Source organism: Bacteroides timonensis (assembly GCF_000513195.1).
In the GTDB taxonomy this organism is placed as follows: Bacteria; Bacteroidota; Bacteroidia; order Bacteroidales; family Bacteroidaceae; genus Bacteroides; species Bacteroides timonensis.
Genome location: NZ_CBVI010000016.1, coordinates 115,344 through 204,468 on the forward strand (window position 1 = coordinate 115,344; position 89,125 = coordinate 204,468).

At 43.3% G+C, this 89,125-nt stretch carries 65 protein-coding genes, 1 tRNA gene and 2 pseudogenes (1 of these 68 running past the window's edge); 37 read left to right on the top strand and 31 right to left on the bottom strand.

Annotated features, from left to right (window positions below; genetic code table 11):
* The 5 genes from BN161_RS05500 to BN161_RS05520 all read left to right on the top strand — a co-directional run.
* Window positions 1-330 carry the 3' end of a virulence RhuM family protein gene (locus BN161_RS05500; protein ID WP_044263653.1) on the top strand. It extends 693 nt beyond the left edge of the window, so only the last 330 of its 1,023 coding nucleotides appear in the window; the start codon falls outside the window, past its left edge; it ends in the stop codon at window positions 328-330.
* Between the two features lie 996 nt (window positions 331-1,326).
* Window positions 1,327-1,899: a Crp/Fnr family transcriptional regulator gene (locus BN161_RS05505; RefSeq protein ID WP_044263654.1), complete on the top strand. Its 573-nt coding sequence runs from the start codon at window positions 1,327-1,329 to the stop codon at window positions 1,897-1,899.
* 64 nt (window positions 1,900-1,963) lie between these two features.
* Window positions 1,964-3,043: an acyltransferase family protein gene (locus BN161_RS05510; RefSeq protein ID WP_044263656.1), complete on the top strand. Its 1,080-nt coding sequence runs from the start codon at window positions 1,964-1,966 to the stop codon at window positions 3,041-3,043.
* Window positions 3,009-4,193 (top strand): DUF418 domain-containing protein, encoded by a 1,185-nt coding sequence (locus tag BN161_RS05515; RefSeq protein WP_044263658.1) that lies wholly within the window; start codon window positions 3,009-3,011, stop codon window positions 4,191-4,193. The genes BN161_RS05510 and BN161_RS05515 overlap by 35 nt, the downstream gene beginning before the upstream one ends.
* 3 nt (window positions 4,194-4,196) lie before the next feature.
* A complete protein-coding gene (locus BN161_RS05520; protein WP_044263660.1) occupies window positions 4,197-4,673 on the top strand; it encodes a nucleotidyltransferase family protein in 477 nt (158 codons plus the stop codon).
* 94 nt (window positions 4,674-4,767) lie between these two features.
* Here BN161_RS05520 and BN161_RS05525 read toward each other — a convergent pair whose 3' ends face one another.
* The 12 genes from BN161_RS05525 to BN161_RS05580 form a co-directional block, all read right to left on the bottom strand.
* Window positions 4,768-7,422 carry a hypothetical protein gene (locus BN161_RS05525; protein ID WP_044263662.1) on the bottom strand — a complete coding sequence of 885 codons (2,655 nt, stop codon included), beginning with the start codon at window positions 7,420-7,422 and terminating at the stop codon, window positions 4,768-4,770.
* A 16-nt stretch (window positions 7,423-7,438) separates the two neighbouring features.
* A complete protein-coding gene (locus BN161_RS05530) occupies window positions 7,439-9,478 on the bottom strand; it encodes a hypothetical protein (protein WP_044263664.1) in 2,040 nt (679 codons plus the stop codon).
* Window positions 9,479-9,528: 50 nt separating this feature from the next.
* Window positions 9,529-11,211 (bottom strand): RagB/SusD family nutrient uptake outer membrane protein, encoded by a 1,683-nt coding sequence (locus BN161_RS05535; protein WP_044263666.1) that lies wholly within the window; start codon window positions 11,209-11,211, stop codon window positions 9,529-9,531.
* Window positions 11,212-11,232: 21 nt separating this feature from the next.
* Window positions 11,233-14,397: a SusC/RagA family TonB-linked outer membrane protein gene (locus BN161_RS05540; RefSeq protein ID WP_044263667.1), complete on the bottom strand. Its 3,165-nt coding sequence runs from the start codon at window positions 14,395-14,397 to the stop codon at window positions 11,233-11,235.
* A gap of 216 nt (window positions 14,398-14,613) precedes the next feature.
* On the bottom strand, window positions 14,614-17,121 hold the full coding sequence (locus BN161_RS05545) for an alpha/beta fold hydrolase (RefSeq protein ID WP_044263670.1): 2,508 nt from the start codon (window positions 17,119-17,121) through the stop codon (window positions 14,614-14,616).
* An 84-nt stretch (window positions 17,122-17,205) separates the two neighbouring features.
* Window positions 17,206-18,537 (bottom strand): sensor histidine kinase, encoded by a 1,332-nt coding sequence (locus BN161_RS05550; RefSeq protein WP_044263673.1) that lies wholly within the window; start codon window positions 18,535-18,537, stop codon window positions 17,206-17,208.
* Between the two features lie 13 nt (window positions 18,538-18,550).
* Window positions 18,551-19,228: a response regulator transcription factor gene (locus BN161_RS05555; protein ID WP_044263675.1), complete on the bottom strand. Its 678-nt coding sequence runs from the start codon at window positions 19,226-19,228 to the stop codon at window positions 18,551-18,553.
* 36 nt (window positions 19,229-19,264) lie between these two features.
* Window positions 19,265-22,390, bottom strand: coding sequence for an efflux RND transporter permease subunit (locus BN161_RS05560; RefSeq protein ID WP_044263677.1), 3,126 nt, complete (start codon window positions 22,388-22,390; stop codon window positions 19,265-19,267).
* Between the two features lie 17 nt (window positions 22,391-22,407).
* On the bottom strand, window positions 22,408-23,505 hold the full coding sequence (locus BN161_RS05565) for an efflux RND transporter periplasmic adaptor subunit (RefSeq protein WP_081743633.1): 1,098 nt from the start codon (window positions 23,503-23,505) through the stop codon (window positions 22,408-22,410).
* 3 nt (window positions 23,506-23,508) lie between these two features.
* A complete protein-coding gene (locus BN161_RS05570) occupies window positions 23,509-24,771 on the bottom strand; it encodes a TolC family protein (protein ID WP_044263679.1) in 1,263 nt (420 codons plus the stop codon).
* A 104-nt stretch (window positions 24,772-24,875) separates the two neighbouring features.
* Window positions 24,876-27,110: a sensor histidine kinase gene (locus BN161_RS05575; protein ID WP_244436421.1), complete on the bottom strand. Its 2,235-nt coding sequence runs from the start codon at window positions 27,108-27,110 to the stop codon at window positions 24,876-24,878.
* Window positions 27,111-28,016: 906 nt separating this feature from the next.
* Window positions 28,017-28,100, bottom strand: a tRNA-Leu gene (locus tag BN161_RS05580).
* A gap of 157 nt (window positions 28,101-28,257) precedes the next feature.
* Between BN161_RS05580 and BN161_RS05585 the strand changes: the two genes are divergently transcribed.
* Window positions 28,258-29,343, top strand: coding sequence for a mannose-1-phosphate guanylyltransferase (locus BN161_RS05585; RefSeq protein WP_007211966.1), 1,086 nt, complete (start codon window positions 28,258-28,260; stop codon window positions 29,341-29,343).
* 107 nt (window positions 29,344-29,450) lie between these two features.
* Here the strand turns inward: BN161_RS05585 and BN161_RS05590 are convergent, their stop codons facing one another.
* From BN161_RS05590 to BN161_RS05600, 3 genes are all read right to left on the bottom strand, one after another.
* Window positions 29,451-29,843, bottom strand: coding sequence for an HIT family protein (locus BN161_RS05590; RefSeq protein WP_029426613.1), 393 nt, complete (start codon window positions 29,841-29,843; stop codon window positions 29,451-29,453).
* 53 nt (window positions 29,844-29,896) lie between these two features.
* The gene (greA, locus tag BN161_RS05595; RefSeq protein ID WP_007211964.1) at window positions 29,897-30,361 is read right to left on the bottom strand and encodes a transcription elongation factor GreA; all 465 of its coding nucleotides are present in this window, start codon (window positions 30,359-30,361) and stop codon (window positions 29,897-29,899) included.
* Window positions 30,362-30,545: 184 nt separating this feature from the next.
* Complete coding sequence (locus BN161_RS05600; protein WP_044263687.1) at window positions 30,546-31,697, bottom strand: TlpA disulfide reductase family protein; 1,152 nt, start codon at window positions 31,695-31,697, stop codon at window positions 30,546-30,548.
* A gap of 204 nt (window positions 31,698-31,901) precedes the next feature.
* Here BN161_RS05600 and pnp point away from each other — a divergent pair, with 204 nt between their 5' ends.
* The 6 genes from pnp (at window position 31,902) to BN161_RS05630 (ending at window position 41,639) form a co-directional block, all read left to right on the top strand.
* The gene (gene pnp, locus BN161_RS05605) at window positions 31,902-34,046 is read left to right on the top strand and encodes a polyribonucleotide nucleotidyltransferase (protein ID WP_044263689.1); all 2,145 of its coding nucleotides are present in this window, start codon (window positions 31,902-31,904) and stop codon (window positions 34,044-34,046) included.
* 168 nt (window positions 34,047-34,214) lie between these two features.
* On the top strand, window positions 34,215-34,775 hold the full coding sequence (locus BN161_RS05610; protein ID WP_044263692.1) for an RNA polymerase sigma-70 factor: 561 nt from the start codon (window positions 34,215-34,217) through the stop codon (window positions 34,773-34,775).
* An 89-nt stretch (window positions 34,776-34,864) separates the two neighbouring features.
* Window positions 34,865-35,053, top strand: a complete 189-nt coding sequence (locus tag BN161_RS05615) for a hypothetical protein (protein WP_007219491.1) — start codon at window positions 34,865-34,867, stop codon at window positions 35,051-35,053.
* Between the two features lie 423 nt (window positions 35,054-35,476).
* Window positions 35,477-36,412: a FecR family protein gene (locus BN161_RS05620; protein WP_044263693.1), complete on the top strand. Its 936-nt coding sequence runs from the start codon at window positions 35,477-35,479 to the stop codon at window positions 36,410-36,412.
* Window positions 36,413-36,599: 187 nt separating this feature from the next.
* Window positions 36,600-40,007: a TonB-dependent receptor gene (locus tag BN161_RS05625; protein ID WP_044263695.1), complete on the top strand. Its 3,408-nt coding sequence runs from the start codon at window positions 36,600-36,602 to the stop codon at window positions 40,005-40,007.
* 24 nt (window positions 40,008-40,031) lie between these two features.
* Complete coding sequence (locus BN161_RS05630) at window positions 40,032-41,639, top strand: SusD/RagB family nutrient-binding outer membrane lipoprotein (RefSeq protein WP_044263698.1); 1,608 nt, start codon at window positions 40,032-40,034, stop codon at window positions 41,637-41,639.
* A 311-nt stretch (window positions 41,640-41,950) separates the two neighbouring features.
* On the opposite strand, the gene buk is transcribed toward BN161_RS05630, so the two are convergent.
* A complete protein-coding gene (gene buk / locus BN161_RS05635) occupies window positions 41,951-43,033 on the bottom strand; it encodes a butyrate kinase (protein WP_044263701.1) in 1,083 nt (360 codons plus the stop codon).
* Window positions 43,034-43,094: 61 nt separating this feature from the next.
* Window positions 43,095-44,009, bottom strand: coding sequence for a phosphate acyltransferase (locus tag BN161_RS05640; protein WP_044263702.1), 915 nt, complete (start codon window positions 44,007-44,009; stop codon window positions 43,095-43,097).
* 244 nt (window positions 44,010-44,253) lie between these two features.
* Here BN161_RS05640 and BN161_RS05645 point away from each other — a divergent pair, with 244 nt between their 5' ends.
* Genes BN161_RS05645 through BN161_RS05660 form a run of 4 tightly spaced genes read left to right on the top strand, consistent with a single transcriptional unit; the run spans window position 44,254 to window position 46,993 of the window.
* Entirely contained in the window at window positions 44,254-45,216 is a 963-nt protein-coding gene (locus BN161_RS05645) for a S66 peptidase family protein (RefSeq protein WP_044263703.1), read from the top strand.
* Window positions 45,213-46,208: a M28 family peptidase gene (locus BN161_RS05650; protein ID WP_044263705.1), complete on the top strand. Its 996-nt coding sequence runs from the start codon at window positions 45,213-45,215 to the stop codon at window positions 46,206-46,208. Before BN161_RS05645 ends, BN161_RS05650 begins: the two co-directional genes overlap by 4 nt.
* A gap of 30 nt (window positions 46,209-46,238) precedes the next feature.
* A complete protein-coding gene (locus BN161_RS05655) occupies window positions 46,239-46,661 on the top strand; it encodes a SufE family protein (RefSeq protein WP_044263706.1) in 423 nt (140 codons plus the stop codon).
* A 26-nt stretch (window positions 46,662-46,687) separates the two neighbouring features.
* Window positions 46,688-46,993 (top strand): hypothetical protein, encoded by a 306-nt coding sequence (locus tag BN161_RS05660; RefSeq protein ID WP_125910756.1) that lies wholly within the window; start codon window positions 46,688-46,690, stop codon window positions 46,991-46,993.
* A 5-nt stretch (window positions 46,994-46,998) separates the two neighbouring features.
* Here BN161_RS05660 and BN161_RS05665 read toward each other — a convergent pair whose 3' ends face one another.
* Window positions 46,999-47,259, bottom strand: coding sequence for a hypothetical protein (locus BN161_RS05665; RefSeq protein WP_044263710.1), 261 nt, complete (start codon window positions 47,257-47,259; stop codon window positions 46,999-47,001).
* Window positions 47,260-48,103: 844 nt separating this feature from the next.
* Here BN161_RS05665 and BN161_RS05670 point away from each other — a divergent pair.
* Window positions 48,104-48,923, top strand: a pseudogene (locus BN161_RS05670) (IS1380 family transposase); the annotation flags it as partial.
* Window positions 48,924-49,100: 177 nt separating this feature from the next.
* Window positions 49,101-49,265, top strand: a pseudogene (locus BN161_RS28465) (SufE family protein); the annotation flags it as partial.
* A 64-nt stretch (window positions 49,266-49,329) separates the two neighbouring features.
* Here BN161_RS28465 and BN161_RS05675 read toward each other — a convergent pair.
* The 9 genes from BN161_RS05675 to BN161_RS05715 all read right to left on the bottom strand — a co-directional run bounded on the left by BN161_RS05675 (window position 49,330) and on the right by BN161_RS05715 (window position 58,351).
* A complete protein-coding gene (locus BN161_RS05675) occupies window positions 49,330-49,539 on the bottom strand; it encodes a helix-turn-helix domain-containing protein (protein ID WP_044263713.1) in 210 nt (69 codons plus the stop codon).
* A gap of 23 nt (window positions 49,540-49,562) precedes the next feature.
* On the bottom strand, window positions 49,563-50,180 hold the full coding sequence (locus tag BN161_RS05680) for a DUF2975 domain-containing protein (protein WP_044263716.1): 618 nt from the start codon (window positions 50,178-50,180) through the stop codon (window positions 49,563-49,565).
* 14 nt (window positions 50,181-50,194) lie between these two features.
* On the bottom strand, window positions 50,195-50,836 hold the full coding sequence (locus tag BN161_RS05685) for a DUF2975 domain-containing protein (RefSeq protein ID WP_044263719.1): 642 nt from the start codon (window positions 50,834-50,836) through the stop codon (window positions 50,195-50,197).
* Window positions 50,833-51,633, bottom strand: a complete 801-nt coding sequence (locus BN161_RS05690) for a CPBP family intramembrane glutamic endopeptidase (RefSeq protein ID WP_044263721.1) — start codon at window positions 51,631-51,633, stop codon at window positions 50,833-50,835. Before BN161_RS05690 ends, BN161_RS05685 begins: the two co-directional genes overlap by 4 nt.
* A gap of 169 nt (window positions 51,634-51,802) precedes the next feature.
* Entirely contained in the window at window positions 51,803-52,288 is a 486-nt protein-coding gene (locus tag BN161_RS05695) for a DUF3836 domain-containing protein (protein ID WP_044263722.1), read from the bottom strand.
* A gap of 464 nt (window positions 52,289-52,752) precedes the next feature.
* Complete coding sequence (ribF, locus tag BN161_RS05700; RefSeq protein WP_044263725.1) at window positions 52,753-53,706, bottom strand: riboflavin biosynthesis protein RibF; 954 nt, start codon at window positions 53,704-53,706, stop codon at window positions 52,753-52,755.
* Complete coding sequence (locus tag BN161_RS05705; RefSeq protein WP_044263729.1) at window positions 53,678-54,295, bottom strand: HAD family hydrolase; 618 nt, start codon at window positions 54,293-54,295, stop codon at window positions 53,678-53,680. The genes ribF and BN161_RS05705 overlap by 29 nt, the downstream gene beginning before the upstream one ends.
* Before the next feature lies 1 nt (window position 54,296).
* Entirely contained in the window at window positions 54,297-56,981 is a 2,685-nt protein-coding gene (locus BN161_RS05710; protein ID WP_044263732.1) for a calcium-translocating P-type ATPase, PMCA-type, read from the bottom strand.
* A gap of 74 nt (window positions 56,982-57,055) precedes the next feature.
* Window positions 57,056-58,351: a PAS domain-containing sensor histidine kinase gene (locus BN161_RS05715; RefSeq protein WP_044263734.1), complete on the bottom strand. Its 1,296-nt coding sequence runs from the start codon at window positions 58,349-58,351 to the stop codon at window positions 57,056-57,058.
* A 112-nt stretch (window positions 58,352-58,463) separates the two neighbouring features.
* On the opposite strand from BN161_RS05715, the gene rd reads away from it, so the two are divergent.
* Entirely contained in the window at window positions 58,464-58,625 is a 162-nt protein-coding gene (rd, locus tag BN161_RS05720) for a rubredoxin (protein WP_007211919.1), read from the top strand.
* Here the strand turns inward: rd and BN161_RS05725 are convergent.
* Complete coding sequence (locus BN161_RS05725; RefSeq protein ID WP_044263736.1) at window positions 58,622-60,319, bottom strand: Na/Pi cotransporter family protein; 1,698 nt, start codon at window positions 60,317-60,319, stop codon at window positions 58,622-58,624. The genes rd and BN161_RS05725 overlap by 4 nt on opposite strands.
* An 81-nt stretch (window positions 60,320-60,400) precedes the next feature.
* On the opposite strand from BN161_RS05725, the gene BN161_RS05730 reads away from it, so the two are divergent.
* The 12 genes from BN161_RS05730 (at window position 60,401) to BN161_RS05785 (ending at window position 77,247) form a co-directional block, all read left to right on the top strand.
* Window positions 60,401-62,074: a nucleoside kinase gene (locus BN161_RS05730; protein WP_007211917.1), complete on the top strand. Its 1,674-nt coding sequence runs from the start codon at window positions 60,401-60,403 to the stop codon at window positions 62,072-62,074.
* Window positions 62,075-62,340: 266 nt separating this feature from the next.
* A complete protein-coding gene (locus BN161_RS05735) occupies window positions 62,341-63,846 on the top strand; it encodes an ATP-binding protein (RefSeq protein ID WP_044263740.1) in 1,506 nt (501 codons plus the stop codon).
* 142 nt (window positions 63,847-63,988) lie between these two features.
* Complete coding sequence (locus tag BN161_RS05740) at window positions 63,989-65,689, top strand: tetratricopeptide repeat protein (protein WP_044263795.1); 1,701 nt, start codon at window positions 63,989-63,991, stop codon at window positions 65,687-65,689.
* Between the two features lie 122 nt (window positions 65,690-65,811).
* Window positions 65,812-66,201, top strand: coding sequence for a DUF3244 domain-containing protein (locus BN161_RS05745; protein WP_044263743.1), 390 nt, complete (start codon window positions 65,812-65,814; stop codon window positions 66,199-66,201).
* A 39-nt stretch (window positions 66,202-66,240) separates the two neighbouring features.
* Window positions 66,241-67,791 (top strand): vitamin K epoxide reductase family protein, encoded by a 1,551-nt coding sequence (locus BN161_RS05750; RefSeq protein WP_044263745.1) that lies wholly within the window; start codon window positions 66,241-66,243, stop codon window positions 67,789-67,791.
* 749 nt (window positions 67,792-68,540) lie between these two features.
* Entirely contained in the window at window positions 68,541-70,172 is a 1,632-nt protein-coding gene (locus tag BN161_RS05755) for a hypothetical protein (RefSeq protein ID WP_052356188.1), read from the top strand.
* Window positions 70,173-70,302: 130 nt separating this feature from the next.
* The gene (locus BN161_RS05760) at window positions 70,303-70,695 is read left to right on the top strand and encodes a DUF3244 domain-containing protein (RefSeq protein ID WP_044263748.1); all 393 of its coding nucleotides are present in this window, start codon (window positions 70,303-70,305) and stop codon (window positions 70,693-70,695) included.
* A 19-nt stretch (window positions 70,696-70,714) separates the two neighbouring features.
* Entirely contained in the window at window positions 70,715-72,244 is a 1,530-nt protein-coding gene (locus BN161_RS05765; protein WP_044263751.1) for a vitamin K epoxide reductase family protein, read from the top strand.
* 90 nt (window positions 72,245-72,334) lie between these two features.
* The gene (locus BN161_RS05770; protein WP_044263754.1) at window positions 72,335-72,535 is read left to right on the top strand and encodes a hypothetical protein; all 201 of its coding nucleotides are present in this window, start codon (window positions 72,335-72,337) and stop codon (window positions 72,533-72,535) included.
* A gap of 58 nt (window positions 72,536-72,593) precedes the next feature.
* A complete protein-coding gene (locus BN161_RS05775; protein WP_044263758.1) occupies window positions 72,594-73,772 on the top strand; it encodes a TlpA family protein disulfide reductase in 1,179 nt (392 codons plus the stop codon).
* Window positions 73,769-75,955, top strand: a complete 2,187-nt coding sequence (locus BN161_RS05780; protein WP_044263759.1) for a peptidase domain-containing ABC transporter — start codon at window positions 73,769-73,771, stop codon at window positions 75,953-75,955. The genes BN161_RS05775 and BN161_RS05780 overlap by 4 nt, the downstream gene beginning before the upstream one ends.
* The gene (locus BN161_RS05785) at window positions 75,952-77,247 is read left to right on the top strand and encodes an HlyD family secretion protein (protein ID WP_044263761.1); all 1,296 of its coding nucleotides are present in this window, start codon (window positions 75,952-75,954) and stop codon (window positions 77,245-77,247) included. Before BN161_RS05780 ends, BN161_RS05785 begins: the two co-directional genes overlap by 4 nt.
* 525 nt (window positions 77,248-77,772) lie before the next feature.
* Here the strand turns inward: BN161_RS05785 and BN161_RS05790 are convergent.
* A complete protein-coding gene (locus tag BN161_RS05790; RefSeq protein ID WP_022209699.1) occupies window positions 77,773-78,942 on the bottom strand; it encodes a DUF418 domain-containing protein in 1,170 nt (389 codons plus the stop codon).
* 181 nt (window positions 78,943-79,123) lie between these two features.
* Between BN161_RS05790 and BN161_RS05795 the strand changes: the two genes are divergently transcribed.
* Window positions 79,124-80,002 carry a PepSY-like domain-containing protein gene (locus tag BN161_RS05795; protein WP_044263764.1) on the top strand — a complete coding sequence of 293 codons (879 nt, stop codon included), beginning with the start codon at window positions 79,124-79,126 and terminating at the stop codon, window positions 80,000-80,002.
* Window positions 80,003-80,076: 74 nt separating this feature from the next.
* On the opposite strand, the gene BN161_RS05800 is transcribed toward BN161_RS05795, so the two are convergent.
* Window positions 80,077-82,155, bottom strand: a complete 2,079-nt coding sequence (locus BN161_RS05800; RefSeq protein ID WP_244436422.1) for a TlpA family protein disulfide reductase — start codon at window positions 82,153-82,155, stop codon at window positions 80,077-80,079.
* Between the two features lie 22 nt (window positions 82,156-82,177).
* On the bottom strand, window positions 82,178-83,551 hold the full coding sequence (locus BN161_RS05805; RefSeq protein WP_044263768.1) for an aminopeptidase P family protein: 1,374 nt from the start codon (window positions 83,549-83,551) through the stop codon (window positions 82,178-82,180).
* A 312-nt stretch (window positions 83,552-83,863) separates the two neighbouring features.
* Here BN161_RS05805 and rpoN point away from each other — a divergent pair, with 312 nt between their 5' ends.
* From rpoN to BN161_RS05830, 5 genes are all read left to right on the top strand, one after another.
* The gene (gene rpoN, locus BN161_RS05810; protein ID WP_044263770.1) at window positions 83,864-85,354 is read left to right on the top strand and encodes an RNA polymerase factor sigma-54; all 1,491 of its coding nucleotides are present in this window, start codon (window positions 83,864-83,866) and stop codon (window positions 85,352-85,354) included.
* Between the two features lie 79 nt (window positions 85,355-85,433).
* A complete protein-coding gene (locus BN161_RS05815; RefSeq protein WP_044263772.1) occupies window positions 85,434-86,099 on the top strand; it encodes a membrane protein in 666 nt (221 codons plus the stop codon).
* A 71-nt stretch (window positions 86,100-86,170) separates the two neighbouring features.
* The gene (gene gcvH / locus BN161_RS05820) at window positions 86,171-86,551 is read left to right on the top strand and encodes a glycine cleavage system protein GcvH (protein WP_044263799.1); all 381 of its coding nucleotides are present in this window, start codon (window positions 86,171-86,173) and stop codon (window positions 86,549-86,551) included.
* 81 nt (window positions 86,552-86,632) lie between these two features.
* A complete protein-coding gene (gene purE, locus BN161_RS05825; protein ID WP_044263773.1) occupies window positions 86,633-87,142 on the top strand; it encodes a 5-(carboxyamino)imidazole ribonucleotide mutase in 510 nt (169 codons plus the stop codon).
* A 32-nt stretch (window positions 87,143-87,174) separates the two neighbouring features.
* Window positions 87,175-89,049, top strand: coding sequence for a 4-hydroxy-3-methylbut-2-en-1-yl diphosphate synthase (locus BN161_RS05830; protein WP_074435096.1), 1,875 nt, complete (start codon window positions 87,175-87,177; stop codon window positions 89,047-89,049).
* Window positions 89,050-89,125: the final 76 nt, after the last annotated feature.

Consider the following 89,125-nt stretch of genomic DNA (forward strand, 5'->3'; position numbering starts at 1 on the left):
ATTGGGAAGAACTACTTGAATGAAGAGGAAATTGGGCTTTTGAAATTGATCGTAGAACAATTCCTTGCTTATGCGGAGACTCAGGCAATCCAGCACAAACCGATGTATATGCGGGATTGGATTGAGAAACTAAAGCAGGTACTTACGATGAATGACAAAAATATATTGGAACACGCCGGATCCATCTCTCATAAATTGGCACTGCAAAAAGCCGCTGATGAGTATGATAAATACAAGGAGGTACAAAAACAGCTGGAGCGATTGGAAAGCATCAAAGAGTTGGAGAAGGATATTCAAAAACTGAATACAAATAAGAGAAAAAAGAAATAGTCTAAATCTTAAATTATAACAGAGACTGAAAAGGATTCTTGGTCTCTGTTATAATACTTCCGAATATTTGGGTTATTAACCAAATCTCCTCTATATTTGCATAGAGTTGTTTGAATGTAAGCAAAGCATAGATTATTAGTGCAACCTGACTTTCGCCATATGAAAGATTACTTTACCATCATACATTATCTATTTTTTTCCTGCCCAAAAGATAACACTACCCCCAGAAGCAATATGAAGAATACTCAATTATCCTACCATAGGGTGAAATTACTTTTTTTGTTTCCAATCTTTCAGCTTCCGTCCAACGCCCTACTCATGGTAGTTTCGGCTGAAAGCTCTTCCTGAAACTCTCTTTTTCAGGGTTCAGTGGGGGAACTTTCAGCCAGAAGTACCATGAACAGGGCGTTTGCGAACAAACTGAAAAGCTGAAACTAAAGAAACAACCATTTAGGGTTTAGGGAAGTTGAATGGTGAACGCTCACCACTCAAACAATAAAATCCCGGGATTCTCCCCCTTCACTGTCTAAAATAACATTACTTATTCCGGATGATAACATTGCTTGTTATCATCCGGAACATTACTTGTTACGAGGCATAACTATATATGTTATCAAGTGTATATGAAGACTATAAAATCGAGGAAAGACTAAAAAGATAGCGGATAACATATCCGAGAAGGATATATATATCGTGCATGCAGGACATATATACCGTACACGCAGGACATTAAGCTCCTACACGCAGGAAGTTAATATCCAACATGCAGGATATATATATCGTTCGTGCAGGAAGTAGGTAAAACCGAAAGCAAGCAATCGTTTTCAACTATTACGAATTTCACATAGCATTGTTTACTAACGGCATACAAGTTTTTATTTGCTTGATTTGCTCTTCCTGCATATTAATGATACATTTGCATTATTTATAAAACAACAAACAATAGCAATTCTCTTTGCTGACAAAAAGAAAGCATACTCCTAAAATACAAACGATATGCAAAACATCATAAACGGCATCCGACGCTACTACCCGGTTTCCGATGCTTCCTTAGCCCTGCTTTTCTCGAAAATGAAAAAGGCGGAACTACCCAAGAAGCATCTCCTGATACGGGGAGGTGTCATTGACCGCCACGTGTATTTCATAGAGAAAGGCTTTGCACGCTCCTACTGCCTGCTGGACGGCAAAGAACTCACCATCTGGTTCTCACGCGAAGGCGATATCACCTTCGCCATGAAAGACTTGTATCACAACGAACCGGGCTATGAGTATGTGGAACTTCTGGAAGACAGTACGCTATACGCCATCAGCATAGAAGACCTGAACCAACTTTATGAAACCAATATCGAGATTGCCAACTGGGGAAGAGTGATCCACCAGGAATGTCTGCTATATATGGACCAGCATCACATCAGCCGGCTTTTTCTGCCAGCCAAGGAACGCTATCTACAATTGATAAAAGAGTTGCCCGATGTTATCCAACGAGCTAAGTTAATCTACATAGCTTCCTATTTGGGCATTACCCCACAGCATTTAAGCCGTTTACGTGCAGAAAAGTTATTTTTTTAATCTATGTGAATTTTTATAATCGGGCAAACGCCTAACTTTGCCACCTTACTAAACAAATTTATCCATGATTAACACGCTTACATCCTTACGGTTGATATTTGCACTGATGGTATTTGGAGCGCACTGTTATGTAATAGCTCCCTTCTTTGACGTGCATTTCTTTAAAGAAGGCTTCGTAGGAGTTTGCTTTTTCTTTGTACTAAGTGGTTTCATCATCGCCTACAACTATCAAGAGAAACTGACGGAACACACCACCACCAAACGGAAATTCTGGATAGCCCGCATCGCCCGCGTCTATCCCCTGCACTGGCTCACGCTATTGCTGGCAGCCCTGCTGGGAGGCTACGTGGTGTACACCGGCACCGCCGACTGGTGCAGACATTTCCTGGCATCCCTCACACTGACGCAGGCTTACATCCCCCGGCCGGATTATTTCTTCTCCTTCAACAGCCCATCATGGAGTTTGTGCTGCGAACAACTGTTTTACTTCTGCTTCCCGTTCCTGATACCTTTGGCAAGAAACAGCAAAAGGCTATTCCTCTTTTTCCTCTTTTGCGCCCTGCTGGTTGTCATCGGCATGCACTTCACTCCGGAAGAAGACATCAAAGGATATTGGTATGTAAACCCCATCACCCGGTTTCCCGACTTCATTGTGGGGATGCTTCTGTTTCAAGTCTATCGCTATCTGAAAGACCGGGAAATCAGTTACCGGCAAGGCACTATCATCGAAGTGCTGTCCATAGCCATCTTTGCAGGGTTCTACCTTTATGCGACCGAAATACCTAAAGTATATCGTTACTCCTGCTACTATTGGCTTCCGGTGTCACTGATTCTGTTGAGCTTTGCGTTGCAGAAAGGAAGTCTTTCCCGACTATTAAATAACCGCTACCTGATAATAGGAGGTGAAATCAGTTACAGTTTCTATTTAATCCACCTCTTCGTATTGCTGACGTATGTGGAATGGCAGAAGCAGAGCGGTTGGCAAATCAGCTGGATGGTATCGGTACCGGTTCTCCTGGGCATCATACTGCTGCTTAGCCTGCTGTCCTACTATCGTTTTGAAAAGCCGATGAACAAACTGATAAAAAGAATACTAAACAATCAATCGAATGGAACAACCTTTATCGAAAACGCCTCGCATTGAGGTAGTAGATGCCTTGAGAGGCTTTGCCGTAATGGCTATCATCCTGGTGCACAATCTGGAGCACTTCATCTTCCCCGTCTATCCCACTGATTCTCCCGCTTGGCTGAATGTTCTGGACCAAGGCGTGCTGAATACTGTCTTCTCCCTGTTTGCCGGAAAGGCCTATGCCATTTTCGCCTTGCTTTTCGGATTTACCTTCTACATTCAATGCAACAATCAGAAGAAACAAGGAAAGGACTTCGGTTACCGCTTTCTGTGGCGCCTCGTACTGCTTGCAGGTTTCGCCACGCTGAATGCCGCTTTCTTTCCTGCCGGTGACGTGCTGTTGCTGTTTGTAGTGGTAGGGGTGGTTCTGTTTCTATTCCGTAACTTGAGCAATCGGATGATATTGGTGTTAGCCATTCTCTTTCTGCTGCAACCGATAGAATGGTATCATTATATAATGAGCCTGATCAATCCGGCACACCAGCTACCCGATTTAGGAGTGGGAGCCATGTATGCGGAAGTGGCAGAGTACACCAAAACAGGAACTTTAGGCCAATTTTTCTGGGGAAATGTTACATTAGGGCAGAAAGCCAGCTTCTTGTGGGCAGTAGGAGCCGGTCGTTTTTTGCAGACAGCGGGGCTTTTCCTGTTAGGGTTCTACATAGGCAGAAAGCAACTGTTTGTCACCAATGAGAAGAATATCCGTTTTTGGATAACGGCGCTTATCATCGGAGCCGTAGCTTTCGCTCCGCTATATCAGTTGAAAGAATTAATCATGAAGAGCGACGCTTTGGTTCAGCAAACGGTGGGAACGGCATTTGATATGTGGCAAAAGCTGGCGTTTACCTTTGTGCTGATAGCTTCGTTCATCCTGTTATATCAGAAGAAAGGTTTCAGCAAAGGCGTTTCCAGTCTCCGGTATTATGGAAAGATGAGTTTGACCAACTATATCACGCAGTCCATTCTGGGAGCCATTGTCTACTTCCCGTTCGGACTTTATCTGGCACCTTACTGCGGCTATACGCTGAGTCTGCTGATTGGTTTTGTCTTATTCCTGCTGCAAGTGAAATTCAGCAAATGGTGGCTGAGCAAGCACAAACAAGGACCGCTGGAGCACATCTGGCATAAATGGACTTGGATAGGCTCGTCACGCGCCAATAAATAAGCTATGGAAATAAAAGAAAGAATTACCCAAACGCTCGCTTTTATAGCTGACGAACTAAAAGAAGTTGCACCTTATTCCTGTATAATCGGAGCCTCAGCCATGATATTACATGGTTACGAGATTGGCGATACTGCGGACATTGATATACTCACAACTTCAAAAGGCTCTGATAAATTGCAACTCTCCCTTAAGGAATATATGGAAACTGCACCGCTTACAAAAGAAAATGAGTTGTTTCGTTCTAACTTTGCACGCTTTCAGCTTCCACTGATGGATGTAGAGGTTATGGGAGAATTGCAGGTATGTAAAGATAAGGAATGGCGACCGGTCTTTATTGAAGAGTACATAACCCTTCACATAGAAAATGTCACTATAAGAATACCTACATTGAAAGAGCAAATAAGGGTATTATCCCTTTTCGGCAGAGAAAAAGATTATCGGAGAATTAATCAACTCAGAAACTTGGAAGGGAGATACTAAAAATTAAAATGAGGAAGGCGCTTCGTCTTCCTCATCTTCATTTTTAATACATACGCGTCCTTAATTTCGCGAATACATCATATTCTATTCCCGACTACCACTGCGGAACAGCAAAAAGGTTGTGGAACGTAAACTTCACTTCCATAGAACTGCTGAAACCGAGTTCCTTGATGACGTCTCCGTCGGGTGTACCGAAAGCACAGCCGCCCGTCTTCGTCGCTCCATAACAATTCCAAAGCTCCAGGCGATACTTGGGACTTTCATTGGCATCAAGCACTTTCGTCGCATCGAATGTTACTTCTGTACCATCGAGGTAGAAATTATCCAACGTGGCATGCGTACCGGGGAAGAAGCCGTAAAGGTCCGCCACTTCAATGAAGGTCATGATGGAGCCTGCGGCATAATCGGTAGCTTCGTACTTGATATCGAATTGGGGAGCATCAAGGATGTATTGGAAGTTTTCATACTTCACCTCGAACGTAGCCCCTTGATTGAAACCCCAATCGCTTGTCCATGAAGGATTGACGGTAACCAGATTAGGTGTATACACGCCTGCGCCGTTACTGCTGATAGAAACAATAGTAAAGGTCACCTCGAACGTCGACTCGAATGCCAAAGCCGTCTCTTCGATGGTTTCGCCACCACCTTCTTGGAACGGCGTATCTTTCAGGCCATTCCAGCCGTCGTTGTGGCCGCATCCCCAGATGTTTGCCAGCTCTACACGGTAGTTGCCGCCACCTTCGATATTGCCGTAGAAGAACTTGCCGGCATCGAACTTCACTTCCTTGCCGTCGGCCTTGATGGCGTCTATGCGCACCAGAGCATTGGGATAAGCAGCAGCGTATCCTTCAATATCAAGCACATAAACCTGGCCAAAAGTACGGGGGGCTTCGGCATTGAACGTTATCGTATAGGTGCCCACTCCGGCATCACCGGCAGGAATTGTGGTCACAGCCGAGTTCCATCCGTCGGGAGCGCCGCCGCCGCCACAGCAAGTCAGTTTGGCAGTGAACCCATACTTATTCAGTTGCGGGATGTAGTTGACGCTGAGCTGTGCCGCACCCTGTGTGGGGTCGGTGCGCACCACGGCAAGCTGCATGGCCGATTCCGTCAAAGAGAGTATCTTGATGTTCGTCTTCTTGTCGTTCACAAAATCGGGAACAAAATTAGCCGGAGCTAAAATGTCCACATCGAGCGTGAGGGTTTTGTCCTCCTCGTTGATGGTGAACGTGCCTTCACTTTCAACGAATGTGCCTTCGGCAGTGACTTGCGAAACGACCACCTTATTCGTTCCGTCTTCTTCCTTCGAGAAGGTCATGGTTCCGCGGCAATTGTCGGCACTTCCGCCTACAGCCCAGCTGTTTCCGGCAAAGTCGGCAGCCCAGCACCAGGAATCACCAAGCACCGGTTCACCGTTGGAAACAGTCCGCCAGCTATCATCCATGCCATAAAAATAAGTAGGACCGGGGAAGATAAGATAGGAGCCATCACTCTTCAAGTCGATTTCCCAAGTCTGATAGAGCAAATCTTTAACGAACGGGACATTCTTGGCAGCAGAAACCGGACGGATGGCAAGAGCTTGATAAACAGGAGTGGTAGTACGCGTGTCGGCTGCACTGTTGAAGTGATAACTCATAGCAAACTGACCGTCAGAAGCATTGATGGAGCCGGAAAGATAATAACCTTCCATCCCGGCACCGGTAACAGTGCCTTGCGTACGTGAACCTGCGGCAGGCATAAAAATAGAATTTCCATTGGGGCCGGTGAACTTATATCCGGCCACACCTTCCACCTCAACCCATTCTTTGGTGCAGAGTGCAAAGAGTTCTTCAAACTCGGCAATGGTAGGCATTGTAACTTTTCCACCAAACGCTTTGTTGGCTATGTCATTAACAGTTTTGTAGATATCGGCAGAAGCATAGTGTGCAGGGTCGATACTGGTATTAAAGCCCGTCATATCACCGAAACCAAACAGACCGCCAATTTCCGTTTCCGAGGTAGCACCTACATTGTATTTCGCCCATTTGGTAGAAAGGCCAAGGTCTACAAGGTCATTGTCGAGGTCGAACACGTGAGCCGTAGTAGTGAATGACTTCTCTTCACCATACACTACGCCTGCACCGAGGTCAAGGTAAGCTACATAATAATAGGTGGTGTTGGGTAGCAAGCCTTCCACATTCACCGTATAGCTTCCTTTGGCATCGGTGGCGATGCGCACGCCGGCACGTACATTCTCGGTACCTGCTATACCCGACACCATGATACCGCTTTCGGCATCTGTGGGAAAGTCGGCAAGTGAACCGGCCAAAGTTGCCTTGTTGGCACCTACTTGGGTTGCATCGCCTGTTGTGGCACGGGCATTGGTCAGCACAAGGCTTTTCACTACGCCCTTATAGGTAACTTTGCCTTGCAGGGTGACGTATGCCTGGTAGTAAATGGTCTGGTTCACGCTGCCGGTGACGGTGGCTGCAAATTCGTCACCACCTGTAGCAACTATCCTTTCGGTAAGGTCATCGACAGCAGCACCGTAGTTGAAACCAGTGACGTATGCGCTGGCGGATTGGTTTTCGAGTCCCGATACGGTACCGTGCAGTGTGGCAGATGTGGCAGTCACATCTGCCGAACCCGTCACTACGGACGAGTCGGTGAGAAGAGGGGTAGCGTTAATCGCATAGTCATCATCACTGCATCCCGTCACCAAAACACCTATGACGAGAGCCATTATTCCAAATAATATTTTGCTTTTCATATTTCTATACTATTATTTATTGAATGGTGCAAGATACAATCTCAAATCCAACGGCGCTCCAATCGGGATTTCCGTCTTCTGCCATGACATCAGCGGTGCCGTAATCGGTGTACTGTATGGAGAGGTCGAGACAGGTAGGAAGGAACGTTACAGTAGCTCCGGTAGTATTAGTCAGAGTAACGGTCGTTTCGCCGGTAGTATTCACAGTTACCGCATCATCAAGGTCGAAGCATCCGGGTTCCCAGGTTTGCTTGATATTGTTATCAATCAATGCACATTTGGGAGCAGCTGTCCAAGTGATTCCGCCATTTATTTTAAAGGTCACGCTGATAGTCTGGTTCTTCTTCAATTTCACAGAGGCTACGTCCTTAAAGATACCGGTACCCGTATCACCGTAGTGATGGAAACCGATACGGATGCATCCATTCTCCAACCAAGTGTGTTCGGCAATTGTAGAGTTGTCAATACCTACGACCGTGGGGCCTTCCGGGCCACCCGTACTAATCTTCTTATAAAGCAGATTGGCAACAAGATAAGAATTTACCACTCCATTCTCGTCTCTCGATTCGGGAATACCGATAGCCAATGTTTCACCAGCCTCAACACCGAGCACCGTAAACTCACTGCCTGTAACAGCAACCGTACGCTGATCGCTTGAAGCAGTAAGGATAGTGATTTCCTTGTCGAAAGTCATCACACCTTCTGCAATGGTCACCTTACCGCTGATTTCACCGTATTCATAATTGTACGAACCATCGGAGGCTTTACTCAAGATAAGCTCAAAGTCTTCCACCTCATCACCGGCAGCAGGCGCCCATGAGTCATTGTAGACACCTCCTGTCACGCTTTCCCACTTCTGTGAGCTGGGGGAGCCGTTCCACCACAACCAGTCGTAGGGTGCTTCGGTATCGAGGTTGAATGTCATCTGATTGCCTACATAAGTCACACCGTTGATTTCGGTAGTGAAGAGGTCGGTAGTCAGGTTATCGAATGTAGGAAGCACAGGGGCAGCCTTCTCTATCAGTCCACTATCTTCTTTAGGAATACATTCGCCTTTGGTTGCAATCACCTCTTCGGACACAAAGTTCCATACAATGTACCAGTTACCTTCAGAATTGGTACGCTTGGTTGCCACTTGCAGTATATACGGAGTAAGTTCTATAATCTGAATATCCTGCGTGTAGTTGGAACATACTTCATCGAAAGCCACGTTATGCATGGAATAGCAATCGGTGAAGGTGATGGTAGGTTTGGTCTTTTCAGTGAGATTCATGTTGAACTTTCCTTTCATATTGGTACCAGTGCTTGAGCCTTTTACTCCAGCCTCACCGCGATACATAGTAGCCACACAACCATTGGCGGCATCCATGCTGAAGGTCATATACGAATCCATATAGGCATCGGTTTCGGGAATGAGCCAGCTTTGGAAGCCCGGATCCCAGTTGGGTTTCCAATTTCCGGTGCCGAAGACGATATCTTTATAGACTCCGTTATCCACATCATCCTGGGTATATCCGGCGCCGTCACCGTCAGGATCGTATGGAGACAGATACATCACAGGCCCTGAACACTGTCCGATACCATAATTACCATCGCAAGGATACCATTTTTTACTAACTCCCTCAGCCAATGTCTCAGCATCAGGAATAGCATTGCCCGACTTGAAATCCTCATACGCCAGCAAGAACCACTTCTCATCGCTCAACAGCGAGAAGTCGTTTTGTGCCAGATTAAAAGCATAAGGTTCGCCATATACGACACCACCGGGTGTCTCTACACCGAAAGTCACCTCATACTCACCTGCAAAAGGCAAGCTGACGGCAAGTTCGTTCTCTTGAGAGCGTCCCTGCGGAGTAACCCACAGCGGAGTGCAACCGGTAATATTCGACTTGAGGCGTACTTCATTTCCCTTAATAGTCACAGTGTAGGCAATGCCTTCCGCCAAGTCATCGGATACATAGGTTTTCTTGCCCATATCATATTCATCGGGTGAACAGGCCGACAACATCAACACCAAGCCTGCAATGAGCGTATATATATAATAATTCAATTTCATATCTTATTATTTTTAATGTTTTTCCTTGATAAACCTAAGCCTTCGTGGATTTACCAACCGGCATTCTGAGTAAGCACATTACCCGAAAGGGTGATTTGTGTATTCGGAATCTGCATCAGCCCTTTCTTCGAGGTGAAATTGCTTTCGGAGAATGAAGTGGTTTCTTCATTTCCACCGTTCATCACCTTGGCGCCATTTTGTGCGGCAGCGATGACACGTGCAGCGTATGCACCCTCTTTCTCATAACGCATCAAGTCCCAATAGTGCACGCCCTCGAAAGCTAATTCTATGGCGCGTTCCTTACGGATGTTTTCAATGCTGTAAGCCAGTGTCTCACCGGGATATACACGCTGGTGAACCTGATTTAATCCATCGGCATTACCATTGAGTTCGGAATGCATCAGCAGTACATCGGCATAACGCATGATGGTGTAATCCTGATAGTAAGTAATGTTCTGGTGCTGCTCACCCAACTTGAATCCGACTTCCTGACGCGTACCATCGGCAAAGCACATCGGCGCATACTTGCGGGTATAATAACCCGTGTATTCATACGAATCGGTGATATCGGCATTGAAACCGGCTTCGCTGCAACTCCATACGCAAGCATTGAAGCGAGGATCATTCTTATATTGCTCCACGAAAGCGGGAGTCACCGGGCAAGCCCCCCAGCCACTGGCAATACATACACTCGTAGCACTCCTGTTGCGAGGTCCCAGATAAACAGAGAAAGCATTACCATCACCATTGCCATTGTAGTCATGAGTAGTATTCATCTTCAGATTGAGCACAATTTCTGCCGAGAGTTTACCTTGTCCGGCTTGCCAGGCGGAACCATCGTACCACTTGCCGGCGTAGGTTGTATTCCAGGCATACGTGTCGCCGCTTGAAGCATCGGTGGTGCAAGCGGGCATCCAGAAGTCGGCATATTTTTTTTCCAGTTCATATTTCCCATTCTGCACCACATCGTTGATGGCAGCCACAGCCTCGGCTTTGGTGCATGAAGAATGTTCGGCACCATAGTAACCGGTATAATAAAGGTAGGCACGAGCCATCAGCGCTTCCGCGGCATACTTGGTGATGCGGCCATCGTTGGTATCGTTATTATCCAAAGGGTAAGCATCGGCAGGAATATGCTCGATCGCATACTTGAAGTCTTCAAAGATGAGTTTATAGACATCGCTTGCCGGAGAACGGGGAATATTTTCTTCGGAAGGGGCAGTAAGCAAAGGAACATCACCGAACATACGGACAAGGTCGAAATAAAGAATGCCGCGAAGAGCGTGCGCTTCGCCCATCACGCGTCCTTGCGCCTTGGCGTCACCGGCCCAGTCAATGTTTTCCTCCTGAGCGATGAGTTGGTTGCAACGGAATACGGCTTTATAATAGTTCTGCCAATCCGCATTAAAAATATCGTTGTATGAAGGCGCGATGCCCAGATTGAACTGGTCAATCACATTATTGTTTTTAGCATCCGAAAGGCCGAGACCGGCAAAGGCCTGTTCGGAAGCAAATTCCGCCAACAGATACATACCCACCCCCGCATCGGAAATAGTACGTTGCCATCCGTCGTAACAGCCCACTAAAGCCATTTCGGCAGACTCCAGGTTGCTGTAAGCCGTTTCAGTATTCAGGTCTTTTTTTGATGAAGTGTCGAAGAAGTCTTCACACGATGTGAAAACCAAGGCTGACACAGCGAGCGCACTCGTCAATAATATATGTTTTGTATTCATATTACTTTTCTTTTTCATGATTTAAAACGCAAGATTAATACCCACAATGAAGGTACGCGGGTGTGGATAGTAACCCATATCTACGCCCGATACCCATGTATCGTTGTTGTTACCGTCCGTGCCGTTGTATGAACCGATTTCGGGATCCATACCGTCGTACTTGGTCAGCGTGAAGAGGTTTTGAGCCTGCACATAGAGACGCAGTTTCGACAAGCCCTTCCAGGAGATGAGACGCTTGAAGTCGTACCCCAAAGTGATGTTCTGCAAGCGGATGTAGTCGCCATCCTGCAAATAAAGGTCGGAGAATTGCCAGTTGCCCACATCACCGTAGGTCACGCGGGGAATCCGGTTGCTGGTGCCTTCGCCCGTCCAGCGGTTCAGTATCTGACGGCTATAGTTGGCCTGCGAAGAGTTAGGATCGCGATAAGACTGCGCAATCTGGAAACCGGCGGCACCGGTAGCGTTCAGGCTCAGGTCGAAACCTTTATAGCCCAGGTTAATGTTAAAACCGAATGTGTATTTGGGAAGTCCGTTGCCTAAATCCACCTTATCATTGGCATCGATGGCACCATCGTGATTCACATCAATATACTTCACATCGCCGGGTTGTACACTATTTTGGAACACACCGTTTCCGGCAGCGATCCAGTCGTTAATCTCCTGCTTGTTCTGAAAGATACCGGCTGTCTTGAAGCCCCAGAAGTAACCTATGGCATGACCGTTTTCGGCACGGTAGAACTCTTCCGCATTACTATAGATTTGATTGGTAGCGCCATGAATGATACCGTCTTCGGTAGGGATGCTTCCCACTTCGTTATGGTTGTAGGCAAAATTACCACCTATACTGTAAGTGAAATCCTTACCTATCTGATCGTTCCAGGAGAGACCCAGCTCGACACCTTTGTTTTTTACGTCACCACCGTTGACAATGGGGCCGTCGGTACCCGCCGTAGCCAATACGGGAGCCTGTACCAACCAGTCCTTGGTGTTCTTGATATAACCGTCGGCAGTAAGCGCGAGACGCCCATTCAGGAAACGGGCATCGATACCCACATTATATTGTTCAGAGGTCTCCCATTTCACTTTCTCATTGGCAAGGCGGCTGGTATACGAACCCGTAACCCATCCGTCCTGACCTCCAGCTATACCGAAGTTATAATTGGTATTCGTGGTAGACACGGGAGCAAGATATTGATAGCAATTGATATTGGCGTTACCCACCTGACCCCAGCTGACACGTATCTTTAAGAAATCGAACCAAGACCTCACCGAATCCATGAATTTCTCTTCAGAGATAGTCCATCCGGCAGATACCGAAGGGAAATATCCCCAGCGGTGACCTTTGGCAAACTTCGACGAACCATCGGCACGCATAGTAGCATTTACCATATAGCGTTCTTTCCACGTCCAACCCAGGCGAGCGAAAAATGACATGCCGCGAGTAGAATCGTAAGGCGCCCCCTTCACTGTTTTATTCTCTGTTCCGTTGGTGTTTACCAGATAAGCATGGTCCCAATCATCAAATCCGGGGATAAGGCCCGTGTTGGAACCTTCGGTGTTGCTACCGTCATAGGTGGACATTTCGCTACCTATCAAGGCATTTATGTGATGATTGTCGGGCAGATCGAAATCGTAAGAGAGGGTATTGGTCCACACCATCGACATGCCGTGCCCATGGCTCTGGCTCACTTTGCTTACGGTGTTGGCGGTCTGCGGAGTGAACTGGTACTTAGGTGTATAGGAGCGGTAGTCGGAAGCGCCGTAACTGATGCCATACACCGTCTTGAATCTCAGGTTCTTGACGGGTTCAATCTGCACATATACGTTGGCATCGAGCGAACCGTTCTTGCTGTTGTTGTAGCGGTTCACCATCATGCTGCCGTAAGGATTGCCGTCGTTCACGTTCCAATCGGAGTTCACCGTGGAGTTATAGTTGCCATCGGCATCATAAACGGGAATAATGGGAGACGCAGAGAAAGCGCTGCGAAGGTTGTTGTTCCAGATGTTACCGGTATTCATGCCGCGCGTATCTTTCCACACAAAGCTCACATGTTCGCCCACAGTCACCAGTCCGTTCCACATCTTATGTTCAGAGTTGACGCGGAAGTTATACCTTTTATAATAAGAAACATCTGAGCCACCAATCAGGCCATCCTGACCTGTGTAGCCACCTGAAATAGCATAAGTAGAAGTTTTGGAACCACCAGTGAACGAGAGGTTGTGGCTGGTAGTTAATCCGCCATCTTCAATTGCCTGGTCAATCCAGTCAGTATCATATATATTCCCCCTAGCATCATGTATGGAGCTAAGCGAAGCCCAATCCACCGGCGACATGCCTGAGTTGAGACGGGCTTCATCCATAATATTCATATACTCTGAAGCATTGAGCATACTGTACTTGCGACCTATCGTCTGCCAACCGGCAAAACCATCATAGCTGATTCTACAAGTACCTTCCTTACCACTTTTTGTAGTAACCAACACTACACCATTAGCAGCCTGCGCACCATAAATAGCAGCCGAAGCAGCATCTTTCAATACATCGATACTTTCAATATCAGCAGGATTCAGAGTAGAAATGTCGCCCCCCACACCATCGATAAGATAGAGAGGCTGAGAATTACCCACCGTACCCAGTCCACGAATGGTTACACTCATGCTGGCACCTGGCTGTCCGGAAGTAGAGACAATGTTCACACCGGGTGTTTGTCCCTGCAAAGCAGAGAGAGGGTTCGTTGTATTCAGTTTGGCAATGTTTTCACCCTTCACCTGAACCGTAGCACCGGTTACGAGTTTCTTTTTCTGAACGCCGTAACCTACCACGACTACTTCATCCAGCATTTCGGTATCTTCTTTTAATGAAACATTGATAACCGAAGAATCACCTACTTTAAATTCCAAAGATTTGTAGCCGATATAAGAGAATACCAGCGTTTGCCCAATTTGGGCTGTTACAGAATATTTACCGTCCATATCGGTTATTCCACCGGTGGAAGTCTCTTTCACCTGGACGCTGACACCAATCAACGGCTCATTGTCCGTGGCAGATGTCACAACTCCCGAAATGGTTTTGCTTTGAGAAGGGATAGCCTGAAGACTACTGATTGCAGGTACCAGAAGTAGCAGTACCAATGCAACACGGCATAAATGCAAATTTATGCACTTTTCAAAGAATGTCTTTCTCATTGTACATTGTTTAATGGTTAATATCAAAGATTTTATTGTGTTCTTTTTCGTTTACAAAAGAAACCACGACAAATGTATGAAATGAAGTTGAAAGACTTTGAAAAGAATGTTATGAAGAGGAGACAGATTGGTTAATCCTCGCTCCTGAAATGTTATTAATAAAGGTACAATTTGTTTTTATCCCCCTCACAGAGGTACTGTGAAGGGGATAAAGACTTACTGATTCACTACGAAATTACGTATCTGACACCCGGTTCTCTCACCTTTGGCTATACGCAAACGCAAGGTATGCTGACCGGAAGCCAGTTCTGTTTCCAGCATATACACCCATGGAATGTATAGGTTTCGACTCCAATCGGTAAGTGTATCCAGCTTCTTGAACGGAGCGCCATCCACACTGTATTCCAGCACACAGGCTTGCGGACCGGCTGCGCAGAAGATACCTACAGCACGTCCTTCAAAAGAGAATGAAAGACTGGCTCCGGCACGATCAGCCACCAACATGGGAACATGTACGAAACCTTTACGGGTATTCCCTTTCACTGTAGGCGTCCAGTCATCCACTACTTTCCAACCATTCAGTTGCTTGGCGGAACGAACATCTACAAATACACCTTTATCATAAGAATAGGAATCTATCGGTTTTTCCGGTACCTCATGTGCCAGGACGGTTTTCTTTGCCACGCCACCACTCCATTCAAGGTCGAAGAGACGGTTTATAGCGGCAGCATAATATGTATGACCGTTCCAAGCAGGATGTGTGCCACCAAATTCTTTCCAATCGAACTCACCATCGCGCATACGCTGCGCCACTTCTTCCGCCAGATTGATAGAGGAAACATAATAATGATTGGCTACACTTTCATGATTCATAATAACCTGGGGTTGCATACCCTTGTCCAACAAAGGTATGAATGGATCGTAAATAAAGTGAAGCATGACAATATCCATTTCCGAACTGACAGTACGGGCATGACGAATAATACCCTCCATACCGCGCGTCTGCCGGATATAATCGAATCCGTTTGTATCATCATTTACCGCTGCCTCAACAAATAATAAATCAGGCATTCCTTTCTGCAATACATCATTTTCAAAACGGAAAGCATGAGGAGTGCTTCCGGTAGAAGGTATTCCGGCATCAATGAACGTGAATTCAGTTTCCGGGAAACGCTGTTTCAAATCTTCCTGTATCATATTCCGCCAACCACGCATTTCGGTAATGGAGCCACCCAGAAAAGCGACACAACCTTTTTTCTCTTTCGCAAACTTCAGATAAGAGTTAGTAAGGCTACCACGTTGATGGATTACTTGTTTCTTCTGATAATCCGGTTGGTTACGGATTATAAAATCAACAACCGGTTCAGCATTATCCAAGCTATGGGGATGGTGATCGCAACCGGGTTTCAATATGATTTCGACATTACCTCCCAAAGCACGATAACGTTCAGCAGCAATCTTCATGTGCTTTTCATACGGCACAATCTTGTCACTATCACCGCAAACGCCCATCACTGGAATACCGGCAGCCGCTAATGGAGCCAGGTTATCAATCGGATTTCCTTTGAAGTCTTTGGCATTTTCTTCAGTCAATCCCCATTCTGCAAGGAAGCCTTTCCAGAAATCACGTTCCCAGTTCTCGGAGAAATAGAGCATATCGCATACAGGAGCGTCCACATAGATACAGGCCACTTTATCTGGATTATTTGCTGCCCAGTTAAATGCGAATAATCCGCCACGGCTGAAGCCTTCTAACGTCACTTTGGGAGAAAGACGATAATATCTGCGCATGACTTCATAGAAATCAGTGCCCAGACGTTGCGCACGCGGACTTCCATAAAGATGAGTCAAATCATAATACGCCACATGGAAACCTTTTTCCAACAAAGCCTTATCTACCGAAGGGAAAGCTCCGAAAAATGCAGGACGCCATATCCAGGGACGCCCTTCCGCTACCTTGCGGGGAGCAACAACGATAGCGCGGCGTGCATTACAAATAAAATCATAACGATCGAACCCTTCCCATTGCGACTTCTTACCGGGGAAAGGTTGATCGGTAACAATTACAGGCGCCTCATTACCGGTCAGTGTACGATAAAGTTCACCGGCAATCAATGCAGCTCCTTGTTCATTGGGGTGGATACCATCTGTATAGTAATCAGGATATGGCTTCAGCAGTGCATAAAGATCCACAACAGGCAGATGACGTTTCTTCGCTACACTGCGTATTACAGGAATAATACCGTTTGTAATTACGCTATCGTTAATACCAAAATTCCGTTTTACGGCAGGAACAGGCAAACAAAGATATATCTTAGGTTTGGAAGGCAATTCCTGAAGAATATCCAGCATTTCCGTCAAATCCTTCTTAAAGTCTTTTCCATAACGCCAGTTCCAGGGTTTGCTGTCATTCGTTCCCAATTTAATGGTAACGATATCCGGCTGAAATGCCAAAAGATCACGAAACTTCTGTTCGTGCATATAAGGATGATCCCCCTTATTCAACAATACACGGGCACTAATTCCGAAATTGCGGACATCGTACCCTTCACCCAAAAACTGGGAAAGCAACCCCGGATAACTATTCTGAAACTGATTTTTAATTCCTGAGCCATAAGTGATACTGTTTCCAACACAGGCAATCTTTACAGGTTTCTTTTCTTGTGCCACTGCCCACAGACTGAACAAGCACAAAAAAAGTAAAAGAGTGTTTTTCTTTTTCATAATATCTATATTAAATATACTCCATAGCATTTTTGACCGACACAAAGATACATTTTATTTTAAAATCAAAGCCTAATAATTTAATCACTTAAAGGTTATCAACACTTTCGTATACGTATTTAGTTTGGATAAAATTTCCATCCTCGCTCCATAAATAGATAATATCTTCAAAGAAAGTCCTAGCCCAATGCCATGACCTGAATATTCCCTTGTATTGATTGCACGATAGAATGCCTGGAAAATAAGCTGTATTTCATCTTCGGGAATGCCAATGCCTTTGTCTTCTATTTCCAAAATAGTGTTCCCTTCCTTAGGATACAGCCGCACAGCTACAGGTTGTTCACCGGAATATTTACAGGCATTGTTCAGTATATTACGGATTGCTATTTTCAGCAAATGCAGATTAGCCCTCACCACTGGCAGGTTCTCTTTCTGAAATGTATTCCTGAACTGCATCCGCTCATTCTCGGCACACAGTATGATCAGAAGTTCTGCCAGGTCCACATCTTCCATATTATTCTTCAGAAGTTCTTCATCCTGATGCGAAAGGAAAAGGAGGGATTTTATCAACAGGCTGATTCTTTTGCTTTCATCCGAAATACGGTTCAAAGCCTTGATATATTCCTGTGGCGAACGTTCTTTCAGCAAGCTGATTTCACACTCGCCCTGAATGGCCGTCAGCGGATTATTAAGTTCATGGGAAGCACTGCTTACGAAAGATTTTTCGGACTTGAAAGCCGCGTCTATGCGGTCGAGCATGCCGTTGATTGAAGTGATCAGATCGTCCAGTTCGTCATGGTTACCAGCTGTCTTAATCCGGATATTCAGATTATTCCCCCGGATGCGCCGCAGCTCTTTCAAAATACGCTTCACCGGTGCCAACATTCGATTGGCATAAAACCTTCCAATGAAATAAACCGATATGGAGCTGAAAAGGAACAAAAGAAGTATCAGGATAAGCACATGATTCTGTATCTCCGTTCCATAGTTGTTCCGGGCAAGTATCAGAACTATAAAATTACCTTCATTATCCGGATAATACAATGCCGCACCCACTTCCTTTTTGTAACGGAATGAAACCGGTTCTTCCATGAATAGTCGCTTCTGCTGCTCTTCGTTCAGATACTTATCAAGTGTATCTTTCACAGTCTCCATACTATCGGTATTCAGCAAAATTTCCTTAGCTTGGGGAAGAAGCCCTTCATATTCCTGACGGATAATTTCATAACTGCTCTCGTCCACTTCATCCTTTTCCCAGTGTTTCTGGGCAGTAAGATAGGCTTTATCTGCCAAGTAAGAATCGTACAGCCTATTGATATAGTTATAAATGAAAAAATAGAAAACAACCATGATACAGGTAAGCATACATATCGTGATACCCGTATAGAACAACGCTATTTTACTTCCTATCTTCACTATGATTCTCCAATTAATGAGATTCCATAATATAGCCCAAACCTACCACCGTATGGATAAGTTTGTTTTCATAATCTTTATCGATCTTGGTACGCAGGTAGTTCACATACACATCTACTACATTGGTATTCGTATCAAAATTCTTATCCCATACATGTTTCAGGAGATTCACCCGAGAGAGCACAACACCCTGGTTATTCATGAAGTGCTCTAAAAGGCGGTATTCTTTTACCGTCAGTTCCATTTCATGGTCACCACGACGGGCACGCCTGGTATTGCAATCGAGGATAAGGTCACCGCAAACAAGCTCCGAAGTTCTTTTCTCCTTGTTCCTGCGCAGCAAAGCGGTGATACGCGCTTCCAACTCCTGAAAGCTGAAAGGCTTCACCAAATAATCATCGGCACCTGCATAGAGTCCTTTTACAATATCATCTGTTGTACCCAAGGCTGTAAGCATAATGACGGGGGAATCGTATCCATAGAGTTGGCGGTACTGCCTACATAGGTCCAGTCCGTTCATCTTGGGCATGATTATATCTAGAACAAGTAAGTCAAAAGGTTCGTCCTGGGCCAGCTGCCAACCATCCGCACCATTATAAGCTACAGAAACCGTATGCCCGAATTCCTGCAATCCCCGTTCTATGAAAGAGGCTATATTGACTTCATCTTCTACCAACAGTATCTTTGCCATAGTTTTTAAAACTTAAAGAAAGCACAAATATACGTTTTATAGTTTTTTCTGCTTCAATCTGCCGTCTTTATCATATAACATTTTACCATAAACGATCTCAACAATCAACGGGAAAACAAACAAAGCAAAGAAAGTAGCCCCGATCAGACCTCCGATAATAACAATGGCCAGCGGTCGCTGCGACTCGGAACCGATTCCATGACTCAGCGCCGCAGGCATCAGGCCGATAGCCGCCATTGCAGCCGTCATCAGCACGGGCCGAACCCTGGAACGCACACTGGTTTTTACAGCATCGGGCAACGCCAGCCTCGCCTGCAAATTGTGTTTGATATCGGATATCATAATCACTCCATTTTGGATACAGATACCAAAAAGAGCAATGAACCCGATACCGGCAGAAATCGAAAAATTAAAGCGGGTTATGAGCAAGGCAGCAATACCGCCCACAGCGGCAAAAGGTACATTCAGCAATACCAAACCTGCATCCCGTGCATTGGAAAACAGGATGAAAAGAATGATAAAGATGATAATAATGCTGACAGGAACCACCTGCGTCAAACGTTGAGTAGCACGTTGCTGGTTTTCAAAATCTCCGGTCCACTTCAAAGTATATCCCTCGGGCAAATGCACTGCGGCATTCACTTTCTTCTGAGCCTCAGCAACGGCAGTTCCCATATCTCTACCCCGGACCGAGAATTTCACGGCACAGAAACGGGCATGATTATCACGGAAGATAAGTAAGGGGCCGGTGATAGTCTTTATTTCCGACAGTTCCTTAATCGGCACCATCGTACCATCCATAGCGGGCACTAGTATTTTTCCTATCTCATCTTCGTTGCATCTGAATTCCTCTTTATAACGCACCATGATATTGAACTTCTTCTCATCTTCGTAAAGCAAGGAAGCCGACTTACCTCCAATCGCCATTTCGATAATGGACTGTACATCTTCTTTAGCCACTCCATAGCGTGCGAGCTTATTCTCATCCAGTTCTATGCGCAATTCCGGCTGTCCGATATTTCGTATTACCCCCAAATCTTCGATGCCGTCCACGGTTCCCAATATTTTATAAATCTCTACGGCTTTTTTCTCAGACTCATACAGATCTTTACCGAAAACTTTCACAGCTATAGAACCCTTTACACCGGAAGCCGCTTCTTCCACATTATCCGTAATCGGCTGGGAGAAGTTAAAGTCTATACCCGGGTAAATCTCCAGTTCATGTTGCATTTTGTCAATCAGTTCCAGTTTGGTAAAGCCGCTTTCCCAGTCCTTTTCCGGATAAATATCTACGTGAAACTCGATATTATAAAATCCAGTGGCATCGGTTCCGTCATTGGGGCGTCCGGTCTGAGACATCACCTGTTTCACTTCAGGGAAGCTTCTCAACTTCGCCCGCATCTTGTTTGCGAGATTGACGGACTCATCCAGAGCTATACTTTGCGGTAAAGTGGCACGGATATAGATAGAACCTTCATTCAACTGGGGAAGGAATTCCGTTCCGAGGAAAGAAAACGCATACAGTCCCACCACTGCCACAAACGTAGCAATTGTAATCGTCACCTTGCGATAAGCATAGCAGACATCAAACAAAGCGGAGGATTTCTCATTAACAAAGCGGAGGAACCTGTTATTCTTTTCACGTACATTCTTCTTTAACAGCATGGCCGAAAGTACGGGTACCAGGGTCAGGGTAAACACCAATGCCCCCAACAAAGCAAAGCCCAGCGTAAAAGCAAGCGGTGAAAACATCTTCCCCTCTACTTTCTGGAAAGAGAAAATAGGAATCAGCGCCGTGATGATAATCAGTTTGGAGAAAAAGACCGCTTTCGCCTTATCTTTGGCAGCATTACGGATCAATCCCATCTTTGACATGACATTGAATGCCGGCATTCCCACTTCACGCGCTTTCTTGTCAAGAACTACAAAGATACCCTCGACCATCACCACCGCACCGTCTATAATAATACCGAAATCAATGGCTCCCATAGACAATAAATTGGCGGACATACCCATTATACGCAGGCAAATGAAAGCAAATAATAATGCTAATGGAATGACCACTGCCACCACCACGGTAGTCCGCCAATCCGCCATAAATATCAACACAATGAAAGTCACAAACAGGATGCCTTCTATCAGGTTACGTGTCACTGTGCTCACAGCCAGATCTACCAGATTCTCACGATCATAGAAAGGTACGATCTGCACATCCGATGGCAGCACTTCTTTATTGATATAGGCTATTTTTTCTTTCAGGGCTTTAATCACTTCACCGGGATTCTCCCCCTTACGCATCACGACAATACCTTGCACGACATCGTCTTCATCCATTCGGCCTACTTGTCCGAGACGAGGCAAACAGGACTCGTGTACATCTGCCAGGTGTTTCACCAGAATAGGAGTACCTTTCACATTTTTCACAACGATATTTTCGATTTCTTCCACATCGTTGATTAGTCCGATACCCCGGACAACATAGGCCTGGGAGCTTTTTGTGATCACATCACCACCGACATTGATATTACTTTTCTCTATGGCTTCAAACAATTCCAGAGAGGAAATATCGTAATTCCTCAATTGATTGGGATTCACACTGACCTCAAAGGTTTTCACCTCTCCACCGAAACTTACAATATCGGCCACACCGGATACGGAACGTAAATTCCGCTCGATCACCCAGTCCTGAATGGTTTTCAGTTCACGAACTGATTTCTTCTCACTTCTCAACGTATAACGGAAGATTTCTCCCGTAGGACCATACAACGGCTGTACTTCCGGAGTAACGCCTTCCGGCAAGTCAGCATCATTCAATAGATTATAGACCTGTTGACGGGCTGTAAAATCGTCTACATGATCTTCAAACATTACATTCACCACCGATAGTCCGAACAAGGTGGTAGAGCGTATATCCGTCTTCTTTTGTACGGAGTTCATTGCTATTTCAATAGGGATAGTAATGAACTTCTCCATCTCCTCGGCGCTCCGCCCGGGCCATTGGGTAATAACAGTTACTTTGGTGTTGGTTACATCCGGAAAGGCATCTATCGGAGTATGCTTGAAAGAGACAATTCCTGCAATAACCGCAAGTACTGTAAAAAAGAATATGAAGAACTTATTCTTCAAAGAGAAAGCTATGATGTTGTCTATGAACTTATGCATATCAAATTCTTTATCTGTTATTCAGCATTCAATGCGTTATATACCAGCAATGTGTTTCTATTCAAGATACGGTCGCCCTTCTGCAAGCCAGATTGTATATAACACCGGTTCCTTAACTGTTTATACACTTCCACTTCCTTTACTTGCAGCTTGCCGTCTTCGCCTGCCGTCACTACATAATTCTTTCCATTCTCAAAGATCAGGGCATGTAAATCAATGCAGGGCATCGTATCATCCGTTGATTCGCATTGTACATATACATTGGTAAACATGCCGGGTTTCAACAGATAATCCGCATTACGAAGTTTAATTCTCACACTCATGGTTTTACTTTCTTCATCGAGGATGTGGTAAACCTTATCAATACTCCCTGTAAACTCTCTGCCAGGATAGGCCAATGCCGTGATACGGACAGGAGCACCTTCTTTCACTTTGCGGATATCACTCTCATATACATCGCCCATAATCCAGACATTATCCAGACCGGATACCGTGAATAGTTCTTCACCCTGGTCGGAGCGTATCTGCATATCTTTATTCACATGCTTCTCCACCACAAAGCCGGTCATCGGTGATTTAATCTCATATCTGGATTCATCGGACAGATTATAGATGGAATAAACTTCCTTCAGGCGTCTTTCCTCCGTCACGGCACTCACCAACTCCTGGCGGGCCTGCAATGTGTCGCGGGCCGAAGCCATGCCGGCATTGTACATATCTTGCGCAACATCCCAGTTGCGGCGGGTTACGGCCACTTGTTGTTCCGCATCCTTCAGCTGTTTCTCATATTCCGCCACTTCACCGCTCTTGACCACAGCAAGCACTTCCCCATTATGTACGTAGTCTCCCACCTCGGCATTCACAGCAATCACCCGTCCACCGAACATTGGAAAAACCTGTACCACTTGCTCCTGATTAAACGTCACACGACCGTTCAGCGTCAACTCGTCAATTAAGATACGTGTATGTACGGTATCTATACTGACAATTTGCATCAAACTATCTGTCAGACACATCTCCGGAGATACTGAAGTTTCATTATTATCTTTTGTCGAGCAACTGCTCAAGAATAGTACTGCACCTATAAAAACCTGTAAAATCCTGTTCATATCCATTTCTTAGTAATTAAATATATTTCGTCCTACTACCGTATTCAAGTTTTCCATAGCCAGAAAAACATCTTTCCGGGTCTCATACAATTGCAAACTCGTTTCCTTATAACTCTCGTAATAATCGACAAACTCCAGCATGCTGATATTACGCTTACGGAAATTCTCGTTCACCCCTTCAATCAACCGATTGAAGTTCTTTTCCAAATCATCGTCTGCTGATTGATAAAGTTCCATAGCCTTTTCCAGACGGGAATATGCCACATACAGTTCCGAGTTTGCCCTGTTCTCTGTGTATTCTTTCTCTTTCAGGCTTTTTTCTATTTCCAGTTTGGCTGACTTGATATTACCCTGATTCCGATTGAAAATAGGAACGGAGAAGCTAAGACCTATTGCAAAATAATTGTTGATGAAGTTTCCTGCACGATCGTAAATCCCCTGAATAGCAAACTCCGGAGCAGCCAATGAACGCTGTAACTTCAAATTCGCTTTGGAAGCCTCAAGCATAGAGAAGGCTAACCGTTGGTCGGGGCGGGAAGGTAACAAGGAATCCAGATCGGCCAGTGACAGACCAGACAATTCCAACCGACTCAGCATCGTTTCATCCAGAAGTATTTCTATCTCCTGAGTGACCGGCAAGTTTAATAACATCTTCAGATTCCCCCTCTTCGATACCAATTCATTTACTGCATCATTCTTCTCCTTTTTCAGTGATAACAGTAATGCCTGCATACGGGATAATTCCAACAATGAAATATTCCCCTTCTCTGTCATATTCTTATAGAATAGCAGCAGTTCCTCTAAAGAAGTGATCTCCTTATCATAAATCTGCACGGACTTGGTTAGGAAATACATTTCGACACAGGTTTCCTTCAACTCACTGTTTAAGGTACGTGCTACTTCCTCAAATTGCAATAAAGCGGATTGGTGATTGATCTTTTCCAGACGTATTCGTTTGTTGCGTTGTCCGGCAAGATTGATGGCTTGTTCTATCTGCACTCCGGACTCTCCTTCTTTCCCCAAATCAAAATATTTACCGTTCAGGCGGTTATAAATATTCTGCTCCAATGTGATAACGGGGTTATCAAATAATTTAGCCTGCACCACTTGTGCCTGTGCCATGTCTACATTGTAATATTCGGCAACCAGTAAAAGATTGTGAGTACGGAAAAGTTCCTCCGCCTCCTTCATCGTCAACTTTAACGGATTCGATTGCGCCCACAGGCTGCATGAGAAAATAAGAAAAAGAGTAAATGTAATCTGCCTCATCATTGTTTTATCAATTTTGAGGCAAAAGTACAACTCCTTAAAAATTAAGGCTTCCGGAACGGATTATAATAAACTTATACGAGATTAGAAAATGATTAGAAATCACTTTATGGAAGGATGGAACGGTGTGCACCCATCTTTTCATAAGGCAGCGTAAACCAGAAAGTAGAGCCTTTACCCAACTCAGACAGCACTCCGATCTCGCCTTTGAGTTCCTTCACGATATTCTGTGAAATAGCCAGCCCAAGTCCGGTTCCTTGTTTGAAAGAATCGAGCTTTACAAAACGGTTAAATATATCCGCCACCTTTTCAGGAGGGATACCGGTACCGGTGTCTGTCACAAAGAAGCGTATATAACCATCTTTGGGTTCTTCATACCCGAATGTGATACTCCCGGCGTTCGTAAACTTCATGGCATTACTGATGAAATTATTCAGCACCTGGGTAATTCTGCGCTGGTCAGTGTATAAAAGAAGATCCGGCATAGGCGTCACTGCACATACAGCGACATTCGCATTCGGTTGCCTCATCCTGGCAGCCTGCTCTATTTCAGATAACATCTTATTTACGTCTATATTTGCATAGACATATTCCAGTGTACCGGCTTCTATCTTTGATAAATCCAAGATGTCATTGATCAGTTGCAACAATATATCATTATTCTTACTAATGATACTGAGGTATTCTATCCGTTCTTCTTCCGATACATCTTCGGCCAGTATACTCGAAAAACCAACTATTGCATTGAGCGGAGTACGTATTTCATGGCTCATATTAGCCAGGAAAGCTGATTTTATACGATTGGACTCCTCAGCCTCTTCTTTAGCCAGGCGCAGTTTACGTTCCAGAATCTTCTGGTCTGTAATATCCCAAGCCGTATAGAGAATCCATTTACGTCCATCGGAGAATGAAACTATATTATTATTCTGGAAGGTAAACCGTTCCTCGTTCTTATTCGTAAAGAAACGCCTGGTACCGGATTGGGCAATTCCCGTTCTTACCAATTCTTCATCTTCTTTCCTGATCATCGTTGCAGCCTCAGGCATTATATCGAAATCAGTTCTTCCAATCGCCTCTTTAGCTGGATATTCAAAGAGCTCTTCAGCCTTTTTATTTATAAAAGTATAACGCATATCATTATCGACATCTTTCACTTTGGCTGCAATAGGAAGCTTATCGAGAATATTTTCAAGCAAATGCAGATGCTCTTGCCACTCCGTTTCTCTCACTTTCTTGATACGCTTGTGCATAAAGTAAAATAGCAGCAGGACAATAGCAGTACCCAATACAATCACAACATAAATAATATTCTTCTGGATAAAACTGGGCGGAACATCACAATAAACCGCATTTTTAGGAAAGTGATCTAATGCAACTCCCTTGTCAAGCAATGTCTGGTAATTAAGATAGGTATTGGGCGTACCGGCAACAATCGTTTTCGCCCCGTATGTACCATCTTTTTTCAGTGCACTTCTAATTTCACCGATAACGGTACTTTCCACATCGGAACTGCCTATATAATGTCCACCGGCAAATAAAGCATGAACCCTTGTGAACTGGTCAGACAACGAGAATACCGGCTTTTTAACTATACCGGAAATATAAGAATGCATTCTCTCATCAGGATAATATTTCTCAGACAAATTCTGACTGGCTACATTCACCCATGAACAGTAAATAATGCCTGTTTCTCGACCAGATCCGCTAATCTCGTGAAGCATCGTTTCTGTATTTGTCTGAGGATAAGTAATAAATTCCATATCCAAATCAGAAAAGTACTGCTGATGTATTTCTTCTGCTTTTTTCCGAATTAGAGAACAGATAAATCTGTCATCCGATAACAAGACAACCTTTTTCATTTCAGGAGTAATCTCCTTCATCAATTCTATGGTTTCTCTAATGCAAACAGGAATATTTATGGCAGTCACATTATACCGTTCCAGCATTTCCGGTGTAGCGATAATCTGATCTTCAGGTATATATTCACCATTGTAATACTTATTTATATCAGCCGACGTATGCGGCATCGAGTGGCAAATAATTGTAGGTACCCCTTTCCAGATAGTGTCAAAAAGCGGTTTGCAAACGTACCATCCCGGATCGCCTACAAATATGACGGCTTGGGGAGGAACAGAATATTTATCCTTTAGATAATCAACCTTCTGATCTATTTCCTGTTGATTATTGAAATGCCATGTTGTGAGAGTCTCCGAATATACCTTCACCGAATTTTCTTCATTGAATGCCTTTTCTACAGTTTCAAGCAGATCATAAGCCCATTTCTCACGAAAAGTGGAAGAACTGATAAGAACAATATACTCTTGATCTTTCGTATCAGCCATCGCCTTGGGCGCCAGAAATAAACAAGCGAAAATAGCAACCGCAAGTATTCGAAATGTCAAAGGGAGATACAGAAGTGTATTCTGATTTGGCATATTGGGTAAATATTAAAATATAAAATGGCAAAAGCTTCTCAACTATCCTTCGCAAAGTTAGGAAAAAATAAATGCCTAAGAAATATCCAATGACAAATTTGCATATTACGTTCATTTTTTGTTGTTTATATCCGTATTAAACATAAGTTGTGATATAAAATAGGGTATGACGTTGATGAAATAGAAAAAATGTCGCATTTATAACTTGAATTCAAGGCTTCAATAAAAAGTTGATAGTATCTACTCTCACTACCCTCACTTTACAGATAAATCATTAATAATAAAAATATTAAGTGTGAGTGAGAGTAACTTTTAAGAGTGAGTGTCTCGTCCTGGTTTTGGTTGACTGGTTTTTATAATTAAGATTACCGCAATTACTTACCCCAAGTATATGGTATTCATTTGTTTTACATCAAGAGTATTCCTATCCGGAACTAGGAGAAATATCATTCACCCTTAGGAACAACTGGGTGTCAACCAAGATTAACAGGCCTGTTAGCCAAGGTCAATCGGCCTATCAACCAAGGTTAACAAGCCGATTAGGCAAGGTTGGTATACAATAGAGCTTAAGATACTGATGCAACACAGACCGAGCAAAAGCAAATGATTACCCGGTCTTTGAACGATTAATGAAGTGGCACAAGGACTAAAAGTCCTCATACATTAGATAAGCTGAAAGAATAAGAGCTAATAGTTTAACTGAGTTAAAACTCTGAGAATAAGAGCAGAGCATCTTAGCTTGATCCCAAATCAACGCATTATAAGAAGTAGAAAAGAAAAGCGGAGAGAGTTTTTCAACTTTCTCCGCTTCAGTACCCAGACCCGGGGTCGAACCGGGATGGAAGTGAATCCACTGGTGTTTGAGACCAGCGCGTCTACCGATTCCGCCATCTGGGCATGCTTGATTTCTCAATTGCGGTGCAAAGATACGGCTTTTTTCTAAACCTGCAATACTTTTCCTAAAAAAAGGAGAAAAAAGTCATAAAACATTCTACAAACATTCCATGTTTCCAAAATATAGTGTACTTTAGCAGAAACTTTTAAAACAAACGATATGACAACAAATAAGGATAATTTCTGTGTTATCATGGGTGGAGGTATCGGCAGCCGCTTCTGGCCGTTTAGTCGAAAAACACTCCCTAAACAGTTTCTGGACTTCTTTGGCACAGGCAGGTCATTACTGCAACAAACCTTCGACCGCTTCAATAAAGTTATTCCCACAGAGAACATACTTATCGTTACAAACGATTTATACGCAGATCTTGTAAAGGAGCAACTGCCTGAATTGAATCCCGAACAAATTTTGCTGGAGCCTACACGCAGAAATACTGCTCCGTGTATCGCATGGGCAGCTTATCACATTCGCGCATTAAACCCGAATGCCAATATCGTGGTAGCTCCATCCGATCATTTGATTCTGAAGGAAGGAGAGTTCCTTGATGCCATCGAAAAAGGCTTGACGTTCGTATCTCAATCAGAAAAGTTGCTGACTCTCGGTATCAAACCGAACCGTCCCGAAACAGGTTATGGTTACATTCAGATAGCCGAACAAGCAGGAGACAATTTTTACAAGGTGAAAACCTTTACCGAAAAACCTGAACTGGAGTTAGCCAAAGTTTTCGTAGAAAGCGGAGAATTTTATTGGAACTCCGGCCTCTTCATGTGGAATGTAAACTCTGTCATCAAGGCCGTGGAAGCACTACTTCCCGAACTGGCAAGCAAATTGATTCCTGGTAAAGATGTATACGGTACTCCTGCCGAAAAAGCATTCATCGACGAAAATTTCCCTGCATGCCCCAATGTATCCGTCGACTTCGGCATCATGGAGAAAGCAGACAATGTATATGTTTCATTAGGAGATTTCGGCTGGTCCGATTTAGGCACATGGGGTTCATTGTATGACTTGTCCCCAAAGGACAAAGAAGGAAATGTAACCTTGAAGTGTGAGTCTCTAATGTACAACAGTAAAGACAACATCGTGGTGCTCCCACAAAACAAACTCGCCGTTATTGATGGACTGGAAGGCTATCTCATCGCTGAATCGGACAATGTATTGCTGATTTGCAAGAAGGATGAAGAACATTCTATCCGTAAATATGTAAACGACGCACAGATAAAATTAGGGGAAGATTACATCTAATCGGATATCGGAATTTGAAAGCATAGACTTTCAAACCAGAATAAAGGGAACGGGGGCTGAAATGGATTCGGCCCCCGTTCTTATTATAAAAGGAAGGAGTTTTATTTTTAGAATGCAGCACGAATCGCTTCGGCAACTGCTTTAAATTCTTCATCAGAAAGTTTCAGCTTTGGATTAGAGAACAGCATGTCCGACTCTTTCTGCATAGGAATAAGATGAATGTGCGCATGAGGTACTTCCAGACCAATCACTGCTTCACCTACTTTCTTGCAAGGAAAAGCCTTCTCAATGGCACGAGCCACCTTCTTGGCGAAAACATGCATTGCTGCCAGATCTTCATCATCCAGATCAAAGATATAATCCACTTCCTGCTTGGGAACGACGAGCGTGTGCCCTTTCACCAGCGGATTGATGTCCAGAAATGCAAAGAACTTATCATCCTCCGCCACCTTATAGCTTGGTATTTCACCTGCGATAATTCTACTGAATATTGTTGCCATAACTTTTATGATATATAAATTAAGGCAAGCCCGCATGCGGACCTGCCTTTACCTTAAAATGAAATGTTCACTACTTCAAGATTAACCATGCCCTGCGGCACTTTGATTTCAGCTACATCCCCCACTTTCTTACCAAGTAAACCTTGTGCAATGGGAGTGTTAACAGAAATCTTTCCTTCTTTCAGATTAGCTTCGCTTTCCGAAACAATGGTATAAATCATCTTCATGCCATTCTTTATGTTCTTCAGTTCCACCTTGTTCAAAATCTGCACGGAATCCGTTTTCAGCTTGGACTCATCAATAATCTTGGCATCTGCTATAATCGTCTTCAATTTATTGATTTTCATCTCAAGCATGCCCTGCGCCTCTTTGGCGGCATCATACTCTGCATTCTCCGACAGGTCACCTTTGTCACGTGCTTCGGCAATAGCAGCCGAAATCTTAGGACGTTCTACCGTCTCCAATTCTTTCAGTTCGGCCATCAATTTCTTGTAGCCTTCTTCTGACATATAAGCCATACTTTTTTCCTCCTTTTTAGTTTCTAAATGGTATTATATAACAAAAAAGAATTCCAACATGGTCAGCATGCTGGAACCCTCTTCCGATTTTTCTTTTGCAAAGATAGCCTTTTAATTAATGCGTGTCAAGCAAAAATTGCTGCTATGTAACATATTTAAATAAAAACTTCTAATTTATAACAAGTTACAACAGTGCTTTCACCGCAGCGTCCAGGTCTTTTATAGTCTCTCCACGAGCGCTCAACTCACTTTTCCGGTTAATCAGGAACAGAGAAGGAACCTCCTTAACGTTGTACATAGCGGCCACATTTGAGTAAATTCCATTTGCATCTCTTACAGAAATCCAAGGCAGATTATCAGCCGTTGTTTTCCAGAAATGCTCGTCAGCATCCAGTGAAACCTGATAGATCACCAGTCCTTGATCTTTATATTTAGTATAAAGGTCATTCAGCAAGAAGTTATGTGGAGCAGAAGCTGCACTTTGGTAAATAGTAAAGTCCAACAAGACTACTTTACCCTTCAGATCGCTCAACTTATGGGTATTCCCCTTCATATCACGAAGGCTGATATCGATGATACCGGTTTCGGAAATAACTTCTTCCGGCAACTCCAGAACTTTCTGTTGCGGTGTACGGGTATTCTTCATTCCCTTAATCACAATATTATAGAGATTCTTGGAGCGATCTGCATGTGGATAATAATTATTCAGACTGGTGGCAACGGCTGCAAAGCACTTAATATCATCCTTGCTATTCAAAGGATCGAAGATAAGGTAATTATTCAGTTTCTGGAACAGAGCAAAATAAGCGGCAGCCGTATTGGGAGCTGCAAAAATATATTTAGTTTTCACCTCATCCTTATAATCTTTCATCAAGGTAGCCAGTTTTTCTTCAAAAACATCGGCGCCTATCTGATGAGCCTGCATCTTCTTCACTAACTCATTCACCTCATTCTGCAACTGCACTTGCTTCAACGTCAATTCCTTTATCTTGGTGCTGTTTGCCGAACCTTCTACCGTATAAGCCGTAGCAAAATCAGTATACGGCGCTTTCAGTCCGATAGTTTCCGTAGAATCCACAGAGAAATTGATAACCTTGTCGTCCACACGAAGGCGGTAGAACTCCGGAGATACCGGACGTGTTTGTTTGAAACTGAAAGAACCGTCACCCTTCAACTTTACAGAATCCAAGGGCACGATGCCCTCCAAAGCAGCAGCTTCCAGGTACAGCATTTTACCATCGGCACCTGAAACTTCACCTTCAACTTTGAATTTCGGTTCAGAATTACATGCACTTAAAGCCAAAGCGGCAAGTGCAACAAAACAGATCTTTTTCATATTTAGCTTCTTAATTTCTATTAGAAAGAACGTGCAAATATAGTTCTTTTCAAGTTTAGTCAAAGCATTTTCATTGCTTCTTCCACATGGAAACCTAAAAAAATAGTCAATTATAAACTTTTTTATCTCATTCCCACCTGATTACATGAATTAATATGTATCTTTGCACGAATTTTGAAAGAAAATATAGATAAAACATTTTTTATGATTAACCCAATTGTTAAGACGATCGAGCTCCCTGATGGCAGAACCATCACACTCGAAACGGGAAAGCTGGCAAAACAGGCAGACGGTTCTGTAATGCTTCGTATGGGTAACACCATGCTTCTTGCTACTGTTTGTGCCGCTAAGGACGCAGTTCCCGGAACAGATTTCATGCCGTTACAGGTAGAGTACAAAGAAAAATTCTCCGCATCTGGACGTTTTCCCGGCGGTTTCACCAAGCGTGAAGGACGCGCTTCGGATTATGAAATCCTGACCTGCCGCCTTGTTGACCGTGCTCTCCGCCCCTTATTCCCCGATAATTATCACGCAGAGGTATATGTAAACATCATCCTCTATTCCGCCGACGGTATTGATATACCGGACGCACTGGCAGGGCTTGCCGCTTCTGCCGCCCTCGCAGTTTCAGATATTCCTTTCAACGGACCTATTTCCGAAGTACGCGTAGCACGCATCGACGGACAGTTCGTTATCAACCCTACTTTCGATCAACTGGAAAAAGCCGACATGGACCTCATGGTGGGTGCTACTTACGAAAACATCATGATGGTAGAAGGTGAAATGAGTGAAGTTTCCGAACTTGACTTGCTGAACGCCATGAAAGCAGCCCACGAAGCAATCAAAGTGCAATGCCAGGCTCAGAAAGAACTGGCAGAGGCTGTTGGTTCTACCGTAAAACGCGAATATTGCCACGAAGTAAACGATGAAGAACTGCGTAAAGCCGTTCACGAAGCTTGCTACGCAAAGGCTTATGCCATCGCCGCTTCCGGCAACAAAAATAAACATGAACGCATGGACGCTTTCGATGCTATTCGCGAAGAGTTCAAAGCACAGTTCAGCGAAGAAGAGCTGGCAGAAAAAGCAGCACTGATCGACCGCTACTACCACGATGTAGAAAAAGAGGCTATGCGCCGCAGCATTCTGGACGAAGGTAAACGCCTTGACGGACGTAAGACTGACGAGATCCGTCCTATCTGGAGTGAAATCAACTACCTGCCCGGACCTCATGGCTCTGCTATCTTCACTCGCGGTGAAACTCAATCCTTGTCTACCGTTACCCTCGGTACAAAACTGGATGAGAAGATTATCGACAACGTACTGGAACATGGCAAAGAACGTTTCCTGTTGCACTATAACTTCCCTCCGTTCTCTACCGGAGAAGCCAAGGCACAACGTGGCGTAGGCCGTCGTGAAGTCGGTCACGGACATTTAGCTTGGCGTGCACTGAAAGGACAAATTCCTGCTGACTACCCGTATGTAGTGCGCGTAGTATCCGATATTCTTGAATCTAACGGTTCTTCTTCTATGGCTACCGTATGTGCCGGAACACTGGCATTGATGGATGCAGGTGTGAAGATCAAACAACCGGTATCAGGTATCGCTATGGGATTGATCAAGAATCCGGGCGAAGACAAATATGCTGTATTGTCCGACATCCTTGGTGATGAAGACCACTTGGGCGACATGGACTTCAAAGTGACAGGAACCAAGAATGGTATCACCGCTACTCAGATGGATATCAAGGTAGACGGTCTGTCATTCGAAATCCTGGAACGCGCTTTGAACCAGGCTAAAGAAGGACGTATGCACATCCTTGGTAAGATTCTGGAAACTATCCAAGAACCACGCGAAGAACTGAAACCTCATGCTCCGCGCATCGAAACGATGACTATACCTAAAGAGTTTATCGGTGCAGTAATCGGCCCTGGTGGTAAGATCATCCAAGGTATGCAGGAAGAGACCGGTGCTACAATCACTATCGAAGAAGTAGACAACATCGGAAGAATAGAAATCTCCGGAACTAACAAGAAGAGCATTGATGACGCTATGCGTCTTATCAAGGGCATCGTTGCCGTACCGGAAGTTGGCGAAGTATACAAAGGTAAAGTACGTTCTGTAATGCCTTATGGTGCTTTTGTTGAGTTCCTGCCGGGTAAAGACGGTTTGTTGCACATCTCTGAAATCGACTGGAAACGTCTGGAAACAGTAGAAGAGGCCGGTATCAAGGAAGGTGATGAAATCGAAGTGAAACTGCTTGATATTGATCCGAAGACCGGTAAATTCAAACTTTCCCGCAAAGTATTGCTTCCGAGACCGGAAAGACAAGAAAGACCTGAAAAGAAATAAGAAACACCTTATTCTTCAGTATATAAAGCCCGACGGAAACCCGCCGGGCTTTCTTTTTGTAAAAAAGGAAGCGAAAAACCAGAAAAACCTTTTCATACTTTTGCGTATTCCAAAAAGATTATGTTACTTTACCCTATAAACCTTAAATAAGAGAGATTATATTTAAAAATGCCTGTTACCGGTAACCTATATACTATGGATTTATTTTCTCGTTTCTTTCGGGAGAATCAGGAAAAGTTTCTTGCCTTCGCCTATTCCTACATCAGAAGCTGGGCAGAAGCAGAAGATATTCTTATGGAATCCATGATTTCTCTGTGGGAATGCCGCGACCGCTGGGAAGAAGATAAAGGTCTGCACGCATTGCTCCTTACCATTATCAAGAATAAGGCACTCAATTACCTGGAACACGAACAAACCCGCCTGCGTATTGAGGAAGATTTGAATTCGCACCGTCAGCGCGAGTTAGATTTGCGTATTGCCACATTGAAAGATTGTGAGCCCGACAAGATTTTCAGTACGGAGATACAGCATATCGTAAACAAAGCCTTGGAAAAGATGCCACCACAAAGTCGCGAAATCTTCATGCTCAGCCGTTACAGTAACCTGCCAAACAAAAAAATAGCCGAACAACTGAATATCTCTCTCAAAACAGTAGAATTCCATATCACCAAAGCCCTACGTATTCTGCGTGTGGAACTGAAAGATTATCTTGCCTCTATCCTACTTTAGTAAAACTCTCCTGCTTTTCTTTGATAATATAAATAAAAGATATATGTTTGCAAAATCAGTAATATTGCTGGCTATTAAACATGGTAGTTATGAGATATATTGTAATAATATACTACGTGCTTATCGAGGGAGAACAAGTTTTCGAGACCCTGAATGTCAACAAGAATATTGAAGCAAACTCTCCGGAGGAAGCCATAGGCATTGCTTACAATCTATTTAAAGCCGAAGCTCCGGATGAATGTTACATTGTATCCATAATTCCCAATCCGGCAAGTTAATACCGGCAATTAATTAATTTCCTGTCACATTCCATAAAGCTCTGATGTGCCTCCGGTGCATCACACGGATATTCTATGCGCTTACGTTTGGAGTATCCGAAAAACAGAACAAAGCTATCCGCTCCATACCCGGTTCTTATCTTCTTCGTACCCTCCTCGTACCTGCTTCGCTATTTTCATCCTCCTATAGAAGCGAAGAAGGAACGAACCGGATACGGCTCAGAAGAGTTCCTGACCAAAATTACACATCTCATTCCGCCTGTTTCCAGAGCATCACTTCCTGACAATTTCTCTGTTTCCAACTCATTTTGAAGAAAAAACAAAAAAAGTTTCATTTTCCGTTAGGGTAGTTCCAAGTTCACCTGTATTAATTATAGAGGGGCAGAAAAAACGCCCTTATTCAACAAACAAATTAAGTACCTTATGAACCAAGAACTATTATATAAGTATTTTAAAGGAACCGCCACCATTGAAGAAGAAAAGCGCATCCTTGACTGGGTGGAAGCCTCGGAAGAAAATCGGGAAGCTTTCTTGAAAGAACGTATGATGTTTGATGTCGCCTTATTCTCCGACAGACAAAGTGCCGGAAAAAAGACATTCCGTCTGGCTCCGATACTAAAATGGGGAATACGCGTAGCAGCCGTTATCATCGTAGGCGTATGCGGTTATTTCATGACTAATGATTATCTATATAATCAGGCATCCCTGCCACAAACAGTAACCGTCCCCGCCGGACAACGTGCACAAATCACTCTTGCCGATGGTACGCGAGTATGGCTGAATGCACAATCCACATTGACCTATGCTTCCAACTTTGGGCGTGGCGAAAGAAACGTAGAACTGGATGGTGAAGCCTACTTTGAAGTGACAAAAAACAAAGATATCCCCTTCTACGTGCACACAGAGATGAACAAAGTGAAAGTCGTAGGTACCAGCTTTAATGTTTGTGCTTACACAGGAAGCAAAGAGTTCGGTACCACATTGGTAGAAGGCATAGTAGATATTTATCCTGCCAATAGCAATCAAATGATTACCCGCCTGCAAAAAGACGAAGTTTTCTTGAATGAAGACGGGAAATGTAAGAAAACCATTCTCCCCTCTTACGAATATCTGCGTTGGAAAGAAGGATTATACTGCTTTGATGACGCCCCTTTCAATGGTATTCTCGGTAGACTGGAAAAATACTATAATGTAAAAATAACCGTCGCTAATCCTGAATTGTTGAATTATGGGAGTTTTACCGGCAAATTCCGGGAACAAGACGGTATAGAACACATTCTTCGAACAATCTCTAAAGATCATCCTTTTGAGTTCACGATCAACGAAGAGAAAGACTCAATCACCATCTATAAGAAGTAATTTGATATCAAAGATAAAACCTTAAAATTTAGTACTAACCTCTTAAACAGAAAAGCATTATGAAATAAAAGAAACAGTCAACCAATTCCCCCCACAAAAAAGATCGGAAAGTACCCCCATACTTTCCGATCCGAAACAGTCAAAAATCGACCTTAATCAATTTATTAACTTAACACATTACAAAGATATGAGAAAAATTTCTTTGAATGGGCTTTTTTGCCCAAAAAGTTTAGTATTTAAGCAAATATTACGAACTATGAAGATCACACTATTCCTTCTCTTGTTTGTAACGTTCCAAGCGTACAGTAGTAGTAGCTACTCTCAGAATGCCAAAATCAGCATCCCCCGCTCTGAGTTGCGAGTAAGCGAAATCCTCGATAAAATCGAGGCTCAGACTGAGTATTTGTTTGTCTACAATAAGAAGAGTGTGGACGTGCGCCGCACCGTAAATGTAGATGCAGACAACCAGCCAGTGTCCGAAGTTTTGGATGAAATATTCAATGGCACCGACATCAGATATGTAATGGAAGGCAAGAATATTGTGCTGACCAAACAACATGAAAAGGCCAGTGAAATCATTGCTGCCGTACAACAAGAAAATATCTCTATAAAAGGTGTTGTTACCGATACCAAGGGTGAACCCATTATCGGTGCCAATGTTGTGGAAAAAGGAACTACAAACGGTTGCATTACCAATATAAACGGTGAGTTTACACTAAATACACCGACTAATGCAACGCTGGTTATCAGCTTTATCGGATACCAGCCTGTAACGATTGCTCTCAACGGGCAAAAAACTCTCAATGTGCAGATGCAGGAAGAAGCACTGTCACTGGAAACGGTGGTAGTGACGGCTATGGGTATCAAGCGCAAGTCATCCTCACTAACTTATTCTGTACAACAAGTTGGAGGTGACGACTTAACCCGCGTTAAAGATCCCAATATGATTAATGCACTAGAAGGTAAAATTGCAGGCGTTACAATCAATAAAAGCGCTTCCGGTTTGGGAGGCTCGGCTAAAGTTTCCATCCGCGGTATTCGTTCGGCTTTTGAGGGAGGTAACAACCAGCCTTTGTACGTCATCGATGGTGTTCCCATGATGAATTCAGCCAAAGAAACGACTTCTTCAGTCATGGGTGGTAATTCAGACTCAGGTAACCGCGACTCCGGTGACGGTATATCCAATCTGAACCCGGACGACATTCAGACAATTTCCGTACTGAAAGGCGCTTCTGCGGCCGCCCTTTATGGTTCGCAAGCAGCAAACGGTGTTATCATGATTACTACTAAAAAAGGAAATGTAGGTTCAACCCGTGTGACTTATTCTGCCAATGTTACATTTGACCGTGCCATTTCCACACCTGAATTTCAAAACTCCTATAATTCAAAATGGGAAAAAGGAAATATCAAAGACCATGACAATGTAGGAGATTTCTTCGGAACCGGCGTTACAGCCATTAACTCTATTTCCTTATCAACAGGTAATGCAAAAGCGCAAACCTATTTCTCCTATGCCAATACAACCGCCAAAGGCATTATTGAAAAGAACAAACTGGAACGTCACAACCTAACCTTCCGTGAAACAGGTAAGTTCTTCAATGATAAGCTCACATTGGATGGAAACGTTAACGTCATGCGCCAGGTAGGTCGCAATCGCCCGGTTACAGGTGGATTATATATGAATCCGTTAGTAGGACTTTATACCTTCCCGCGCGACCTGAACATGGCAGATTATAGGAGTGGAGAAGTTCTTGACGAAGTACGTAACATGCCAAAACAGAATTGGTACAAAGATCCCGAAACCCTGCAAGGAATGGAAGGCAACCCTTATTGGTTAGTCAATCGCATCAACACGAAAGACACCCGTACGCGTACCATTGCTTCTTTAAGTGCGAATTGGGAAGTCACTGACTGGTTAAAATTTCAAGCCCGCGGTACAGCTGATTACATCAGTGACAAATCTGAAGAAAAGACATGGGCTTCTACCTCAACAACCTTGACAGGCGGTAGTTGGGCGGATAAAACAGACAATGGACGTTATGCCTATGCAACCGGAAGTGATTTCATGGCCTATGGCGACCTGATGGCCATGTTCAATAAGACATGGGGCAAATTCAGTCTGAATGCGGCATTAGGAGGTTCTATCAACTATCAGAAGTCCAACAATTTACGAATTGACTCTCATACATCTGGTTTATATTATCCAAACGTATTTACACTGACGAATATTAAATATAGTTCTTCTACTGATATGTCAGTGACGAATGAAGCCCGCCAAGTAATGCAATCAGTATTCGCCACTGCCCAATTAGGTTGGAACGAAGCACTTTATCTGGACTTAACCGCCCGTAATGACTGGTCTTCCACCCTTTACGGTACCTCTAAAATGGACTCCGGATTCTTCTATCCGTCAGTTGGTTTATCATGGCTAGCGCACAACTCTTTCGAACTGCCCGAGTGGATTAATTTTGCAAAAATACGTGGTTCTGTCGCTCAAGTCGGAAATACGTTGCCATTATATAAAGCAAACCTGCAACCGCGCATCGCCATAGGCGGAAGCATCAACCAGGTAACAGATTATAATGACGGCAATCTGAAACCAGAAATCTCAACTTCCTACGAAGCAGGCTTCGAGATGAAGTTTTTCCACAATCGTTTTGATATTGACTTCACTTGGTATAAGACATTGACTAAAAACCAATTCTTGTTAGTGCCAATGCTTCCGGGGTCTGCCTATAAGAACCAAATGATCAATGCTGGTAAGATCAGCAATAAAGGTATTGAATTAACCGTAGGCGGTGTGCCCGTACAAAATGAGAACTTCCGTTGGAGAACACAAGTTAATTTCTCTACCAATAAAAATAAGGTAGAAAAACTCGCAGACAACTATAAAGTATTTGCTTATGGTTCAGGCGTAAACATGGCATACCGTATGATTGTTAAAGAAGGCGGTTCACTAGGTGACCTTTACGGTAACTCATTCAAACGCGATGAAGCAGGAAAAATCGTACTGGATAGCGAAGGACTCCCTGAACTCAATACAGACCGTCAGCAATATTTAGGTAACAGCCAACCTAAATGTACATTGGGCTGGAGCAATACGTTCAATATCTATGGTGTATCGGTTAATTTCCTGATAGATGCACGCATTGGCGGCGACGTAATGTCATTCACCCAAGGACAACTGGATGCCCATGGGGTAAGCAAAGCCGCCGGCGAAGCACTGGATCGTGGATATGTCGAAGTCGAAGGACAGAAGTTCACTAAAACAGAAACGAAAGACAACATACAGGGATTCTATGCAAGAGTCGGAGACATCAACGGATGTACGGAATACTATATGTACAAAGGAACCAATATACGTTTACGTGAATTATCCATAGCTTACAGCCTTCCGGAAAAATGGATGGAAAAGACGAAAGTATTCAAAGACATCAATCTCTCATTAGTGGCACGCAACTTATTCTTCATCTATAAAGATGCTCCATTTGATCCTGACGCACTGATGTCAGTAGGAAACGATATGCAGGGTGTAGACGTTTTCGGCATGCCGACTACCCGCAGCATTGGTTTCAATGTGAAATTTACATTCTAACGTATCATCTAAAAAGCAAGCAATATGAAAAGCAAATTTATACATACATTAGTGATAGGCGGATTATTAACAACCGCTTGTACAAGCAATTTCGATAATTTAAACTCCGAAGACGGTTCTTACGATTCTGGTAAGCAGGTCATGGACAATGCCGGATATACCATGTATTTCAATTCCATACAGCAAGGCATCTATTTTAACTACAACTGGGGAGAAGGTACAGATTGGACTTTCCAGACCATACAGAATTTAGGTGTCGATATGTTTGCAGGATATTTCCACGATATGGCAACTAAGTTTGCAGGAGAAAACTCCGTATACAATATGAACGACGGATGGAACAGTAGCAACTGGTCCACTTCATATAGCCAGACAGTTTCCGCACTCAACAAAGCGGAAGACTTTGATAGTGAGCTTCCACAATATATGTCTCTGATAAAAATATATAGAGTGGCAACTATGCATCGTCTGACGGATCAATATGGACCCATCTTATATGAGAACCATGCAACAGCGCCTGTAAGTCAGGAAAATGCTTATAAAGCTATGTTTGCAGATTTAGATGATGCCATCAGTTTAATAGATCAGACGCTCTCCAGTGGAATAGAGGATAAAATTTCTTATGACATTCTGATGAGAAGTCAATCAACTTACTCACAGTATGCTAAATGGGCTAATTCTCTACGTCTGCGTTTGGCAATGCGAGTATCTAATGTAAATTCTCAAATGGCATCCGAACAAGCCAAGAAAGCCCTCTCCAACAAATATGGAGTATTGGAAACAAACAACGACATAGTAGAAGTTTCAACCAAAACCGGATATAAAAATCCGTTGGGAACTATCGGGCTTAGCTGGTGGGAAGTTTATATGAACGCATCTTTAGAGTCCTTCATGGTCGGTTACGATGATCCACGCACAGATAGGTATTTCACCCCTTCTGTAGGCGGACTTGCCGATAACAGCCCTGCACAGCGCTTTGACTATGCAGGTATGCAAAAAGGTATTCCCCAGGGATTTAACTTCAATACACCTAAAGAAGTTAACCACTATAAGTTCCACTCACGTTGCACCATTACGGCAGATTTTCCGGCTCCGCTGATGACTTCTGCAGAAGTGTGGTTCCTGCGTGCAGAAGCAGCCTTACGCGGATACTCTACAGAGAACGTAAAAGATTGCTATGAGAAAGGTGTACGTCTCTCCTTCGAGCAATGGGGTGCCAGTGGCGTTGACGCTTACTTAGCAAGCGATGCCAAACCAACAGACTATAAAGATGTATTCTTTGAAAAGAACGATATGAAAGCCATGACTACCATCACTCCCAAATGGAATGAAGGTGCTTCTAATGAGGAAAAGTTGGAACGTATCATTACGCAAAAATGGTTAGCAGTCTTCCCTGAAGGTGCTGAAGCATGGGCCGAGCAGCGTCGTACAGGTTATCCTAAATTATTCAAGACATTGGCAAACCTGAGCGGCGGAACGATAGATACTGATAAAATGGTACGTCGCCTTCCATTCCCAGCAAACTTGAAAACTGACCAGCCTGAATTATACAGACAATTGGTTGATGCTTTAGGTGGACAAGACAATGGTGGGACAGACTTATGGTGGTCTGTAGGACAGAATAAATTTTAAATAAGACCAAGGTATAAGATTTTGATTAGTGGTGTTTTCTCCGTATTAGTTACGAGGGAAAGAAGATTGGAAGGAGTAAAGTCATTTGGGGGGGCTTTACTCCTTTTCTATCAGCGCATTACATTTACCAACCATTTACCGCAGGATGTAAAAGCATTTACCGCAGGATGTAACGCCCTTTACCTCCTATTGTAACGACCTTTACCTCGGTATGTAACGGTCTTTACCTCGGCGTGTAAATGGAGTTACCATTTGAGGTAAACAGAACCTCATGGAATGAAACAATCGTTGGGGGCGTATCTCTTTAATTGTCACTTATAGACCTGTATCGGCAACTCCCCCCGCAATGCTCCCAGAACATTGACAGCAAGTGCCTCCAGTTCATCTTCCCCGGGATAGACATGCACCGGAGCAAGAAAAGAAACCCGTTCCTTCAAACGGGAAATGACATAATCGGAATGAGCAATCCCCCCCGTCAGCAGAATTGCATCGACTTTGCCGTAAAGCACAACAGCGGCGGCACCCACACTTTTGGCAACCTGATAAATCATAGCATTCAGCACCAGTTCCGCTTTCGTATCCCCACCTTCTATGGACTTGATAATAGCAGGTATATCCGTAGTGCCAAGATGCGCTGCCAGACCGGCATGACCGGAAATACGCTTCTTTAGCTCATCTTTCCTGAAACGATGGGAATAGCAAAGGTCAATCAATGGGCCCGCAGGCAACGTCCCTGCCCGCTCGGGCGAGAAAGGTCCTTCTCCATCGAGGGCATTGTTCACGTCGATGCAGCGACCGTGGTTATGAGTACCGACAGAGATTCCACCACCCAAATGACAGATAATCAAGTTCAAATCTTCGTAATGCACCGGATGGTCGGGAGAAGCGGCTGTAAGTTCGGCAGCATAACGGCGGGCAATAGCACGCTGGTTCAATGCATGCCAGATGGTGATACGTGGCATCAAGGGCGAACCAGTGATGCGGGCTATCTCATCCAATTCATCCACTACACCGGGATCGGCTATGAAGGCACGACAACCGGAAAGCAATGCCGCCAATTCGGAAGCAATAAGACACCCCAAGTTGCACGCATGGCTTCTCATGGCATGGGCTATATCATCCAACATGGCATCGTTCACCTCGTACACTCCGCCCGGAATGGGTTTCAGTAATCCTCCACGCCCTACGATGGCATCAAATTCAAAAGGAATGCCATTCTCTTTTAAGGCTTCTATTACCAGATTCTTGCGGAATTCAAACTGGTCGATGACGCGAGGGAAATGGGAAAGTTCTCCTACCGAATGGCGAATGTTACGCACCAAAAGCGGAGTTGTGTCTTCGTATACTGCAATTTTCGTTGAAGTAGAACCGGGATTGATAGCAAGAATTCTCATAATTTAAGATTTGACGATTTACAATTTACGATTAGGATCACCTACTTTATCACCCTGTCACTTAGTCACAGGCACAAGTGAGGCATGCCATGGCAATACTATAATATTTAGAGAGACCGGAATCACTACGTGAGGGCAACACCACCGGACATACAGGACCTTGCAACAGGCCTGCCATATCAGCATGGGCAAACAAGGATACAGCCTTATAAAAAGCATTTCCCGATTCAATATTAGGGAAGATCAGCACATCCGCTTCTCCATTGATAGGAGATGCAATCCCTTTGATATCACCGCTTGTCTTCTCACAGGAAGTCTTTACATCCAACGGACCATCGATTATTACATTTCCGAATTCTCCGGCCTCCGCCAACTCCACGATATTGACATAATCTAGCGAATGGGGAAACTTGGCACTTACCTTCTCCGTACAATGAATAAGTGAAATGCGAGGTTGTTCAATACCAAAGTGGCGACAAGTATGGATAGCATACCAGATCATCTCTATGCGTTGCTGCAAAGTAGGTCGCGGAATTACGGCGGCATCCGAGAAGAACAACAACTTATCATACGTAGGAATCTGCATTACAGCCAGATGAGTCAGGATTTTACCCTTAGGCAACAGACCTTTTTCCTTGTCAAGAATAGCATGCAACAAATTATCTGTATTGATAATGCCTTTCATCAAAATATCCGCTCCACCCTCACGAACAATACGTACAGCCTCACGCGCCGCCTCATCGGGATCCTCTATATGCACCGTACGGACGTACTGGGGATATTTCTTCAATGTAGGATATTTTTCAAGAATCGCAGAGTCGCCAACCATCAGGAACTCCGCAATCCCTTCTTCCAGAGAACGGGCAATGGCATATTCCGTATTGGGGTCATTAGCACAAACTACTGCAATACGTTTCCTTTTGTTCAAGGATTTCAAGTGCGAGGTTAGTTGATCAAAGCTTCGAATAGGTTCCATAACGTTAGATTTTTAGCAAATATCTGAAAAAATGTCGAGAAATGCAGCATAACATCCTTGGAAATTTCATAGGCTTCATTTCATTTTGATAGATTTTTCCACAGATTACACAGATTAACGCAGATTATTACTTTTCTCTACTATTAGAATAAATCTGTGTTAATCTGTGTAATCTGTGGAGTAAACTAAATTTCGTTTTGAGTTATTTTATGTACTTTTGTCCCCATACGCAAAATATTGAATTATGAGCAGCCTTATTTTTCCGCCATACGTACAAAAAGGTGATCGTGTCATCATCCTTTCTCCTTCCAGCAAGATAGACAAGTCTTTTTTGAAAGGAGCCAAAAAGCGTTTGAAGTCCTGGGGACTGGAAGTGGTAATGGCTAAACATGCCGGAAGCTCACACGGAACGTATGGAGGCAACATCAAACAGCGCGTAGAAGACTTACAGAATGCCCTGGATGATGAAAAGGCTAAAGTCATTCTATGCAGCCGTGGCGGATATGGAGCAGTGCACTTGTTAGGGAAACTCGATTTTACCCGCTTCCGTGAACATCCCAAATGGCTGATTGGTTTCAGTGACATTACCGCATTACATAATGTGCTCCAGAAAGAAGGTTTTGCATCGCTCCACGCCCTGATGGCACGCCATCTGACGGTAGAATCCGAAGATGACTTCTGCACACTGGCACTCAAAGATATCCTCTTTGGACATTTTAATCCGGAGACGGCAGAATCTGTAGAAACCTCGGAAAATGGTTTCAACTATATTTGCCCCGGGCACAAATTAAACCATAAAGGAACTGCCAGCGGCATTTTACGAGGTGGCAACCTGTCCGTATTTTATGGGTTGCGTGGCACCCCTTACGATATACCTGCCGAAGGAAGCATTCTCTTTATAGAAGATGTAGGCGAACGTCCGCATGCAGTAGAGCGCATGATCTACAATCTGAAACTGGGCGGTATATTAGAAAAACTATCCGGTCTTATTATCGGACAGTTTACGGAATACGAGGAAAACAAGTCTTTGGGGAAAGAGTTATACGGTGCAATTGCCGACCTCGTGAAAGAATACGATTACCCCGTCTGTTTTAATTTCCCGGTAGGACATGTCAGCATGAACCTGCCCATGATAAACGGAGCGGAAGTAACGCTGGAGACCGGAAAAAAAGAAGTGAAATTAAGTTTTAATTTAGATAAAGAATGAAACGGAATTATACTCTCATCCCTTTATGCCTGGTGTTGCTTGCATTCATAGCATGCAGCAACAATACCAAGAAGGCAAGCGACGACGCTGAAGCAACTGTTAAAAACGTCGTCAATGTTCCACAGTTCAATGCAGACAGTGCTTACCAGTATGTGAAAGCACAGGTTGACTTCGGTCCACGCGTTCCTAATACGAAAGCGCATGTGGATTGCGGCAACTATCTGGCTGATAAACTGACAGAATTCGGCGCAAAGGTTACTAACCAATATGTAGACTTACCTGCCTATACCGGCACATTACTAAAAGCCCGGAATATTATCGGTTCCTACAAACCGGATACGAAAAAGCGTATCGTCCTTTTTTCGCATTGGGACAGCCGTCCGTGGGCAGACGCTGACCCGGACGCTAAAAAGCATTACACACCCATTTTAGGCGCCAATGACGGTGCCAGCGGTGTAGGCGTATTATTGGAAATAGCACGTCATTTGCAGAAACAGTTACCGGAAATGGGTATCGATATTGTTTTTGTAGATGCCGAAGATTATGGAACACACCAGGCTTACAACGGCCCGCATAAAGAGGAATACTGGGGACTCGGTTCACAATATTGGGCACGTAATCCGCATGTGCAGGGATATAATGCACGCTTCGGTATACTGCTGGACATGGTAGGGGGCAAGAATGCAGAATTCCGTTATGAAGGTTTGTCTCATGAAGTAGCTCCCAATGTCAATGAGAAAGTCTGGAAAACAGCCAATGCTTTAGGTTTCGGGCGCCATTTTGTACAGAAAAAAGGCGGTTTCGTGACCGATGACCATACGTTCATCAACAAGTACGCCAAAATTCCAACCATTGATATCGTTCCTTATTATCCCGAAGGTGATTTTTTTGAGCATTGGCACACTGTGAAAGATGATATGGATGCTATTGATAAGGCTACATTGCAAGCAGTAGGACAAACTATAATGCAAGTAATCTACAGCGAAAAATAAATCATAAATTATAAATCATAAATCTGCAACATGAGTATCAATGAACTACAAGACGAAGTGATCACCGAATTCAGCGACTTTGACGACTGGATGGATCGCTATCAACTCCTCATAGACTTAGGAAACGAGCAGGAACCGCTCGAAGAGAAATATAAAACGGAACAGAATCTGATTGAAGGTTGCCAAAGCCGCGTATGGCTGCAAGCTGACGAAGAGGATGGAAAAATTATCTTCAAAGCTGAAAGCGACGCTTTAATTGTAAAAGGTATCATTTCGTTGCTGATGAAAGTCCTTTCCGGGCATACACCGGACGAAATTCTAAATGCCGATCTTTATTTCATCGATAAGATAGGATTGAAAGAACATCTTTCTCCTACCCGTAGCAATGGTTTGCTGTCTATGGTGAAGCAGATGCGGATGTATGCGCTGGCGTTTAAGGCGAAACAAAAGTAATAAAAAAGCGATAAAAAGGTGGTAGGGTGACGCAAACTTTGTTTTTGCTATCTTTGCGCATGTTTGTGCGCAAGAAAAAGAATCACAGCGGTACGGTGACTATTGTAGTGGTAGATAAAAGTCATGGCCGATTTCGGGAAGTTCATAATTTGGGGACTTCTTCGGATGCGCATGAGATTGATAGACTGGAGATGGAAGCCAGAAAATGGATTTCTAAGTATGTCGGGCAGTCGGCTCTTGATTTGTGGCCGGAAGAGCGTCTTCTTCCGCAGTCAGAGATAATCAGCCGCATAAGAGATCTCCGTCAGGACGGGGCAGTGCTTTTTCAGTGATAATATTAAAGTTCATCTATTACCTCCTGCAGGGTCTTCTGCCTTTTCCCAGTCCGTTGTGCAAGGGACATTTCTGTCAGCCCTTTGCGGATGCCGTTCATCACCTCTTCCTTACTGATGTATTCGGTTTCTTCTTCTGTTACAGCTTTGTTTTGCAGGTTTTTCTGTGCGTTCTTCAGTGTGCGTTGTATTTTCTTCAGTACTTCCGGATTGTCTGTAGCGAAGAGTTGGCGGATGATTTCGGCGCGTTGTACGTCGAGGTTCATACTTGCGGATGCTATAATCAGGTTCTCCTATAAATAAAGATTACCCCTTGCCGGGGTAGGCAAAGGGTAAAAATAACAGGAATTCCCGTATCTTCCAAAAAAACGACGCTATATTACAACATTTTCTGTCTTTCCTATTTGGATTTGTACAGATTCGGTGATATAGGGTGTATAATCATTATCATCAGCTCTAATTAGAATTTTGTAATTTCCGGGATTTAATTCTACATGATTGGGGGCATTACTTTTTAATTTAATCATCTTTATTGTTTCATCTTGTTGCTCAAGAGGAGATATTATAGCAAACAAGTGGTTAGTCCATTCCGGCTGCCAATCGGTAAATTCAATGTTTAGTATGCCTGTATAAGTTGTATCATCTTCTGAACAAGCTGATGCAAATATCAGCGTTATAAAGAGTAGTCCTATAACCCTAAATGTTTTTTTTTGCAGATGTAAGAATGAAATTTTGGTGCATAATTTGTATTTCGTTTAATGTGATATTTAGCAATCAAATTCTTCTTGTATGATGGAAGAAACCATTCTGGTTGATGTGCACTGGTAGTCTTCCATATCCTCGTCCTTACAAGAACTTAACATTGAAAACGCAATTAACAAGTAAATTCCATAGTTCTTTTTCATATTCCTTCATATTCCTTAATTCCGCAACACTTTTGAAAAAAAGAAATTAAAACGCTGGATAATAACAAATTGACCAGCATTTTGTCATGTCAGAAGATTCACTTAACTTAGTGTTGCAAAAAAATCAAACAAATCTTCATCAGACGCGGCTAATGTACTAATAAAATTCGAACAAATTACACCTTTTGGCGGAATATTTTCAATCATGGAGCAATTTGATGCTCTTTTGTCCAACGTGATTGATTCAGCTTTGGGTCTGCGAAGCAAGACCTATGGTTACCAATACAGTGAAATATTCCGTTCTCTTATGTGTGTATTCTTTTGTGGTGGTTCTTGCATTGAAGACATATCCACTCACCTCATCCACCATCTTTCCCTTCATCCCAGACTCAAGACATGCAGTGCCGACACCATCTTCCGTGCCATATAAAGAACTGACTGTTGACAACATAGCCTATACCTCCCCAACATCAGAAAATTCATACAACTTCAACACCGCAGACAAAATGAATGAATTGCTGGTCCTGTCACTTCTGGCTACAGGTGGATTGTGCCGAGGACAAGCGTACGATTTGGATTTCGGCCATCAGTTCATTGACACTGAAAAGTATGACGCAAAACCCACTTACAAGAAATTTACTGGATACAGTCCGGGAGTAGCTGTTGTTGCCGATTATATTGTCGGCATAGAGAATCGTGACGGCAATGCCAATGTTCGTTTCTGCCAGCAGCACACATTGGAAAGAATCTTCACAAGGCTCGAAAAGAACGGCATCCGTATTAACAGAGCGCGTATGGACTGCGGTTCATGTTCAGAGAAGATTGTTGACACCATCAAGGCGCATTGCAAACACTTCTATATCAGAGCAAACAGATGTTCTGCTCTCTATGATGATATGTTTGTCCTATCAGGATGGAAGACTGAAGAAATCAATGGAATTGAGTTTGAACTGAACTCGATTTTGGTGGAAAAATGGAAGGGTAAGGCATACCGTCTTGTCATACAACGACAAAAAAGGATTGAATTTCCTATGAGTGTAGACAAGGTACTGGACATAGCCAAGACACTCTCCACAATAACAATTGAACTCCCGAATGGAGAAAACGTAGTCAAAACTCTCTTCTTGACGCAGGATCAGAATCTAATTGAGCCGGTATTTGCCGCTCTTGGCATTTAGGGTGACGCATTGTCAAAGTCAGCAGTCCTTTCCGGGCATACACCGGACGAAATTCTAAATGCCGATCTTTATTTCATCGATAAGATAGGATTGAAAGAACATCTTTCTCCTACCCGTAGCAATGGTTTGCTGTCTATGGTGAAGCAGATGCGGATGTATGCGCTGGCGTTTAAGGCGAAGAATAAATAGGGTGATAGGGTGGTAGAGTGATAAAATGGTGAGATTTATTAAGCACTATCACCTTATCACTCTATCACTCTTCCCCCTCCTGATATTCCAGAATATCTCCCGGCTGGCAATCCAATATCTTACAGATTGCTTCCAACGTAGAAAACCGGATGGCTTTTGCCTTTCCTGTTTTCAAGATGGAGAGATTGGCAGGCGTGATATCAATTTTCTCCGCCAGTTCGCCCAAAGATATCTTTCTTCGAGCCATCATGATGTCAAGGTTTACTATAATCATATCATTTCTTTTCAAGGGTTAGGTTAAATGGTCAGCTCCTGCTCTTCCTTCAGTTTCACACCTACGGCAAAGATTTCGGTAAGAAGAGCCAGTATGATATAAAACAGCCATTCGCCTTTCAGCGTATAGGAAACCACTTCATAACCGGCAAATTGTACCTGCGAAGCGACCTCGGTATATTGCAGCCAGGAACCTGCCTCCATACAAATGCTGACAAGTATAACCCCATACGCAAAACAACGCATCCGATACACATTCTTGCGGGTAAAAACATCCCCTTTCGTCACAAAGAATACCATCCGGAAGAGGCAATAGAAACCATATATCATAAAAAGAGCCAACAGCATAGATACGATCATCAATACCGTACGCCAACCGGAAGGTTCTATTCCGGCACCGGCAGAATCGACAGATACCGTCTCTATTTCGTAAGAAGCATACGTATTCAGTTGCGGACAAAATACAGAATCCGTTTTTGCCGCATCACCCGCTTGTAACGACAAGCTTATCGGAAAACTGGAAAACTCCCATTGTTCCCCTCCTTCATTCCATCCATCCATAAAGCCACGTGCTGCATCACCAAGTTCCACAAACAGAAACACGATGATTACCAACACTGCCAATATTCTTATTCTTTTCATGGTTATATTCTTCTTTAAATCGTTAATTCTTGCTCCTCTTTCATCCTCAACCCGATGGCAAATACTTCCGCAAAGATGAATGCCAATACACCCAGCAGAAGGCTGGAGTCGGACAGCGGGTGCAGCCAATTAAAGGAGTATCCCGGTATGGACAGCACTTGCGAAACCTGCCAAGTATTCAGATAACCAAACACAAAGTTACAGATAGAAACCAGCAGCAGAAAAAGGCCCAACTTGCGCAACCGCTTCACATTGTTCCAGCCGAAAATCTCGGAACGGTTGATATTGCGGATAAACTTGACGAATTGCACGATAGCCGCCACAGCGCAAATCAAAATGACCCAACTTGCCAGCATCTTACCTATCGTTACAGCAAGAGAATTCTCTGCATGAATAACTACAGCAGCCTGAGAGTAAAGAATAGGCACCTGCTCGCCGGTGGCGGCATTAAAGATAAAATCAGCATGTTCCGCAGACATGTTGTTGGGAAAGACATTTATCGGGTGAAGGTCAACCAGTTCGGATGCAGAAGTGGATTCCATTCCGGCTTTTCCTCCCTCAATAGCGCCCCAGATGACAGCATAAATAGATTCGGCCATCGAAAGCAGCAGCACGACAAATACCAGTGAGCAAAGGATATTCAGTCTTCTTTTCATAATTCAGTTGTTGTTGTAATGGGGTTGGTATCAGATATCTTATAAGTATTCAGTTTCTTCAAGGAAAGAAGGAACAGCAGTACGGCAATGACCAGGCAAATGATATAAGCCGGTTCTCCCAATAATTGAGATGTTGTGTCCACATCCGGATAGCTCAGGCTGAGCCAGACAGAAAGGCTGTTGTTCAGGATATGTATCAGGATACAAGAAATCAGGCTGCCGGTTCTGTAATAGAGCCAGGCAAACAAGAAGCCCGAAAAACAAGCACCCACCACCTGCGCCGGGTTCAGATGGAAGATACCGAATATCAATCCCGATATCAGAATGGCCTTAACGGGACTGTATTTCTTCAGCAGTACTTTCGTAATGGAACCGCGAAACAACAATTCTTCCAATATAGGCCCCAGCACGGCAATGCAGACAATACCCAGCCAGCCGGACTGCAACACATCAAACGTAGATTCCATCAAGTCGGGCAGAAACGTGAGATAGGACATCAAGAAATCAATCAGAAAAATAGAGGAGAGCCCGATAGCTATGCTCCAACCCAAATTGGAGGGAGAGACGAATGAGTACAGACGCTTGTCGCCCGTCAGGTACTTATTACGCCACAGATAAAGCCACATAAAGATAAAGCCGAACAGCATGGCAAATGGCAATATGGCCGTCTGCACTTGCCCAGCATCCAGTGTGCCGTAAGTGACATAGCTATATACCAGTCCGATGGGGGTAGCGGCTATCGCACCGAATATCTGCATCAGAAAGTAAATCAAAACCAATTTAATAGATGTTTTCATCGCTTTTTTTCCTTAAAAATTTGCAAAGATACCACTTTTCTCTCTCAATTTGTCAAGCTGTGACAATAATTCCCATTGCCAACATTACCACTGTGGATAGTGACAATACCAATAGCGTAATACTCATTAATGCTCTTCTCATAACCTTAACCTTTTCCTTTTTAGCGTCTTAATCTATTGCCAGAAGCTGCATATCCTCGTTTGCCGTGCTATGCTCTACCAGCAAATTCCAATCGTTTTCTTTCTCATCCCACTTGTAACTCAAGTAGCTCACGGCATCTCCTTCGAACAAGTAAACTGATTTCTCTTTCACATCGGAGTAAGCATTCGTCTTATCACTCCACAAAGCATATTCTACATCAGTCCCGATTTCGGAGTAGCTGTAATTCAAACAATAATAGCGTTCATAAGCTTGTTCTATCTCGCTCCATTTCAATGCTTCTTTCTGCACTATACGTCCTTGGGCATCATAGGTGAAGTTATATTTTAAATGATTCTGCAAGAATTTGCCTCCCTCTACTTTGAATACCAGTTGTGACTCTACTTGCTCACCATTCATCACTTCATTGTAAGCGAAGTCTTTTTGATTGTTACCACCAAAAGCGTTTACTACTGCTGTTACTGCGAAGATTACTGTCATTACTAAAGTTTTCATACTATTCAAATTTTATTAGTTTACTATTTGTATTTATCTGTTATTTCACTCGTTGTACTTCGTTTTTCGATAATCATTTATCGTTTTTCGATATGCAAAGAAAGAACCTTTTTTTTAAACCACAAAGAAAAACAGAAAATATTTATCGAAAAACAATAAAAAAGATGCGTTTTACGATAATCACACAGGAAAAATGCAAGAAAAAGGGTGGAAGTAGAAAAAGTAAATGGTGATTTAGCGCACTACGCATTAGGAGTGAGTCCCATGATGAAAGGGCAAAAAAGCCGAATAGAAATGAACGGCATTTACTGACCACCCTACCTTTCAGGGCACAACGTTATATGTATGCAGAGACCCGGGGCGTTATCCGGCTATAAGGTAAAAGGCTTTCAGCCTAAGGTTGCGCTGCCATTTCGCAACACTTACGAAACTTGAGTATGTAATAAGATAAGTGATGATTCTCTTCAACGAAGTATAGTCTTTATCTCCGCCTCATCCCGATGGAGTTGCGCTACCAGTTCCTCTATTGTATTGAATTTCAGTTCAGCGCGGGTGCGGCGCACAAAGGAGATGCGCATGGGCTGATTATAGATATCGGCATCGAAATGGAAGATGTTGACTTCGATACTGCGGTCGGCACCATTGTTCACCGTGGGACGGTGGCCGATGCTCAACATACCGCCATATTCTTTCCCGTCAAGAAATATACAGACGGCATAAACACCGTCGGCGGGAATTAGCTTATCGGCATCAGAAACACGGAGATTGGCAGTGGGGAAGCCGATAGTACGCCCCACACGGTAACCGCCTACCACTGTACCGTTCAAGAAGTAATCATAACCCAGGCACTCCGCAGCAAGGGTTACATCACCTGCCAGCAACAGATGGCGGATGACAGAGGAACTTACGGTATCTTCTTCTTGAATGATACCCATACCTTCTGCCGCATCCTTCTTTATATAAGAGTACGCACGCGCAAGCAGCACCTCCATTCCAAGCTCCTGCCCGTAGCGCACATAGTCATCGAATCCTTCGCTGCGATTATGCCCGAAACGATGGTCGTAGCCTATCACCAGCGCACGGATGCCATAGTCTTCTTTCAGCAGTTCCATAAACTGACGGGCCGTAAGACGGGCTATCTCAGGCGTAAAATCGAGCATGATGCAATCATCCACTCCCGTTTCGGCAAGCAAAGCCACTTTTTCCTCACAGGTAGTCAGCAGTTGCGGACGATAGTCAGACTGCATCACCTTGCGAGGATGTACGGGGAAGGTAACCACCAACGAGGCCAGACCGCGCACAGCAGCAACCTCGCGCACCTGTTCTATCAGGTATCGATGCCCCCGGTGCACCCCGTCGAAGAAGCCGATGGTGGCTACACTCGGGCGATTATCTGAACAAGTGGCTCCAATCTTCATGAGCTTTCGGTGCATAAACAGAAATACCCAATGACTCTGCTGTGCGACAATTGGCATCAGAGTCGTCGATGAAAAGCGTTTCCTTAGGATCAATGCCGGTTTCATCCAGCACCCGACGGAATATTTCGGCATCCGGCTTCACCATCTTCATTTCATAAGAAAGGAAAATTCTCTCAAAATAATCTTCCACCCGGAAAGCCTTGTAGTGAAAAGCATACTTGCAGGACCATTTCCAGTGAATCTCATTGGTGTTACTCAATAGATAGACCACATATTTCTCACGCAGTTTCAACAGCAAATCCAACTTATAGGTAGGAATACCTCCCAGGAAACTATTCCAGGCAGCATCTATACGGGCATCGGTCACCACCTTCCCTATCTGCTCACGGATCGCATTCCGGAACTCTACACTGGTAATCAACCCTTTTTCATGTTGCAAGAAGAAACCTTGTTGATGGCATACATCAAGCATAGCCTCTACATTGGGCATGCCTAACTTTGCAAAATTCTCAATACAACGCTGGCGGTCCAAGTCAATCAACACACCGCCAAAATCAATAATAAGGTTTTTAATTCCTTTCTCTTTCATTTTATTTCTGAGTTAAACGTCGGATGAAACGTATCGCCTCGCCCACCCATAATACCAATGAAGTGGAAGCAATAATAATCACCCAAGTGACTAAATCAAGCGGCACAGTACGGAATACGGCACCACCGAACTGTACAATAAGGAACTGTCCTACCAGGATAGCAAGTACTATCAGTTCCATACCATACGATTTGGAAATCCCTTTGAAAGCGGAGTCTGTAGTACCAAACACACGCGCATTGAAAAGGTTCCAGAATTGCAGCATCACGAAGAATGTGAAGAATATGGTCAAACGTTCCGGTGTCATGCCGCCCTCGGCATGGTTAAACCAGTACAACATTCCCATCAGTATAATCAGGAAAGCGCCACCTACACCTAAAATATAGGAGCGCATGGCTTTCGAAATAATAAAGTCACCGCTACTGCGCGGTTTCTCTTGCATAACACTCTCGCTGGGCGGAATAGAAGCCAGAGCCAAAGCAGCAAAAGTATCCATAATAAGATTTACCCACAACATTTGAGTTACAGTAAGCGGTAATTCCGTACCTATCAACGAGCCTAGCAAAACGATAAGCAAAGCCACGAAATTGATAGTCAACTGGAAAACAATGAAGCGCTGGATATTCTTGTATAGCGAGCGTCCCCACATCACGGCAGTACCGATACTATTGAAGGAATCGTCAAGCAAGGTTATGTCACTGGCTTCCTTGGCCACAGACGTTCCCGTACCCATAGAAAGCCCCACCTGTGCATGATTCAGTGCAGGAGCATCATTCGTACCGTCTCCCGTTACGGCTACCACTGCACCTTTTTGTTGTAACAACTGCACCAGACGTTGCTTGTCTGTAGGACGCGCACGCGACATAATTTTCAGGTCCATCACACGGTCCAGTGCTTCTTCATCTGTCAGTTCTGCAAAGGCAGCTCCTGTTATCCGGTTACGTTCCGTATCTTCCGGTTTCCACAAACCAATCTGGCGTGCTATTTCCGTAGCCGTCCCCGGTGTATCTCCCGTAACAATCTTGATATCGATACCGGCCGACTGGCATTTCGCAACTGCCGCAGGCACATCCTGACGGATAGGGTCACTGATAGCAACCACACCCAGGAATGACAAATCATGATCGGCAACCAATTCCACACAATCCCTTGTATCCGTATCCTCCACGATCTTGAAAGCAAAACCAAGAGTACGCATCGCCATATTCTGATAACCCAGCAATTGTTTTTCTACCGTAGAGCGATACTCTACCGCATCTACCCGTTTGCCGTCCAGAATAACATCCTTACATTTGCCTAAAACAATTTCAGGAGCACCTTTCACGTACAATACCTTCTTACCCATCAAAGGAGACTTCACCAAAGTCGCCATGAATTTACGTTCGGTAGAGAAAGTCAACTGATCCACAACCGGAGCATTCTCACGTAATTCCAGATAATCCCGATTCCTGCTATTCAACCATAAGAGCAAGGCTACCTCTGTCGGGTTTCCGACTCCTTTCGGTTTTTCACCTTCGGCTATTTCTTCCAGAAAAGCAGTAGAATTGGCACTGATACCTTCTACCACCAGTTTGCTGATATCATCTTCACCGACTTCTCCGCCATTTTTCAAACCATAGAAGCTCGGCTCATAAACTTGCATCAGATTCTGAGTCAATGTACCCGTCTTATCCGTACAAATCACTGTAATTGCCCCCATCGTCTCGCAAGCATGCATTTTGCGAACCAGATTATTGGTAGAAAGCATACGGCGCATATTCAATGCCAGACTGAGCGTCACACTCATCGGCAACCCTTCGGGTACCGCAACCACAATCAGGGTTACTGCCATCATAAAGTATTGCAGGGTAGCTTTCAATGCCGGAAGCCAGTCTGCAAAAGTGTGGAAGGTTGAAAAAGGATATACCAGTATTACATCTTTAATAAAGAAAATGGCAAATGCCAGTCCGGCCACCGAGAAGCCGATCTTTCCAATCAGATTGGCAAGTTTGGTAAGCTGTATGTTCAGGGGAGTAGGTTCCGTACTCTGTTCCGTACTTTGTCGGGCCACTTTTCCGATTTCCGTATCATCGCCCACACTGAGCACCCGCATTGTCCCATGACCGTCCACAACGGTAGTACCACGCAGCACACGATTGGAAGCATACGTAGCTTCTTCATCAAAATCCGCTTCTACAATCGTTTTATTTATAACGGGCTCACCGGTCAGATTTGATTCATTAACCTGCAAAGATATGGCTTCCAGCAGTTCACCGTCAGCTGGTATTTCTTCTCCTGTTTCCAGGACAATAATATCTCCTACCACCACATCTTTCCGAGGAATTTCCTGCACACGACCATTACGGATAACTTTCACCAAAGTTTCCTCATTTACCGCATTCAGCAGATCAAATTTTTTATTGGCGTCATATTCAAAGAAGAAACCGATTCCCGTAGCCAGCAATATAGCGGCAATAATACCGATTGTCTCGGCATATTCATTCTCTACGATCGAGATGATCAAAGAAAATAGCGCAGCCACTAAAAGCACCCTGACAACAGGATCCTCAAACTTTTCAAGATATAACTTCCACAGGGAGGGACGCTTGGGGGGCGTTAACAGATTGACTCCGTACTTTTCGCGGCTTTTTCTTACTTCGTCGTCAGTAAGTCCGCCATGATAAAAATCATCCTTCATTGCAGTCATGCAAATTGTTAGCTTTAATTAAGAGCCACAAAAGTACAATATTAATTTGGGATAGCGAATGTTATTAAATCTTTTTATAGGTTAGTCTTGCCATCAATCTCCGTGCCTTGCTCCTTTATCCGGCGTCCATTAATCGGGAGGGTAAACCAGAACGTGGATCCCTTACCATATTCAGATTCCACACCAATCTTACCACCCAATTTACGGACAATCATTTCGCAGATAGCCAGCCCCAGACCGGTACCTTTCTTATTTTGCTCTACCCGAACAAAGCGTTCAAAAATATGATTGACCTTATCCTCCGGGATACCGCTTCCGGTATCCTTCACATAGAAATAAAGACCTTCAGCACAATTATTATAGCCAAAAGCAATACTTCCCTCATCTGTAAACTTCACAGCATTGGTCATAAAATTGGAAATCACTTGTTGCAAACGGTTTCTGTCTGTATACATAATACATTCATCAGAAGGCGTTTCCCTGATTATCTGAATAACAGCAGATTTATCTTCCAGTCTCATACGGAACAATTGTTCTATATCAAGCATCAGTTGCTTGACGTCCACCTCAGAGAACGTAAACTCCAATGTACCCGCTTCTATTTTTGAAAGGTCAAGAATATCAGCAATCAACTGCTGCAACAACTCGTTATTAGAATGTACTATTTCCAGAAACTGCGTCTTCTCCTCTTCCGTATCGGCAGAAGCCAGCAATTCGGAGAAGCCGACAATGGCATTCAACGGTGTACGTATCTCATGACTCATATTGGCAAGAAAAGCAGATTTGGAGCGATCTGCATTCTCCGCTTTTTCACGGGCTTTATACAATTCCACTTCGGCTTTTTTCAAGCGTGTAATATCATGTACAGTAATTACCATGCCTTCCTTGTCATCTATCTCCATATATTCGCCGGAAATATACGTATCACATACTGAGACCTCTCCTCGCCTATCCCTTATATTGAGTGTAGCCTCCAAGTCCGTAAAACTACTTTTCGCACGATAAGTCTCTTCTATCTTTCTCCGGATAGGGCAACTGCCGCAAAGTTCATGCGTTCCGCATCCCCCTTCGGCGGACAATGCGTTATTACAACGCAGCAAATCTCCCACACGGGGTAATCTGCCTTCCGGCTTACGGGCTTTGGTGATATCATAGTAATTCGTCCGGATAACAACAAAATCCCTGTCTATCAAAAGAATAAAAGCATGGACATTTTGCATAATAGAACGGAACAGTTCTTCGGAACCGCGTAATGCTTTCCTGGCATTTCCCGCTTTAAGCAGCAGGCTTCTACTTCTACCGAGTTCAAATACATATAGCAACAGTACTCCTACAAGCACCGCCATACCGACCAGAATTAGTATCGTCATAAAGAGTTCATTTACAATAAATACAAAACAAATATATCTCTTTCAAATCAAAACCGGAAACAAAATGGCGGGATTTATTGTTATTTATACAGAAAACCTAAAAAATAGTTTTATGGACAAGTACATTTGCACCGTTTGTGACTACGTTTACGACCCTGAATTGGGCGATCCTGAAAACGGCATCGAGCCGGGAACATCGTTTGAAGATCTTCCTGAAGATTGGGTTTGCCCGCTATGCGGAGTTGGAAAAGAAGAATTTGAGAAAGCGTCCTAAGACGCTTTCTTTTCTTTTACATCACTGCTTGCCTCTACTACATTCACCACATAATCACCCAGTTTCTCACACTCGGCGATAATGTCCATATAGTAAACGCCCATCTGATAATCATATTCCTTGTTATTCACATCCAGAATATTCTGATTCTTCAGCTGATTGCGATAGTTATTAATTTCATTCTCAATATTGAATGACTTATTCACGTCGATGCTTTGGTGTTCGGAACGCTCTACAACGACAATCATCTGTGCCAACGCATCATCCGTCAGTTTCATCATAAAGTGAATATGGTCATATTGCTTTTCCGTGAAGTCCTGATTAGTCTGACGCTTGCGATTAATAGTACGCGCAAGATTATAACAGCTATCACCGATACTCTCAATTTCAGTTACTTCACGAAGCATTGCACGAATCTGAAGCTTACTCTCCGAACTCAAACGCCCGTCAGACACTTGGTTCAGATAATTGGCTATCTCCAACTCCATATTATCACTGATATTCTCATATTTTTCGATACGGCTGAACAGCTTATTATAATCATCGTCCTTATCCGTATGCAACAAGTCCTGTACCATATTGAACATACGGTGAGTACGTTCCGCAAACAGATGAATTTCCTTGCGTGCCTGCAAAATGGAAAGCTCCGCTGTAGAAAGCATACCACCGGAAATGAAGCGGAGACGATATTCCTCGTCAGCTTCTTTCTGCGGAATGATGGCACAAACCGTACGCTCTATCAGTTTTACAAACCAGATCAGCAGCAATACATTGCAGATATTAAAGCAAGTATGGAAAGCCGATAACTTAAATGAAACAGCTACGGCAGGATCTTTCGTTCCCATCACGTTTTCCACAAACCAGGATACGGCACTCGTAAACGGAGCGAACAGACAGAGTACCCAAATAACACCGAAGACATTGAACACCAAGTGAGCCAATGCAGCCCTCCTCGCCTGCGTATTACCGGTCAATGCGGCAAGATTGGCAGTAATAGTGGTACCTATATTCTCTCCCAATACCAATGCAGCACCCAATTCAAAGCTAATCCAGCCATTAGCACACATGATAAGCGTAATTGCCATCGTTGCTGCCGATGCCTGTACAACCATAGTCAGAATAGTACCGATAAACACAAACAACAGAATAGAAATATATCCCATATCGGTATAGCTTTGCACAAAGGCCAACATTTCCGGATTTGCTTTCAAATCCGGCGCATTGGATTGCAGCATGGAAAGTCCCATAAAGAGGAAAGAGAAACCGAAAATAAATTCGCCGATAGACTTACGATGACTTTTTTGAGAGAAGAGAAGAGGAATGCCGAAGGCCAGTAGAGGAAGTGCGAAAGCTGCTATATCAACTTTGAAACCTAACGCAGAAATAATCCATGCTGTAACAGTAGTACCGATATTGGCTCCCATTATTACGCCGATGGATTGGGATAAAGTTAACAGTCCGGCGTTTACAAAACTCACTACCATAACGGTAGTTGCGGAAGAGGATTGAATCAGTGCCGTGATCAGCACACCCGTCAGTACACCGGTTACCCGGTTGGTAGTCATTGCCGTTAGAATTTTCCGGAGCCTGTCACCGGCAAACTTTTGAAGTCCTTCACTCATTATCTTCATTCCGTACAGGAATAATGCCAGCGAGCCAAGCAGCTTTAAAAAATCATAAAAAGAATATTCCATCTTTAATTAATTAGAAGGTTTTATGCCACATCTGTTATTATATCTATATTTAACGTATTAATCACCTAAAAAGGAGACGTCATGAAACACATGTTACAAATTTGTTGCAAAAATAATAATATTTCTAAAGAATTCCCCATCGGGAGTTCACTTTTGGATATTTATTACGGTTTTAATCTTAATTTCCCCTATCAGGTTGTCAGTGCAAAAGTTAATAACCGATCCGAAGGGCTGAACTTCCGGGTATACAATAATAAAGATGTAGAATTCCTCGATATACGCGACTCTTCCGGTTTGCGGACGTATGTGCGCAGTCTTTGCTTTGTACTGTACAAAGCTGTCAACGAATTGTTTCCGGACGGCAAACTATTTGTAGAACACCCTGTATCCAAAGGCTACTTCTGCAACTTGCGCATTGGACGCACAATTACGCTGGAAGATGTATCCGCCATTAAAAAGCGCATGCAGGAAATCATAGACAAAAACATCACATACCGCCGCACAGAATGCCACACAACTGAAGCCGTGCGCATCTTTAATGAACGGGGGATGACAGACAAAGTAAAGTTGCTGGAAACTTCCGGCTCTATCTATACCTATTATTATTCATTAGAAGATACGATTGATTATTATTATGGTAATCTACTGCCCAGCACCGGCTTTATCTGGCTGTTCGACATTGTGAAATATTACGATGGGCTGTTGCTTCGCATTCCCAACAGGCAAAATCCTAATGTATTGGAAGAAGTCGTCAAGCAGGAAAAAATGCTGGATGTATTTAAGGAACATCTGCGTTGGAATTATATCATGGGATTAAGCAATGTCGGTGACTTTAATCTCGCCTGTGAAGAAGGACATGCCACCGATTTAATCAACGTGGCAGAAGCACTGCAAGAGAAAAAGATAGCCCAGATTGCCGATGATATCTATAATCGGGGCGAAAATGGCAACCGCGTAAAACTGGTACTTATCTCCGGTCCGTCCTCTTCAGGTAAGACCACCTTCAGCAAGCGTCTTTCCGTACAACTTATGACAAATGGACTTCGCCCATACCCCATCGCCCTGGACAATTACTTTGTGAACCGCGAAGACACTCCGAGAGACGCTAACGGAGATTATGACTACGAATCGTTGTATGCACTCGATCTCAAAAAGTTCGAGGAAGACCTGAAAGCTTTGTTGAGAGGCGAAGAAATTGATCTACCGAGCTTCAACTTCTCTACCGGACAACGGGAATACAAAGGGGACAAGTTACGGATTGACGAACATACCATCCTCATCCTGGAAGGTATTCATGCATTGAACCCGGAACTCACTCCGCAGATACCGGCAGAAAACAAATATAAGATCTATGTATCTGCCCTGACTACCATTTCTCTGGACGATCACAACTGGATTCCCACAACAGACAACCGTTTGTTGCGCCGTATCATCCGCGACTTCAATTACCGTGGTTACTCGGCGCGGGAGACTATTTCCCGTTGGCCCAGTGTACGAGCCGGAGAAGACAAATGGATCTTCCCTTATCAGGAAAATGCTGATGTAATGTTCAACTCAGCGCTACTGTTTGAATTTGCCGTACTGCGCTGCCACGCTGAACCGATACTGACCAGCGTCCCACGCAACTGCCCGGAGTATGCCGAAGCATACCGGTTGCTGAAATTCATCAAATACTTTACTCCGGTACAAGATAAGGAAATCCCGCCGACATCACTTCTGCGTGAGTTCTTGGGAGGAAGCAGTTTCAAATACTAATCCCTGACATCTGTCCTACCCGAGCCGTACCTGCACCGTACCCGCTCCGTAGTTGCTCCGTACTCTATGGTACGGAGAAGGTACGGAGCGGATACGGAGATAACACGGAGCCGGTACGGAGATCATACGGAGATAATACGGAGCTGAATATAATTTCATGTACCCTAATCACCCAAAAAATGAGCCAAACCAAGTTTTTAAGCACTTTTCTTGTACAACCTACAGAAGAATGTCTTAACTTTGTAAGCAAATAAAATGAATCATATATGAGAAAGATAATTACCCTACTCTTCTTAGCCGCTTTCTGCATTTGCAGTCAAGCCTATTCACAGAACCGTGCCGATGAACTGATGAAACAGGCACAGGAAAATCTCGCAAAAAAAGAATATATCAAAGCCCGCTATCTTTTCCTTCAGGCTTACAATGCTTTCTCCTCCCAGGCAAAGTATGACAAAGCAGTGGAATGTGGCGTCAACGCCAGTGCCCTCTACCATCGGGAAAACTATTATAAAGAAGCTTTTGAACTGTTGCGCGGTGCTGAACTATTGGTTACAGACGGTGAGCAGAAAAGTGGCAAGACGATGCCCGACCTACGTTTCCGTATCAACAAGGAACGCCTGCAAATGTATATCAACCTCAAGAATCCCGCCCGTGCCAAAGAACAACTGGTCAAATTGGAAGAGACAGCCAAAGCAGCAAAAAATGATTCACTCAGCAATGATTTGCTTTATACCCAGGCCAATTACTACTATACCTTTGGGATGAACTCGCAAGGGGACGCTTATATCAACCGTCTGATCGGTCAATATAAGGAACAGAAGAATTATGCAAAGGTAGACGAGTCATATAAAACCCTGATCGATATTGCCCGTAAAGCAAACAATGCCGGACTGGTAGCCCGTACGTACGACAAATATATCCTTTGGACTGACTCTGTAAAAGCTCTTACTGCCCAGGATGAGTTGAACGTGCTGAAACGTAAATATGACGATAGCCTGCAAACTATCGAGGAAAAAGACAGCTCACTCTCTGCCAAACAGTACATTATCATCGGCCTTTGCATCCTTGCCGGGCTACTGGCCGCCGCGCTGGTATTAGCCGGTGTCGTATTGCTGCGTTTTGTCCTTCTTACCCGGAAGCAAAAGAAAGCTATCCAGATAGCCAATGAGCACAATGAACTGAAAACTAAGTTTATCCAGAATATCTCCTCACAAATGGAGCCGACACTGAATACTCTGGATACTACCTTACCGGGCGTCCGTGCGCTGAAAGGCTTTGCTGAACACATTCAGGAGTTGTCCGATTTGGAAAGTACACTCTCTGAGGCTTACGAAATGCGTGAAATCAATATTAATACTTTCTGTGAAAGTGTTATGGATAAGATCAAAAGCGGCTTGAAGTCAGACATAGCTACTGCCGTGAACGCACCGAAACTCAGCGTCAAGACCAATCCGGAGCAACTTGAACGTATTCTTCTCCATTTGCTGAATAATGCAGCCGAGTTTACCCCTGAAGGTGGTAAAATCTGGTTAGACTTTAAAAAGCGCGGAGCACACACCCACCAATTTATTGTCAGTGATACGGGAAGTGGTATTGCCGAAGAGGAACAAGCAGACTTGTTCAAACCTTTCACCAAAGTGAAAGACCTTACAGAAGGGGATGGTTTAGGATTACCCATTTGCTCTCTGATTGCCACAAAAATGAATGGTAGCCTGACATTGGACAGTAGCTATACCAAAGGTTGCCGCTTTGTTCTGGAGTTACATACCTGAAAAAACATACCTTAACTCAATACCCCCTATTTATGAACTTTAGTTCATAAATAGGGGGTTATTCATTTTACAGACCGACATTACATTGTTTTATCATTAGAAACGGGTATTTTTGCAAGCTGCAACAATAAACGATAAACCAATGAAAACCAACATCTTAACTGCACTATTACTTATATATTGCATATTAGCGGCCTGTACCCGTTCCAGTCCGAACGCCCAACTTTTACAAGCTGATTCTCTCATGCAGAAGTTCCCGGACAGCGCTTTACATTTTTTAGAAAAGATTCAACCGGAAGAACTTAACTCATTAGAAGATCGGGCATACCATGCACTACTGTTGACAGAAGTCAAGGACAAGAACTTCATACAACAAACGGAAGATTCACTGATACGTATTGCAGTACAATACTACGACTCCACTAAAAATACACCTATGCAGGCAAAGTCATATTATTACTTAGGTTGTATATGGAGAGACAAAGACAAGCATCCCGAAGCCCTGAAAGAATTCTTTAAAGCCATAGCCTATTCCAAGAAGGCTAATGACAACAAATTAACCGGATATATATATAATAATATAGCCAATCTATATCTTTCACAAAGGTTAAATGAACAGGCAGACTCAATCTATCAAATCACAGAAAAGCTGGCTATCCAAGAAAAAGACTCTAACTTATGGGCAGATGTATTATCACAACGAGGTATGATTGATATTAATAGAGGAAAAAAGTACTACGACGAAGCTGAACAAAAAATACTCACTGCATTTAAAATATCATGCCATATCGCTCAAAAAAGTATGATAGCTAAAACCGCTTATTCGTTAAGCCTATTATATGGACGCATGAATATGGGAGAGAAAGCTGTCAAATATGCCAAACTAAATATTATTAACCAAGATAATCCCAATGTGGCATACAGGGATTTCTTAATTCTGGGAGAAGCTTACTATAAAGTATCACAATATGATTCGGCTTCAATATTCTTAAATAAAAGCCTATGTAGTGATGACAATTATACAAAGGCAGGCGCATACATGCGTTTAGCTGATATTGCCCAAAAGCAAGGAAATATAGAAAAAGCACTCGAAATGGAAAGAAAATATTCCGCTCATCTGGATAGTGCCCAACAAAAGCAGCAAAGTGCCGCAATCGTCACAACCGAGAAAAATATACTAATACAACACAAACAGTCGGAGTTTAAAACAAACTTAGGACAACTTTATTATTATATAACCACAGGAACCGCGTTTTTTCTTGCATTATTTCTTGTATTATTAAAGTGCTACAAGAAGAAAGTAAACTATTACAAACAAAAAGAAATAGAAATGGGTAAAAAGCTAGAAGAAGTGTTACGACAGAAGAATGAGCAAATCAGTTTTCTACAAAAGGAGATAGCGCAACATAGCTATAGCCAAACTGAAAAGCAAAGCTTAAAAGAAGAGCTATACACCTTAAAAACAGAGCGGCAAGCATTATTGAAAGAATCTTATGAACATTCCGAAGTATGTGTAAAAATGAAACGTATCATCCAATCATATAAAAAAACCGATAAATCGGATGAGCATTTCGATGAGGAAGACTGGAAACAGTTAATAGCAGAAACTGATATACGCTGGAATGATATTACTATCCGCTTGGCCGCAAAGTATCCTTTGTCTCAAGATGAGATACACCTTTGTTGTCTGCTTTTAACAGACATACCCACCAGTCATTTCAGATATCTAATGGAATGTAGCAGGGATGCCATATATAAAAAGGGTAAAAGAATACTGGAGCAAAAGATGAAATGCACTGATAAATCTATTTCACTCCGGGATTTCTTAAAACAGTTTCTATAAGAATAAGGTGAAAAGGCTCCAATGACAAGACGATCCCCTACATTTCTACACTTTTTATACACTTTTATTGGATAAATTCTCTCTAAATTTGCCACCGTCATAACAAATTAAAAGTATATCTTATGAAGAAGTTATTATTTGCATTTTTTGTATTAGCGGTAGTTATGGGTAGCACACCTTTGCATGCCCAGCATTTTACAATGACCGATGATGATGAAAGAGAGATTCCTCTGTTTCCAGCAGGTTCTAAAGAAGGTGGTCCTGTAGCCAGAAACATCATTATCCAACCCGCCAGTACCTATATTAATAATGATATGGTCACTGTAGTTTTCAACTGTGATACGCCTAAGGCAAGTATTACAATTACAGACGCCTCCGGGGTAAATGTTTATTCCGGAGCAAGTATTCATCCTACGCTTATCACTATTGATTTAAACGCAACAGAGCCGGGAGAATACTACCTGGTAATTGAACTGGGAGAAGCCCGGTTGAGCGGAAACTTTACACTTTAACAAAGAACCTAACCTAAACTTTAACTATAAATCAAGACTATGCTGGGAGTTGACAATGCCACCAGTGAAGTAGTCCATCACTTTTTACGGTCACTGACCGTAAAAGTGAGCAGGGCTACCGTATGCCGTTTGCTCGACAATCCGTTGGGCAACACGATGCAAGGTATCAGCGATGCCTTAGACGCACTTCATGTAAATAACGTAGTTTACCAACTTCAACCGAAGTATCTGGAGAAGTTGCACGGTCCGTTTATCACCCAATTGGAAACAAGCCATTCCATATTCTGCCTTGTCGAAAAGATAGAACCGGACCGGCTCATCATCACGACTGCCGAGGTCAGCCACATGCCCATAAGCAGAAAGCTATTTGCGCACCAGTGGACAGGAACTGTCCTATTTGGCGAGACAACTTCGAAAACAGTCTGTGAATCTCACTGCTTGCTTAGCAATATTCATTATATGTGCCGGCAACATAGGATACTGATTGCGGGAATTATATCGGTCCTCTTAGTTTTTTCTTCAATCTGGAGTAGAAACTACCCCACAGGATTACCACTTTATCTTTCCGCGCTGGTCTGTGGTATTCTCATCTCTACTATCATTCTATACAAAGAAATGGTAGATAATCACTTTCTACACCGATTCTGCCACATAGGGAAAGTTATAGATTGTAATGAGGTACTCAAATCCAAAGGTGCAAATATTGCAGGAATAGGTATTGGAGAATTATCGTGGATGTATTTCACAACCATGTTCTTTTTCACAGCTGTCTGCCCAAAGGAATTCCATCTTCTGGCAGCCCTGTCTGTTTTCATTGCAATTGCATTCACTTTATACTCCATCGTATATCAGATATTCTTTATTCGTAAAGCGTGCCTGTTTTGCATGCTCACCACCTTCTCGGTCTGGCTGACTGCCGTGGCGCTTTATATCATAAGGAATAACTTTGAATGGAGGTTTTCAATACGGATTCTCTTTTCAATGATTGCAGTCAGCACTATCTGCATAATTTTCTGGATACAGGCTAAAGCACTTGTTTCTTCGGACAAAGAGAAACACTTTCTGAAAAACAAGCTATCCGGTCTGCTCAATCCGATCACTTTTCAGAAACTCCTGGCTTTGAAACCTAAAGTCAGAACGATGATCCACCCGGATATAGCTCTGCATAACTCTGCCGATAGCACAAAAGACAGGTTAATGGTAGTGGTAAACCCCAATTGTAAAGCGTGTGCCAAAGTACATCACCATATCCGGGAAATATCAGCAGACATATCCATCTCACTGGTTATCTATACAAACGACCGCCTGGGCGCACATATAGCACAAACCATTCTCAGCGCTTACCTCTCAGAAGGCTGGGACAAAGCTACTTACTTGCTGGAAGTATGGTTTGAAGTTCAAGAGATACCTGATGTAGAGAGATACAATATTAACGATGTTGCACAACTGCTTTGGAGACAACAACAAGAGTACTGCGAACGGAATAACATCAGTCATACTCCGTCAGTTGTCATCAACGGACATTATATGCCAAGCGTTTATCAATTGGAAGAGTTGAAATACTTGCTAACGCCTGCCACCGATAAATAAAGGGAACAGGTCCTATAAATTTAGCTGCCGTGTCAGATAGCGGCGGCTAAATTTACACTTATAAAGGAAGACAGCTTTCAAATACATAAAAGACACAACATCGATTTTTTTACGTTCAGAACGACAGCATATCCACATTTTAAGTAACACACATCAGTTTCTAAATTTACATTCCAGAGTATTCTACGAATAAATAGAGCATAAAGATACCCCATTATTGCATATACTTGCAGATTAGAAAGCTCTTTATGCAGAAAAGGGTTACTACTTACGGTCAATAAGGTTACTACTTATAGGCAAAAGGGTTACTACTTACGGGTAAAAAGGTTACTACTTATAGGTAGCGGACCTATTTGTATCATAACTTTCACCTATTAGTGTACTTTTTAAGGTACTTTGAGTTCTATAATAAATGTAAGCATTTCGATATCACACTATCAACCTGGCATTTGCTTATTTTTACTTCCATATTTCCGCCACAATGAGCAACCGTACAGGAATAAAGCATTCTCAGCTAATTAAAAACACAAAATGACAAAATGCAATTATTTCAATAGTATTCTCAAAATAGGTGCAATTAAATTAGTCATATTTCTAAAAAAAAGATACTTTTGCATTTAACCAACCTTACAACGACCAAAATGAAACGAACATTCTATATCATAATATGGCTGCTAGGATTTCTTTCATCCACTTCATGTACTCAACGCCACCAATCTTACGCCTTGTTGGTACAAACAGATTCAGTGATGGAAGAGTATCCGGACAGCGCCTTGCACATACTGGAAAGTATAGAACCACAACGACTGGGCACGCAGGCGGCCCAAGCTTACTATGCTTTATTGCTGACACAAGCAAGAGACAAAAATTATATCGTGCAAACTGATGATTCACTGATACGGATCGCAGTACAGTATTACGATTCTGTTGGGGATATACCTATGCAGGCTAAAGCTCATTATTACAAAGGGTGCATATATAGGGATGCAAATTTGTGCGGAGAAGCAGTTCAGGAATATCTGACAGCAATTCCACTTGCCAAAAAGGCCGGAAACCCAAAACTACAGGGATTAATATACAATCATGCAGGCTACCTGTATTACCTGCAAGACCTATTAGAGCAAGCTGACTCCATCTATCAGTTAACCGAGCAACTAGCAATACAGCAAAATGACACAAGCCTTTGGGCAGAAGCACTGTCATTTCAAGGAAAGATAAATATAAAAAGAGGAATATTATATTACCCCAAAGCGGAAAAAAAATTATTGAAGGCACTTGATATGACAAATACGCCCAATTATAAACGGTTACAGGCAGATATAGCTGCCGCACTCAGCTCATTATACAATAGTATGGAACTAAATAAAAAAGCCATTCACTATGCCAAACTAAATATATCGTTGCGAAGCGACACCGCACAGCATTATAGAGCCTTTCTGCTTTTAGGTGACGCTTATTTTAAAGCCGGACAATATGATTCCGCTACTATATACATCAATAAAAGCCTATCGAGCACAGGATATGGCACCAAAGCCAGCGCCTATATGCGTCTGGCAGAGATAGCCAAAGTGCAAGGAGATTTGGACAGATCACTGGCGCTGACAGAGAAGTATACGCTCTACCTGGATAGTCTGCATTTGTCAAAACAAAGCAACGACATCCTTATGGCAGAAAAAGAGGTAGCAAAACAGCAATATACCAACAACTTAGGTCAGCAAAGCAACAAACTGTATATTTTAATAGTGGTCAGTGTTCTGCTCATCTGTATCATCGGAATTGTCTATGCCGTACTAATAAGAAGAAGCCAACAAAAGGCACAGCACATTGAGCAAAAACAATCTATTTTGGAGAAAGAGCAACAAGACTTGCAACAGAAGTACATACAACTTAAAAAAGAACTCACCCAAAAAGAAGCTGAAATAACCTCCCTACAAAAGGATATTAACCAGCAGCATAACAATGAAGAGAAAAAGAAAAAGCTACAACAAGAACTTGATGCTTTAACGAGAGAACGAAGCGCGTTGGCAAAAGAAGCTCTTGAACATTCAGAGGTTTACTCAAAAGTAGAAAGGATTATTAACTCTTACAAAAAATACGATAAATCAGAAGAACAGTTAAACGATGACGACTGGCAGCGTTTCATTGTTGAAACCGACATACGTTGGGATAAAGCCATCACCCGACTGAGAATTCAGTGTGAATTGGAGAAAGAAGAAATACACCTGTGTTGTCTTCTTTTGACTGATTTTCCAATTGCCCACTTAGAATACATAATAGGGCAAACGCGAAATACGATCTACAGAAAAGAAAAAGAAATCCTAAAAAAGGCAGGCTGCCCATCGGGTACAAACAAGCTAAAAGTATTTCTTAAAAACTATTAAATCGAGCACTCTTAAGGGGAATATAAGCGTAAAATGCATCATATAAAGCGAAATGATACACTTTTGATACACTCTATCAGGATAAAAGCCCGCTATATTTGTAGCAAACAATATCTAATAAACGATATATATGAAAAAGCTATTATTCCTTTTAATCGCATTTCTTGCTTGGGGAACTTCCGCATATTCCCAAGAGTTTATTAAAGGCATGGAAATTAGTCTTTATAAGGATATAAAAGAAGACCATGATACAAATCCGGAAGATGCTCCTAAAACGCGCAGCATTATTATACAACCCGCGCATGCATACTTATATAATAAAGTAATATCCATATCTTTTAAAGAGATGATATCGACAGTTACTATCAGGATTCTTAAAGAATCTACCGGTGAAACTGTTTATTCACAAGAATATATGAGTCCGACAGAAGTCTCTATTGACTTAAATATGCAAAATTCAGATGTATACTACATCGAAATTATTTCAGATAAAACCTCTTTAAAAGGCAAATTTACACTTTAAGTATTAAAGAAGAAATATTATGTTGGGAGTTGACAACACCGGTGGAATACTTTATCACTATTTGCGTGTTTTGCACGTAAAAGTGAGCAAGGTGACCGTACGCTGCTTGCTCGACAATCCGTTGGGCAACAGCATGCGGGGTATCAGCGATGCACTGGATATACTCCATATCAATAATGCGGTATATCAGCTCCCTGCAGAATATCTCGACAAATTAGAAAGTCCGCTTATAGCTGTAACCAATGACAATGATTCACCCTTTTGTCTGGTAGAAAAGATGGAGAAAGGTCATGTTATCATCACTACGCCCCACACCCGGCATATAAGAGTAAGCAAACAACAATTCTTACAGAAGTGGACAGGTGGAGTCTTAGTCGGCGAGATTACAGAGAAAACTATTCAAGAGAAAAATTACCGATTAAAGAATGTTGGAGAGTGGATTAGGCAATATCAACTTTTGCTAGCAGGCATAGTTACTATATTCCTTATATTATATCATGCAAGCAGGAACTACTCATCAGGAGTGACTCTCTACTTGCTGACACTATGCGCAGGGGTTCTTGTTTCTGCTGCTATTCTTTATAAAGAAACCATCAACCATCAGTTCCTACATAGTTTTTGCCACATTGGTAAAGTTATAGATTGTAATGAAGTGCTTCACTCTAAAGGATCACGTATTATCGGCGTAGGATTAGGTGAATTATCATTGTTCTATTTCAGCACTTTATTGCTATTCTGCCTTTTACGTCCGTACGATTTCTTTTATATCAGTACATTATGCAGTATTATTGCAATAGGATTCACAATTTACTCCATCATCTATCAACTCTTTATAATTCACAAAGGATGTATGCTTTGCATGATTATCAATCTAATAGTATGGGGTAACTGCATTACCTTGTACTTACTAAAAGCTTATTATAATAAAGTAATTTCTTTCCAGGCAATACTTCTCATTTTTGCTATCAGTTGTATCTATCTGGTTATCTGGACACAACTAAAGAAATTACTAAAATATAATGAAGAAAGGAAACAACTTAAAGATCATTTTGCAGACTTGCTTAGCCCAGAAGCTTTTCAAGCCCTCCTAACCCTAAAACCACAGATTAGAAAAACTCCTCAACCTAACATAGTTTTACATAACAATATAACAGGTGAAAATCAATTGCTATTTGTTACTAATCCCAATTGCAAGAATTGCGCAAAAGCACATTCACAATTTCAAAAAATAGCCAATGAACAACCTATTTGTTTAGTGCTATTAACTTTTCCCGGTGATAATACAGGCAAACAGATTGCACTAACAATTATTGCAACCTATCTTACAGAAGGTTGGGAAAAGGCTATGAAAGCATTGTCTGAATGGTTTAGTACACATCATATAGAAGATATCCCTAATAATATTACGGATGAGACGCAGGATATATGGAAACAGCAACAATTGTATTGCTTGCAGCAGCAAATCAATAAGACACCTACCATCATCGTAAACAAACATTATTTACCATATATATATCAGATAGAAAATTTAAAGTATGTATTAACATAAAGATATTGTTTTGCAAAACAGAAGTCAATAGGGTGATACTTAAAGCTTCCTACTGTTAACATTATTATTCACCTTAATTCTTATAGAAATATGAAGAATTTTGAAAATTTTGAAGCGTTCAAACTGAACAAGGTGCAGATGAATGCTATCGCTGGTGGTACGATTTATTGCTACAATGGTTCTGACGCCAGCAAAGAAGCCTACTTTGAAAACTTAACAATGGAAGAAGCTCAAAAAGGAGCTGATGCAGCCATTGGTAAAGGTGCTGTTTGCGAAGAATTAATCAAGTAGAAAGCATTAGGGGTTCTTATATTAAATAAGAACCCCTATAAAAAATCGTACAAAAACCATGAAGGTACTTTTATATGCATCTTGTCTAATTAGTTTGTTTCTAACTCTTTTCTCATTGACAGAAGAAAAGAACATTGAAATCATTATTCATCTTGACAATGATATGACAGAAGAAGAACAAAAGGTATACCTTTGGTCTTTCTGTTCTTGGGTATCTGGGTCAGAAAAAGCCATTTGGGATTCAGCAAGCATAAAAAAGGGGCAAAAAACAGTAAAACTTCAAGGGTATTCACCCTATGAAAACTATTTCAAGATTTGTTTCTCAAAAAACGGACCACAAGGATTATATGTATATGCGCTTCCGAATGATACTGTAGAATTATACTTTTCCTCAAATGATAAAGAAGTATTGTGGAAAAATGCTTGCAAAGGAAATTATCACAATATAGTTACTGACTTCGAGAAAGGAAGCAGAAGATATTGGATAAAAAAAAATGAATCTTGTGAAGATAGCATTTCATATTACAGCCATCTATTAATAGATCGCTATATTAACGAAATACACACATCTGAGCATCCACTGATAGCAAAAGGAAGTTGGGTTATGTTGCAAATGTTTTTCAAGGATTCATTATCAAGGGATAGTCTTCAATCATTAAGAGAATACGTTGCACGAAAATTTCCAAATTACCTACCAGCAGCACTTACATACAAGAATGCTCCTACATTAAGCGAACGTACAAAGAGTACCCAGAAACGGCTAGACGAGATTTCAAAGCAGAGGAATATTTATGAAAAAAGAAAACAAAGCACTCAAATAGGGAGCAGAATAACACTTCAATTACCATCACTAAATGGAGAATATATAGCGTTATCAGATTTAAGAAGTAAATACATTTTTGTAGATATTTGGGCAAGTTGGTGCAAACCATGTAGAGCACAAACTATTTATCTAAAAAAAGTATTGAATAAACATCAGAATAATATAAAAATATATGCAGTTTCCATTGATGCAAACCACAGTGCTTGGAAAAAAGCTATAGAACAAGATAAAACACAAGATTTTATTCATGTGATAGGTACAGACAATGACCGCAGGAATGTTCAATCAGTTGAAGTTTTGAACATCGAAAGAATCCCGCGAAACTTCTTATTAGATCGAAACTGTAAAATCATTGCAAAAGATTTGCTTGATGAACAACTCATGCAAACATTAGACAGTTTAGAAAGGCAATGAAATCTTTCCCTCGTTACATCCAGCACGACGCCATGGATTGTGGTCCCACCTGCCTCCGCATGGTAGCCGCTTTCTATGGTAAGCACTACTCATTGGAAGGATTGAGGGAAAAATCATTTATCACCCGCGAGGGCGTATCGATGCTCGGCATCAGCGAAGCTGCAGAAAAGACAGGTTTTCGCAGCATTTGCGTACAAGTGGGTTTTGAAAAACTCAAGGAAGCTCCTTTACCCTGCATCATACACTGGAACCAGCAACACTTTGTCGTGGTATATAAACTCACCGACAAGCATGTTTGGATAGCCGACCCCGGCGCGGGAAAGCTGAAATACACCAGAGAAGAATTCTGCAATTGCTGGCTGAGTTCCCGAAAGAACGAAGAAGACACAGGAGTAGCGTTATTGCTGGAACCCACTCCCGAATTTTATACGATAGAGGATGAGGCTGACAAAGTGAACCGCAAAGGCTTTAGTTTCCTCTACTCCTATCTTCGTCCGTATCGAGGGCTGGTAGGACAATTACTTTTAGGCCTGTTACTGGGCAGCATGATACAACTTATGCTACCCTTCCTCACACAATCTGTAGTAGACTTCGGCATCAACAACCAGAATCTTGGTTTTATCTATCTGGTACTGATTGCCCAGTTGATGCTGTCTTTCAGCAGCAGTGCCGTAGAGTTCATACGAGGATGGATACTGCTACACCTGGGTACTCGCATTAACATTGCCCTCATATCAGACTTCCTCATCAAACTGATGAAGATGCCCATCAACTACTTTGACAGCAAGATGACAGGAGACATCCTACAACGCATCAATGATCACAAGCGTATACAGGACTTTCTGACTGGAAGCAGTCTCAGCGTTATCTTCTCAGTGTTCAATATCATCATCTTCGGCATTGTGCTGCTGGTGTACAGTGGCATGATATTCCTTATCTTTATGGGAGGAAGTGCCCTGTACGTTGCATACGTCTGGTTATTCATGAAGAAGCGTGCCGAACTGGATCACAAGCGTTTTGCCCAGCAAAGTGCCAATCAAAGCACGGTAGTGCAACTGGTGAACGGTATGCAAGAAATAAAACTCAGTGCCTGCGAACAACAGAAACGCTGGAAATGGGAGCGAATACAAGCAAAGCTATTCAAAGTAAACATCAAAAGCCTTGCCCTACGACAGTATCAGGATTCGGGAGCAGTGTTGATTAATCAAAGCAAGAACCTACTGATAACCGCACTTGTGGCAAGTCTGGTAGTGAAAGGGGAAATGACGCTGGGTATGATGCTATCCGTGCAATACATCATCGGACAGTTGAACAGCCCGGTAAACGAGCTCATCGCTTTTGCACGCGATATGCAGGATGCACGCCTCAGCATGAACCGCCTCAGCGAAGTGCGTGACAAACCGGATGAAGAAGATCCCACGCGCGAACTGATACGGGAAATCCCGAAAGGAAAAGAAATAAGACTCCAGAACCTTAACTTCAAATATGATCCGCTAAGCGAATACCCAACGTTGGACAATGTAAGTCTGGTGATTCCACCAGGTAAACAAACTGCCATCGTAGGTATGAGTGGAAGCGGAAAGACAACACTCGTTAAATTACTGTTAGGATTCTACCCGCCCGCAAGCGGCGATATCTTCATCGGGGATACTCCACTGGGAAGTTATAGTATTCGCGAATGGCGCAAGCGGTGCGGCGTAGTAATGCAGGATGGTTTTATCTTCTCCGACAGCATAGCCGGAAATATTGCTCCGGGAGTGGAGCATATCGATAAGCAGCGATTGCGCCATGCCGCAGAAGTAGCAAATATACATAGCTTTATCAAGGAATTACCCTTGGGATACAATACCAAGATAGGACAAGAAGGTCATGGATTGAGCCAGGGACAGAAACAACGTATTCTCATAGCCCGCGCCGTATATAAAGACCCGGAATTTATCTTCTTTGATGAAGCAACCAATGCATTGGATGCCAATAATGAACGCACCATAATGAATAACCTGGAAACGTTCTTCAAAGGCAGAACATCCGTAGTAGTGGCGCATCGGTTGAGTACAGTGAGAAATGCAAACCAAATTATTGTAATAGAACAGGGAAGAATAGCAGAAACCGGAACACATGAGGAATTGATAGCTTTGGAAGGAAGATATTACAGGTTGGTAAAGAATCAACTGGAATTATGAAAAATGAAGAGAAAGACATAGAATTAAGGTGTGAGGAGGTGCAGGAGATATTGACACGCCCGCCACACGCATTAATCAGATGGGGAATAACTGTATTCTTCGGAGTGCTGGCATTACTCTTCATTGGAGGCTTATTCTTCAAATATCCGGATATCGTAAGCACAGAAATCACCATTACTACAGAGCATCCACCCGTATGGATCGTGGCAAGAGGAAGTGGAAAAATTCAGGAGGTATATCGCAAGGATCGTGAAGCCGTAAAAGCGGGGGATATCATAGCTGTACTGGAAAATCCTGCCATCACTGCCCATGTATTGGAACTGAAAGAAAGGATTACTTCCTTCATACTGACGGATAGTTGTATCTGCCAAGCCGTGTTTCCAGAGAAACCGGAACTCGGAAACATTCAGAATGCTTATGCCGCTTTCATCAAATGCCTGACAGATTATCGTAATTTTCTGTCGATAGACCTCTACGCCCAGAAAGAACAGGCTGCCTGCAAAGAGTTGCAAGAATATCAGAAATACATACGGCATCTGAATAAACAAGCTGAACTTGATGAAGAACAAGTACAGATAGCCTCCGCTACACATAGCCGGGAAAAGAAGCTCTTCGACAAAGGATTAATATCGAAAGCTGATTATGAAGAAGCGCAGCAAACTTACTTGAATCACAGGCAGGGACGCGAACAATTAATGACTTCACTCTCGTCCGCTAGAATTCAAGAAGCCCAATTGCAACAGAATATTGTAGAAATCCGTATGGAACGTAGTCGGGAAGCCAATACAATAAGTACTTCATTAAAATCTGCTCTAAATGATTTGCAGGTAAGCATCAGCGATTGGGAATTGGGATATCTCTTTATCAGCCCTTCCGGTGGTATATTATCTTACAATAATATTTGGCAGAAGAACCAGAATGTCAACACAGGAGATAAGGTGTTCTCTATTGTAGCTTCCTCTCCTGGTGACATCATAGGGAAAATAAAGTTACCCATCAGCGGATCGGGCAAAGTATCCCCCGGACAGAGAGTGAATATCAGCATGACAGGGTATCCATACATGGAATTCGGCTTCCTCACCGGGGAAATATTGTCCGTTTCACTGTTAGCGAGCGAAGACAATATGTATACTGCCACGGTAAGTCTGCCACAAAACTTACGCACCTCATACGGCAAGCAGCTGGACTTTAAGGGAGAACTATCCGGTACAGCAGAGGTCATGACGGATGAACGGAGCGTAACTGCACGTCTACTCAGTCCGCTCCGCTATCTGTGGGAGAAATATCTATAATAACCCTGCATTATGATATGGAAAGGAATAAAAGTGATTAACCTATCCGAAATATACAAAGCATAACCAATAGAAATTTAACAGATGCTCCGAATATTAGCAATATATATCGGACACGACACATCTATATATCGGACGTGTTGCATCTATATATCGGATGTGCAGTATCTATATATCCAACACCACCGATATATAGACGTTAAAGTCAACGGAATCGGACTTGCCTGAAATTACATTGCTTGTTGTGAATAAGAACAAGCAATGTAATCATTCTCAACATTACTTGTTCCGGATCACAACATTACTTGTTTTCAGATATTATTCAATACATTAAGTGTTCTTTTTCCTCCTGCAGTCTTTCAGTTTTTCCCAATCCCCCTGTTCATCGGTGTTTCAGCTGAAAGATACCTGAAGCAACTATAAGGCTGGAGGTTTCAGCCGTAATGCCGATGAACAGGGAATCCAGAGAGTTCTGAAAGAACGGAAAGAACATTTTCTCAAAAATAGCGGGTGTAGAATGATACTTTATTTCAACCAAGTCGCCCGCTTCCACAAATATTCCAGCGGCCCGTGCGCATGACGGCTCATCCACCACCGGCAGAAAGCGAGCTGCACGATGAAGAGCACTACTCCTACCAGAAAGCTGGCTGTTATACCCAACTGAGAGTGAAGCGCAAGCCCCCAATTATAGAACAACAACGAACCAATAATACTCTGGGTAATATAATTTGTAAGGCTCATCTTACCGTAAGGAGTAATCTTCATCAACCAGTCGTGCAGGTTTGTCCGATAGAAAGCAAAGATAACACCCGACACCAATATCAGCATAAATGCAAACTTGGACAGGGAAGTTATGATAAGTAACAAGGGGGTGAGAATAGACTTATTAGCAATGAAGTCCGGTAACATATTGCCCAATCCATACAGAGGGAAGAAAGCGATAAGAGCACCACAAAGTACCTTATTCCAGAACTTCAGATTCTCCTTCAGGAAAAGCCCCCGACGTCCTATCAACAAGCCGAACAGGAAAAGAGCGGCAGTCTGAAACACACGTCCATGATCCCAAGCCCATGCAAGACTGGCAATCTGCCCTTCCCACAAATTCACACGCAGGGTTTCAAGAAATGTACCGTGACTCTGCACCTGGAAAGCAGCTCCCCAGTAGCTACCAGTCGGAATAGAGGGAGTCACAAAAGAAGGGTCTACACAGGCATGTATCACATAATAAAGTGGTAATGGCTGTATCAGAAGCACACATGCCAGAATAAACAGCCATTTATCTTTTAGCCGGCAGGTAAGTGGTAAAATGAATCCGACTAAAGAATAGAGCACCAATACTTCAGCCGTGAAAAAGGCCGCATTTATATTACCAAGAATGAATAATAATATCAATCGCCAGCAGAAACGCAAACGAAAATCATTGCCACGCATACGCTGGTTATTATCCTGAATGAAGAAACTAAACCCAAAAAGCAGGGCAAACACAGCATAAGCCTTTCCTCCGAACATGAAAAAGAGTCCGTCCCAAATGGCTTTATCAGAAAAGTTGAGCCACGCGCTCTGAGTGCTCGTATCGGGAAATGAATAGAAATTAAAGTGTTCAATGGAGTGTAATACAATGATGCCCATAACGGCGAGTCCGCGCAGCACATCGGCTACGTCAATACGGGTGCGTTTTTCCAATTCCTGTACCATATTAGTATAAGTTCATTAGTAATCTGCTCTTTTTAATGTTAAAATCGCAAATATAGAACTTATTATCCACTTTTAGAGTCAAATTCCCAATTTCTTCCAGAATTGCCCGCCATCTTTGCAACATAATCAGCAATAGTCAAAGAAAACAATAATATTAGTAAACTCTAAAAAACAAGTAACTATGAAACTGAAAATGTATTTAGCCCTATTGGCGATGGGCATGTTAGGCCTGCAAGGTTGTAGCGATGATGATGACGATCTTCCAAACTTCAAAGTACCTGAAGCTGTACGCAATGCATTCGACAGTAGTTTCTCCAACGCCGCTAACCTGAGTTGGGAAACAAAAACCGTCTCACAAGGACAATTCTACAAAGCGGAATTCAACAACAAGAGCGACAACGGATATAAAACGGAAGCCTGGTATACGGCAGATGGCTCATGGTACATGACTGAAACTGAAATGCCATATAGCGATATTCCGCAAGCAATAAAGACTTCTTTTGAAAGCAGCGAATACGCTTCCTGGAAGAGAGATAATGAAGTGGAGCGCATTGAACGTGCCGGAACTGAAAAAGAGATCATCTACATCATAGAAGTGGAATCGGCACAGGATGTAGATATGGATCTGCATTATTCAGCAGACGGCATCCTCATTAAAGCCGTGAATGATGACGGTGATGGCGATAACGAATCATTGCTACCGGATGCCCCGTCGGGTACGGTTACTGCCGTAACGGAATTCATACAGAAGAATTATCCCAATGCCCGCATTATTGAGATTGAACAGGAAAAAGGTATGATCGAAGTGGACATCATACATGAAAACCGAAGCAAAGAAGTATTGTTCAACACAGGCTATGAATGGATTTCAACCTCATGGGATGTATATGTACTCCCGATTAAAGTGACAGAAGCCATTAATGCGTCACAATATAGCGGTTATGTAGTGGATGATGCCGAATATGTTGAAACTCCTACCGGAAACTACTACTGGATAGAATTGGAGCAAGGCGAAAAGGAAGTGAAAGTAAAGATCAACGAAAACGGGGAGTTTATCTGATAAGCCCATTAAGTTATAAATGAAAGAAGAGACTGCTCAACTGCCTCTTCTTTCATTTATAGAATAATACATGATTAATTGCCGGAAGAATTTAATGCTTTCAATAACTCACCTTTCACCGTATCCGTTCCCGGAAAACCTACTGACCGGTACGTTTGTTTCCCTTCACGGTCGAGCACCAGATAAGTAGGTACGCCACGGACTTCGAATTTATCACAAATAGCTGCCCACTGAGCATTGGTCAACCGGTAATGCTCACCATGAATATCGGGTATCATATTGTTCCATGTTGTCTCCGGAGAATTTTCACCGGCAATAAAGACATACACGATATCTTTATCTATCAACTCCTCCTTCATGGGTTTCATCATCTTCATAGCCATCTTACAAGGTCCGCACCAGGTGGCCCAGAAATCAACAAGCACTACTTTACCCTTGAACGGATCGACAATGGCTTCAAAAAGGGCATCGTCCTTCACATCTTCGGGCAGAGTACGAACCATGAAACTGCGTTTCTTCTTATTTTCTTCTATCTTCTGAAGCAGTTCTGTATTCATTGCAGTCAATTGGTTCAGGAAATAGGGATTCTCAATCGTACGTAATGTAGCAAAATCGTCTTCAGACAAAGGCATAAAATCTTCCAGTTTTGAAGCACATTGCATTGCTGTCTGCACATCATGATAGATACCTTTACCTCCTATTACCTCTCCAACCGCCTTCTGATTAGCTTCCAAAGCCACCTTGCCACACTCCTGAAAGAGGTTGTCATACTTATCTCTCAGCACCCTCATTATAGAAGCATCCTGCGACGAAGGATTATCACGGTATTTCTTCATTGCTTCCTTATCCTCCGGACTTACCTTGGATGAGTCAAGCAGGTAATCAAAGATACCGACGGTCTTTACAGACGGCAAATGGATATATGCGGTATTCCTTACCATACCGGAATAATTGAAGCAATACACAGACTTGGGTGAATTGATGTAATCCAGTTTACTTAAAAAGTCAAAATAACCATCTGACGGTTCTTTTGAGAAATACTCCTTACCGGCATCACGCAACGACAGTCCTTTTTGCTGAGCATAAGCCTGCAATAGCTGATAATCATATCCACATAACAGTCCATACAATGCATCTTTATTCAGCACCGTCAACAATTCCGCATAAGCCGCACTTATTTTCTTATTGGCACGAATCACATTGTTCGCTTCTTCATATTTCCGCATGCAATATGCTTTGTACTGATCCGGAGTCATGTCATATAAGTCTTTCAGCTCAACAGAACAAAGAGGAATTTCCAGTCCGGAATTCATCTCCGTATTCAATCCTGCATTCAGTCCTTCAAAATAAACCTTCTTCCCTTCAGCCTTCGTATCTTTCTGTAAACGACTGGAAGCACGCGTCATTTCACGAAGATTTACGGTAACCTTGGTTTCTCCACCCGGAGACAACAAAAAAGAGACAACAGATCCACCCACACTTAAATAGGCGACAGAAGGATGTGAAACTGATATTTGCGTATGGAAATTTCCCGCTTCATCCAATTCTAACTCTGTATTCTTTTGTCCATAGGCAGATAAGAAATCAGCAGAATGCAATTCAGCTTTCATCCGGAATGAAGGCTTATAATCCAAAATACGACCACTAATGATAGCTGTTCCCTCTTTGATTTCAGGAGCCGGCAAAGCTACAGCAGTCATTTTTCCTGCCTTCTCTAAACCTTTAGGCAATTGGAGCTTAGGCAACTTTCCGGTCAGGCTGATACCGAAAAGATTAAAATCTCTCTCACCTTCCCCTTCCACAAAATCGAATGATTTTACAGATGGCGGCAAAGGTGGAAATATCAAAGAGAAAGAGGCCTCTCCGGATTCTGGCATCCAAAATTCCTGTCCCAACTCAATACCTACTCCCTGCCGCACCTGATAACGTTCACCATTATCTGCCACCAGACAGGTAGCAGGGGCAATACGTATCCAGTACTTTGGAGTAAATTTTGCATCCACATCAATCACGGTAGCTGTATCCGATAAATGAACGGCAGCTATCTCAATGGTTTCCGTTGCCTTTGCTATAAACGGAGGGAAATTAATCGTCTTCTGTGCATTTAATGCACTCCAGGACAAAAGACAAAATAAGAATAGTAGTTTTTTCATTAGACTCATTCTTAAATTGATACTATCGCAAAGCTTCCACTTCTTCCGGAGTCAATGGTATCTTCTTGCCTAAGCGGCGGGCACCGGTTTCTGTAATAAGATAATCTTCTTCATTGCGGATACCACCGAAGTCACGATATTCTTCCACTTTGTCATAATTGATAAAGTCAGTGAATTTCTTACCTTCTTTCCACATATCAATCAATTCGGGAATGAAGTAGATACCCGGCTCAACAGTATGTACAAAGCCCGGTTCCAAAGGAATAGCAAGACGTTGAGACTTACGTCCGAACTGTGTGCTCTTGGGTTGACCGTCATAGCCTACCCACACTTCGCCCAGATTTTCCATATCATGCACATCCAGTCCCATCATGTGTCCCAGACCGTGGGGATAGAACAATGCATGGGCACCTTCGCGCACTGCATCATCCGCATTTCCTTTCATCAGACCCAGTCCTTTCAAACCTTCTACCATTACGCGGGCAGATAAGTCGTACACTTCCATATAAGGAATACCCGGACGGAGAGCCTTTACAGATTCCAGATGCATAGCATTCTGAATTTCGTAAACGGCACGTTGCTTCGAAGTAAACGTTTTATCGGCAGGTACAGTAGACGACATATCGCCACAATAGCCTGATGGAAGTTCTGCACCGGCATCGATCAGGAACAAGTCACCCGATTTAATTCTATTACCATGATAATGATTATGCAAAGTCTGTCCGCTGATTGTGGCAATTGTAGGGAAAGAAAGTTCGCAATTATTCATTTCAGCTACACGGTTCATCTCTGCCACAACTTCATATTCGTACATACCCGGCCGAATCACTTCCATAGCCTTGATATGCATGTCGGCAGTCACATCACATGCCCTTTCTATCTCTGCAATCTCTTCGGCAGATTTATAATTACGCTGTGCCACCACCGCACGGATAAACGGCACGGAACCTTCCTGACGTGCAGGCGGAATACCCAGCCAATCCATGAGTTTCAACTTATGTTCGGGACGGTAAGGCGGAAGATAATGCACCGTCTGACCTTTTTGTACGGCTTTGTGCAGATAGCTGATAATCCCGGCGGAAGGAAGCGTCTCCCGAATGCCTACCCGTTCACTCTTCTCTTTCAGAGTCGGCTGCGTACCCATCCATACAATATGATCGATAGTCAGTTCGTCTCCGAAAATGATTTCTTTGTCCTCATCGATGTCAATGATAGCGGAAAGTCCGGCAAACGACAAGCCGAAATAGTAGAGGAAAGTAGAATCCTGACGATAACGGAAAGCATTATCTTCATAATTCAGTCCTTGTTCGTCATTTCCCAAGAATAGTAACACTCCGGAGCCAATATTTTTTTTCAGCAGGGCTCTGCGCTGCACATAAGTTTCTTTATCAAACATAACGTTGCAATTTTTTAAGTTGATACGCACAAAGATAATGCAAACCGAAAGCAGCACAAAATAAGCTTGCCTATTTTTTATTGCTGATGTACAGCTTATCTTCGCTTTTAGCAAAGATAATGTAAATTAGGCGCCAATCTTTCATGCTTGCATGAAAAACTTATGCCGAGAACATTTCGCGTTCCCGAACTATTCACTATTTTTGCAAAAAGTGTGAAGATAAGTTGCGCCTCGGCATAAAAAATGAACGAGTTCATTTTATTCTGTCTCGGTTTGCATTATCTTTGCGGCGAGTAAAAGAAAAGAATAAGTATGGCACAAGGTTCCAGACAAGTACAAACTCAAGCGCAGCAACAGGTACAAACACTGTCGCCCCAGCAGATTCTGGTAGTGAAGCTACTGGAATTGCCCGCTGTAGAACTGGAAGACCGTATACATGCGGAACTTCTGGAAAATCCGGCTCTGGAAGAAGGAAAGGAAGATACGGCAAGTGACGACTTTTCTGATAATTCCGATACGGAAGGTTCCGCAGAAGACAACGGAGCCAACGAATATGATTCATTAAGCGACTATCTGAGCGAAGACGATATCCCCGACTACAAATTGCAGGAAAACAACCGTAGCAAAGGTGAACAGGCCGAAGAAATTCCTTTCTCCGACGCCACTTCTTTTTACGAAACCCTGAAGGAGCAGCTAAGCGAACGTGACTTGACCGAGCACCAACGTGAACTGGCGGAATATCTGATCGGATCATTGGATGACGATGGCCTGTTACGTAAGTCTCTGGATAGCATCTGTGATGAACTCGCCATCTATGCCGGCATCGAATGTACCCAGGAAGAATTGGAAGAGGCACTGAAGATCATCCAGGACTTTGATCCCGCCGGACTCGGTGCACGCAACCTACAAGAATGCCTGCTCATTCAGATTCATCGCAAGATAGAGCAACAGCACTTCACCCCGAACCCTCTACTTTATATAGAAGAAGCGATCATCTCCGAATGTTACGAAGAATTTACCCGTAAGCATTGGGACAAGATACAGCAGAAGCTCGGACTGGAAGAAGATGCTTTTGAACAGGCTATCAAAGAGATCTGCAAACTCAATCCGCGTCCGGGTGCCTCCCTGGGTGAAGCCATCGGCCGGAACATGCAACAGATCATCCCCGACTTCATTGTAGATACATACGACGACGGCACCATCAACCTGGCTCTGAACAACCGGAACGTTCCGGAACTGCGTATGAGCCGTGACTTCACCGAGATGGTGGAAGAACATACCAAAAACAGGGCTAACCAATCGAAAGAGTCGAAAGAAGCCATGATGTTCCTGAAGCAAAAGATGGATTCAGCACAAGGCTTTATTGATGCCGTGAAGCAGCGCCAGAATACATTAATGACTACCATGCAAGCCATTATCGACCTGCAACGCCCGTTCTTCCTCGAAGGAGACGAATCATTGCTGCGCCCTATGATATTGAAGGATGTTGCCGAACGTACCGGACTGGACATTTCAACCATCTCCCGCGTCAGCAACAGCAAATATGTGCAAACCAACTATGGCATCTATTCACTGAAATTCTTCTTCAGTGATGGATACGTCACCGAAGACGGTGAGGAAATGTCTGTACGTGAGATTCGTAAGATATTGAAAGAATGCATTGACAATGAAGATAAAAAGAAACCTTATACGGATGATGAACTGACAGATATACTGAAAGAAAAAGGATATCCTATAGCACGCCGCACGGTAGCCAAGTACAGGCAACAGTTGAACATACCGGTGGCAAGGCTGAGGAGGTGATGGGAGTGATAAGGTGGTAAGGTGATAAAGTGGTAGTAATTTCAATCGTATATCGTACATCGTAAAATCGTACATTAAAATGGAAGAACAACATATTGTAGCAGACAGGACCTTAATCCGGACAGCCCGGGTGATATCGGCTATATTCACGCCGTTTTCCATCCCGTTCCTGGCGTTTCTGATTCTGTTCCTTTTCTCGTACCTGCGCATCATGCCTATACAGTATAAGCTGATTGTGCTGGGAGTAGTGTACTGCTTCACTATTCTTATGCCTACGCTCACCATCTTCCTGTTCCGTAAAATCAACGGTTTCAGTCCCGAAGACTTGGGTGAACGTAAGCGGCGCTTTATGCCATTCCTGCTTACTATTACTTCATACGTATTCTGCCTGGTGATGATGCACCGCCTGAATATCCCTTGGTACATGACGGGGATTATTCTTGCTGCATTGATCATGATGGTTATCTGCATTGTTGTCAATCTGAAATGGAAGTTAAGCGAGCACATGGCAGGTGTAGGGGCTATTGTAGGAGGGCTGGTATCTTTCAGTGCCTTGTTCGGATACAATCCGGTATGGTGGCTATGTCTGTTTATCCTGATTGCAGGTGTCCTGGGCACAGCACGTATTATTTTACAGCATCATACATTGGGAGAGGTACTGGTAGGTTTTGCCGTAGGATTAATTTGCTCCTTATTGGTGCTTCATCCACTGAGTAATATCCTGTTCCGTGTTTTCTTATTTTAAGCTGTAAAGAACAGAATGTTATTTCAGCCATATGAATAGACTTATAGTATTAACCTTTAAAAATAATGATCATGAATTTCCCAGAAAATGTAAAGTACACCAAAGAACACGAGTGGATACGCCTTGAAGGCGATGTAGCTTATGTAGGTATCACCGATTACGCTCAGGCACAATTGGGCGATATCGTATTCGTAGATATCCAGGCAGAGGGCGAAACATTGGCAGCCGACGAAGTATTCGGGACCATTGAAGTAGTGAAAACCATTTCGGATCTTTTCTTGCCCGTAGGCGGAGAAATCCTGGAGCAAAACGAGGCTCTTGCCGACCAACCGGAACTGGTAAACAAAGATCCGTACGGTGAAGGCTGGCTCATCAAAATGAAGCCGGATGATGATGCAGATTTCGATTCATTACTGGATGCTGCTGCCTACAAAGCGTTGATTAACGATTAACTATTAGTGATTAGTGATTAGCAAATTGATATTGAGAAGTTTGCTAATCACTAATCACTAAACACTAATAACTAAATAATTATGTCTCCATTAGTAAGCATCATCATGGGCAGCACCTCCGACCTTCCTGTTATGGAAAAGGCCGCTCAACTGCTGAATGATTTACACGTACCGTTCGAAATGAACGCCCTTTCTGCACACCGCACTCCGGAAGCAGTAGAGGATTTTGCAAAGAACGCCCGCGGACGTGGCGTTAAAGTGATAATCGCAGCCGCCGGCATGGCCGCCGCTCTACCCGGAGTCATCGCAGCCAACACCACACTGCCTGTTATCGGAGTTCCCATTAAAGGTTCTGTTTTGGATGGCGTAGATGCACTCTATTCGATTATCCAGATGCCTCCCGGAATCCCCGTAGCCACAGTTGCCATCAATGGTGCCATGAATGCTGCCATTCTTGCTATACAAATGCTGGCTTTGAGCGATGCCGACCTCGCTGAAACCTTTGCAGCCTACAAAGAAGGGCTGAAAAAGAAAATCGTAAAGGCGAACGAGGAACTGAAAGAAGTGAAGTACGAGTACAAAGTTAATTAATAATTCTTCATTCTTAATTCATCATTTACATCGTGGATTTATTCAACTATTCCCGTCGGGAAACATCAGAAGTAAATATTGGAGCCACCCCTATGGGCGGCTCCAATCCTATACGCATACAGAGTATGACAAATACCGCTACGCAGGATACGGAAGCTTGCGTGGCACAGGCCAAACGAATCGTGGATGCCGGGGGCGAATATGTACGTCTTACGGCCCAGGGCATCAAGGAAGCGGAAAACCTGATGAACATCAATGCCGCCCTGCGCGGGGACGGATATATGGTGCCACTCGTTGCCGACATTCATTTCAACCCCAAAGTAGCGGATGTGGCAGCACAGTATGTAGAGAAGGTACGCATCAACCCGGGCAATTACGTGGATGCTGCACGTACTTTTAAGCATCTGGAATATACGGATGAGGAGTATGCACAAGAGTTGCAGAAGATACGCGACCGTTTTGTACCGTTCCTGAACATCTGCAAGGAGAATCATACAGCCATCCGCATCGGTGTGAACCACGGTTCACTGTCCGACCGCATCATGTCCCGCTACGGCGATACACCGGAAGGTATGGTAGAGTCGTGCATGGAATTCCTGCGCATCTGCGTGGAACAGAACTTTACGGACGTTGTCATCTCCATCAAAGCCTCCAACACTGTGGTGATGGTGAAGACGGTGCGCCTGCTGGTAGCCGTGATGGAAAAGGAAGGAATGCAATTCCCCTTGCACCTCGGCGTTACGGAAGCAGGAGACGGTGAAGACGGACGTATTAAATCCGCTTTAGGTATCGGTGCTCTACTGGCGGACGGACTGGGCGACACCATCCGCGTTTCACTGAGCGAAGCCCCCGAAGCCGAGATACCTGTGGCCCGCAAACTGGTGGATTATATCATTCAACGTCAGAATCATCCCTACCTGCCGGGAGCGGAAGCAACCGAATTCAGCTACCTCTCCCCCACCCGTCGCAAGACGGAAGCCGTGCACAACATAGGCGGAGAGAATGTGCCCGTAGTCGTTGCCGTACGTCTGAACGGCAAGATGGAGTTCAACCCGCAGTTTATGCCGGACTACGTCTACACCGGACAACAAGTGCCCGCACTGCAACCGGAAGGCATGCAATACATTATAGATGCCGATGCCTGGAAAGGTGAAGCCAATTCCTGGCCTGCCTTCAAGGGCGACCAGTTGTATTTCCTCAGCAATTGCAGCTCCTCCTTAAAGTTCCTGTTCATGACCTATATGGGACTGAATGATGAAGCCATCGCCTGCCTGAAATATCATCCCGAAGTTGTGCTGATTGCTCAGAGCAACCACCCTAACCGCTTGGGAGAGCAACGTGCCTTGGTGCATCAGATGATGAAGGAAGGATTAAGAAACCCGGTAGTCTTCTTCCAACACTACAACGAAACGGATATGGAAAACCTGCAAATCAAGTCTGCCGCTGATATGGGTGCCCTTATCTTCGACGGCCTGTGCGACGGTATCTGCCTCTATAACCTGGAAGACAGAATGCTGCACGACCAGAAGGATGTGATTAGTGGTAAAGCCATAGATGCCACCGCCTTCGGCATCCTACAGGCAGGACGCGTGCGTACCAGCAAGACGGAATTCATCTCCTGCCCCGGTTGCGGACGGACATTGTTCGACCTTCAAAGCACGATAGCTCGCGTAAAAGCCGCGACTTCACACCTGAAAGGGTTGAAGATCGGTATCATGGGGTGCATTGTCAATGGTCCCGGCGAAATGGCGGATGCCGATTACGGGTATGTAGGTGCCGGACGCGGAAAGGTCAGCCTGTACAAGAAGAAGGAATGCATCGAGAAGAACATCCCCGAAGAGGAAGCGGTAGAGAAACTGATAGAGCTGATTAAGGCAAATGGGGATTATGTTTCATCCCCCTCCTGAAGCTCCATCTCCTTCTTCAGATTCCTCCAATCCGTAGGCGACATCTCATACCGGGCCTTAAACCGGCGCAGGTAAG

Coding starts and splice junctions, on each gene's coding strand:
- BN161_RS05640 (WP_044263702.1), bottom strand. CDS start 44,009: ATGGAACCTATTCGAAGCTTTGATCAACTAACCTCGCACTTGAAATCC.
- BN161_RS05725 (WP_044263736.1), bottom strand. CDS start 60,319: ATGGAATATTCTTTTTATGATTTTTTAAAGCTGCTTGGCTCGCTGGCA.
- rpoN (WP_044263770.1), top strand. CDS start 83,864: ATGGCACAAGGTTCCAGACAAGTACAAACTCAAGCGCAGCAACAGGTA.
- BN161_RS05655 (WP_044263706.1), top strand. CDS start 46,239: ATGAGTATCAATGAACTACAAGACGAAGTGATCACCGAATTCAGCGAC.
- BN161_RS05525 (WP_044263662.1), bottom strand. CDS start 7,422: ATGAAAAGCAAAATATTATTTGGAATAATGGCTCTCGTCATAGGTGTT.
- BN161_RS05770 (WP_044263754.1), top strand. CDS start 72,335: ATGAAGAATTTTGAAAATTTTGAAGCGTTCAAACTGAACAAGGTGCAG.
- BN161_RS05570 (WP_044263679.1), bottom strand. CDS start 24,771: ATGATGAGGCAGATTACATTTACTCTTTTTCTTATTTTCTCATGCAGC.
- BN161_RS05645 (WP_044263703.1), top strand. CDS start 44,254: ATGAGCAGCCTTATTTTTCCGCCATACGTACAAAAAGGTGATCGTGTC.
- ribF (WP_044263725.1), bottom strand. CDS start 53,706: ATGAAGATTGGAGCCACTTGTTCAGATAATCGCCCGAGTGTAGCCACC.
- BN161_RS05630 (WP_044263698.1), top strand. CDS start 40,032: ATGAAAAGCAAATTTATACATACATTAGTGATAGGCGGATTATTAACA.
- purE (WP_044263773.1), top strand. CDS start 86,633: ATGTCTCCATTAGTAAGCATCATCATGGGCAGCACCTCCGACCTTCCT.
- BN161_RS05575 (WP_244436421.1), bottom strand. CDS start 27,110: ATGGCTGATACGAAAGATCAAGAGTATATTGTTCTTATCAGTTCTTCC.
- BN161_RS05540 (WP_044263667.1), bottom strand. CDS start 14,397: ATGAGAAAGACATTCTTTGAAAAGTGCATAAATTTGCATTTATGCCGT.
- BN161_RS05590 (WP_029426613.1), bottom strand. CDS start 29,843: ATGGCAACAATATTCAGTAGAATTATCGCAGGTGAAATACCAAGCTAT.
- BN161_RS05545 (WP_044263670.1), bottom strand. CDS start 17,121: ATGAAAAAGAAAAACACTCTTTTACTTTTTTTGTGCTTGTTCAGTCTG.
- BN161_RS05705 (WP_044263729.1), bottom strand. CDS start 54,295: ATGAAAGAGAAAGGAATTAAAAACCTTATTATTGATTTTGGCGGTGTG.
- BN161_RS05795 (WP_044263764.1), top strand. CDS start 79,124: ATGAAACTGAAAATGTATTTAGCCCTATTGGCGATGGGCATGTTAGGC.
- BN161_RS05780 (WP_044263759.1), top strand. CDS start 73,769: ATGAAATCTTTCCCTCGTTACATCCAGCACGACGCCATGGATTGTGGT.
- BN161_RS05555 (WP_044263675.1), bottom strand. CDS start 19,228: ATGGCAAAGATACTGTTGGTAGAAGATGAAGTCAATATAGCCTCTTTC.
- BN161_RS05750 (WP_044263745.1), top strand. CDS start 66,241: ATGCTGGGAGTTGACAATGCCACCAGTGAAGTAGTCCATCACTTTTTA.
- BN161_RS05790 (WP_022209699.1), bottom strand. CDS start 78,942: ATGGTACAGGAATTGGAAAAACGCACCCGTATTGACGTAGCCGATGTG.
- BN161_RS05760 (WP_044263748.1), top strand. CDS start 70,303: ATGAAAAAGCTATTATTCCTTTTAATCGCATTTCTTGCTTGGGGAACT.
- BN161_RS05615 (WP_007219491.1), top strand. CDS start 34,865: ATGAGATATATTGTAATAATATACTACGTGCTTATCGAGGGAGAACAA.
- BN161_RS05745 (WP_044263743.1), top strand. CDS start 65,812: ATGAAGAAGTTATTATTTGCATTTTTTGTATTAGCGGTAGTTATGGGT.
- BN161_RS05625 (WP_044263695.1), top strand. CDS start 36,600: ATGAGAAAAATTTCTTTGAATGGGCTTTTTTGCCCAAAAAGTTTAGTA.
- BN161_RS05765 (WP_044263751.1), top strand. CDS start 70,715: ATGTTGGGAGTTGACAACACCGGTGGAATACTTTATCACTATTTGCGT.
- BN161_RS05775 (WP_044263758.1), top strand. CDS start 72,594: ATGAAGGTACTTTTATATGCATCTTGTCTAATTAGTTTGTTTCTAACT.
- BN161_RS05680 (WP_044263716.1), bottom strand. CDS start 50,180: ATGAAAAGAATAAGAATATTGGCAGTGTTGGTAATCATCGTGTTTCTG.
- BN161_RS05560 (WP_044263677.1), bottom strand. CDS start 22,390: ATGCATAAGTTCATAGACAACATCATAGCTTTCTCTTTGAAGAATAAG.
- BN161_RS05565 (WP_081743633.1), bottom strand. CDS start 23,505: ATGGATATGAACAGGATTTTACAGGTTTTTATAGGTGCAGTACTATTC.
- BN161_RS05815 (WP_044263772.1), top strand. CDS start 85,434: ATGGAAGAACAACATATTGTAGCAGACAGGACCTTAATCCGGACAGCC.
- BN161_RS05650 (WP_044263705.1), top strand. CDS start 45,213: ATGAAACGGAATTATACTCTCATCCCTTTATGCCTGGTGTTGCTTGCA.
- gcvH (WP_044263799.1), top strand. CDS start 86,171: ATGAATTTCCCAGAAAATGTAAAGTACACCAAAGAACACGAGTGGATA.
- pnp (WP_044263689.1), top strand. CDS start 31,902: ATGATTAACCCAATTGTTAAGACGATCGAGCTCCCTGATGGCAGAACC.
- BN161_RS05530 (WP_044263664.1), bottom strand. CDS start 9,478: ATGAAATTGAATTATTATATATATACGCTCATTGCAGGCTTGGTGTTG.
- BN161_RS05610 (WP_044263692.1), top strand. CDS start 34,215: ATGCCTGTTACCGGTAACCTATATACTATGGATTTATTTTCTCGTTTC.
- rd (WP_007211919.1), top strand. CDS start 58,464: ATGGACAAGTACATTTGCACCGTTTGTGACTACGTTTACGACCCTGAA.
- BN161_RS05715 (WP_044263734.1), bottom strand. CDS start 58,351: ATGACGATACTAATTCTGGTCGGTATGGCGGTGCTTGTAGGAGTACTG.
- greA (WP_007211964.1), bottom strand. CDS start 30,361: ATGGCTTATATGTCAGAAGAAGGCTACAAGAAATTGATGGCCGAACTG.
- BN161_RS05785 (WP_044263761.1), top strand. CDS start 75,952: ATGAAAAATGAAGAGAAAGACATAGAATTAAGGTGTGAGGAGGTGCAG.
- BN161_RS05665 (WP_044263710.1), bottom strand. CDS start 47,259: ATGAACCTCGACGTACAACGCGCCGAAATCATCCGCCAACTCTTCGCT.
- BN161_RS05685 (WP_044263719.1), bottom strand. CDS start 50,836: ATGAAAAGAAGACTGAATATCCTTTGCTCACTGGTATTTGTCGTGCTG.
- BN161_RS05520 (WP_044263660.1), top strand. CDS start 4,197: ATGGAAATAAAAGAAAGAATTACCCAAACGCTCGCTTTTATAGCTGAC.
- BN161_RS05800 (WP_244436422.1), bottom strand. CDS start 82,155: ATGAAAAAACTACTATTCTTATTTTGTCTTTTGTCCTGGAGTGCATTA.
- BN161_RS05730 (WP_007211917.1), top strand. CDS start 60,401: ATGAAACACATGTTACAAATTTGTTGCAAAAATAATAATATTTCTAAA.
- BN161_RS05675 (WP_044263713.1), bottom strand. CDS start 49,539: ATGATTATAGTAAACCTTGACATCATGATGGCTCGAAGAAAGATATCT.
- BN161_RS05535 (WP_044263666.1), bottom strand. CDS start 11,211: ATGAATACAAAACATATATTATTGACGAGTGCGCTCGCTGTGTCAGCC.
- BN161_RS05600 (WP_044263687.1), bottom strand. CDS start 31,697: ATGAAAAAGATCTGTTTTGTTGCACTTGCCGCTTTGGCTTTAAGTGCA.
- BN161_RS05510 (WP_044263656.1), top strand. CDS start 1,964: ATGATTAACACGCTTACATCCTTACGGTTGATATTTGCACTGATGGTA.
- BN161_RS05515 (WP_044263658.1), top strand. CDS start 3,009: ATGGAACAACCTTTATCGAAAACGCCTCGCATTGAGGTAGTAGATGCC.
- BN161_RS05755 (WP_052356188.1), top strand. CDS start 68,541: ATGGAAGAGTATCCGGACAGCGCCTTGCACATACTGGAAAGTATAGAA.
- BN161_RS05710 (WP_044263732.1), bottom strand. CDS start 56,981: ATGACTGCAATGAAGGATGATTTTTATCATGGCGGACTTACTGACGAC.
- BN161_RS05695 (WP_044263722.1), bottom strand. CDS start 52,288: ATGAAAACTTTAGTAATGACAGTAATCTTCGCAGTAACAGCAGTAGTA.
- BN161_RS05740 (WP_044263795.1), top strand. CDS start 63,989: ATGAAAACCAACATCTTAACTGCACTATTACTTATATATTGCATATTA.
- BN161_RS05735 (WP_044263740.1), top strand. CDS start 62,341: ATGAGAAAGATAATTACCCTACTCTTCTTAGCCGCTTTCTGCATTTGC.
- BN161_RS05620 (WP_044263693.1), top strand. CDS start 35,477: ATGAACCAAGAACTATTATATAAGTATTTTAAAGGAACCGCCACCATT.
- buk (WP_044263701.1), bottom strand. CDS start 43,033: ATGAGAATTCTTGCTATCAATCCCGGTTCTACTTCAACGAAAATTGCA.
- BN161_RS05505 (WP_044263654.1), top strand. CDS start 1,327: ATGCAAAACATCATAAACGGCATCCGACGCTACTACCCGGTTTCCGAT.
- BN161_RS05805 (WP_044263768.1), bottom strand. CDS start 83,551: ATGTTTGATAAAGAAACTTATGTGCAGCGCAGAGCCCTGCTGAAAAAA.
- BN161_RS05585 (WP_007211966.1), top strand. CDS start 28,258: ATGACAACAAATAAGGATAATTTCTGTGTTATCATGGGTGGAGGTATC.
- BN161_RS05690 (WP_044263721.1), bottom strand. CDS start 51,633: ATGAAAACATCTATTAAATTGGTTTTGATTTACTTTCTGATGCAGATA.